Source organism: Pseudoalteromonas sp. AS84, from assembly GCF_038900255.1.
Taxonomy (GTDB): Bacteria; Pseudomonadota; Gammaproteobacteria; order Enterobacterales; family Alteromonadaceae; genus Pseudoalteromonas.
On sequence record NZ_JBBMQY010000002.1, the window covers coordinates 171,490 to 286,832 of the forward strand.

At 39.1% G+C, this 115,343-nt stretch carries 94 protein-coding genes and 1 pseudogene (2 of these 95 only partly in view); 51 read left to right on the forward strand and 44 right to left on the reverse strand.

All coding sequences use genetic code 11. The annotated features are described in order from the left end of the window. On the forward strand, window positions 1-441 hold the 3' portion of the coding sequence (locus WNY79_RS03210; RefSeq protein ID WP_197186017.1) for a M23 family metallopeptidase. It extends 75 nt beyond the left edge of the window; the window shows 441 of its 516 coding nt (coding positions 76-516); its start codon lies off the left edge, out of view; its stop codon occupies window positions 439-441. On the opposite strand, the gene WNY79_RS03215 is transcribed toward WNY79_RS03210, so the two are convergent. Continuing rightward, the gene (locus WNY79_RS03215; protein ID WP_076925960.1) at window positions 438-1,607 is read right to left on the reverse strand and encodes an MFS transporter; all 1,170 of its coding nucleotides are present in this window, start codon (window positions 1,605-1,607) and stop codon (window positions 438-440) included. The genes WNY79_RS03210 and WNY79_RS03215 overlap by 4 nt on opposite strands. A gap of 298 nt (window positions 1,608-1,905) precedes the next feature. Then, window positions 1,906-2,853: a sodium-dependent bicarbonate transport family permease gene (locus WNY79_RS03220; protein ID WP_342875109.1), complete on the reverse strand. Its 948-nt coding sequence runs from the start codon at window positions 2,851-2,853 to the stop codon at window positions 1,906-1,908. A gap of 146 nt (window positions 2,854-2,999) precedes the next feature. Between WNY79_RS03220 and WNY79_RS03225 the strand changes: the two genes are divergently transcribed. Continuing rightward, complete coding sequence (locus WNY79_RS03225; protein ID WP_342875110.1) at window positions 3,000-3,944, forward strand: LysR family transcriptional regulator; 945 nt, start codon at window positions 3,000-3,002, stop codon at window positions 3,942-3,944. A 19-nt stretch (window positions 3,945-3,963) separates the two neighbouring features. Here the strand turns inward: WNY79_RS03225 and WNY79_RS03230 are convergent, their stop codons facing one another. The 3 genes from WNY79_RS03230 to WNY79_RS03240 all read right to left on the reverse strand — a co-directional run bounded on the left by WNY79_RS03230 (window position 3,964) and on the right by WNY79_RS03240 (window position 7,928). Continuing rightward, window positions 3,964-4,965, reverse strand: a complete 1,002-nt coding sequence (locus tag WNY79_RS03230) for a LacI family DNA-binding transcriptional regulator (RefSeq protein ID WP_024594396.1) — start codon at window positions 4,963-4,965, stop codon at window positions 3,964-3,966. Window positions 4,966-5,040: 75 nt separating this feature from the next. After that, window positions 5,041-6,567: an MFS transporter gene (locus tag WNY79_RS03235; protein WP_197173878.1), complete on the reverse strand. Its 1,527-nt coding sequence runs from the start codon at window positions 6,565-6,567 to the stop codon at window positions 5,041-5,043. A 32-nt stretch (window positions 6,568-6,599) separates the two neighbouring features. After that, the gene (locus WNY79_RS03240; protein WP_342875111.1) at window positions 6,600-7,928 is read right to left on the reverse strand and encodes a GH1 family beta-glucosidase; all 1,329 of its coding nucleotides are present in this window, start codon (window positions 7,926-7,928) and stop codon (window positions 6,600-6,602) included. A gap of 239 nt (window positions 7,929-8,167) precedes the next feature. Here WNY79_RS03240 and WNY79_RS03245 point away from each other — a divergent pair, with 239 nt between their 5' ends. Then, window positions 8,168-10,747 (forward strand): exo 1,3/1,4-beta-D-glucan glucohydrolase, encoded by a 2,580-nt coding sequence (locus WNY79_RS03245; RefSeq protein ID WP_342875112.1) that lies wholly within the window; start codon window positions 8,168-8,170, stop codon window positions 10,745-10,747. Window positions 10,748-11,060: 313 nt separating this feature from the next. Here WNY79_RS03245 and WNY79_RS03250 read toward each other — a convergent pair whose 3' ends face one another. From WNY79_RS03250 to WNY79_RS03260, 3 genes are all read right to left on the reverse strand, one after another. Beyond that, entirely contained in the window at window positions 11,061-12,548 is a 1,488-nt protein-coding gene (locus WNY79_RS03250) for a tryptophan halogenase family protein (protein ID WP_342875113.1), read from the reverse strand. Next, window positions 12,541-14,091, reverse strand: coding sequence for a tryptophan halogenase family protein (locus WNY79_RS03255; RefSeq protein WP_342875114.1), 1,551 nt, complete (start codon window positions 14,089-14,091; stop codon window positions 12,541-12,543). Before WNY79_RS03255 ends, WNY79_RS03250 begins: the two co-directional genes overlap by 8 nt. A 102-nt stretch (window positions 14,092-14,193) precedes the next feature. Beyond that, window positions 14,194-17,160, reverse strand: a complete 2,967-nt coding sequence (locus WNY79_RS03260; protein ID WP_076925949.1) for a TonB-dependent receptor — start codon at window positions 17,158-17,160, stop codon at window positions 14,194-14,196. Between the two features lie 611 nt (window positions 17,161-17,771). Here WNY79_RS03260 and WNY79_RS03265 point away from each other — a divergent pair. The 7 genes from WNY79_RS03265 to WNY79_RS03295 all read left to right on the forward strand — a co-directional run bounded on the left by WNY79_RS03265 (window position 17,772) and on the right by WNY79_RS03295 (window position 22,191). After that, window positions 17,772-18,431, forward strand: coding sequence for a hypothetical protein (locus WNY79_RS03265; RefSeq protein ID WP_253188827.1), 660 nt, complete (start codon window positions 17,772-17,774; stop codon window positions 18,429-18,431). A 3-nt stretch (window positions 18,432-18,434) separates the two neighbouring features. Beyond that, entirely contained in the window at window positions 18,435-19,109 is a 675-nt protein-coding gene (locus tag WNY79_RS03270; protein WP_101163003.1) for a Crp/Fnr family transcriptional regulator, read from the forward strand. A gap of 71 nt (window positions 19,110-19,180) precedes the next feature. Further along, window positions 19,181-19,588, forward strand: a complete 408-nt coding sequence (locus WNY79_RS03275) for a hypothetical protein (RefSeq protein ID WP_342875115.1) — start codon at window positions 19,181-19,183, stop codon at window positions 19,586-19,588. A gap of 84 nt (window positions 19,589-19,672) precedes the next feature. Continuing rightward, the gene (locus tag WNY79_RS03280; RefSeq protein WP_342875116.1) at window positions 19,673-20,176 is read left to right on the forward strand and encodes an Mpo1-like protein; all 504 of its coding nucleotides are present in this window, start codon (window positions 19,673-19,675) and stop codon (window positions 20,174-20,176) included. A gap of 60 nt (window positions 20,177-20,236) precedes the next feature. Beyond that, window positions 20,237-21,028: an SDR family oxidoreductase gene (locus WNY79_RS03285; RefSeq protein WP_342875117.1), complete on the forward strand. Its 792-nt coding sequence runs from the start codon at window positions 20,237-20,239 to the stop codon at window positions 21,026-21,028. 61 nt (window positions 21,029-21,089) lie between these two features. Then, window positions 21,090-21,683 (forward strand): DUF2238 domain-containing protein, encoded by a 594-nt coding sequence (locus tag WNY79_RS03290; protein WP_076925943.1) that lies wholly within the window; start codon window positions 21,090-21,092, stop codon window positions 21,681-21,683. Between the two features lie 64 nt (window positions 21,684-21,747). Beyond that, window positions 21,748-22,191, forward strand: coding sequence for a GNAT family N-acetyltransferase (locus WNY79_RS03295; protein ID WP_104642455.1), 444 nt, complete (start codon window positions 21,748-21,750; stop codon window positions 22,189-22,191). Window positions 22,192-22,299: 108 nt separating this feature from the next. Here the strand turns inward: WNY79_RS03295 and WNY79_RS03300 are convergent, their stop codons facing one another. The 7 genes and pseudogenes from WNY79_RS03300 to WNY79_RS03330 form a co-directional block, all read right to left on the reverse strand. After that, window positions 22,300-22,638 carry a hypothetical protein gene (locus WNY79_RS03300; protein WP_024597909.1) on the reverse strand — a complete coding sequence of 113 codons (339 nt, stop codon included), beginning with the start codon at window positions 22,636-22,638 and terminating at the stop codon, window positions 22,300-22,302. A 43-nt stretch (window positions 22,639-22,681) separates the two neighbouring features. After that, window positions 22,682-22,825 carry a DUF3465 domain-containing protein gene (locus WNY79_RS03305; protein ID WP_232007048.1) on the reverse strand — a complete coding sequence of 48 codons (144 nt, stop codon included), beginning with the start codon at window positions 22,823-22,825 and terminating at the stop codon, window positions 22,682-22,684. Between the two features lie 126 nt (window positions 22,826-22,951). Further along, a pseudogene (locus WNY79_RS03310) lies at window positions 22,952-23,095 on the reverse strand (transposase); the annotation flags it as partial. Window positions 23,096-23,167: 72 nt separating this feature from the next. After that, a complete protein-coding gene (locus WNY79_RS03315) occupies window positions 23,168-23,977 on the reverse strand; it encodes a hypothetical protein (RefSeq protein ID WP_182696445.1) in 810 nt (269 codons plus the stop codon). A 106-nt stretch (window positions 23,978-24,083) separates the two neighbouring features. Continuing rightward, entirely contained in the window at window positions 24,084-24,320 is a 237-nt protein-coding gene (locus WNY79_RS03320) for a DUF3144 domain-containing protein (protein ID WP_024600116.1), read from the reverse strand. 614 nt (window positions 24,321-24,934) lie between these two features. Beyond that, window positions 24,935-25,114, reverse strand: coding sequence for a DUF6435 family protein (locus WNY79_RS03325; protein WP_007375469.1), 180 nt, complete (start codon window positions 25,112-25,114; stop codon window positions 24,935-24,937). A gap of 144 nt (window positions 25,115-25,258) precedes the next feature. Further along, the gene (locus tag WNY79_RS03330; RefSeq protein WP_342875118.1) at window positions 25,259-26,434 is read right to left on the reverse strand and encodes a PQQ-dependent sugar dehydrogenase; all 1,176 of its coding nucleotides are present in this window, start codon (window positions 26,432-26,434) and stop codon (window positions 25,259-25,261) included. 269 nt (window positions 26,435-26,703) lie between these two features. Between WNY79_RS03330 and WNY79_RS03335 the strand changes: the two genes are divergently transcribed. The 3 genes from WNY79_RS03335 (at window position 26,704) to WNY79_RS03345 (ending at window position 29,989) form a co-directional block, all read left to right on the forward strand. Continuing rightward, window positions 26,704-27,747 carry an iron-sulfur cluster-binding domain-containing protein gene (locus WNY79_RS03335; protein ID WP_342875119.1) on the forward strand — a complete coding sequence of 348 codons (1,044 nt, stop codon included), beginning with the start codon at window positions 26,704-26,706 and terminating at the stop codon, window positions 27,745-27,747. After that, window positions 27,744-28,796: an acyl-CoA desaturase gene (locus WNY79_RS03340; RefSeq protein WP_076925931.1), complete on the forward strand. Its 1,053-nt coding sequence runs from the start codon at window positions 27,744-27,746 to the stop codon at window positions 28,794-28,796. Before WNY79_RS03335 ends, WNY79_RS03340 begins: the two co-directional genes overlap by 4 nt. 191 nt (window positions 28,797-28,987) lie before the next feature. Then, complete coding sequence (locus tag WNY79_RS03345; protein ID WP_272941825.1) at window positions 28,988-29,989, forward strand: branched-chain amino acid aminotransferase; 1,002 nt, start codon at window positions 28,988-28,990, stop codon at window positions 29,987-29,989. 81 nt (window positions 29,990-30,070) lie between these two features. Here the strand turns inward: WNY79_RS03345 and WNY79_RS03350 are convergent, their stop codons facing one another. Both WNY79_RS03350 and WNY79_RS03355 read right to left on the reverse strand, forming a co-directional pair. Continuing rightward, the gene (locus WNY79_RS03350; RefSeq protein WP_342875120.1) at window positions 30,071-32,641 is read right to left on the reverse strand and encodes a TonB-dependent receptor; all 2,571 of its coding nucleotides are present in this window, start codon (window positions 32,639-32,641) and stop codon (window positions 30,071-30,073) included. 717 nt (window positions 32,642-33,358) lie between these two features. Then, entirely contained in the window at window positions 33,359-33,673 is a 315-nt protein-coding gene (locus WNY79_RS03355) for a DUF962 domain-containing protein (RefSeq protein WP_096792913.1), read from the reverse strand. Window positions 33,674-33,838: 165 nt separating this feature from the next. On the opposite strand from WNY79_RS03355, the gene WNY79_RS03360 reads away from it, so the two are divergent. After that, entirely contained in the window at window positions 33,839-35,995 is a 2,157-nt protein-coding gene (locus tag WNY79_RS03360; RefSeq protein ID WP_342875121.1) for a prolyl oligopeptidase family serine peptidase, read from the forward strand. 90 nt (window positions 35,996-36,085) lie between these two features. Here the strand turns inward: WNY79_RS03360 and WNY79_RS03365 are convergent, their stop codons facing one another. Further along, window positions 36,086-37,378, reverse strand: coding sequence for an anti-phage deoxyguanosine triphosphatase (locus WNY79_RS03365; RefSeq protein ID WP_342875122.1), 1,293 nt, complete (start codon window positions 37,376-37,378; stop codon window positions 36,086-36,088). Window positions 37,379-37,562: 184 nt separating this feature from the next. Here WNY79_RS03365 and WNY79_RS03370 point away from each other — a divergent pair, with 184 nt between their 5' ends. After that, on the forward strand, window positions 37,563-38,369 hold the full coding sequence (locus WNY79_RS03370) for a glucosaminidase domain-containing protein (protein WP_024600124.1): 807 nt from the start codon (window positions 37,563-37,565) through the stop codon (window positions 38,367-38,369). Next, window positions 38,362-39,030, forward strand: coding sequence for a DUF2987 domain-containing protein (locus WNY79_RS03375; RefSeq protein WP_342875123.1), 669 nt, complete (start codon window positions 38,362-38,364; stop codon window positions 39,028-39,030). The genes WNY79_RS03370 and WNY79_RS03375 overlap by 8 nt, the downstream gene beginning before the upstream one ends. A 91-nt stretch (window positions 39,031-39,121) precedes the next feature. Here WNY79_RS03375 and WNY79_RS03380 read toward each other — a convergent pair whose 3' ends face one another. From WNY79_RS03380 to WNY79_RS03390, 3 genes are all read right to left on the reverse strand, one after another. Next, complete coding sequence (locus WNY79_RS03380; RefSeq protein ID WP_342875124.1) at window positions 39,122-40,126, reverse strand: LacI family DNA-binding transcriptional regulator; 1,005 nt, start codon at window positions 40,124-40,126, stop codon at window positions 39,122-39,124. A gap of 62 nt (window positions 40,127-40,188) precedes the next feature. Further along, window positions 40,189-41,511, reverse strand: a complete 1,323-nt coding sequence (locus WNY79_RS03385) for an MFS transporter (protein ID WP_342875125.1) — start codon at window positions 41,509-41,511, stop codon at window positions 40,189-40,191. A gap of 28 nt (window positions 41,512-41,539) precedes the next feature. Next, window positions 41,540-42,868 carry a GH1 family beta-glucosidase gene (locus WNY79_RS03390; RefSeq protein ID WP_170070735.1) on the reverse strand — a complete coding sequence of 443 codons (1,329 nt, stop codon included), beginning with the start codon at window positions 42,866-42,868 and terminating at the stop codon, window positions 41,540-41,542. Window positions 42,869-43,126: 258 nt separating this feature from the next. On the opposite strand from WNY79_RS03390, the gene WNY79_RS03395 reads away from it, so the two are divergent. Both WNY79_RS03395 and WNY79_RS03400 read left to right on the forward strand, forming a co-directional pair. After that, complete coding sequence (locus WNY79_RS03395) at window positions 43,127-44,401, forward strand: sugar MFS transporter (RefSeq protein ID WP_342875126.1); 1,275 nt, start codon at window positions 43,127-43,129, stop codon at window positions 44,399-44,401. Beyond that, entirely contained in the window at window positions 44,401-46,953 is a 2,553-nt protein-coding gene (locus WNY79_RS03400) for a glycoside hydrolase family 3 N-terminal domain-containing protein (protein ID WP_342875127.1), read from the forward strand. The genes WNY79_RS03395 and WNY79_RS03400 overlap by 1 nt, the downstream gene beginning before the upstream one ends. Before the next feature lie 181 nt (window positions 46,954-47,134). Here the strand turns inward: WNY79_RS03400 and WNY79_RS03405 are convergent, their stop codons facing one another. Continuing rightward, window positions 47,135-48,088, reverse strand: a complete 954-nt coding sequence (locus tag WNY79_RS03405; RefSeq protein WP_342875128.1) for a GGDEF domain-containing protein — start codon at window positions 48,086-48,088, stop codon at window positions 47,135-47,137. A 353-nt stretch (window positions 48,089-48,441) separates the two neighbouring features. Continuing rightward, window positions 48,442-49,332, reverse strand: a complete 891-nt coding sequence (locus WNY79_RS03410; RefSeq protein ID WP_342875129.1) for a TIGR01777 family oxidoreductase — start codon at window positions 49,330-49,332, stop codon at window positions 48,442-48,444. Window positions 49,333-49,502: 170 nt separating this feature from the next. On the opposite strand from WNY79_RS03410, the gene WNY79_RS03415 reads away from it, so the two are divergent. Beyond that, window positions 49,503-50,540, forward strand: coding sequence for an AI-2E family transporter (locus WNY79_RS03415; protein WP_170070738.1), 1,038 nt, complete (start codon window positions 49,503-49,505; stop codon window positions 50,538-50,540). Between the two features lie 69 nt (window positions 50,541-50,609). Here WNY79_RS03415 and WNY79_RS03420 read toward each other — a convergent pair whose 3' ends face one another. From WNY79_RS03420 to WNY79_RS03445, 6 genes are all read right to left on the reverse strand, one after another. Beyond that, window positions 50,610-51,689 (reverse strand): FAD-dependent oxidoreductase, encoded by a 1,080-nt coding sequence (locus tag WNY79_RS03420; RefSeq protein WP_342875130.1) that lies wholly within the window; start codon window positions 51,687-51,689, stop codon window positions 50,610-50,612. Window positions 51,690-51,794: 105 nt separating this feature from the next. Then, entirely contained in the window at window positions 51,795-52,205 is a 411-nt protein-coding gene (locus tag WNY79_RS03425; RefSeq protein ID WP_294114382.1) for a hypothetical protein, read from the reverse strand. Next, complete coding sequence (locus WNY79_RS03430) at window positions 52,192-53,529, reverse strand: ATP-binding protein (protein WP_076925914.1); 1,338 nt, start codon at window positions 53,527-53,529, stop codon at window positions 52,192-52,194. The genes WNY79_RS03425 and WNY79_RS03430 overlap by 14 nt, the downstream gene beginning before the upstream one ends. Next, window positions 53,523-54,197 (reverse strand): response regulator transcription factor, encoded by a 675-nt coding sequence (locus tag WNY79_RS03435; protein ID WP_007375447.1) that lies wholly within the window; start codon window positions 54,195-54,197, stop codon window positions 53,523-53,525. The genes WNY79_RS03430 and WNY79_RS03435 overlap by 7 nt, the downstream gene beginning before the upstream one ends. A gap of 2 nt (window positions 54,198-54,199) precedes the next feature. Beyond that, window positions 54,200-54,457 (reverse strand): PepSY domain-containing protein, encoded by a 258-nt coding sequence (locus tag WNY79_RS03440; protein WP_024594903.1) that lies wholly within the window; start codon window positions 54,455-54,457, stop codon window positions 54,200-54,202. Between the two features lie 160 nt (window positions 54,458-54,617). After that, window positions 54,618-54,920, reverse strand: a complete 303-nt coding sequence (locus WNY79_RS03445) for a YciI family protein (RefSeq protein WP_024599115.1) — start codon at window positions 54,918-54,920, stop codon at window positions 54,618-54,620. Window positions 54,921-55,109: 189 nt separating this feature from the next. On the opposite strand from WNY79_RS03445, the gene WNY79_RS03450 reads away from it, so the two are divergent. Both WNY79_RS03450 and WNY79_RS03455 read left to right on the forward strand, forming a co-directional pair. After that, entirely contained in the window at window positions 55,110-56,534 is a 1,425-nt protein-coding gene (locus WNY79_RS03450; protein ID WP_024599116.1) for a sodium-dependent transporter, read from the forward strand. 274 nt (window positions 56,535-56,808) lie between these two features. Next, window positions 56,809-57,261 (forward strand): hypothetical protein, encoded by a 453-nt coding sequence (locus tag WNY79_RS03455; RefSeq protein WP_342875131.1) that lies wholly within the window; start codon window positions 56,809-56,811, stop codon window positions 57,259-57,261. 53 nt (window positions 57,262-57,314) lie between these two features. Here WNY79_RS03455 and glp read toward each other — a convergent pair whose 3' ends face one another. Then, window positions 57,315-58,532: a gephyrin-like molybdotransferase Glp gene (gene glp, locus WNY79_RS03460; protein WP_342875132.1), complete on the reverse strand. Its 1,218-nt coding sequence runs from the start codon at window positions 58,530-58,532 to the stop codon at window positions 57,315-57,317. A gap of 45 nt (window positions 58,533-58,577) precedes the next feature. On the opposite strand from glp, the gene modA reads away from it, so the two are divergent. Genes modA through WNY79_RS03475 form a run of 3 tightly spaced genes read left to right on the forward strand, consistent with a single transcriptional unit; the run spans window position 58,578 to window position 61,024 of the window. After that, on the forward strand, window positions 58,578-59,330 hold the full coding sequence (gene modA / locus WNY79_RS03465) for a molybdate ABC transporter substrate-binding protein (RefSeq protein ID WP_294119200.1): 753 nt from the start codon (window positions 58,578-58,580) through the stop codon (window positions 59,328-59,330). Further along, window positions 59,317-59,994, forward strand: a complete 678-nt coding sequence (modB, locus tag WNY79_RS03470; protein ID WP_002959821.1) for a molybdate ABC transporter permease subunit — start codon at window positions 59,317-59,319, stop codon at window positions 59,992-59,994. The genes modA and modB overlap by 14 nt, the downstream gene beginning before the upstream one ends. 1 nt (window position 59,995) lies before the next feature. Then, window positions 59,996-61,024, forward strand: a complete 1,029-nt coding sequence (locus WNY79_RS03475; RefSeq protein WP_294119208.1) for an ATP-binding cassette domain-containing protein — start codon at window positions 59,996-59,998, stop codon at window positions 61,022-61,024. On the opposite strand, the gene moeB is transcribed toward WNY79_RS03475, so the two are convergent. Further along, on the reverse strand, window positions 61,025-61,783 hold the full coding sequence (gene moeB / locus WNY79_RS03480) for a molybdopterin-synthase adenylyltransferase MoeB (RefSeq protein WP_342875133.1): 759 nt from the start codon (window positions 61,781-61,783) through the stop codon (window positions 61,025-61,027). 289 nt (window positions 61,784-62,072) lie between these two features. Between moeB and WNY79_RS03485 the strand changes: the two genes are divergently transcribed. The 12 genes from WNY79_RS03485 to WNY79_RS03540 all read left to right on the forward strand — a co-directional run bounded on the left by WNY79_RS03485 (window position 62,073) and on the right by WNY79_RS03540 (window position 75,891). Continuing rightward, window positions 62,073-63,542 (forward strand): NarK family nitrate/nitrite MFS transporter, encoded by a 1,470-nt coding sequence (locus tag WNY79_RS03485; protein ID WP_010552543.1) that lies wholly within the window; start codon window positions 62,073-62,075, stop codon window positions 63,540-63,542. 13 nt (window positions 63,543-63,555) lie between these two features. Next, the gene (locus tag WNY79_RS03490; RefSeq protein WP_342875134.1) at window positions 63,556-65,298 is read left to right on the forward strand and encodes a bifunctional protein-serine/threonine kinase/phosphatase; all 1,743 of its coding nucleotides are present in this window, start codon (window positions 63,556-63,558) and stop codon (window positions 65,296-65,298) included. Window positions 65,299-65,308: 10 nt separating this feature from the next. Next, window positions 65,309-66,502: an alginate export family protein gene (locus WNY79_RS03495; RefSeq protein WP_342875135.1), complete on the forward strand. Its 1,194-nt coding sequence runs from the start codon at window positions 65,309-65,311 to the stop codon at window positions 66,500-66,502. 227 nt (window positions 66,503-66,729) lie between these two features. Then, a complete protein-coding gene (locus WNY79_RS03500; RefSeq protein WP_342875136.1) occupies window positions 66,730-68,253 on the forward strand; it encodes an FAD-dependent oxidoreductase in 1,524 nt (507 codons plus the stop codon). A 29-nt stretch (window positions 68,254-68,282) separates the two neighbouring features. Then, the gene (locus WNY79_RS03505; protein ID WP_342875137.1) at window positions 68,283-70,979 is read left to right on the forward strand and encodes a nitrate reductase; all 2,697 of its coding nucleotides are present in this window, start codon (window positions 68,283-68,285) and stop codon (window positions 70,977-70,979) included. 16 nt (window positions 70,980-70,995) lie between these two features. After that, a complete protein-coding gene (moaA, locus tag WNY79_RS03510) occupies window positions 70,996-71,967 on the forward strand; it encodes a GTP 3',8-cyclase MoaA (RefSeq protein ID WP_149602496.1) in 972 nt (323 codons plus the stop codon). A 1-nt stretch (window position 71,968) separates the two neighbouring features. Beyond that, complete coding sequence (locus WNY79_RS03515) at window positions 71,969-72,679, forward strand: molybdenum cofactor guanylyltransferase (protein WP_342875138.1); 711 nt, start codon at window positions 71,969-71,971, stop codon at window positions 72,677-72,679. Then, window positions 72,676-73,215 (forward strand): molybdenum cofactor biosynthesis protein B, encoded by a 540-nt coding sequence (gene moaB, locus WNY79_RS03520; RefSeq protein WP_342875139.1) that lies wholly within the window; start codon window positions 72,676-72,678, stop codon window positions 73,213-73,215. The genes WNY79_RS03515 and moaB overlap by 4 nt, the downstream gene beginning before the upstream one ends. Before the next feature lies 1 nt (window position 73,216). Then, window positions 73,217-73,687: a cyclic pyranopterin monophosphate synthase MoaC gene (moaC, locus tag WNY79_RS03525; protein ID WP_007585237.1), complete on the forward strand. Its 471-nt coding sequence runs from the start codon at window positions 73,217-73,219 to the stop codon at window positions 73,685-73,687. Then, the gene (locus tag WNY79_RS03530) at window positions 73,665-73,964 is read left to right on the forward strand and encodes a MoaD/ThiS family protein (protein ID WP_342875140.1); all 300 of its coding nucleotides are present in this window, start codon (window positions 73,665-73,667) and stop codon (window positions 73,962-73,964) included. The genes moaC and WNY79_RS03530 overlap by 23 nt, the downstream gene beginning before the upstream one ends. Beyond that, on the forward strand, window positions 73,964-74,422 hold the full coding sequence (gene moaE, locus WNY79_RS03535) for a molybdopterin synthase catalytic subunit MoaE (RefSeq protein ID WP_170070751.1): 459 nt from the start codon (window positions 73,964-73,966) through the stop codon (window positions 74,420-74,422). The genes WNY79_RS03530 and moaE overlap by 1 nt, the downstream gene beginning before the upstream one ends. A 149-nt stretch (window positions 74,423-74,571) precedes the next feature. Further along, window positions 74,572-75,891, forward strand: a complete 1,320-nt coding sequence (locus tag WNY79_RS03540; RefSeq protein WP_342875141.1) for a hypothetical protein — start codon at window positions 74,572-74,574, stop codon at window positions 75,889-75,891. Window positions 75,892-76,047: 156 nt separating this feature from the next. Here the strand turns inward: WNY79_RS03540 and WNY79_RS03545 are convergent, their stop codons facing one another. After that, window positions 76,048-77,217, reverse strand: coding sequence for a putative zinc-binding metallopeptidase (locus WNY79_RS03545; RefSeq protein WP_342875142.1), 1,170 nt, complete (start codon window positions 77,215-77,217; stop codon window positions 76,048-76,050). Window positions 77,218-77,286: 69 nt separating this feature from the next. After that, window positions 77,287-78,060, reverse strand: coding sequence for an SHOCT domain-containing protein (locus WNY79_RS03550; protein ID WP_342875143.1), 774 nt, complete (start codon window positions 78,058-78,060; stop codon window positions 77,287-77,289). Between the two features lie 757 nt (window positions 78,061-78,817). Here WNY79_RS03550 and WNY79_RS03555 point away from each other — a divergent pair. The 8 genes from WNY79_RS03555 (at window position 78,818) to WNY79_RS03590 (ending at window position 90,885) form a co-directional block, all read left to right on the forward strand. Then, window positions 78,818-82,129 (forward strand): transglutaminase family protein, encoded by a 3,312-nt coding sequence (locus WNY79_RS03555; RefSeq protein ID WP_342875144.1) that lies wholly within the window; start codon window positions 78,818-78,820, stop codon window positions 82,127-82,129. Window positions 82,130-82,241: 112 nt separating this feature from the next. After that, window positions 82,242-84,761, forward strand: a complete 2,520-nt coding sequence (locus WNY79_RS03560; RefSeq protein WP_342875145.1) for a circularly permuted type 2 ATP-grasp protein — start codon at window positions 82,242-82,244, stop codon at window positions 84,759-84,761. Then, a complete protein-coding gene (locus WNY79_RS03565; RefSeq protein ID WP_076926073.1) occupies window positions 84,758-85,636 on the forward strand; it encodes a transglutaminase family protein in 879 nt (292 codons plus the stop codon). Before WNY79_RS03560 ends, WNY79_RS03565 begins: the two co-directional genes overlap by 4 nt. A 47-nt stretch (window positions 85,637-85,683) precedes the next feature. Next, a complete protein-coding gene (locus tag WNY79_RS03570) occupies window positions 85,684-87,138 on the forward strand; it encodes a circularly permuted type 2 ATP-grasp protein (RefSeq protein ID WP_024597986.1) in 1,455 nt (484 codons plus the stop codon). Between the two features lies 1 nt (window position 87,139). Then, on the forward strand, window positions 87,140-88,072 hold the full coding sequence (locus WNY79_RS03575) for an alpha-E domain-containing protein (RefSeq protein ID WP_024597985.1): 933 nt from the start codon (window positions 87,140-87,142) through the stop codon (window positions 88,070-88,072). Between the two features lie 123 nt (window positions 88,073-88,195). Then, on the forward strand, window positions 88,196-88,855 hold the full coding sequence (locus WNY79_RS03580; protein ID WP_342875146.1) for an MOSC domain-containing protein: 660 nt from the start codon (window positions 88,196-88,198) through the stop codon (window positions 88,853-88,855). A 129-nt stretch (window positions 88,856-88,984) separates the two neighbouring features. Then, a complete protein-coding gene (locus WNY79_RS03585; protein WP_342875147.1) occupies window positions 88,985-90,439 on the forward strand; it encodes a HAMP domain-containing sensor histidine kinase in 1,455 nt (484 codons plus the stop codon). Beyond that, window positions 90,436-90,885 (forward strand): response regulator, encoded by a 450-nt coding sequence (locus WNY79_RS03590; RefSeq protein ID WP_024597980.1) that lies wholly within the window; start codon window positions 90,436-90,438, stop codon window positions 90,883-90,885. The genes WNY79_RS03585 and WNY79_RS03590 overlap by 4 nt, the downstream gene beginning before the upstream one ends. Window positions 90,886-90,961: 76 nt before the next feature. On the opposite strand, the gene WNY79_RS03595 is transcribed toward WNY79_RS03590, so the two are convergent. The 6 genes from WNY79_RS03595 to nirB all read right to left on the reverse strand — a co-directional run bounded on the left by WNY79_RS03595 (window position 90,962) and on the right by nirB (window position 99,533). Next, window positions 90,962-92,677 (reverse strand): EAL domain-containing protein, encoded by a 1,716-nt coding sequence (locus WNY79_RS03595; RefSeq protein WP_342875148.1) that lies wholly within the window; start codon window positions 92,675-92,677, stop codon window positions 90,962-90,964. A gap of 58 nt (window positions 92,678-92,735) precedes the next feature. Continuing rightward, window positions 92,736-93,929, reverse strand: a complete 1,194-nt coding sequence (locus tag WNY79_RS03600; RefSeq protein ID WP_342875149.1) for an ATP-binding protein — start codon at window positions 93,927-93,929, stop codon at window positions 92,736-92,738. Window positions 93,930-94,209: 280 nt separating this feature from the next. Further along, on the reverse strand, window positions 94,210-95,472 hold the full coding sequence (locus tag WNY79_RS03605) for a nitrate- and nitrite sensing domain-containing protein (RefSeq protein ID WP_342875150.1): 1,263 nt from the start codon (window positions 95,470-95,472) through the stop codon (window positions 94,210-94,212). Window positions 95,473-95,743: 271 nt separating this feature from the next. Then, window positions 95,744-96,610: a uroporphyrinogen-III C-methyltransferase gene (cobA, locus tag WNY79_RS03610; RefSeq protein WP_342875151.1), complete on the reverse strand. Its 867-nt coding sequence runs from the start codon at window positions 96,608-96,610 to the stop codon at window positions 95,744-95,746. 9 nt (window positions 96,611-96,619) lie between these two features. Continuing rightward, window positions 96,620-96,973 carry a nitrite reductase small subunit NirD gene (nirD, locus tag WNY79_RS03615; protein ID WP_342875152.1) on the reverse strand — a complete coding sequence of 118 codons (354 nt, stop codon included), beginning with the start codon at window positions 96,971-96,973 and terminating at the stop codon, window positions 96,620-96,622. After that, entirely contained in the window at window positions 96,960-99,533 is a 2,574-nt protein-coding gene (nirB, locus tag WNY79_RS03620; RefSeq protein ID WP_342875153.1) for a nitrite reductase large subunit NirB, read from the reverse strand. The genes nirD and nirB overlap by 14 nt, the downstream gene beginning before the upstream one ends. Window positions 99,534-99,927: 394 nt before the next feature. Between nirB and WNY79_RS03625 the strand changes: the two genes are divergently transcribed. Continuing rightward, a complete protein-coding gene (locus WNY79_RS03625; protein ID WP_342875154.1) occupies window positions 99,928-102,057 on the forward strand; it encodes a pyridoxamine 5'-phosphate oxidase family protein in 2,130 nt (709 codons plus the stop codon). Window positions 102,058-102,144: 87 nt separating this feature from the next. Here the strand turns inward: WNY79_RS03625 and WNY79_RS03630 are convergent, their stop codons facing one another. The 3 genes from WNY79_RS03630 to WNY79_RS03640 form a co-directional block, all read right to left on the reverse strand. Then, entirely contained in the window at window positions 102,145-102,552 is a 408-nt protein-coding gene (locus WNY79_RS03630) for a type II toxin-antitoxin system death-on-curing family toxin (RefSeq protein ID WP_024607825.1), read from the reverse strand. Beyond that, window positions 102,552-102,722: a hypothetical protein gene (locus WNY79_RS03635; protein WP_007375222.1), complete on the reverse strand. Its 171-nt coding sequence runs from the start codon at window positions 102,720-102,722 to the stop codon at window positions 102,552-102,554. The genes WNY79_RS03630 and WNY79_RS03635 overlap by 1 nt, the downstream gene beginning before the upstream one ends. 534 nt (window positions 102,723-103,256) lie before the next feature. Next, window positions 103,257-103,880: a glutathione S-transferase gene (locus WNY79_RS03640; protein ID WP_342875155.1), complete on the reverse strand. Its 624-nt coding sequence runs from the start codon at window positions 103,878-103,880 to the stop codon at window positions 103,257-103,259. 115 nt (window positions 103,881-103,995) lie between these two features. On the opposite strand from WNY79_RS03640, the gene WNY79_RS03645 reads away from it, so the two are divergent. Next, on the forward strand, window positions 103,996-104,889 hold the full coding sequence (locus WNY79_RS03645; RefSeq protein ID WP_342875156.1) for a LysR family transcriptional regulator: 894 nt from the start codon (window positions 103,996-103,998) through the stop codon (window positions 104,887-104,889). Window positions 104,890-104,993: 104 nt separating this feature from the next. Here WNY79_RS03645 and WNY79_RS03650 read toward each other — a convergent pair whose 3' ends face one another. Next, complete coding sequence (locus WNY79_RS03650; protein WP_342875157.1) at window positions 104,994-105,845, reverse strand: universal stress protein; 852 nt, start codon at window positions 105,843-105,845, stop codon at window positions 104,994-104,996. A gap of 10 nt (window positions 105,846-105,855) precedes the next feature. After that, window positions 105,856-107,346, reverse strand: a complete 1,491-nt coding sequence (locus WNY79_RS03655) for a SulP family inorganic anion transporter (RefSeq protein ID WP_342875158.1) — start codon at window positions 107,344-107,346, stop codon at window positions 105,856-105,858. A gap of 473 nt (window positions 107,347-107,819) precedes the next feature. Between WNY79_RS03655 and WNY79_RS03660 the strand changes: the two genes are divergently transcribed. From WNY79_RS03660 to WNY79_RS03680, 5 genes are all read left to right on the forward strand, one after another. Next, the gene (locus tag WNY79_RS03660) at window positions 107,820-110,246 is read left to right on the forward strand and encodes a glycoside hydrolase family 42 (protein WP_342875159.1); all 2,427 of its coding nucleotides are present in this window, start codon (window positions 107,820-107,822) and stop codon (window positions 110,244-110,246) included. Window positions 110,247-110,319: 73 nt separating this feature from the next. Continuing rightward, a complete protein-coding gene (locus WNY79_RS03665; protein ID WP_342875160.1) occupies window positions 110,320-111,210 on the forward strand; it encodes a family 16 glycosylhydrolase in 891 nt (296 codons plus the stop codon). Window positions 111,211-111,456: 246 nt separating this feature from the next. Continuing rightward, entirely contained in the window at window positions 111,457-112,980 is a 1,524-nt protein-coding gene (locus WNY79_RS03670; protein ID WP_342875161.1) for a sulfatase-like hydrolase/transferase, read from the forward strand. 69 nt (window positions 112,981-113,049) lie between these two features. After that, the gene (locus tag WNY79_RS03675) at window positions 113,050-114,492 is read left to right on the forward strand and encodes a sulfatase-like hydrolase/transferase (protein ID WP_342875162.1); all 1,443 of its coding nucleotides are present in this window, start codon (window positions 113,050-113,052) and stop codon (window positions 114,490-114,492) included. Between the two features lie 25 nt (window positions 114,493-114,517). After that, on the forward strand, window positions 114,518-115,343 hold the start of the coding sequence (locus tag WNY79_RS03680) for a CRTAC1 family protein (protein WP_342875163.1). Its footprint extends 1,046 nt past the window's final position; the window shows 826 of its 1,872 coding nt (coding positions 1-826); its start codon is at window positions 114,518-114,520; its stop codon lies off the right edge, out of view.

Here is a 115,343-nt window from a genome sequence, read left to right on the forward strand (position 1 = left end):
ATGATTCCGGTACAAGGTGCTACACCTAAAGATTGGAACCATAATACATTTTGGTATGAGCCTTGGGGCAGATCGGGTGTGCACAAAGGAATTGATATTTTTGGCATAAAGAACACTCCAGTAGTTGCCTCAACAAACGGGATTGTTATATTTGCAGGTGAATTAACTCGTGGTGGTAAAGTGGTTGCGGTGCTTGGGCCTAAATGGCGTATACATTATTTTGCACATTTAAATGACTACTCGGTAAGTGCTGGTGATGTTGTAAGCATAAACAGTCAAATTGGGTTACTAGGCGATACTGGAAATGCCGCAGGGAAGCAGCCTCATGTACATTATTCTATTTTATCGTTAGTGCCCATGCCATGGCTTTATACAACACAAAGCCAAGGCTGGAAAAAGATGTTTTTTTTGAGTCCGCACGACAAATTAAAAACTACTTAGCCTGCAACTGGGGTTTTACCCGCGCGAATATTTTTAATGCTTTTAATAAACATATAAATACAGGTAGTGATTAAACAGCCTGCTAAATAAAACACAATACCGTTTGATGCATCAGATAAATTGGCAGCAAGCATAGGACCAAATACCGAACCAATACTGTAACTTAAAAGCATAACCTCAGTTGCTGAGACTATTTTTGCTATTGGCAATGAGTCGCACGCAAGTGTTATAGCAATCGGGTAAAGTGCAAAGCTGCACGCGCCTAGTATTAAGTAGCTCACTATTAATCCTGCTAAAGTGTTTGCTTGTAATATACCCACAGCACCGGCTGCACCTACTAAACAAAACATACCCATCAGTAAGCTTTTTTCAAGCCGAGTAGATAAGTAACTCACAAGCGGCTGCACGACCATGCCGCCTAAAATAATAACCGCCATAAGTGTCCCTGTGTACTGAGCTTGATCAGTCTGTGCTGCAATATAAACAGGCATTAAGCCGTAAATAGGGCCCAGTAATAAGCCTGATGCTAAGCATCCAAGCATAGCTGGGTGGCTTAGTGATTTTATTTCTTTTAGTGGTAGTTTTTCAAGATGTTGTTTTTCGGGCTGACCTTTAGTTATTAATAAAGGCGCTAAAATAGCTAAAAATAATAACGAGGCTACAAATAAATAAGGCGTTGAACCTTCGGTGCCTAGCGGCCCTATAGCAAGTTGACCAACCGCGCTGCCCCCATAAAGTGAGGTCATGTATAAGCCCAAACGTTTAGCACGCGACTTTGCGGTATTAGTCATTAACAACCAAGACTCAACAACGACAAACACACCGGCAACAGCAACACCTGCTACAAATCGTGCAATTAACCAGTTAACGGTATTTGGTAGTGCAAGTTGTGCAAGCACGCTGACTATTAATAAGCTTAAAAATAATATAAATGCGAAGCGATGACCAATTTTTACCACAATGCGCTCTATTGTGGTTGCGCCAATAAGTAAGCCAAAGTAAAAAATGCTCGCAAGCCAAGGCGCTAGGTTTTCATCGAGTTTGAATGCGGGTAACGACAGTGGAATAAGGCTCATTAAAAAGCCGGATGCGATAGCAAAAAATGACAGCCCTATAACAGGCGCTAAAGGGTTGTTAGAAGTGCTTGTGGCGGCTAATTCGGCCATGTGTGTTTATCGACTCATTGAGATAAATAACCACTGTTTTAAAGTTTGAGAGGTTACTTTAATAATAAAATTTGCGCGAATTTAGTGCCAAATTAAAAATAAGTAAAGTGATATTTTATTAAACAATATAAATATATTTTAAAACGATCGTTTTGGTAAATTATCGGATCGATTATGCTTTTTATTGTAGTGTTTTTATGTAGATATTGTTTTATATTTGTGAGTATTTATTAGTGTTAAACCCTATGTAAAATAGGGTTCAACAGTTTTTAAAGTGATAAAATTAACATTTATTTGTTTATTGCATTGCTAGTGCAAGGTGGTGATATAAACCAATACCAACAATGACATTAAACGGGAAAGTTACACCGAGAGAGCTCAGCATAGCAAGACCAATATCGGCTTTAGGAATTGCCGCTTTTATTGCAGCGGGTGCGGCTATGTAAGAGGCGCTGGCTACTAAACTTCCCAATATAACTACCGAGCCTAATTCTAAATTTAAAAGTGTGCCTACTGCAGTGCCAATCGTGCCTAAAAATAGCGGGGTGACAATAGCAAATACCGCGAGCTTCCAATGTTCCCAGGGGATAGGGCGCAAAGTTTGCGCGGCTACTAAACCCATTTCTAGTAAAAATAATGCCAGAACAACCTTAAAGCTACTTGTTAAAAGGCTAGTTACTTGGCTGCCTTGAACCGTGCCGTACATCATACCTATGACGACACCACCTATAAGCAAAATGACACTTTTGTTCGTAAGAGTTTCGTGCCAAAGCGCTTTTAACGATGGTTCACTTTTTTGGCTGCTTTGTTTATCAAGTTTTCGGTAAAGCAATAAACCAACAATGATTGCAGGGAGTTCTAGCATCACTAAATACAGGGTTACTTCTGCACCCACTACCAATTTAGCCGATTCGGCATAGGCAAGCGCTACAGCAAATGTCCCCGCACTTACTGAGCCATAATGCGCGGCAATGCTGGCACTATTAGCAACAGAGAGTTTAATCACGTATTTTAAAATAGGGTAAAGCATCAATGGTATAAGTGCGCCAAGTAGCATTACCGATCCCATTTCGGGCAGTAGTTGCCAGCTTAAGTTGCCATGGAGCACCATACCGCCTTTTAAGCCGATGGTTAACATGAGCAATAAGCTTAATGTGTCATAGGTGGCTTTTGGAATAGCCAAGTCAGAGCGTAAAATACCCGCGACTAATCCTAAAATAAAAAACATAACAACAATATCAGGCACTGGCTTTCCTTACTAGGTGGTATATTAAGTGGCGCTATTGTAGATAAAACTTTGTATAGTAAATAATAAAATAAATACGAGTTAGTTATAGATAAATATCTATATCTGATTTATTAAGTGCTGTTTGTTAGGTTTATGAGGTTGGTATGGATTTACGACATATATCGTTTAGGTTGCTCGAAGTATTTATGAGCGTGGTTAAAACAGGTTCAATAAGCGAAACTGCAAGGCGTTTACACCTAACGCAGCCAACGGTATCGCTACAAATAAAGCGATTACAAGAAGCGGTAGGTGAGCCGTTATTACTTATGCAACAGCAAAAGCTACACGTAACCGATGCCGGACTTGAGCTATTTAAAACGTGCCAGCAGGTGTTTGGTCATTTTGACGATTATCAAGATTTTTTAACCGAGCTTAACGGTGGGGCACGCGGTCGTTGTAAAATTGCGATGGTTAATACGGCGCAATATATTTTACCGAAATTACTTGGCCCCTATAGTAATTTACATCCCCACGTTGAACTTCCGCTTGAGATTGGTAACAGGGCAGAGGTGCTTGCTAGGTTTGAGCGAGGAGAGGACGATATTTATGTATTTAGCCACCCGCCGTCGCTTGAGAGCGCACAAGCTGCGCGCTTTTTGCATAATCCACTTGAATTTATAGTGCCACTAAACCACCCGCTAGCTCACGTAAAAGCCGTTAAATTAACGGATTTAATGCAGTATCGCTTTTTACTCCGAGAAAATGGCTCAGCGACCCGTATGTTATTTGAAAGCGAGTTACAAAGCCGAGGATTAGTGCTGAGCGATAGCGTACAAATGGCGAGTAATGAAGCAATACGTGTCGCGGTTGCATCGGGGATGGGCATTGCGGTTTTATCACGCCATGTACTTGCAACAGACGATACAAGTTTTAAAATTTTAAACGTAACCGATACCCATTTAGCGAGTCATTGGTATTTTGTAATGCGAACAGATAGGCACATATCGCATGCTGCACGTAACTTTTTAAAGTTTGCGCAGCAGCACGTTGAGCAATATTTAGATACACAGTGGGTGCGTAATGAGTTACATAACTTAGATTTAAACTAGATTTAAATTAGGTTTAAAGTTAATTAATATCGGGTGTTGAGTCTCTTAAAATAAGCTTTGGCTGAAACACGTGCTTTACTGTTATGCCGCTTTTTTTATAAATGTCTTTAAGTACTAAGTTAGCCGCAGCTCGGCCCATTTCGGGAACTGGGTTATCTATTGTAGTAAGCGTTGGGTAGAGGTAATTGGTAAAAATTACGTTATCGAACCCAATAATGGCTAAATCTTTTGGTAGGTTAAAACCGTGTTCGCGGGCGTATTTCATAGCACCCGATGCCATTTCGTCATTGGCACATACAAGAGCGGTTATTTGCGCTTTATTTTGAATAAAATGCCTTAAACCATCGCTGCCACCAGTTTCTTTAAAGTCACCTACATAATATAAGTTTTCGTCAAAGGTGATGTTGTATTCTGCTAGTGCTTGTTTGTGACCTTTTAAACGATTTGACGCATCTTCTTTAAACTGTGGTCCTGCTATGTACGCAATGTTTTTATGACCTTTGTTGATCATGGCTTTAGTGGCTAAGTAGCCGCCCATTACGTTGTCGAGGCTAATGCAGTTTTCTTCAATTTCTTTAACGTAGCGGCTCATTAAGTAAATAGGGGTTTTGCCTTTACTTAACTCAATTAGATACTCGTTTGATACCGCTTCTACGTGGGCAATAATAGCGTCGCAATTACGGCCTATTAAAAATTCAAAGCCGCTTTTTTCTTTTTTCTCGTCACTGTGCCCTGGGGTAATAATAACGTGTTTACCCGCAATACGAAGGTGCTCTTCAATGGCTGACATCATTTGACCAAAAAACGGACCATCCAACTCCGAAACTAAAATACCGACGCTGTTTGTAGTGCTAGAGGCTAAAGAGCGTGCAATAGAACTTGGCTGATAGCCTAGCTCTTTCATTGCTTCTAATACCTTTTTCTTAGTTTTTTTGCTTACGTAGTCGTTGTCGTTAAGTACCCTTGAAACAGTTGATAAAGACACACCTGCCATTTCTGATACTTGATAAATTGTCGCCATTGATGTCCTAGCTTATATGTGTTTTTACTCGCGCTTTATAAAAATATAAAGCGCGAAGAGTCATTAAAACTTAATTTACACATTACTGCGTCTAATTGCTAAGTCTTCTGTTATTTTTTGCGTCATTGCTGAGGTAAGCGGATAAATAAGCATCAATGCGGCACCTAAAAATGCAAATGCGGCAGGTATCCAGCTCATAAGTAACTGCATGCCAGGTAGAGCTTGGGTAATTGTTAGCTCATCCATACCGTTATAGCCGTAGCCTGCAAGTACCACTAATACTAATGCACCTGCAAAACCACCACCGGTTTTTTGCACAAATGTACCCGCAGAATAAATAAGCCCTGTTGCGCGGCGTTTATTTTTCCACTCTGAGTAATCGGCTGAATCGCCAAGCATACTAAAGAACAATGTTGGCATCATGGCGGCAAAAAATTCAGCAGCACAACCAAAGGTAAATACTGCTACCAGGTTATCGCTAGGCACCCAGTAAAATGCAGTAGTGAGTAACCCGCTTAGCATTAATGATGCAATAAAGAGGTTTCGTTTACCCATTATTTCGGCCAGTTTACCTGTGGTAAGTGCGCCTAATATAGATACAACCAACAAGGCAATAAAGTATTGCCCAGCCATGAGTTCATTAGCTACGTGGTACTTAAAGTAGTACGCAATTACACCGTATTTTATGCCATTAAACATCATGGTTAAAAAACCAATACCGAGTAATACCAGCCAGGGTTTGTTGGTCAGAAGATCAACCATGTCACGCTGTGATCCCGTTAAGCTTTGCTTATCTTTATTGAGTAATTTTTTAATAACGAATGTCATTGCAGCCATAACAAGGGCAAAAAATACGCCGCTGTATAAATCGCGGTAATAAAAAAACAAGGTAGTAGCAAGCAAAGGTAGGATTATAAATGGCAAGCTTTTGGTTAAATCAAATAACTCTGATTTTAAATTCCCTTCATTTGAGGCGTGCGGTGTTACACGCTCTTTCGTGGTCGCAAACGTTATAATCATTAAAATAATAAGTAAGCTGGCAAATAAGTACATAGTAAGCTGATAGCCTTTAGCGTTGTCGCCGCCACCAAAAAATGCCACTAGCTCAGGTAAAAAACCCATAACCAATAAACCACCAGTAAACGCACCTGCAAACCTAAAACCAGAGAGCTTTGTGCGCTCTGTGTCGTCTGGTGTCATAACGCCCATAAGTGCCGAGTAGGGTACGTTACTTACAGTGTAAGCAAGCGTTAAACCAATGTAGGTTACGTAGGCATAAATAAGTTTGTTGGTGGTGCTAAAGTCGGGGGTAGTAAAACACAACACCATAAACAAGCCCAAAAATGGTGCCGAGTAGAGTATCCACGGGCGAAACTTACCAAAGCGCGACTGCGTTCTGTCGGCAATCATACCCATAATAATATCGGTTACGCCATCAGATAGCCTTACCACTAAAAACAACATGGCAGCGGCAGCCGCCGATATGCCAAATGTATCGGTGTAAAACACCGCTAAATAAGCAAGCGCGCCGCGCCACACTAAGTTAGCGCCGGCATCGCCCATGGCGTAACCGACTTTTTCGTATAAAGGGAGTTTGTTCACAGTGTGTGTTCTTATTGTTATAAGCCGATAATTTATCGGCTAGTTATTAGTTTAGTGTACGCCTTACCGCTGGCTTTAACAGTTCGTTTTTGTGTGTTGTAGTCTACGTGTACTATTCCAAAACGTTTTAAATATCCTTCAGCCCATTCAAAGTTATCCATTAAGCTCCAAGCAAAGTAGCCATCTACTTTTACGCCTTGCTCAGCTGCGTTATGTAGGGCATTTAAATGCTCGTGGTAATATTCAATACGGTCGTTATCGTTCACTTCACCGTCTTTAAATTCGTCAGCCATGGCTGCGCCATTTTCGGTAATATAAATAGGCGGTAGGGTGTATTTTTCGTTTAACGATACAAGTAACTCTGTAAGTGCTTTAGGATAAATTTCCCAGCCTATATCGGTCATTGGTGCTTTATGTGGCAGCTCATGGTAAAAGTCGGTTTCACTTGCTTGATAATGCATGCGGGTATAAAAATTAACCCCTAAGTAATCTAGTGGTTGAGCAATTATTTCCATGTCGCCATCCAAAATATCAGGGCGGTGGGCTTTAGGTAATTGCGAAATTATATCTGGGTACTTACCTTGCATTACAGGCTGCATGTACCATTGGTTTATGTAGTCATCAGCAAATGCAGTCGCTTTTAAATCTTCTTCGCATTGGGTAACTGAGTAACAAGGCGTAAAGTTAAGTACAATACCGTTTAGTGTATTTGGGCTGTTTTTAGCAAGTACTTGCATAGCCAATCCGTGGCCCAGTAATAAGTGATGCGCAGCTTTACGACCAAACTCGCGACCTACAATGCCAGGCGCATGTACGCCAATTTCGTAACCTAAGTAAGAGCTACAAAACGGCTCATTTAAGGTGGCGTACGAGTGCACGCGATCACCAAATGCTTTTGTAATTAAATCTGTGTAATGCGCAAATTCGTAAGCGGTGTTACGGTTTAACCAACCGCCTTCGTCTTCAATATGTTGTGGTAAATCCCAGTGGTACAGCGTTACAAAAGCTTTAATGTTACGGCGTTTTAATTCATCTAAAATGTCGGTGTAAAATTTAACACCTGTCGGGTTTAGGTGGCTATTTTTAGTCATTACGCGCGGCCACGAAATAGAAAGTCTGTAAGCGTCTACACCTAATGACTCAATTAAGTTTATATCGTCTTTCCAGCGAGAGTAGTGCTCGCAAGCTATATCGCCATTTGAATTATCGACTATTTTGCCTTCTTTACTGCAAAAGGTATCCCAAATACATGGCAAGCGTTCGGTTGCGCCGCCTTCAATTTGAAATGAGGCCGTAGCTACACCATAGGTAAAATTTTTGGCTAAAAGGGGTGAGCCACTAGGTAAAGATAATTGTTTCATTAAGAGAAAACCTCTGCTTCTTTTTGGTAAAGGTTGCTTTGTATATAGCGTGTATTAAATTCAATATTGGAAGCGCTTCCATATTTAATTTGATTAATCACTAAGGATGGTATTTAATAACTTTAAGGAAGCGCTTCCATATTTAGGTTAGTGGCTATTGCTAAGTAGGTCAATAGTTAAATTTAAATAACAAATAGGTGCTGCACAAAAACACACTGACACAACACAGGGCTATAAAAATGAAAAAAAGCTTAAACACTAATAGGTTACGAATGCTCCCTATTTTAATAGGCGGATTATGCGTTCTAAGTGCGTGTAATAAACAAGAAGCTAACGCTAATAATAACGAAAGCGCGGTGGCCAAAAAGGCTGAACATGAGCAAGGTGATTTATCACTTTGGCCAACGCTTAAAAGCAAAGTAGTGAAAACGCCTGAAATTGAAAATACGATTGCACAATATTTAAAAACAATGACGCTTGAGCAAAAAGTAGCGCAGATGATCCAACCTGAAATTCGCGATATTAGTGTTGAAGACATGCGTAAATATGGTTTTGGTTCGTATTTAAATGGCGGTGGCTCGTTCCCGAATGCTGATAAACATGCAACGCCTGCCGATTGGATAACACTTGCTGAGAGTATGTATCAGGCATCGGTTGATGACTCAATTGATGGCAGTAAAATTCCAACTATGTGGGGCACTGATGCGGTACATGGTCATAATAATGTGATTGGCGCGACATTATTTCCGCACAATATTGGTTTAGGTGCAGCAAATAATCCTGCATTAATTGAGAGAATTGCAGCAGCTACGGCAATAGAAGTAATGGCAACAGGGATAGATTGGGTATTTGCACCAACAGTTGCTGTAGTGCGCGAGGACCGATGGGGCAGAACGTACGAAGGCTACTCAGAAGACCCTGCAATTGTACGTGAATATTCAGCCGCAATTGTAAACGGATTACAAGGCAGAGCTGGTGATGACTTTTTAAGTGACAAACGCGTAATTAGCACTGTTAAGCACTTTTTAGGCGATGGTGGCACGGTAGATGGCGACGATCAAGGGGACAACATTGATAGCGAAGAGACGTTATATAACATTCATGCGCAAGGTTATATAGGAGGCTTAACCGCAGGTAGTCAATCGGTTATGGCATCGTTTAATAGCTGGAATGGTAAAAAAAATCACGGCAATAAATACTTACTTACCGATGTACTAAAAACAAAAATGGGTTTTGATGGCTTTGTTGTAGGCGATTGGAACGGGCACGGACAAGTTGCCGGCTGTACAAATGAAAGCTGCCCGCAAGCTGTTAATGCCGGGCTTGATATTTTTATGGTGCCAACGGGTGCTTGGAAACCACTTTATGAAAATACAATTAAACAAGTAAAAGCGGGCACAATAACAATGGCGCGAATAGATGACGCCGTGGCACGTATTTTACGCGTTAAATTACGCGCGGGTTTATTTGATAAACCAAGCCCCGCAAATCGAAAATATTCAGGTGAGTTAGAACTAATAGGTGCACCTGCACATCGCGATATTGCCCGCCAAGCGGTACAAGAGTCGTTAGTACTGCTTAAAAACAACAACCATTTATTACCGCTTAACCCGTCAAGCAACATACTTATAGCAGGCGATGCGGCCGATAACATAGGCAAGCAATCGGGTGGTTGGAGTATTACGTGGCAAGGGACTAATAATCAAAATGCAGATTTTCCTGGGGCAACGTCTATTTATGCCGGATTAAAAACGCAAATAGACTCTGCTGGCGGCAACGCTATTTTAAGTCCAACGGGTGAATTTAATACTAAACCCGATGTAGCCATTGTTGTATTTGGTGAAGAACCATATGCAGAGGGGCATGGCGATAAAGACAACCTTGAGTTTGAGCGTAACAATAAACGCTCTCTTAAAATATTAAAAACATTAAAGCAGCAAAATATACCGGTTGTTTCTGTGTTTATATCGGGCAGACCAATGTGGGTTAACAGCGAGCTAAACGCGTCAGATGCATTTGTAGCAGCATGGCTTCCTGGCACTGAAGGACAAGGCATTGCAGATGTTTTATTAGCGGATGCAAGTGGGCAGGTACAATACGACTTCAAAGGTAAATTGTCTTTCTCATGGCCTAAATCGCCACTACAAACCGCAGTAAATAAGGGCGATGCTGATTACTCACCATTATTACCCTATGGCTTTGGTTTAACATATAAAGATGAAAGTACGCTTGCCAATAATCTAAATGAAGACTCAGGTGTTGATATTAGTAACCTTGCGCCGCTATCTATATTTAATGGCAGTTTTAAAACGCCGTGGCGTTTGTTTTTAAATTCAAACAGCGAGCAGCACCAAGTAGCAAGTAACAGTGTAAAGCTCGGTGGCATTACTTATCGCACTGAAGACAAAGCGATTCAAGAAGATGCGATGCAATTTAACTTTGATGGCACTGCATCCAGCTACATCGAAATTAATAGTAACTTTACCGAAGACAAAGTGGCCTACATTGAAGCAAATTCGGCCCTTAGTTTTAGCTATAAAGTAAACCAAATACCTAGCTCACAGACATACCTTGCAATGAAGTGCGAACAAGGTTGTGGCGGCGAGCTTGATATTACCAATGAGCTTGAAAATGCTGATTTAAATACATGGCAAACCATGAGTGTAGATTTAACCTGTTTTGCTAAAAAGGGCGTTGATTTTGCCAGAGTAACCAGCCCTTTTATTATTAAAACAGCAGGAGAGCTTAGCGTTTCAGTTGCAGATATTAGCTTTGAACCACAAAGCGCTAAAAGCGCCGTGGTTAAGTGTGAAGAATAAACGTAAAAGTTGTTGTGTATATCCAAAGCCCTGAGGGCATGTTGATCTTTGTGGATTGAAATTTGTTCAATCTAGGGGCAATTTAATCGCGGCGAGAGGTTTGTAACCTAGTGGGCTAAGTAAAAACCGAGCAACAAAGAGTAAATTGCCCCTAGGCAGAACCCTACGGGCAGCGCATGTTTGGCATTTATGCTACGTTATCGCCTATTTATGGGGAATAACCACACTACATAGGCTCTGCCTTGCCTAAAAACCAAACATACTGCTGCAAATTCAACCACCAAAGAACAACACGCCCTAATAAGGGCTTTTTTTATGCTGGGCAATATTGTTTTAAAAACTCATGGTGAGGCGGTAATTGGCTAACGCGCTGTTCTATTTGCTGTTTAATACCGTGTAAAAAACGGGTGAGTTCTTCATCGCTCATCATGCCGGCTATTAAGTGATGTTGATTAGGCTCAATACCTTGACCAAGCATTACTTGCACCCACGAGTCGACTCTAAAAATGTCGCCATCGTCTAAAAATACACGGCCAGTTTGCTTAAACAAATCAATTTTATGCTGAAGTGTTTTTGGCACCTCCATCGCACTACAGTGTTGCCAAAACTCACTGTCATCGCGATTAGTTACTTTGTAGTGCAGCACAATAAAGTCGCGAATATTTTCTATTTCACTTTTAAGCTGTTTGTTGTATTCGTCAATGGCGTGATTGGTAATGCCATTAAACGGAAATAAACGCATAAAGCGAATAATACCCGACATAATTAAGTGAATGCTGGTGGACTCAAGTGGCTCTACAAAACCGCTAGCAAGGCCAAGTGCTAGGCAGTTTTTGTTCCAGCCTTTTAAGCGCCGGCCTGTTTTAAATTTAATAATACGCGGCTCTGTAATAGCCTCACCTTCAATGTTATTTAATAGTAGCGCTTTGGCTTGTTCGTCATCCATATATTGGCTGCAATATACTAATCCGTTACCTACACGGTTTTGCAGCGGTATACGCCATTGCCAGCCGCTTTTGTGGGCAATAGATCGGGTAAGTGGCAATACGGTATCGCTGGTGGATTTTGTTTGCACGGCAATGGCGCTGTTACACGGTAATAAGTGCGACCAGTCTTCGTAGCCAGTATGCAATGCTTGCTCTATTAATAAGCCTCTAAAGCCGGTGCAATCAATAAAAAAGTCGCCATTAATATACTCGCCACTATTTAAAGTTAATGACTCTATATGGCCTGTTTTAGTATTTTTTACTACTTTTTGTATTTTACCTTCAATGCGTTTTACACCTAATGGCTCTGAAAATTCACGTAAAAACTGCGCGTAACGCGTGGCATCCATATGGTAGGCATAGTTAATGGGGTTTTGCTGATTAAACGCAAATTTACCGGCTTTAGCCGCTTGCAGCTCGTAGCAGTAATCGCCAAATGGGTTGTTTATTCCAAGTGCTTTTCCTTGCAGCCAAAAGTGATGAAATTCACCCGCCCAACATTCTTTGCCCGTTGCGCCAAATGAGTGAATATAATGCGTGTTTTCATCGCCCCAGTTTTCAAAGCTAATACCTAATTTAAAACTGGCTTGAGTGGCTTTCATAAATGCTTGCTCGTTTATACCCAGCAATTTATGAAATGTACGAATAGGCGGAATTGTTGCCTCACCAACACCCACAGTGCCAATATCGTCAGATTCAACAAGGGTTATGTTTATATTGTTGCCAACTAATTTAGCAAGTGCTGCTGCAGCCATCCAACCTGCAGTGCCGCCCCCAGCAATTACTACGTTTTTAACAGCGTTTGTTTTAGTCATTATGTGGCTGCCCATTATTTGATAAAAGATGATTTAAAAGCGCGCGATTACTTGGTAGTCCGTTTAAACACTGCGCTATTTTTTCGCGGTTTTGCTGATAATAGTAATCCCCAACACGTGGGTCGTTAAATGCATTTTGTGCAGATACTGTTTGTGTATTAAAGCCCATGCCATATAAAACGTATTGGTAACTGCTTGATGAAAACACTTCTTCGTTTTCAATAAAATCAAAGCGGCTAGGGGGCTGAAACTGCCAAAGTTTAAGTAAGTTTTGTAGGCGCTCGGGCGCGGTATTTAAATTACTAATATCTTGCCAATAAGGAGTGTCGTCGCGCTCGCTTAGCACATAATGAAGCTTTAAAAATTCAGTAACGCGCTGCCAACGCGTGCTAAAACGATCATTAAAACGCGTTTCAAGCTGGCTCATGTGTGTGCGGTTTTGCGGGAGTTGCTCGCTTATCATGCTAATTGAAAGCTCAACCATAGCAAGTGCTGACGCTTCAAGTGGCTCTAAAAAGCCAGCTGACATACCCACGGCAACACAGTTTTTAATCCAAAATTTTTGCCTGTAACCAGGGCTGAATTTTAATACGCGGTAGTTAAGTTGCTCAGCTTGTTGCTCACTGGTACTTTTAGCTATGTAGCTTTTTAGTGTATTTGTTGCGCTTTCATCACTTTGATATTTACTACTAAATACATAACCTGTGCCACGGCGCGTTGGTAGGGCTATATCCCAAATCCAACCGTTACTTTGCGCAGTAGAAAGCGTTGCAGAGGCAATTGGCTGATTGGTGTGTGCATTAGGTATTTGCGCTGCAACAGCGCTGTTATTAAATAAAATATGATCTTGCGCTATAAACTCGCTATTAAAATGCTCACCAATTAAACGAGCGCGAGAGCCTGAGCAATCTATAAATAAATCACCTGTTATATCGCCATTATTATTTGTCTTTATTGCGGCAATATAGCCATGCTCGTCGTTAATAACCTCGGTTACATCGTCAGTAATATGTGTAACGTTTAGGTTTTTAACGCAGTGATTTTTTAAAAAATCAGCAAATTTACCCGCATCTAAATGATAACCATAGTTGGTGACTGCTGCGTATTCGGGTGTTTGTAATTGCTTTGGCGCAAGGGCTGCTTGGCATACAAAGCTTTGCATATTAACAATGTCGGCAAATTTTTGGTTAGGTGCAATGCGTTGCCAGCTGGCGTGTAAATTGGTTTGCTCATAGCCTTGTGGATTCATAAAAGGGTGATAGTAGTTTTCTCCCTCGCTGAGGTTGCGCCAATTTATAAATTTAGAACCTTGCTTAAACGACGCGTCGCACTGGGTTATAAAATCACTTTCTTTAATATCAATACGTTGCAGCGTGTTACGCATTGATGGCCACGTACCTTCGCCCACGCCCAATATAGGCACATTTGCCGACTCCACTAACGTTACACTAAGGTGCGGGTGTTCGGCGGCTAATAAACCTGCACTTAGCCAACCGGCAGTGCCACCACCTAAAACGACTATTTTTGTTATTGATTTGGTCATGAGTTAACACCCTAAAATTGATAACAATTAAACTAGCATTAATACTGTTTTAAATACAAAAAAGCCGCTAGTAAAAACTAACGGCTTTACTTTGTATTACCTTTAGAAGTTGTAACGCATACCAATATTGTAACGTGCGCCTAGCTGTTGTAGGTTCCACAATTGTACTGACGTACGGCCATGTTCGCGGCTGTTTTGCTCAGTTATGTTAAGGCCTTCAACAAAAAACGAAAGTTGCTCGCTGTAGTTGTACGCAACATTAAAGTCGATTTGATAATATTCTTCAGTAAAGCCTGGCTCATTTACATATCGAGCTGCGCTATTTAAAAACTTATCACGCCAGTTGTAAGCAATACGCGCTTGAAAATCATCGTTTTCGTACATTGCAATAAAGTTAGCTGTATCGCTTAAACCCACTAGTGCAAATTGTGTTGTAGTAGGGTCTGCGTTTACATCAAAGTCTATGTCGCCGTTAACTGTGGTGTAGTTTGCTTGCACACCAAAACCGCTTTCACCAAAAAAGTGCTGAAAGGCAATTTCAAAACCATCAATGGTGGCATTTTTATTGTTGGTAGGTACTTGTGCTGTAAATTCTAGTAATGGGTCATCGCTGTTAGCAATTACATCGTAAGCGGCTTCAAACTCTTCGTAGGTCATAGAGTCAAAATCAACGTTATTTTCTGTTGCGGCAACCATTTGAAATAAGTTTGAATCGGTTAGGGCAAGTCCGCGAGATTCTAGTTCAGCAATGGCAGCTTGTGCGCGAGGGCCTGCTGTTGCATCGCGTAATCCGTAGTAGTTTTGTGTCATTGGTGTTAAACCAATAAAGTTTTCGATGTCTTTAGTGTAATAACCTACCGACACATAACTTGTTTCTGCAAAGTACCACTCAGCCGATACATCAATATTGTCTGATTCAAGCGGCACTAAGCCAGGGTTACCCGTTGACGCTGTAGCCGGTGAAGAACCCGCTAAAAGAGTAGGGGCACCCGGTACACCAACAGTCGCTGCTGAACTTAAGTTGTCGTAAGTTGGGCGAGCAATTGTAGTGCTATAAGAAAAACGCGCTTTTACGTTTTCGATTACTTCTATGTCAAAGTCAAAGCTTGGTAAAAAGTGATCGTAGCTAGATTTAAGCGTGAAATCTTCTTTATCTGAGCCAAAGCGAACGTTAAAGTCGTTATTACCTTCCCACGCTACTGCGTTAGGTAAGTCGATATTAGCTGTTGAGGTAATGTCGGTAGACTCTTGGCGCGCGCCAATAACAATGTTGTATGGCATATCGCCAATGTAGCCGTTGTAAGTAAATTGCACAAACGCTGCGGTTATATCTTCTTCAATGGTGCGGTTAGTTGCAAATGCGCCATCGGCTGCAAAGTTAAAACCGTATTCTTCACCTGCCCAGTAACCAATTTGCGATGCGCTGCCGGTATAACCTTGGTTGTACGAACCCGATGTATCGTAGTCGTCAAACTCAGCTAAAAAGTTTGTTGGGTTTAGGTAGCCATCAGGTAGTTCGCCTGGGTTTTCTATACCCCAGTTACCCATTGTATTACGTGTAAGTGATTGCAGTGAATGGCTTTCCATAGAGCGAGACTCTATACCAAAGTCAATTGCGCCGTTTTCAATTTCGTATTTACCATGGATTCTAAATTCTGTGATTTCAGACTCTTGGCGAGCAAAGTTAGAATCTAAAATAGACGTACCCACATCAGAGGCATCTAACGTGTTATTACAATTTAGGTTGTCTCGGCGACAATCATCAAAATCGATACTCATTGATGGCAGTTCGCGGCTAAAATCAACTTCTTGTGCGTTAACTACGTTTGCGCCCAAGCCAGCGTTTACCCAGCTGCCGTAAGGTGCATCTGGTTTGCTAGTGGCTTTTGAATTGTGCGCATCAAACATAAAGCTCAATTCTGAATTAAAATAGTACTCAACGTTTAAGCCAATAGAGTCGTTTTGGTTAACTTGGTTTAGCTCTTGAAACGCTAAGCCTAAATCGCGTGTTTGCTGATCGCGACGTTCTTCTCGGTAATAAATAGGGGTTTTTACTGTGTTATCGTCAAACGTTAGCGCGCTTTTGTAGTTATCCATCCATATTGATTGCTCAGCACGGGCTTCGAATAAATCTTGCTTAGAATATGTGTAATCAAGCGTGGCTGTTAAATCGTCAATTGGGCTGTATTGCAGCGTTAATTGTGCGTTTGTACGCGTACGTTCTCTGTCGGCAATGGTGTAGCGCAAATCTGATGGCATTGAATAAAGCTGACCAACAGCGGGTGCATTAGTTAAAACAATATCGTCTGCAGCTTGTGGGATTGTGCCGTCAAAAGCTGATGTATTCCATTGATTTACAAACGCACCTGTTGATGAGCTATCGCGCTGTTGCATGCTTGCAGTTAACGAGGCACCAAATTTAGCTTCACTGTCGGTCCAGCTAATTAAGCCCGAAAGCTCTGGTGTTATGTCATCACCAACGCGATTTGTTGAATCGTGTAATGCTTTTACACCAATGCTTGAAACAAAGCCTGGGTTATCAAGTGGGCGAGCGGTATTAATATTAATTGTTGCGCCAATACCACCTGATGCAATACTTGCTTTACCCGTTTTATATACTTCAACCGATTTAACGCTATCAGACGCTAAGTTTGCAAAATCAAAAGCACGAGAGCTGGGTGTACCGCCGCCTGAAGGCAATGAAGCTGCCGGCATAGTACGTCCGTTTAGGGTTACCATATTGTAGTCGGGGCCAAAACCACGAACTGTTACTTTAGAGCCTTCACCATTTGAGCGATCAATCGACACACCCGTAATACGCTGTAGCGACTCTGCTAAGTTGGTATCTGGAAATTTACCAATATCTTCAGCTGATATTGCATCTACAACGCCAGCGGCGTCGCGTTTTAAACGAGTAGACTCTTTAATACTACTTTTAAAACCAGTAACTTGAATTACTTCAACATCTGTATTTGCTTCTTGTGCATATACAGGTAAAGAGATTGATGCGCCTAAAATCAGAGATAGGCTGGTCGCTATCTTTGTTTTTCTTACAATATGGTTAGACATTCGGTTTCCCTCGCGCTTTTATCATTATTATTAACAGCTTGTATGGGGCTGTTATTGTGTAATTGTAAACATTGTCAAATGTGTGGAAGCGCTTCCAGAAAAACCCATTTAATTTAGCTTTGTGGAAGCGCTTCCAGAAATGCTAGTTTAAATTTTAAATAGGGTCAACTATTGTTTTAATAAAATGAGACTAAATTGTTTTTAAAATGTGTGTTTTTTAGATTTAAATCATAAATTACAGTTGGTTATGAAAAGCCATTCAAAAACAGTGCTGTAACAACATTTTATTATAAGAAACCCGATTACTGATTCATTTAGTTATTTAGACACTTTATGGTGTTTTAACATCAGCTTTTACTACAGGCTAAAATTAATAGGTAGAGCGTTGGTGACTAAACCTAGGCACCTAAAACAGAGGGTGTCTCATTTTATAAATTGGTCATTAAAAAATCAGAGATTGTTTAAAAAATCGTTAATTAAATCACTAAAAAGTAACGTAGTTTTTGCAGAAGATGGTTTAAAAATAAACTTATAAAGTATTACGCATAAGAGTGTTGCGGGTCACTAGTTTTATCGCTATTTTAAAGGCTCTCTCATAGATGGATTTTATTATGCGCATTAAATTTTTAGCGAGCTTTTATTCTTTCTTCTTGTTTGCACTGTTTGGTTGTGACGACCAAAGTATGGCAATGCAAGATAGCCCTCAGCTAAATAATAATGCAAGTAACTTACCCACTAATAACAAAGTAAACACACCTCCTGTAGTTCAAAAAAACGAACCCGCTTTAGTCGTCGGTATGCTAGCTACGCACTGTAAAAGTAATGAAGCAGCCTACATTAACGCAAAAATGCATAAAGTTGTGCGTAACCCAGATGAAAATACAGCTTACAAGTTAGAGCCTACCGAGAAGGTACTTTCTGTTTGTGTTGCAAAAGATGACTCATCGCTTAGTTATCGATTTGGTCGTATTAATGACATAGGGCTTGAAAAAGAAGCTTCACCAGATGCACCATTTGGTAGTTACTACAGGCAAATAGGGCGTATTGGCCAGAGTATTTTATTTTTTAGTAACGGCGAATATCATTATTATATTATTAACTCAGGCGGCATGGGTAGCGGTGTAACCGTTAATGTTTATAAAAACGATACATTAATTTCGGAGCTGTTTTCGGGTAATGATCCTTACGATGACTTTGTTATAGCAACCGATTTAAATTTCCCTAAAAAATTGGTTATCGAAAAACAGCCATTTAATAAGCAAATGCAGTAAATAATGACTCCACAGCAGCAAAACGTTATAGAGCAAGGGCATTGGTTTAAAAGCCGCAGCGCTTATTTAAAAAGCTTTTTATTAACGCAGGGAAAAACGCTCTCGCTTAAAGCTCAGCAGTCATTATTTTTGCGAGGTGATAAGCACGACGGAATTTATGCCGTACTTAGCGGCGTGGTGCGTATTAGTGGCGTAAGTAACGAAGGCAAAGAAGCCGTATTGAGCTTTATTGATTCATCACTGTGGTTTGGCGAAGTTACTTTGTTTGATGGTGGCCTGCGCACTCACGATGTATATGCACAAACTGATGTTGTGCTTTTTTACGTGCCCCAACGTGCGCTTGAACAGCTATTAAATGAACAACCACAATATTGGCAAGAATTTGGATTATTACTGGCGCAAAAATTACGCCTTATGTTTACCTCAATGGAAGATCACGCATTATTAAGCGCTGAGCAAAAAGTATGCAATCGACTTTTAATGCTTAGCGAACATACAGAGCACTTAACACCGCTTGTTTTATCTCAGCAGCAACTTGCTGATATGACCTACCTAACGCGCCAAACTATTAATCAAATACTGCAACAGCTTGTTAGCTTACAAGCTATTAGTTTGGGGTATCAACGCATAACTGTTTTAGATAAACAAAAGTTACAGGCCCGTGCTACACAAGCTTAAATAGAGGCTGCTTTATTTAGTTGGAACCAAAATTGCTACATAATATGTAATGCAACAATGGATTTGAGCTAATGACTACAATAACCTTTAAAAATCAATATAGTAATTATAACTCTCCAACAGTAAATAAAGCGGCAGGTTCAAGCGAAGTTGCGGCAACTAATACCCTCCCTAATGAAAAACCAAATGGTGTTAAAGGCATAAGCTCAACGCCTAAAGATCAAACGTTTTTAGAAAGTGCCCAAGAAGCGCTGGTTTATCAGCGCTTAGGTGTAAACAAAAACAAAATAGACGAGCTAAAAGCGACAATAGAAGAGCTCATTAAAGAACAGCAAAGTGAGGGCGCAGACCCTAGCGCAATTGCTGATAAAATAGAGGAACTTCAAAAAATGCTTGAGCAAGAGTATCAAAAAGGGCGCGAGCGAACGGATATGCAAGGTGAGCATGAGCCGGGTAAAATAATTTCTGCATTTGTTTAATTTACAAAATGTCGGATACCTGACATTGTTGTTGTGTCTACTTTTGCTAAAGTAAGTTTTATAGATAAAAATAAAGGCAAAACAATGAAAACACTTCAACAGCAACTTGGTAAATATGGTTTATATCATCGTTCTAAACGTAATGTACTAACGCACTTTATTGGTATTCCGCTCATTGTATTTGCAGCCTTGTGTTTACTAGCACGTATTCAAATACCCCTTGGTAGTGTAGTAGTTGATGGCGCACAACTTTTTGTATTAGCCTCGGTTGTTTATTATTTTATGCTGAGCTTTTCGCTTGGCTTTATTATGGCCGTGATATTCACTTTACTCCTTGTTGGTGCTCAGCCTATTGCGGCAATGGCGCTTTGGCCGTGGTTGAGTATTGGCGTAGGTGTGTTTGTATTTGGCTGGGTACTGCAGTTTATTGGGCACTATTACGAAGGTAAAAAACCGGCGTTTGTAGATGACCTAATTGGTTTAATTATTGGCCCTTTGTACGTAACCGTTGAACTACTATTTTTAATGGGCTTTTATAAAACATTAGAAGATGAAGTAAACGCAATAGCTGGCCCTACAAAGGCGTAAAATACTTTACTAAGTACCTTTATAAAAACTAATAAATAACAATAAAAGGGCAGATAACGCATGCAATATAATAATAAAACCGTGTGGATCACCGGCGCATCGTCAGGTATTGGTAAAGAGCTTGCTATACAATTTGCCGAGCTTGGAGCGCGCGTTATTTTATCGGCGCGCAATGTAGATAAACTAAACGATTTAAAAGCAACGCTTAAAGGCGAAGGGCACTTAGTTGTGCCGCTTGATTTAGCCCAGCCAGAACACGTACTGAGCACAATAACAGCAAAAATGAACGAGCTTCCTGCAATAGATATTTTAATTAATAACGGCGGCGTATCGCAGCGTAGCTTATTTTTAGAAAACGACTTTAACGTGTACCGCCAATTAATGGAGGTTAATTACTTTGGCTTAATTGCACTGACTAAAGCCGTACTACCTACTATGGTGGCAAGGCGCAGTGGCTCAATTGTGTCTATTAGTAGTGTGGCGGGTAAAGTAGGTTCAAAATTTAGAACGGGTTATTCGGGTTCTAAATATGCAGTTGTTGGTTTTATGGATTGCCTACGTGCAGAAGTAGCACAACATAACATTCATTGCTTAACAATTTGCCCAGGCTCTATTAAAACAGCAATTGCGCATAACTCACTAAACGAGCAAGGCATAGCGCAAAATAAACCAGAAGAGTCGATAGAAAATGGGATGGATGTAAGCGTAGCGGCTTCAAAAATGATTCGTGCCATTAGCGATAAAAAAGACGAAGTGATTATTGGCAAAGGTTTAAGTGGTTGGGCGCCTACAATTAAGCGCTTTTTTCCTACTTTGTTTAATCGCATTACTGCAAAAACAAACTATAGGTAGCGTCGTTTATTTCAAAAGCGTAAAATGCCGTAAATTTGATCAATTTAGAAAAGGATTCTAAATGAAGTATTTATGGCTGAGCCTGTTTTTTATTGTATTAATTTGGTCTGGTATTAACCCAAAAGATCAATTTACATGGCTGCTTGAAGTTATCCCCGCAATTATTGGTTTAGTGCTGCTAGCAAGTACCTATAGCCACTTTAAACTTACTCCTATTTTATATACATTTATTTTAGCGCATTGCATTGTGCTGATGATTGGCGGGCATTACACCTACGCCGAAGTCCCTTTTTTCGATAATCTATTTGGTAGCGAGCGTAATAACTACGACAAAGTAGGGCACTTTTTTCAAGGGTTTGTACCTGCACTACTAGCACGCGAAATTTTACTGCGCAAAAAAGTAGTAAATGGTCGAGGCTGGTTAATCACCTTTGTTATTTCGGTATGTTTAGCATTTAGCGCCTTTTACGAATTAATAGAGTGGTGGGTTGCAGTGTTAAGCGGCGAAAACGCAGAAGCGTTTTTAGGCACGCAAGGTTACGTGTGGGATACCCAATCAGATATGGGACTGGCGTTATTTGGGGCTATTTGCTCATTGTTAATGCTTTCAAAAGTACACGACAAACAGCTTAAAAACGTTAAAGATTATTTATAGGCTATAGGAACGTTAAAGACTATATAGAAACGCTTATAAAATATTAATAAAAGACTATTAACTTATGACTGTAAACACTAGTGATTACTCAATCAGCACAGACAAAAGTAAACTTAACTTTAACGTTATTTATAACTTTATTGCTAATAGCTATTGGGCCAAAGGCATTCCTAAAAGCGTGATGCAATCAGCTATTGATAACTCAATGTGCTTTGGTGTTTACAGCGCTCATAACGAACAAGTTGGCTTTGCCCGAGTAGTGACCGATAAAGCAACCTTTGCCTATTTAGCCGATGTATTTATTGCCCCGCACTTGCAAGGTAATGGGCTGAGTAAGTTACTTATTAAAACAATAGTAGAGCACCCTGAGCTGCAAGGGCTCAGGCGCTTTTTATTAGCGACTTCTGATGCGCATAGTCTGTACGCGCAATATGGGTTTAAGCCAATAGACAACCCCGCACTGCTAATGCAAATAAATCCTGCAAATGTGTATGGTGATAGTAAGTAGAGAGTACTTTCTAAAGTGGGGTTATTATTTTTATGATTCACTATATAGCTAATTAGTAAGCTGTTTTTTGATGTTATAAACTTTTTGGCGGTAGATATTAATACTCTTTTAAATACGATATTTTTTCTTCATTGATAGAGCATAAGAAAGTACAAATAGAGCCACCCACCAAGCAGCAAATACCCACAATCCAGGCTTAAGTTCACACCATTCTTTAATGTTAATAACACCATATATAAACAAACCTAGAGAGATGAGTGGTAAAATAAATAAGGAGTAAAAAAGATATTTAATAAAGTTTGATAGAAGTTTTTGATACAGTTTATGCTCATTATCAGAGCGAAACTCGATCATTAAAAAAATACATTGTGAAGATATAAGCAAAAGTATTACTTGTAATAAACACCAGCCTAAAGCCGCCAAAATTGCGATCCATTGCATTGTCATTTTCGTTTTCCTTACCTTTTTACTTTAACAGATTGCTATAAAGCTATTGGTATATTTTACCTTTGTGTTTTAACCAACCACCAACATGATATCCGTTGGGATCTTTATGAGTCCAGTGTACTACGGCCACTTTTTTATTCCACTCATACTCTCTATAAAATTGAACATTATCACTTTTCGAAATCAAATTAATTTTTGGGGCTAGGTCAATGTTATGTGCGATTAAAATAGTAATGCTGAACTTAATTTAAGAATAAACTTTTGATGACGCCAGCCTTTATTATCGACGTTTAATATAGGAATCTTTTCGTCAACGACTGAGCATTAACGGATGAATATCAAGCGTCTTAGCAACCTCCTTTATCAAGACATCGTCTCGTAAGCTTAGTTCGACTGCTTTGATTTTGAAATTAACTGGGTAAAACCGTGTCTTTCTAGCTTGAGTATATCTAGGCATTTTAGTCTCCTCATAGTGATGAGGAGGTGTCCACTAAAACGGGTGAGGAGCACAGTCCTTTTGAGTGACTTGTTATACGTTTTTGCTGCGCTCTTTCAGTAACCGTCCCTTTGCAACTGATTCATTTTTTAAAAAGTTAACCATGAAATGATAATCAGGGTGTGTTTTTAAACTACGACTAACAAAATAAACGTTAGTTGTATTAATAGAGAATGTTTCTCTAATATCCGCCCCTGGATTGTTGCCTGCTAACAAGCTAAATTTGAGTCCAGGAATATTAAACACTATATGTTGGTAGCCATCATGGTTTTTAACTGTTGGAAAACCCATTGTTGGTTTATCTACTATTTGATTATCAACATATACAGCTAGGTATGTATTTGCAGGAAATTCAGTATTTCCTAATAGGTAATCTGAAAAAGCAACCATGCTTTCTTCACGAATTGAATTCTTTGTATCAGGAATACCGTACCCGCTCCAATCTGTTACGGACAATCTCCAAGCAATGCTTACAGCAAAGTACATGAAATTAAGTGCTATTTTATCGTTGGACGGAAAATACCATCTTTCATCTTGTACATGAGACAACGCTTTAAATTTTTTTATCTTTGTAGCTAGTTTAAAACCGTTAGGTCGAGCCATAAAAGAAATTACTTTTTCTTCCCCATTTTTGGAGAATTTCAATTCACAACTTTCACAAAGTAAATGTTTTTTAGCTTGCTTGTCTGTATAGGCTGCTGATTTATCTGAGCCATTAATCAAAACAATGTTTTGTCCGTGTTCAGGGAAACCTTTACTAATTGATCGGTAAATAGCTTTAGGCATAAAGTGACTATCTTTAAGCTTCGCTGATTTTCTACACAATGCACAGAGTCCGTTCACCAAACCTCCTTAAACGTATAACGCCCACAATAACAGGCTAAAATTTAGGAACGAAGTGACTAAAGCCAACCAGTTTTAGTCCTTGTTGATTTGCCTTGTTATATGTTTATTTGCTGGAGTAGTGCTCAATAGAGTTCCTAAGCATATCCTCATACATTTCAATATACTCTGTAATATTAGCTTCGAGGTTGTTTGGGGATGATTTATCAAGAATGTTTTGAGCATTGTAGCAAGCGGTAGCAAATAGCATTGAAGAGCTTGCTTGAGACATTGAAGTCTCAGTTTCAACTTCAATCGCTTTTTCTAAATACCGGCCGACTACTTCTTCAAATTTTTCATCCATACTCTGAACATTCCCTAAACATATAATAGCTTTATCAGAGGACACTTTCCTCTTTTTACGAGCAAAGTATGTCCTCTTAGTTATTTTTAATAGTAATAGCAAATCTTGTAACACATTGCCAGTTATAAACTTTCAGGCGGGTTGTTCTTTTAATGATATGCACAAATGAGGAAAACGTCCTCATTTTTTGACTTAGGAGGAAAAACGCCAGTACTGTACGTAAATGCAGCAATTACATATTTAAAATGAAAGCTAAAAGCCTTTTAAATGATTTAACAGCCACTAAAAAACGGCGGCGATAATGCAAGTAACCGCTTTAAGTACACTTGTTTGTGTAAGCATATTATAAAAGGTGGTTTACTGGTGGTGGAAGTTGTAAAAACGAGGTCATTAATTATTTACTAAACGCGTCTTCCTTTTTTTGAAACAGGGGAGACGCGTTTAAATATACTGATACCAATCGACTTAAGTATTTAGCCTTTCTAGCGTGCTAAATAAAGCGTTAACGGCGTTATAAATTTCTCATGTAGAACAACTACATGTCGAAATTTATGCCTTGTTATCACTCTATTTATCCGTCGCTATAAATGTCTAATAACTTAACACGATTGGTATTATTTAGCTTTTTTTGCCTCTAGAGTTTCTATTTCACTCCAGATTTTTTCGGCTTCTGCACTTAACATGGCAAAGCTTTTAATGTCGCCTTTTCTTTGTGCCTGCATGCCTTGCTCTAGTTTTACGTCGTATTCTTTACGCAGTTTTTTTACGGGATCAGGCTTTAAAAATGAAAACATTAGTATTCTCTTAATTTATTAAATTATATGTATTTAGTGTACGCATTAATTGGCTTAATAGTTCTTTGTTTGGTGAAAATGTTTACTTTGCGCTTTAAAAGCGCAAAGTAAACGCAGTGTAATTTTGCGTGCTAGTGCTAGTGTTTATTTTTCTGGCTCTAGGCGTTTAATACCTTGGCCATCAATACCTAAATAAATAAAACCATCGCTGCCTTGGGCTAGGCTACGTACTCTGCCAATGCCGTCGAGTATTTTATATTGCTTAGCAACCTTACCCTTTGAGAGTTCCAATGCGCTAATAAATGCAAATTTCATTGATGCTAGTAATAGCTTACCTTTAAGCTTTGGGTATTTATCACTCGTTACATACAACATATCGGAAGGGGCAATTGAAGGGGTCCAGTGTAATACAGGCGATTGCATGCCGTCTTTTTCTTTAAGGTCGGTAAACTTGGTACCGCTGTAGTTAACGCCATAACTTACTAAAGGCCATCCGTAGTTAGCGCCTTTTTTTATTATGTTAAGCTCATCACCGCCGCGTGGCCCGTGTTCGTGAGACCATAAAATATTATTTTGATTATCAAACCACATGCCTTGTGGGTTACGGTGCCCATAAGACCATACCGCATGTTTTGCATTTTTTTGTTTAACAAACGGATTGTCGCTTGGGATATTACCATTTTCGTGTAAGCGATAAATTTTACCGCCGTCCCGCGTGAGATCTTGTGGGTTTATATCGCGCGAGCCGCGATCGCCAATTGAAAAATAAACATAACCTTCATCATCAAACACAATACGACTGCCATAGTGCTGGCCTTTGGTACTATTATGCTCGCCTTTGTACAGCAATTGCTGATCAGACAACTGCGTATGATCGTCACTTAGCTTAGCGCGCATTAAGGCGGTGTTACTGCCGCTTCCTTTGCCCTCACTACTTGAGTAACTAAAGTACAGCCATTGGTTTTGCTTACTATCGGTGTGTAGTGATAAATCAAGTAATCCACCTTGGCCATTAGCGTCAATGTCGGGCAGCCCAGAGACCTCAGTTAATTTAGTGGTATTTTTAGGTAATAAAAATAACGTTCCACTGCGCTCAGATATTAACAAGTCACCATTAGCTAGAGGCTCAATAGCCCAAGGTATAACCACACCTTCTGCCGCTGTTACTGCGTTAACGCTAAGCGATAAAGTATCGAGCTGTTTATAGTTTTTTACGTAATCGCTTTTTGCATGCGCGGGTGCGTTAGTAGCAAATATAGCAACGGCTAAGCCTGCACTTATTAGTTTAGGGAGTGTGTTATGTGACATTAAATTTATCATTATGGCTTCCAAAATTAATTCAGTCTTACATCACCTTAACATGGCATAAATAAATTTGTTAAGTGTTGAGTTGAATGAAAAATACACACTTATATGTTTATAAAATTACCTCTTCACAGGAAATTGTTTTAGCAATTAGCGCTAATAAAAAAATTGAATAATTACTCTATTGGGGTTGAAAACTTAAAATTTGAGCGTACACTTGTGCGCTGAAATTTGGGCGTACACGTGTAAGTTCAAAATAATTAAGATTTGATAGAGATTTAACCATGATTACTCAAGTATTAAACCAATTTTCAAAATGGTTTTTACACCATCAAAGTTTTGCAGGCTACATAGAGCCAATAATGCAGGTGTTTAAACCTGCGTGGCGTGCAGGGCAGTTTAGAGCGCAAGTAGTTAGTACCGCTGTGCTTGATGGCGGTTTTTTAAGTGTGCAGCTTAAGCCAAGCAAACAATGGCAGACACATACGTCAGGGCAGCATATAAGTTTAACGCTTGAAATTAATGGGCGATTATTAACACGCGTTTTTACCGTGGCCTCAAGCGCACAGCAATTTAAAAATACAGGTTTGGTGCGCTTACTAATCAAAACAAATGCGCAAGGGCGCTTTACAGGTTTACTCAGTAGCGCATTAAAAGCGGGTTTGTGGTGCAATATTTCTGCGCCAAACGGCGACTTTGTATTTAAAAATACACATACACCGGCTACTTTTGTTGCCGGTGGGTCGGGTATAACACCTATGCTGGCTATGCTTGATGATTACTTAAGTCAAACTACGCAAAAAGTCTCGTTAGTGTATTACGCAAAAGCCACTGAGCATCAATGTGTTGATGAACTGAGTGAGTTGGCGGCGCAGTTTGAGCATTTTTCGTTTTTATTATTAACGCGTGAGCAATCAAGCGACATAACCAGCAATATTAAGCCGTGGGAAAACCCAGACATTTACTGCTGTGGCCCTGCAGCATTTATGCAAACGGTGAGCGATTTTGCTAAAACGCATAAGCTAAATTACTACCAAGAAGCCTTTGGTTTGGCGCTGCCTAGCTTAAACGACGACAGCCAATTTAATGTGAAAATTAACGCCAGTGCCCATGTTGTATCGGGCAACGATGTTTTACTGAATCAGTTTGAAGAAAAAAAGCTACCCGTTAAACGCGGTTGCGGTATTGGTATTTGCCATCAATGCCAATGTATTAAAAAGTCAGGCGTGGTACGTAATTTAAAAACAGGTGAATTGAGTGACAACGGCGAGCAATTAATACAACTTTGCGTAAGCCAACCTGTTAGTGATTTGGAGTTACAATTATGAAAAACATTAACTATGACATGCTCGCAAGCGAGCTAGATGCCATTAAAATGGACACCCTTGGCAAAGTAGGCCAACAAGATGCCGACTACATTCGCTCTGTTGTGCGCAAACAGCGAGTGTGTGAATGGAGCGGGCGAATTTTGCTTATGCTTGGTTTTATTCAGCCATTATTATGGGTTGCAGGCGTGTTATTACTAGCGCTGGCTAAAATTTTAGACAATATGGAAATTGGCCACAATGTAATGCATGGTCAATACGATTGGATGAACGACAAGCAACTTAACTCACAGCATTATGAATGGGACATTGCGTGCGATGGACAAAGCTGGCACCGCGTTCATAACTTTGAACACCATACGTATACTAATATTATTGGTAAAGACAGAGACTTTGGTTATGGATTATTACGCCTGAGCGATGATTTTAAGTGGCGTTTTAAAAATGTATGGCAGTTTTTTACGTATATTAATTTAAGTGTGCTATTTCAGTGGGGCGTGTCGTATCACGAGTTAGCTGCAGAGCGTGTTTTTATTGGTAAAAAGAAAGAAAACCGCGAAGGGCTTGTATCGCACTCAACACTAAAGCAACGCTTTTTTAGTAAAGGCGCTCGCCAATTAATTAAAGATTATGCGATATTTCCGTTACTTGCAGGGCCTTTATTTTTATGGGTATTAGCGGGTAACTTGGTAGCAAACTTAATCCGTAATTTATGGACGTCGACCATAATATTTTGTGGTCACTTTACTGAAGAAACAGAGACCTTTAAACAAGAAGACTGCGTAAACGAAACCCAAGGGCAGTGGTATTACCGCCAAGTACTGGGCTCGTCTAATATTAAAGGGTCGCATTGGTTTCATGTTTTAACAGGGCATTTGAGCTGCCAAATAGAGCATCACTTATTTCCAGATATGCCGTCTTCGCGCTATCAAGAAGTTGCACCGCAAGTACAAGCTGTTTTGCAAAAACACGGTATTGATTATCACACTGGTGGCTTTTTTAGACAGTATACGTCGGTGTTAAAACGTATTATTAAATACTCGTTTAAATAAATTATTTGTTTTAAAAAATCGATCTATGTAGCAGCATAGGTCGATTTTTTTGTTTATAGCACCCAATGCGGTTGATTAGTAAACAGCACTTGCAAAAAATTCTCATAGTTAATTAAAAAAGCCTTACTTTAGCTATGGTTAAATAGCGTGTGATTGTCATACAATGGAGGGAAATAGACCACACAAGAGAGATTAAAATGGCCGCATTTGGTACCGTGTTTATGCCGCAGATGATTCAAGCTCGTTTTTCTGATAATAAATGGAGCGAAAGCTCAATTGTCCCTTCCGATAAACTTGAACTTCATGCTGGTGCGCACGTTCTTCATTATTCAAGTACATGTTTTGAAGGCTTAAAAGCCTTTCGCCATGAAGATGGTTCTGTTTATCTTTTTAGAATGGATGCAAACATTGCACGCATGCAACAAAGCTCAGCGCTATTAAGCTTACCGAGTTTTGACAGCGATATGCTAAAAACGATGATTATCGATATTATGCGTGAATACGCAGATGAAACGCCATTACCGCCGGGTTCTATGTATATTCGCCCAACGCACATTGGTACAGAGGCTGCAATTGGTAAAGCCGCAGCGCCATCAATGAGCTCGCTTTTATACACATTACTATCGCCAGTAGGTGATTACTTTGCCGGTGGTGCAACTGCACTACGTGTACTGCTTGAAGAAGATGGCATGCGCTGCGCTCCGCACATGGGTATGGTAAAAAGTGGTGGTAACTACGCCAGTGCACTAGCACCTATTAGCGCTGCACGTATAAAGTATCAAGCTGATCAAATTTTGTTTTGCCCAGGTGGCGACGTACAAGAAACCGGTGCTGCTAACTTTATACTTATTGATGGCAACGAAATTATTACTAAAGCACTCGATAGCACCTTTTTACACGGTGTAACGCGTAATAGTATTTTAACCATAGCCAAAGATTTAGGTATGACGGTAAGCGAGCGTAACTTTAGCGTTACTGAGCTACTAGAGCGTGCTGCTAAACCTGGCACTGAAGCGGCGCTTTCGGGCACTGCAGCTGTACTAACTGCTGTGGGTACGTTTATTCATAACGATAAAGAATACAAAGTTGGTACTGGCGAACCAGGCCCTACTACAGCACGCCTTCGCCAAGCATTGAACGATATTCAATGGGGTAAAAGTGAAGACAAGCACGGCTGGTTAACTAAAATCTAATAATAGATTTAATAGCAACTCGCATTAAAAAGCCACCTAATCGGTGGCTTTTGTGTGTTTGGGTACTTTAAGCTGTGCTTATCAAAACTTCATTTCTATTTTACCGTACACGTAACGTCCGTTAAATCCATACGGTGAAAAGCTTGAGTATGCAAATAAACGTGAGAAAGTGCTTACTTCGTCAACATTTTCGCGTGTTGCGTCTGGGTAAATATCAAAAATGTTATTCGCTCCCAAGCTTAACGATACGTTATTGGTAAGTGCATAAGCTACGTCTAAATCAGTGATCCATTTTGGTTTTAGTACTTCATTTAGCTCTGCCGTTGATGATGGATCTTGAGTTTCACCGTAGCGTGTTGTTCTAAGCGTTGTACGAATATCATCGTTAGTCCACGTTGCACTTAAGTTGTACTTATTACGCGGTGTGCTTACTTCAAAGCGACGCAGCTCATTACCAGAGAACAAGTTGTCTTGATCAAACCCTGCGCCTTGTAGTTCTGCTGGTGGGTCGATGATATTGGTCACTTCATTTTTGCCGTAGTTATAACCGAGGTTAAAGGCTAAATCGCCGTAACCATCGGTTGCTACATTATAAGAGGCAACCACATCAACACCACGGGTTTTACTGTCAATTGCGTTTAAGAAGAAGCGGCCCTGATTAGCACCGGTACCTTCAAGTAGTTGCTCAATAGCAGCACCCGATAAGTTATTTGATAACACAATGCGGTCATCAATTAATATTTGGTAGTAATCAACCGATAAGCTGAAATTAAAGTCGGTAGACCATGTAAAACCAACGCCGTAGTTTGTTGCTTCCTCGGCATCAAGACCCGGTGAGCCCAGTGCTTTTGCTACATCGCTGCCTGGTGCAAATGTGCCGGTTTCGGTTGGTTCGCCATCAACAAATACAGTGGCTACTGAGGTAAAGTATTGCTGTTGTAACGACGGTGCTCTAAAACCAGTAGAAACCGATGCGCGCAGCGCTAAGTCTTCAGTTAATGAATAACGAGTCGCAATTTTACCATTAATGGTATCGCCAAAATCTGAGTAATCTTCATAACGGGCGGCAACTGCTAAATTCCAATCGTCGGTTAGGTAGGTTTCAAGGTCGATATAAAAGCTCACGTTATGGCGGCTATTGTCGCCTTCTGATTCGGGTGTAAAACCTGGAAATACTTGTGAACCCGCTGCGCCAAATGGGCCATCAACTGGGTCGGTTACTGCACCACCTGGGCCAAATGTGCCTTGTGCATATGAAGCTTCTTCACCTGCATCAATTTGGTACCCTTCGCGGCGATACTCAGCACCTACGGCCACACTTACTGAACTTTCTAAAAAGCTGACGTCTACCTCACGATTAAAATCAACATTTAAGGTAAGTTGATCGTAGGTAAGTGTTCCGGCATCAAAGCTTGTTTGGCTAGTAGGGCCGTATGAGGTATTTAAGCTATTTATAACGCCAAACTCGAACGCATCTTGACCATATACGGCCGATACATCGTAATTCCATTCGTTTGCAAAACCTTTAGCGCCAAGTGCCAGCGAAAAGTCATCTATGTCTGAAGTAATAACCGGTAAAAAACCATCAGGGTACACTTCTTCTATATTACGACTATCACTTGCACGGCGATAAAACCCACCACCTTCGCCTTCACGTTTACTGTAAGAGCCAAACGAATATAAATCGATATCGTTTGTTAATTGATAACCTGCATTATAAAACATTGAAAAGTCTTCAACATCGCCATTACCAAAGTTATGGTTGTAACGATTTACGGTAAGTTCGCGAGGGTCTAACGATCCATCATCTAATCGTGCGTAGTTTTCACGGTTATCGTAGTCAGAGCGGTTAGTTGAATGGCGGTCGCGGTATTCTGTTGAGATGTTTAAAAAGCCATTATCGCCAAGCTCAAAACCCATATTACCTTGAAGTGTGAGTGTTTGGCCGTCTGTTAAAGAGCGATCGCCCCCTTCGGTAAATGCTAAATTTCCGTCGCTACCCTCAGATACAGATTCAAGCTGTGGTACACCGTCCATTTCGGTTACGTTAGCACCATAAATAGCCGCAACTGAGCCACCACTACTTGCGCTTTTAAGCACAATATTAATAACACCCGCTATAGCGTCAGAGCCATATTGCGCTGCGGCGCCATCGCGTAATACTTCAATACGGGCAATAGCATTTGCTGGTATTGCATTTAAATCAACCGATGATGAACCACGACCCGTTGAGCCATTTAAGTTAAGTAATGCGTTGCTGTGGCGGCGTTTACCATTAACAAGCACTAAGGTGTGATCGGGTGCTAAGCCACGAAGCTGAGCAGGGCGTACATGGTCGCTGCCATCAGTAAGTGATGCCTGCGGGAAGTTAAAGCTGGGTAATAAACTGCTAAGTAGGGCATTCGTTTCAGTAAAGCCAGAATTTTTAAGGGCATCAGCGCCAATTATATCGATGGGTACTGCGCTATCTTCTACTGTACGGCCTAATCGGCGAGAGCCAATTACGCTTATTTGTTCGATGTTTTCTTCTGCTTTAGTGTCTTGCTCTGCAGCATTTACTGAGAGCGAACCAAGTAGTGCAGCAGATGCGCTCATTGCGAGTAATATTTGTGGTACCGATTGCTGTAATTTAAATAACGGTTTTCTATTCATGCTGTATTCCCCATACCCATTGAATTATTTTAGTTTTGTACAAAAAGATTAATAATACCAACCCGCAATAATACTTAATCATTTTTAGGGGCTAAACGTGTCGCTATCTGCGTTAAAAAATTCTCATTTACGACTGCATGGATGCAGAAGGTAGAGCAATACAGGAGCAATTGCCGAGAACAACTAAACAGCGAATTTTTTGCCTAGCTATCAACACGTTTCTCCATCCTCAAAATAGCTCACTTAATTAAGCGAATTGGTATAAACTTTTTTGTTACCTTGAACATATACTTAATTAACAAAGTCAGTCAATTGAATAACATTCAATTAATTTAGGTGTTTTTATAATTACAGTTGGTTGTTTTTTATAATGACCATTGTTTTGGTTATATAGCGAAGGTGATTGCTAAGTAATTGATGGATAATGAATTATATTTAAAAGTTAAATTTAACGTTTAATTAACTGGTAAGATGAGATGGTAGGTTTAACTAGTCATGAGTAGAAAGCCATTTTTATTGGGCTGGCAATAAACAACTGTTCACTTATAAATATTTTTAAAAACATAAAATACAAAAACACCGTTAAATGTTAATTAAATTAACATTTAACGGGTGTGTTATAAATTATGTACTACTTATTAGAACCTATACTTTAAAGCATGAAGTAATTTTGTTTTTATAAGTAATTAGTATAAAAAAGACTACTAAAAAATAGTGTTAAAATTTAATTTTTCCAACAAGCATGTCTTTAAACATGACCCAATCTCCCCATAAACTGTAAAAGGGGTGTTTAAAAGTAGCTGGGCGGTTTTTTTCAAAAAAGAAATGCCCGACCCACGCAAACCCATATCCAATAACAGGTAATAGCCATAATAAACTATATTGCTGTTTCAATAATGCTATTGCGATTACAGCAAGAACGAGAGTGCTTCCTATAAAATGTAAGCGGCGGCAAATCACGTTGCGATGCTCTTTTAAATAATAGGGGTAGAAGGCTTTAAAGCTTTTAAACGTGGGGTTTGTACTTTGCATAGTGTGCTCTTTTATTATTTTTTATTTTATCAGTGTTGTGAACTATTAAAGCGTAAGTTTACATTTGTTTACAGCGATAAATGGCGCTTAACGCATCTAAATAGACAAAAGAGCTAAAAGTTAATAACTTATGTGCACTATTAATAAATAAGAATGGAACTCAGGATGTTTAAACACACTCTAGCATGTGCTGTAATTGTAGCGCTTAGCGGCTGTTCAGAGCCAACTAATACGGTAACTCAAGAAGAAGTAAAAGCACCAATGAAGCAAGTTAATGCAGTTATATACCCAGAAACAAAAAAAGGCGATATCGTAGACACCTACTTTGAAGAAGCGGTTAACGACCCATATCGTTGGCTTGAAGATGATATGAGCGGCGAAACTGCCGATTGGGTTAAAACGCAAAACAGTTTAACGTTTTCTTATTTAGAGCAGATACCTTATCGCGATAAGTTAAAGCAGCGCCTTGAAAAACTAATGAACTACGAAAAAATAGGCGCTCCTTTTACTGAAGGCGATTACACCTATTTTTATAAAAACGATGGCCTGCAAAATCAGTATGTTTTGTATCGCAGTAAAGATGGCGGCGACGTAGAAGTATTTTTAGATCCAAACAAGTTTAGTGACGATGGTACGACGTCTATGTCGGGTTTATCGTTTTCAAAAGATGGCTCATTACTCGCGTATCAAATATCTGAAGGTGGCAGCGATTGGCGTAAAATTATAGTTATTGATGCACATACTAAAGAGCAAGTTGAAGAAGCGCTTGTTGATGTTAAATTTAGTGGTATAGACTGGTTAGGCAACGAAGGTTTTTATTATTCAAGTTACGAAAAACCTAAAGGCAGTGAGCTTTCGGCTAAAACAGATCAGCATAAAGCGTATTACCATAAGCTAGGTACTGCACAGTCTGCTGATAGTGTTGTATTTGGTGAAACTGATGAGCAAAAACATCGCTATGTAGGCGCGGATGTAACCCATGACGGCCACTACTTACTTATTTCAGCTAGTACGTCTACTTCAGGCAATAAGCTGTTTATAAAAGACTTAACAAAGCAAAACAGTGAGTTTGTAACGGTTGTTGGAAATACTGATTCAGATACATCAGTGATTGATAACGAAGGCAGCAAGCTGTTTTTAGTTACTAACCTTAATGCACCAAACAAAAAAGTAGTGACGGTTGATGCAAGTAACCCAAACCCTGAAAATTGGGTTGATTTAATTCCTGAAACCAAAAACGTACTAAATCTTACAAAAGGTGGCGATACCTTTTTTGCCAACTACATGGTTGATGCGATTTCGCAGGTAAAACAGTACAACAAAAAAGGCGAGCTAATTCGCGAAATTACATTACCAGGCGTGGGTACTGCACGTGGTTTTGGCGGTAAAAAAGATCAAACAACGCTTTATTATTCGTTCACTAACTACAAAACACCAGGTACTACTTATACGTTTGATGTAGCTACGGGTGAATCGGGTGTTTATCGTAAATCGGCTATTGATTTTAATAGCGATGATTACACGTCTGAGCAGGTGTTTTACACATCAAAAGACGGTACTAAAATACCGATGGTAATCACCTATAAAACAGGCATTAAGCTTGATGGTTCAAACCCTACTATTTTATATGGTTACGGTGGTTTTAATATTAGTTTAACGCCAAGCTTTAGCCCCGTTAATGCAGTATGGCTTGAACAAGGTGGTGTGTACGCCGTTGCTAATATTCGTGGTGGCGGTGAGTACGGTAAAGACTGGCATAATGCAGGCACAAAATTGCAAAAGCAAAATGTGTTTGACGACTTTATTGCAGCGGCTGAGTACTTAAAAGATAAAAAGTACACGTCTAAAAAGCGCTTAGCACTTCGCGGTGGCTCTAATGGTGGTTTGTTAGTTGGCGCAGTGATGACGCAGCGTCCAGACTTATTTCAAGTGGCTCTACCTGCTGTAGGCGTACTTGATATGTTGCGCTACCATACATTCACTGCGGGCGCTGGTTGGGCATACGACTACGGTACGAGCGAGCAAAGCAAAGAAATGTTTGAATACATTAAAGGTTATTCACCACTTCATAATGTAAAAGCAGGTGTTGAGTATCCAGCTACTATGATTACAACTGGCGATCATGATGACCGCGTTGTCCCTTCGCATTCGTTTAAGTTTGCAGCTGAGCTTCAAGCAAAGCAAACGGGTAATAATCCAACGCTTATTCGCATAGAAACCAATGCAGGGCATGGTGCAGGTACTCCAACAAGCAAAACAATTGAGCAGTACGCTGATATATTTGGTTTTACGCTTTACAACATGGGCGTAGAGTCGTTATAAAAGCGATTTAACTAAATAGCTAACTTTAATAGCTGAGCAAAAAGGCCGAGTAAATTTAATTTACTCGGCCTTTTCAATGTTAGCAGTTAGCTACTGCATAGGTGAAAACAATCGTTGATACGTTTTATAAGCGTATTCGTCGGTCATTCCGCTTAAGTAATCGCAAATTATACGCATACCTTGGTTTTGCTTTTGTGCTTCTATGTATTGTGCTTGAGTTGTTTCGGGCAATAAACGCAGCGGATCGCTAGCAAACGCCGTAAATAACTCTATTAGTAAATTTTGGCCTTTGAACTCTATTTGCTGCATTTCGGGGTCACGTATTAAACGTTGAAACACAAAATGCTTAAGTATTTGCAATACACTGTCGTATTGGGCATCTAATTTAGCTGTGTACTTTAAAATAGGGCATTCAAAGTCATCGTTTTGAACATCTAAATGTATATGAATAATAAAGGTATTAACCAGCTCACCTATGGCATCTTTTCGCTCATAATCATTTTTTGAAAACAAGCGCTGGGTCAGCGATTCAAGCATGGCGTTTAGCCAGGCAAAATTTAGTGCTTTTAAATGAGGCAGAGCATGAGTTTGCCAATCGTCTAATGTGAGTACGTGGGTTGCAATGGCATCTTCTAAGTCGTGTACCGCGTACGCTATATCGTCGGCGTGTTCCATTATGGCGCTGTCGAGCGATTTATACGTTGTTTTAGCGCGGTACTTATCAATAGCGGCATGGCTACCTAGCAATGTTTTATCGTTTTGACTCAGTGGTTCTACTATCCAATTAAATATGGCTGCATCGTCGTTGTATAACCCTTTGGCAGGTCTCCAATCATCCGCTTTTATAAATGCACGACCGGTTGTATCGTCAGGAATGATATGCCAAAGCGTATTAATAAACGCGGGGTATTTTATAAAGCCTAATAAAGTACGACGAGTGAGGTTCATGCCGTGGCCATTACTGTAGGGCTCAAGTTTTGCAACTATGCGCAGTGTTTGTGCGTTACCTTCAAAACCACCGTGATCGCGCATCATGTAATTGAGTGCTATTTCACCACCATGCCCAAAAGGCGGATGGCCAATATCGTGCGCTAAACACAGTGTTTCTAGCAGTCCGGTTGATGGAAAGTGCGTAAAGTCACTATGTTGCGCTTTTAAATGGCGCAATATGCCAGTACCAATTTGCGATACTTCTAAAGAGTGGGTAAGGCGAGTGCGGTAAAAGTCGTTTAGGCCAATACCCATAATTTGGGTTTTAGCTTGCAAACGTCTGAATGCAGCGGCATGAATAATACGCGAACGATCGACCTGCCACGGCGAGCGGTTATCGTTAGGGCGATGTTTATATTGCTCTATTATTCGGCTTTGCCATTGTTTATCCATACTGCTTACTCACACATAGTTAATATTATTAAACTTTGCCCAGTATACCCATGGACTTATAAATTGCGAATGAACAAATGCACTACTTTTCGTTATTCGCGTTTATAAAGTGGCTTAGGTATAATGTGCCTTCGTATGCTTGTGTATTGACCATGCATAATTAGTTGTTTGAAAGAGAGAATACATGCTAAGAATTATTTTTCAGTTTTTGTTAACCGTATTTTTTGTATGGGCGCTTGCATATCCGTTTATACAAAGTGACGACGTTGATCAGGATGAACAAACGTCAGAACAACCCAAAAAAGTGAAGAAAAAAGAAAAACCATTACATAACGTAAAATTACCTAAGTTTTCTGAATTTAGTGATGTAAAAGAAAAAAAACATGCATTTTTTAGCTTTATTCGTCCGCATGTAGAAGCCGAAAACAAAAAAATACTACAGCAACGCGCTAAGCTAGAAATAGCACGCATGATGCTCCAAAACGAATTACCTTTAGAAAAAAAGCAAAGCAAAGATATTGCTAAAATTTTAAAGTCATACGGCTTACCAACCACAGTTGATACGCTCATACTTACGCAAGCATTACGCCGTGTTGATATAATTCCTAAAGAATTAGCGCTTATGCAAGCTGCAAACGAATCTGCGTGGGGCACATCACGTTTTGCACGTATTGGCCTTAACTTTTTTGGTCAGTGGTGTTACACAAAAGGTTGTGGCATGGTGCCAAAACGCCGTAATACCGGGGCTGCGCACGAAGTTGCTGCGTTTAAATCGGTGAGAGCTGCTATAAACTCTTACTTTAAAAACATAAATACGCATCCTGCTTATAAAGATTTGCGCGCAATACGTGAAAACTTACGTCTTGAGCAAAAACCAATTTTAGCGACTGAACTTACACATGGTTTAATGTCTTACTCTGAGCGCGGTGAAGCGTATATAGAAGAGTTAAACACCATGATTAGCCAAAATAGAGCCTACTTTGATGAATAAATACATTTTTAATTGTACCAACGCTATTGTGTTAGCACTGCTGAGCACTAGTGCATTTAATGTAAATGCGAGAGAGTTTGTGATGTCGTATGACGGTTTTTACGACCGCTTAAAAATTGTTAACAAAGGCGATTTTCAATATGCGCGAGTTAACTTTTACATTAGTGATATTGGTACTAATGAAACATGCGCGATTAAAAGCGGTACTATTTTAACCGAAAGAAACGAGTATCCACTTAACTTTACCGATAAAGCACAATTACTATTGCCGTTCGATAAGCAGCTTGATACCGATAAAGCGGTCATTGTAGTAGAGCCGCTCAATCCTGTACACGATTGCCAATTAAAGCTACAAATAGAAGCAAACGAACTTGAAGGTTTAGCGTTTTCAAAGCAGTCGTTATATACCATTAACGAAGAACTTGATGAGCTGTTAACTGATTTGTCGGGCTTTTTTGTAAGTAAATTAATGTGGTTTTTATTACCAGAGCAAAAGGGCGTAGCAGTTACATTTAAAAGCCCAATGCAATTTGATGATAAGAGCATAACGTGTGAAAAGTCAGTATGTTACTTTGCAGTTGAAGATAGCTGGGAAGATGATAGCGCGGTGCTTGGCGATATATCGCAAGTAATAAAAGTAACGCCTTGGATTGTTAAGTGATCAGCGTTTAGCTAAGTAGCTAACCTATAAAAAGCGGCATTTAGCCGCTTTTTTTGTACCAAATTCTGTACTCGTTTTTAGCCTTTAGTTTTTATTTAATAAGTGGTGCTGAAGAGTCTCGCTGCATTAAAGTGGGTTCAAAAAACCGATTTATAACGAGGTTTTTATTTTGATATACGTCTTTAAGCACTAGTTTTGCTGCCATTTCGCCCATTTTCCCGACCGGATTATCTATGGTCGTGAGTGTAGGGTACAGGTAGTTTGCAAAAATAACGTTATCAAATCCAACAATCGATAAGTCGTTTGGTAAATTATAACCGTGCTCTCGTGCGTACTTCATAGCACCGGATGCCATTTCGTCATTGGCACATACCAGTGCGGTAAAGCTAAGTTTTTCATCAATAAAATGTTTTAAGGCTTTACTACCGCCAGTTTCGTTAAAGTCGCCAATATAATAAAGAGCAGGATCAAACTTAACGCCAGCTTCTGTAAGGGCTTGTTTATGACCCTCTAAGCGATTAAATGCATCGGCTTTAAACTGCGGGCCTGCAATGTACGCTATTTGTGTATGCCCTTGATTTAATATCGATTTAGTGGCCAGGTAGCCACCTAATTGGTTATCTAGGCTGATACAGTTGTCTTTTAGTTGCTCTACGTAACGGCTCATTAAATAAACAGGTGTAGAGCCTTCGCTTAATTTTATTAGGTAGTCATCTGAAACGGCTTCTACGTGCAAAATAATGGCATCGCAGCGTCTGCTAATTAAAAAATCAATGCCTTCTTGCTCTTTGTCTTCTTCACTGTGTCCGGTGGTAATAATAACGTGCTTACCCGCAGCACGAAGCTCTGATTCAATACCTGCCATCATTTGGGCAAAGAAAGGACCATGTAACTCAGACACTAAAATACCGACACTGTTAGTGCAGTTAGAGGCTAAAGATTGCGCTATTGAATTAGGCTTGTAGCCAAGCTGCTCCATGGCATCAAGCACTTTTTGTTTAGTTTTATCGCTTACGCGGGTATTTTTGTTCATCACGCGAGAAACGGTGGCTAACGATACGCCCGCAAGCTCTGAGACTTGATAAATTGTTGCCATGTTATTTGTTCACTCGCTTATCCTTAACTACTTCGGCTAAATAATACCTTAGAGTATATATCTTAACTAGCTGTTAGTTTAGATTGAATATTTTCAACAACTTGATTAGTTAGTGTATATTTTTTCATTATGTAGGCAACAAATAATGAGCCAAAAGCAGGTAGTACAGTAAATGAAAGTAAAATACCGTGTTGGGTGTCGAGGGTTTGTACTGCATCGGCCTGATAGCTGTAAAAAGATAATAACCAGCCTGCAATTGCACCGCCTACAGCCACGCCCATTTTAATAAAAAATATGACGCCTGAATAAACCAAACCCGTAATGCGTACACCTGTTTTTTCATGCCCGTAATCTATGGTGTCGGCCATTTTTGCCCACAACAACGGGGTTGCCATATCTAAAAAGAATTTCCATAAAATAAAGGCCGCAAATGCCAATACTAAAGAGTCTTTACTAATAAAGTAACTAAAACCACAAATAGCGGCGGCAATAACTTGTAAGCTTATATAGGCCTTTATCTTACAAAAGCGCTTTGCAAGTGGTTGAGCTAAAGCACAACCTACCATGCTTGCTGCAACACCTAGCGTCATAAATAAGGTGATTAAATCGTCTCGACCTAAATAGTATTTTACGTAGTAAACAGCAAGCGTAAGCCTTAATACTTGCCCGGTAAGTAAAAAAAATGCAGCTAAGCAAAGAGTTCGCCATTGATCGTTTTTAATTAAGGCTTTAACACTTTTGGTAAAAGGAATGTTTTGCTCTTTTGGCTGTTGTATACGCTCTTTTGTGCCTAAAAAACAAAGTAAAAACAGTACAAAACCTAAAATGCTCATTGCAGTCATTGTGTATTGATAGCCCTTGGCAGCATCGCCTTGGCCAAAATACTCAACCATTGGCATAGTACAACCCGCTACTATTACGCCGCCTAGCATACCAAATACAAACCGGTAAGACTGAATAGTAACGCGCTCTTTTACGTCAGCAGTAAGTACGCCGCCCAATGCACAATAAGGGATATTAATAGCGGTGTAGACAACCATAAGAAGTGTGTAAGTAGTAAAGGCATAAATTATTTTATCGGTGCCTTCTAAATCGGGCGTAGTGAACGCTAAAATACTTATAATAGCAAAAGGAAGTGCAAGCCAAAGTAAGTAGGGGCGAAAGTGCCCCCAGCGCGTATATGTTTTATCAGCAAGGTTACCCATTAATGGATCGGTTACGGCATCAAAAATACGCACTGCTAAAAACATAGTACCAACAACGGCAGGCGATAAACCTACTACATCTGTGTAGTACAGCATTAAAAACATCATAACTGTTTGAAAGATAATATTGCTGGCGGTGTCGCCTAAGCCATACGCTATTTTTTCTTTTACACTGACCATGATTGTTTATCCCGCTTTGTGCTTATTATTATCTATTTGAGATAAGTGCTTTATAGGCTAAGCCACTATTTTTAATAGTACGTTGCTGCGTTTTATAATCAACATAAACAATACCAAAGCGCTTTAAGTAGCCTTCTGCCCACTCAAAGTTGTCCATTAAGCTCCAAGCAAAGTAGCCACGTATAACAACACCCTGTTCAACTGCATTGTGAACTGCGTTTAAATGAGTATTATAATAACTTAAACGGTCTAAGTCGTTAACTTCGCCATTATTATATGTATCGGGCATTGCTGCGCCATTTTCGGTTATATAAATAGGCGGTAGGGTGTATGTCTTATTAAGCGATACAAGCAAATCGGTAAACGATTGCGGGTAAACCTCCCATCCCATATCTGTCAACGGACCCGTAGGTGCAATGGGTTCATAAATATCAGTAGGGTGCGCTTTATAAACTTGGCGTGTATAAAAGTTAATGCCTAAGTAATCAATTGGCTGAGAAATTAATTCCATATCACCTGGGTGTATTTCTGGTAAATGATCCTCAGGTAGTTGGTTGATTATATCAGGGTATTTACCGTCCATTATTGGTTTCATGTACCACTGATTTAAATAGTCATCAGCGTATTTGGCACTGTCTATGTCTTGTTGAGTATCTGTAAGTGGGTAGGCGGGTGTAAAGTTAAGCACAATGCCGTTTTGAGTATCAGGCGATGTTTTATTCAGCACGTTCATAGCCAGACCATGAGCGAGTAATAAGTGATGAGCTGCTTTTTTACCATATTGCTTGCCTACTAGACCTGGGGCATGTATGCCAATCTCGTAACCTAAAAACGCGCTGCAAAAGGGTTCGTTTAATGTAGCGTAAGAATACACTCGTGTTCCAAATGCGTTAGTAATTAGTTCTACGTACTGCTCAAATGCATAAGCTGTTTTTCTGTTAAGCCAGCCGCCTTCATCTTCTAGGTGTTGCGGTAAATCCCAGTGATACAAAGTAACAAAGGCTTTTATATTTTTTCGTTTTAGCTCATCTAAAATATCAGTATAAAACTTAACGCCTACAGGATTTAACTTTCCGTCTTGAGTCATAACGCGAGGCCATGAAATAGAAAGCCTGTAAGCATCAACACCTAGAGACTCTATTAAATCTATGTCTTGTTGCCAATTGTTGTAATGATCGCAGGCAATATGACCATGTGAATTGTCAGCAATTTTACCTGCAGTACTACAAAAGGTATCCCAAATACACGGTAAGCGATGCTCATACCCGCCCTCTATCTGAAATGATGCTGTTGCTACACCATAAACAAAGTCTTTTGTTAATAGAGGTGAATTAAATGGTAATGATATTTTTGTCATTGGTTACAAACCTTTTTGAGAACTTAATTGCACGCTTAGCGCCTATTTTTACTGACTTTCAGCGGTTACAAAACATTATTAAAAATAAAAGTTGTTGAAATATGTAACATGTTCGTATTTAATTAGCCGTGAAAGCGCTTACATTTTTAGATTAATGTTAATTAATCTTCAGGTCAACTCTTTAATACTGCGCCTTAGCGGGGTTTGTATTAATTACTTACTGAAGATCAATTTATAATAATAAATTGCGGAGAGCACATGGCTAGTTCAGCACCACTGACATCACACACACAGTCGCAAAACCACCAAGATAAAAACTATGGTTTTGCACTTACATCTTTAACTTCACTATTTTTTATGTGGGGTTTTATTACCTGCTTAAATGATATTTTGATTCCGCATTTAAAAGCGGTTTTCGATTTAACTTATGTTCAAGCAATGCTTGTGCAGTTTTGCTTTTTTGGCGCTTACTTTTTAATGTCACTCCCTAGTGGATACATTGTTAAAAAGCTTGGTTATAAAAAAGGAATCGTGGTTGGGCTTTTAATTGCGGCAGTAGGGTGTATCTTATTTTACCCAGCAGCGTCTTTACATAGTTATCCTGTATTTTTATTTGCTTTATTTGTACTTGCCAGTGGCATAACGTTATTACAAGTATCTGCAAATCCTTATGTAAGTTTGTTGGGTTCAGCAAAAACTGCGTCGTCTCGTTTAACACTAACCCAAGCTTTTAACGCGTTAGGTACTACGGTTGCGCCATCATTTGGTGCTCTGTTAATTCTGGACTCAGCGTCAGAAGCCTTTTTAACACCTGCACAAAATGCAGAATCAGTACAACTTCCTTATCTCCTTTTAGCTGCAATGCTTATTTTACTAGCCGGTATTTTTGCATGGCTTAAATTACCAGACATTATGAGCGAGCAAAAAGCAGAAGCCGAAAAATCAGAGGTAATTGAAGGCTGTGCTTGGCAGTATCGCCATCTTGTATTAGGTGCTGTGGGTATATTTATGTATGTAGGCGCCGAAGTGGCAATTGGTAGCTTTTTAGTAAGCTTTTTAGCACAAGAAAATATAGCAGGGCTAAAAGAGCATGCTGCAGCTCATTACATCACTTATTATTTTGGTGGTGCTATGGTTGGGCGTTTTATTGGTGCTGCTGTAATGCAAAAATTACCTGCTGGTAAAGTACTTGGCTTTAACGCAACCATGGCTATTATTTTAGTCGTTATTGCCATGAGCACGTCGGGTCAATTAGCAATGTGGTCAATACTATTGGTTGGTTTATTCAATTCTATTATGTTCCCCACCATTTTTAGTTTAGCGTTAAATGGACTTGGCAAACATACAGCTCAAGGCTCTGGTATTTTGTGTTTAGCGATTGTAGGTGGTGCAATAGTGCCACTTTTACAAGGTGCACTTGCTGACAGTGTGGGTGTTCAACTTTCGTATGTTTTACCTATTTTATGTTACATATTTATCGTGTTCTATGGTTTAAGCGGTAGCAAACCAGTTCATGCGCAGGAGACTCTATAATGAAAACCCCTTTTACACTTAATAAAATAGCCTTAGCAACATTAATTGCATCAGTAGGTACTTTATCGGCTTGTTCAAACGACGCAGTGACATCGGTTGAAACTAATGAAACGTTATCTAAAACAGCGCAAATTTGGCCAAAACTTAATATTGCCGTTAAAAAAGATGCCGATATTGAAGCTAAAATAGTTAACTATTTAAAAGCTATGACACTTGAGCAAAAGGTTGCTCAAATGATTCAGCCAGAAATTCGTGATATTACCGTTGAAGACATGCGTAAATATGGCTTCGGTTCATACCTTAATGGCGGTGGCGCATTCCCTAATGGCGACAAACATGCAACACCAATGGACTGGGTAGCCTTAGCAGAGAGCTTTTATCAAGCTTCTGTCGATGACTCAGTTGATGGCAGTAGTATCCCAACTATGTGGGGCACCGATGCAGTACATGGCCATAATAATGTAATTGGTGCGACGTTATTTCCACACAACATTGGTTTAGGCGCGGCGAATAATCCTGATTTAATCGAGCAAATAGCATCGATTACTGCAGTAGAGGTAATGGCTACGGGTATTGATTGGGTATTTGCACCCACAGTTGCCGTAGTGCGCGACGATCGCTGGGGAAGAACCTACGAAGGTTACTCAGAAGATCCAAAAATTGTACATGATTACTCAGCAGCCATAGTAAATGGCTTACAAGGTAAAGCCGATGGCGACTTTTTAAGTGACAAGCGTGTAATTAGTACCGTTAAGCACTTTATTGGTGACGGTGGCACGGTTGATGGGGATGATCAGGGTAATAACATCGACAGTGAACAATCATTATTTGATATTCACGCACAAGGCTATGTAGGCGGTTTATCAGCAGGTAGCCAATCGGTTATGGCATCGTTCAATAGCTGGAATGGCGTTAAAAATCACGGCAATAAATATTTACTTACTGATGTATTAAAAACACGAATGGGTTTTGATGGATTTGTAGTAGGCGATTGGAACGGTCACGGTCAAATTGAAGGCTGTACTAACGAAAGTTGTGCACAAGCCGTTAATGCTGGTCTTGATATTTTCATGGTGCCAACAGGTGCATGGAAGCCTCTTTATGACAATACAATAGCGCAAGTTAAGTCAGGCGAAATTAGTATGTCGCGTATTGATGACGCAGTGAGTAGAATATTACGCGTAAAACTTCGCGCTGGTTTATTTGATAAACCAAGCCCGGCTAAGCGTCTTTACTCTGGAAAAACAGAGCTAATTGGTGCCCAAGAGCACCGCGAAGTAGCACGTCAAGCTGTGCGCGAATCACTTGTGTTACTCAAAAATAAAAATAACCTATTGCCTATCGCAGCTAATCAACGCGTACTTGTTGCAGGTGATGGTGCCGATAATATAGGTAAACAGTCGGGTGGTTGGAGTATTACGTGGCAGGGGACTAATAATAAAAATGCTGATTTCCCTGGAGCAACGTCAATTTACAAAGGGCTTGAAGAGCAAATATCTGCAGCAGGTGGAAGTGTTACTTTAAGCGCTGATGGTACGTTTGAGCAACGTCCTGATGTTGCCATTGTTGTATTTGGTGAAGAACCTTACGCAGAAGGGCACGGCGATAAAGATAACCTTGAGTTTGAGCGCGGAAATAAAAAGTCATTAGCACTTTTAAACTTACTAAAAGAGCAAGGCATTCCTGTTGTATCTGTGTTTATATCAGGTCGACCTATGTGGGTTAACAGCGAACTTAACGCATCTGACGCGTTTGTAGCTGCATGGTTGCCAGGTACAGAAGGCGCAGGTATTGCTGATGTTTTATTAAAAGCGGCAGACGGCACCATTCAAAATAACTTTAAAGGTAAATTATCGTTTTCTTGGCCTAAATCAGCGGTACAAACTGCGGTTAATAAAGGCGATGAAAATTACGACCCATTACTCCCTTATGGTTTTGGCTTATCGTACGGCGATAAAAACGTGTTAGCTGACGACCTTGATGAAGACTCTAAACTTGATAACTCTGGGCTTACGAGTATGGATATACTTGTTGGTGCGCCTGTAGCACCATGGCGCTTATTGTTAAAATCGGGCGATGAGCTTTTAGATGTATCGAGTAGTACCCATGAATTTGGTGCAATTAAATATCGTACTGAGGACAAAACAGTACAAGAAGACGCGCGCCAATTTAACTTCAGCGGTACAGAAAAAGCCAGTGCTGAAATAGTAACAAGCTTTGCTGAAGATACTATTGCCTATGTTGAAGCCGATAGTGTGATTAGCTTTGATATTAAATTAAACGAAGCACTAACGAGCGATATAGCACTTGCTATGACTTGCTCGGGTGAATGTGGTGCTAGCATTGATTTAGCAAACGTAGTGGATAAAACCATTGAGAATAAATGGCAGTCAGTATCAATTGATTTAGGTTGTTTTGCTGATAAGGGTGTTAATTTTGCAAACCTAACAAGCCCATTTAGTTTACGCAGCAATGGTAAAGCATCAATTTCTGTAGCTAATATTCAGTTTGTGCCAAATAAAGCAGGCGAAGCTACACTGTCTTGTAAGTAGTTTATTAACTCTATTGTGTGTATAACAAAGCCCTTAGAATGAAGGGCTTTTTTTATGTAGAGGTAACCTGCATAAACACTTGAGCTGATTGATATAACTTAATAGGAACTGGTCGCTATAAATACAAAGGGGTACCGCGTTTTTATAAGAGGGGCCTTTTTTATAATTACTTATAAAATAATTAGCACTGCATTAAGAGGTTTTTCTCGTCAAAGCTGACTACTTTATCTCTGCCAGTTTCTTTAGCAAGATAAAGGCGCTTATCAGCCAGCGACAGTAAGTCTTTTACACTCATTTTACCATTTAGTGCACTACTCACACCGGCGCTTACAGATAGGTTAATATGCGAGTTTTGATAATAAAATGGATGCTTAGAAATATTTTCACGTAAGTGCTCTGCATATTCTTTAGCTGCTCGTAGAGAATAGTCTGGTAGTAATATAGCAAACTCTTCACCGCCTATTCTGGCGCAAATACCTTCATCAATAAATTGCTCTTTTATGTGCTGCGCAATCCATTTAATTGCTTGATCGCCGGTGTCGTGGCCGTACTTATCATTTACACGCTTGAAAAAATCGATATCTAGAATAATTACAGATACGTTTTTATCACTGTTGTTAGGTTGTTTAAGAGTTTCTTTGGCATTATTAAAGAAGCCTCTTCGGTTAAATAATTGTGTAAGAGAGTCGGTATTCGCAAGGTTCGATAGCGTGTATTCACTATTAGAAAATAACAAAAATGGCAGTATAAGAGCACTTAGAGTGGCTAATAGTAAATGACTAATAAGCACAATTTGTAAAGGCGTTGCTACATCCTGAATACTCGAGCTCAGTACCGGTACTAATAGAAATATTACGTTTAAAAACATAACACCGCTGTGCACTAAAAAGCAGGTGATCAACGCCTTTTTCTGGGCTTTAGCAACAAAGCTCATGCTTTTGATTAAATACGCCGTGTAAATAAATAATCCGGCAATTACTAAGCTCGTTAGCATTTTTGCTGCTTCGAAAGGATAAATTGCCAATAACAATAAACCAGAAAACCCAAATATGCAGTAAAGAGGCATTAAACTAATATTCTGTATATTTTTATATTTATATAGTCCAATAATAATTAAAAGTGGGCTCATAATCATAGAAATACTAGCCAAGTAGTGGGTTATCAAAGGAAAGTCTATGTATAAGCGCAAACATGCCAGTATTTCTGCTAGCGCAAATGTGGCACAGGCTAAACCAAATAGTAGAAAAGATGTTTGTTTTTTATATTTATAAATTGAGAGAAAGAATAAGCTTATGAGTAAGTTAAGAATAAAAGAGAGGAAGATCACAGTAGGCAAATGAAACATGATTTATTCTCTTTATTATAAAATGATGAAATATATATTCAATTAAGTGTGTAATTATTATGTATTGATAAGAAAAGGTCAATTCGGTTAAAAGGATTGCTTTTCAATTTTCTGCATTCTACCTTAAGAATTATTAACGCCAGCTAAACCAAGCTCTCTAAAGCTGATTTAATATCTGGATGATGAAAACGATAATTATGAGCTAGTACTTTTTTAGGAACTACAAATTGCCCCGTTGTAAGTAAGTCTGACATTTCACCCATTAATAGTTTAAGCACTACGGTTGGCATAGGGATAAATGCAGGTCGTGATAACGCTTCGCCTAAGCTTTTACTAAACTGAGCGTTGCTCACAGGGTTTGGTGCAGTTGCGTTAACAGGACCTGATATTTCAGGATGTCTAATAATAAAAAGTATTAGCTGAATCATATCGTCGATGTGTATCCACGACATACCTTGCTCGCCATCACCAATAGGGCCACCTAAGCATAATTTAAAAGCGGGTAGCATTTTACTTAATGCCCCACCTTTTTTGGCCAAAACAATACCCGTGCGTAATAGGCACACTCTGGTTTGTTCTGATTGCGCAAGTAAAGCTGCATTTTCCCAGTCTTTACAAAGCTGGTGGCTAAATTCGTCGTGAGGGTTTTCACAGGTTTCATCAATAGTGTTACTATTTTGTCGACCATAAAAGCCTACAGCACTTCCAGAAATAAAAGTATGCGGGGGAGTGCTACAAGCTTTAATAGCTTCGCTAATTTGTTGTGTAATACCAATACGGCTGTCGCGTATTATTTGCTTTTGCTTGTCGCTCCAGCGTTTATTTACAATCGGTTCGCCAGCTAGATTAATAACAATATCAACGGTGTTAAAATCTACTGTATTAACATTGCTTACGGCTTTAACTTTATGTCCCAGTAATACGTTAGCTTTAGTTGGATTTCGACTAAGCACAGTAACAGTATTATGATGAAGTAAAAAAGGGCATAAGTGCTTACCAATTAATCCCGTCGCGCCAGTAACAAATATATGCATTATTAATCCTTACAATAAAATAGTAGCAAGTGATTAAAAAACATACTCGCTAGCAAACAGCTTTGCAAATTTATACGTAAAACAGGCTTTTATGATCACTTCGTCATTATTTCATTTAATTACCTTTTGCCTTACACTAAGGCCATATAATTAATAAAAGGATTAATAAATTGGCAAGTTTAACTGGAGTAAATAAAAGCTTAATAGTTTTTGCTTCCTTAGTGGTCGTACTCGCGGGGATAAAAGCAGCAAGTGTAATTATTATTCCGTTTATTTTGGCAGCGTTTATTGCCATTATTTGTAATCCGCTAATCAAGTTTTTTGCGCGCTACCGAATTCCTAAAGGCATTGCTGTTATGTTGGTGGTGCTTATTATAGTTGGCTTAGGTGTGAGTCTTGGCGGGCTTGTAGGGCAATCAATAAATGATTTTTCGCAGCAACTTCCTGAGTATAAAACACAACTCAAAGAAGAATTTGTATGGCTGGTAGATTTAGCATCTCAATACAATATATTGATCAATAAAGATCAGTTAATCAATATGTTCGACCCAGGTAAAATGGTTGATGTAGCCACCAATATGCTCACTGGTTTAGGTGGCGTAATGGCAAACATGTTTTTAATTATTTTAACTGTTGTTTTTATGCTGTTTGAAGGGCCAATGCTGAGTAAAAAAATACACATGGCACTTGAAGATCCTGATAGCAAAATGAAGCAAATTGACCGCTTTTTAGAGTCTATTAATTCATATTTGGCAATTAAAACGCTAGTAAGTTTAGGTACGGGTATTATTGCTGCGTTTTACTTATGGATTTTGGATGTAGACTACTTTGTGCTTTGGGGCGTATTGGCGTTTATGTTCAATTACATTCCTAATATTGGGTCAATTATTGCGGCTGTACCGGCAGTATTACTTGCACTTATTACTCAAGGCCCGTTAATTGCGGGATTGGTTGCTGCAGGCTATTTAACAATAAATACGGTAATGGGTAATATTGTAGAGCCTAAATTTTTGGGCAAAGGGCTAGGTCTTTCAACGCTAGTAGTATTTTTATCATTAATATTTTGGGGCTGGTTATTAGGTACTGTGGGTATGCTTTTATCTGTGCCATTAACTATGATTGTAAAAATAGCCCTAGAAGCCAGTGCAGAAGGTAAGTGGGTTGCCACTCTACTAGGCAGTGGCGAAGACGTTGCTAAAAATAACTAACATCTATAACCATCAAGGGCTGTAAAATTAAAGCCCTTGATGGCTACGTTAACAGTAAATACAAGACTATTAATTAACAAACAATTTAATAGCGTCATCCACTGCGTTTATTGCGCCTTCTAAATATCCCGCTTCTTGTTTTGCAAACTCACTCGCTACAAAATGAATATTTAGGTTATTTAATTGCTCATCCAAGCCAGAAAAATCAAATTCTGGGTGCTGTGAAGGCTGAGTTTGATCGTCTCTATTCGCTACAAACTTATCGTCTGCCCAGTCTTTAATAAAGTACCCCGTTGCCTTTTCTGCATCTTTACCATAAAAGTAGCTAAGCTGCTGGGCACAGGCTTGAATTAATTGCTCTTGAGTTACTTGGTTTCGTGATAAGTAGGGCACACCTATAAAGCCAAATAATGCGGCGTAATTGCCATCTTCAGCACTGGCGTCGTGAATTTCGACCATAGGGCCTACGCGGCTAAAGCACTGCCCTGATAAGTTTTTATCACGCCAAAATGCATGTTCAAAAGTAGCTATAAATTTGGCTTGTCCTGCCATCCATGTAGGTACACTACTAAGGCGGTTTATGAGTGTTGGAGTAGCCCATAGTTCAGGTGTTAAATGCGTTGTAACCATACGAGCAGGAATTGCTGAAATTAGTTTTTCAGTAGTAAAGTGCTTTATATTACCTAAGTGATTAACCGTAATTTGCCAGTTGTTATCACCTTTTTTAAGCTCAGTGACATTGTGTTCTAATAACACTGAATCAGGATTAAGTTGCTCGTATAAGGCAGTTATTAAGGTATTCATGCCGTGCTTAAGCCTAAATAACTGCATATCTCCAGCACCTGCAATTTGTTGAGGCTGCTTGGAATTAGGTGCTTGATATAACACATCACCTTTGTTGTATTGCTCAAATATACTCAAGTTGAGTGACTTTACTAAAGCTTGAATTTTTGGTTGGTGGGGAAATATCCACGTAGGGCCCAAATCAAAACTAACATCGTTATTTATTGGTGATTGCGCGGCAAAAATTCGACCGCCTAATTGCGATTTAGCTTCCAGTAATAAGAACGGAATATTAAGTTGTTGTAATTTATACGCACTGTATAAGCCGGCAAGTCCACCACCTATAATTATTACTGGTTTAGTCATTTTTATTACCTATTTAGCAATCTACTAGTAGATAGTTTGTTTTGATATAAATAAATTGTCAAGCGGAGCGGGGAGTGTACAGAATAACTTAACTAATTAGTTTCGTTAGAATGGGTGTTTTAGTGATTCTGTAAATTGATTTATAAGCTCAATTTCACAGAGCTTATAGCTAATTGCAGCTGTTGTCGCATTAGGAAGTTTTATTAAATAGCGCCATTGGCAGGCGCTCTCCAGGTACTTTTCGCTATTAGTAATGCTACGCATAAATAACGGAAGTACTTGAGTATTACCTGTGCTTTCTTGTGATTTAGTTAGCTCATATTTGCGCTTTTGTATCCAACTACCTTGTACTTGCTTTGCTTTATCAATTTGGGTGTCTAAGCATTGAATATACCGCTTAGCTTCATCGGTTGTTGCTTTAGCGGCTAAAGTACATGCCTCATCTGCCAAGCTGTACTGGCTTGTAGCTAATAGCACAATGGCAGTGAGTTTTAATAAACAGTTACTTTTTGTCATTGTAGTTAAACTCTAAAATAAATTGAGCGCCGGCTAATTTATCAGCATCGGTAATGGTTAGCGTACCGTGATACGACTTAACTAAATCTGATACAATCGCCATGCCTACGCCGTGTCCGCTTTCGTAAGTATCGAGGCGAGTACCACGTGTAAGTAAAGATTCGCGCTTATCTTCTGGCACGCCAGGACCATCGTCGCTAATTCCAATACACAGAGTTTTACTTTGGATTACTTGTATTTCTACTTGTGAGCGACACGCTTTACACGCGTTATCAATCAAGTTACCGAGTAATTCCATTAAATCTGTTTGATCGCCTAAAAAATAATCTTTTTCGGTTACAGTGCAGCTAAAAATAATATCTTTATCACGATATACTTTTGCCATAGCACTGAGTATTGAATCGAGTACTGGCTTAACAGGGGTTTGTTTTTTCCATGTGTCTGATGCGCCTGTTGCAGCACGTTTTAATTGGTGCTCGATCATCACATTAATGCGGTCGAGTTGTTCTTGTGCATCGGCATCGTTTGCCAATGGACTTGATTTTAATACAGCAAGCGGCGTTTTGAGTGCATGAGCAAGATCGCTCAATGAGGCTCTATAGCGTTCCTTTTGGCGTTGTTGCGACTCAAGTAGCAAGTTTAGATCTGCTTTTATTGTTTGCAGTTCTACTGGGTAGAGGCCTTTAATTTCTTGAATATCGCCTGATTCAATCGCTTTTATTTCTTTATCGAGTCGTTGGAGTGGGCGAGCGCTCCAAATGAAACCAATCGCCATCAGGCCTGCGATTGCAATCCCCATGATAAACATCCAATCTACAAGGGTTTGCTTAAAGCCATCCATTAAACGAAGTAGAGCGTCGTTACGTTTAACTAATATAAAGCGAGCTTGTTCTGATTGATCTATGTTGTTTAAAATTACAGTCAGGCTAAGTTGCCAATAAGCGGTATTATTATATTCAACACGCCTAAAGTCGGCAGCACCTGCTTTGGTCTCTATTTGCTGAGGTACATAGTTTAAATTTACAGCCGACTCTGAGTTCCAAACCGGGTCATCATCGCGGTAGATCATTGCGTAGGTATCAGAATTTAATCTGTTTAACTCAGGCGCTAAAATAGTGCTGGGCATAATAATACCATGCTCAGTAAAATCGACTTCAGATATTAGCGAGTAGAGTTGTGCTTCGAGGGTTTTTTCTGTCGCATCAACAAGTGAAGCGTAATACGCCTTACCAATTGAATAAAATAAGATAGGAAGTGCGACTAACAAAACAAAGACAAGGATAAATCCTTGCCTTATTTTTAACGATATTTGCGGTATTACCACTGGCTTTTAAGCCTGTAACCACGTCCACGTAGTGTTTCTACTGGGTTTAGTACGCCTTCAGGGTCAAGCTTTTTACGCAAACGTAGTACAAATACTTCGATTACGTTTGAATCAAGGTCGAAATCTTGGTCGTAAATGTGCTCAGTCAGTTCTGATTTAGAAATTACTTTTTGCGGATTTACCATTAAGTATTCAAGTACTTTATATTCGTAAGCTGTCAGGCTAAGTTCTTTGTCATCAACCCATACTTGTTGTGAACGTGTATGGATTTTAATTGGACCTGCAGTCATTTCTGGATTTGCTTTACCAGCACTGCGACGAATTAATGCATTACAACGGGCAATAAGCTCTTCAACATGAAATGGCTTAGTAAGGTAGTCATCGGCACCTGCATCTAAACCTTCTACTTTATCTTGCCAGCGATCGCGCGCGGTTAAGATTAAAATAGGGATTGTAATGCCTTGTGCTCGTGCTTTATTAATTAGCTCAATACCGTCTATTTTAGGTAAACCTAAATCAACTACGGCCATATCAAGCGGGTATTCTGTAATGTGGAAAAGACCTGCTTCACCATCGTGGCATAAATCCACGCTGTAACGTTCTTTTTCTAAGGCATTACGTAGGTTATCTGCTAAATGTAAATCGTCTTCTATAACTAAAATTCGCATTTTTAATCCTTTTTCACTTCGCCGGTTTTTTTATTAATATGTAAATCAACGACGTGGCCGTCAGATTTGAGTATTCGTACGGTATAAAAATCTGTTTTTTCAGTGATCTTTAATGTCTTACCGCCAATTGTTTTCTTTGCGAGTATTACGGCTTTCTTTTTGTCCACCTCAGCATGAGATGCTTGGGTGGCGGTTGCTGCTTGACTAAAGTTAGCTAAGCTAACACAAGCAATAAAACCGAGGCTTAATAATACGCGCATAATGGAAAACTCCTAGACCAGACTCACTTAGTTTAATTAACTAAGTTACTAAAATTCAAGTAAAAACGGTAAATTCGTTTTTATCCTGATAATTTTAATTAAAATCCTGTGAACAAACCCTGAATTACAGTGCAACGCACGCTCTAGGGTTTAATACTTTTTAAGCAGGAAATACCTTTTTAAAAGGTTTAACAATTGTATTTTCATAGATGCCAGCGGCAACATAAGGATCTGCTGCTGCCCACTCTCGAGCTGCTTCAATTGATTCAAATTCAGCAACCACTAATGAACCGGTAAAACCTGCTTCTTGAGGATCTTCACTATCAACTGCTGGTAATGGACCGGCGGTAAGTAGACGGTTTTGTGAGTCAAGTTCACTAAGGCGTGCTAAATGTGCTGGGCGTGCTGCTTTTCTAAGCTCTAAGCTGTTTTCAACGTCTGTTGAGTGAATCATGTACAACATAAGGAATCTCATAAAAATTGTTAAATTTGATTAACGCAATACTACCACAGCGTTGAAAATTGGTGAATTAAAAGCGTATTTACACAGGTTTACACTTCGATTTTATTTTTAAGCTGTAATTGCTTGAAAATCTCTGTGTAACACTGGTAGAGTCGCTGAAATATACAAAATAATAAAAAGGTTTTATGCATGAGCGAAAATAGAGAACGATTTAGTTCCCGCCTTGGATTCATAATGGCAGCGGCCGGTTCAGCTGTTGGTATTGGTAATTTAGTTGGTTTTCCGGTTTCTGCTACTAAAAATGGTGGTGGCGCATTCTTATTAATTTACGCTTTATTTGTCATATTCATTTGTTTACCAGTCATGATGGCTGAAATGGCAATGGGTCGTAACGCTCAAAAAGATCCACTTGGTTCGTACAAACTATTATCTAATAACGATAAAAAATGGAAGTTAGCTGGGTTTTTTGCGGTGCTTACACCATTTATGATTGCTGTATTTTATATGGTGATTACGGTTTGGATCTTTGGTTATTTAACGCAAACAGGCCTCGGTAATTTAGATTTACTTGCAGATCCTGGCCACTTTGGTGTTTTTATTAATAGTTACACTGTGTTTGGTTATATGGCTGTTGTGGTTATTATTGTTAACTTAATTTTGTTAGGTGGTGTTAAACAAGGCATAGAAAAAGCCGCCAAATTTCTAATGCCCGCTTTATTAGTTATGCTACTAGCTCTAGTTACTTATGTATTAACGCTTGATAACGCAATGGCAGGTGTTAAATACTACATTATTCCTGATTTTTCTAAGATGAGTGCAAGTGTACTTAATGGCGCATTAAGCCAAGCGTTTTTCTCGCTATCGCTGGGTATGGGTATATTAATGACTTACGCGTCGTACATTTCTAAAAAGGATGACATTGTAAGCAGTGCTAAAATGGTCGCTATTACTGACTCACTCGTTGCGTTTGTAGCGGGGCTAATGGTGTTGCCAGCGATATTTAGCTTTGACCCAAATACAGACCCATCAGCACTTTCTGATTCGTCCGTATCAATGATTTTTGTATACCTACCTAAAATATTATTAGCACTGCAAAATGATATTGGTTATGTAGGTGCGTCTATTGTTGCGTTCTCATTCTTTTTATTAGTATTTTTTGCAGCGATTACTTCACTTGTTTCAATAGTGGAAGTCCCGACTGCAACACTAAGTGATCGTAAAGGTATTAGCCGTAAAAAAGCACTGGGCATCCTTACACTTTCAACCGGTGTACTTACTATTTTATGTACAATGTCGTTTGGTATGATTGACAGCCTTACATCTTTCACCAGTTATGGCGGCGTTAGTAAGAGCTTTTTTGATATTATTGTTGATGTATTTTACGACACAATTTTACCACTTAACGGCTTAATGGTGTGTTTGTTTGTAATGTACCGCTGGAAAAAAGCACGCTTAACACAAGAGCTAAGCTTAGGTTCGCCTAATTATGCGGGAAGCTTGATGGAAAAGTACGTTAACTTTTCACTTTCAACGTTTATTCCTGTCATTCTAGCTGTAATATTTATAAATACAGTGGCGACTAAGTTTTTTGATTTAAAAATATTTGGTTTTTAATAGGCCTCTTTAAAAGCTTATTGAATAATATAATGCCGCTCAGTTAAGCTTAGCGGCATTTTTTATAGGCGTTTTTTACAGGTATCTGGTCTAACTATTATACCAACCTGCATAAATCTTTGATCAATTTAACGAATTAAATTGCACTATAACGTCTTTAAAAATTTTTTATTTAGAACAACTAGATACAAAAATTTTTGCCTAGTTCTAGCGTAATTTTCTTAACGTTAAATAGACCCCATATATAAGCAGATTGGTATTAAAGGGATTTAAAATGAATAAAATTATTATTGGGTTTGCTTTTGCTATTTCATCATTTGGCGCATTTGCACAAAGCACTGATGATTGGCCAGAAGGCGGTGCAATGCACACGGGCAATACTTATAATTTAGAGGGCAATAGATACAAAACTAAAATCAGTAAAATGATGGATGAAATCTACCCGCAACTAACTGACGACTACCAAGTAGATGCAGTTAAAGCCCAAATAAAAGCATGGGAGCAATATATAGATGCTACATGTAATGTTGTTGGCATAGCAACGGGTGCTGGTGGCTCTTGGCCCTCAACGTATAGTGTTAAATGCAAAAGAAGCCTAAGTTATGATAGATACTTTGCGACTAAAAATGCGCTAAAGTGTGTTAATAGATTGAGCAAAGAAGAGTTTGTAGGGCATAGCGAAAAGTTAAATTGTTTAATTCAAACATTAAATATAAAAATATTTTAAGGTCTACATAGCGCTACAGCTAAATTATACAGTTAGCTGTAGCATTTTAGGCTTTATAGCAACTCAACACTTACTGTTGCGCCTTTTTCGATATTGCCGCTTTGTGCTGGCACTACAATTAAGCAGTTAGCTTTACTAAGCGACGAAAGTACACCCGAGCCCTGTTTATTAAACGGGGCAACCACTAAGTCACCTTGCTCGTTAATTGTTGCTGTACCGCGTTGGAAGTCAGCTCTGCCAGGGCGCTTTTTAATAACGGATGTAGTAACCGCGTTAAATCGCATTTTAGAATTTACTTCACCAAGACCCGACAGCTTTTGCAGTGCAGGCTCTACTAACTGATTAAACGTAACAGCAGCCGACACAGGGTTACCTGGCAAGCCAAAAAAGTAACTGTTACTTAGTTTACCAAAGGCAAAAGGTTTGCCTGGTTTCATGGCTATTTTCCAAAAGTGAATTTCGCCAATTTCGTTGAGCACTTCTTTAGTAAAGTCGGCTTCTCCAACCGATACGCCGCCTGAGCTTATTACGGCATCGGCGAGTTCATTCGCTTTTAAAAATGCATTGGTGATGAGTTCTTTGTCATCAGGGATTATTCCTAAATCGATCACGTCGATATTTTTTTGTTGCAGCGCACTAATAATAACAGCGCGGTTACTTTCAAAAATAGCGCCTTGCTTAAGAGGCTGACCAGGTTCAATTAGCTCATCGCCTGTAGAAAGCACGGCTATTTTTAAGGTTCTTACCACGTCTATATTGGCTATTCCTAAAGATGCAAGTAACCCCACATCAACGGCTTTTAATTTATCGCCTGCTTTTAAAATAACATCGTCTATTGCAATATCTTCGCCAGCAAAACGCACGTTTTCATTTAGCTCTGGTTGCGCGGTAAACGTAATTTTATCGCCATCTACCGAGGCGTTTTCTTGCATTACAACGCCGTTAGCGCCTGGTGCAATGGCAGCGCCGGTCATTATTCTTACGCATTGCCCTGGGGTAAGCGTTTTTTCAAAAACTTGCCCCGCAAACACGCTACCTACTTGTGTATAGGTTAAGCTTTTATCTGAAATACATAGCGCATAGCCATCCATTGCGGAGTTATCATGAGCTGGTACGTTTATAGTTGATTTAACATCGCTTGCTAAAACGCGATCAACGCTTTGCATTATAGTGATGGTTTCAACGTCTTTAACTGGCGTTATTGAGCCAAGTATATTTTGTATTGCAGTTTCAATTGGCAATAAACCGGGTGCATTGCAAACATCGTTCATATATATTGCTTACTTAAATCATTTTATTTTGAAACAATACTTATAATGTCAAAGCTTTACAATACATGGTTGGGTTATTTTTTGCTTATCGCATGCATGCTTTCGTGCGGCGTAAACGCAAAAGAAACGCTGCAAGTAGCCGTAGCGAGTAATTTTAAAACTGTATTGCAAACCCTACTAAAAAAATCCCCATTACCTAATGTTGACGTGAAAATATCAGCCGCTTCTAGCGGTGTTTTATATTCGCAAATAGTGCATGGCGCACCATTTGATGTGTTTTTATCGGCTGACGATTTTCGACCGCAATCGCTTATTAAAGAAGGCTATGCCGAGCAAAGCAGTTTAATCACTTACGCGTTAGGCGAACTTGCTTTGTGGCAACCCAAAGCTGAAAAAGTAAATGATAGAGTAGCCATTGCTAATCCGCGTTTTTCACCATACGGGCGTGCCTCAGAGCACTACGCGAATAACCATTTTAAAAAGCCAGTAAATTATGTGTACGGTAATAACATTACGCATGCGTTTCAGTTTGTTGAAAGCGGTAATGTAGGAGTAGGGCTGGTGGCTGTTTCATCACTAAAGGCGGCTTACAGTAACACGCAAGATCAAAAATATTTAGATTACACCGTGCTGCCTACAAATCAATATCCCGATATAATTCAACAAGGCGTTATTATTAGCTCGACTAAAAAGCGTGCTAGCGCTAAGCAACTCATGCAATTTTTAATGGCAGAGGCTACGCAGCAGCAGTTAATTGAATTAGGTTACAGAATAAAGGACAACAATGCTTCAAAGTGATTTAACCGCGCTGTGGTTAACTATAAAACTTGCCTTTATAACCGCAGTGCTCCTTCTTGTTTTTTGTATTCCACTGGCTTACAAGCTCGCTGGCTATAACGGTAAATTTAAACCATTTTTAGAGGCATTAATTGCAATGCCTTTAGTGCTGCCGCCTACGTTATTAGGATTTTACTTACTTGTTTTATTTTCGCCTGATCACGCTTTTGGGCAGTTTTGGTTTTGGCTAACGGGTACACAGCTTGCGTTTAGTTTTCAGGGTGTGGTTATTGGCTCGCTTTTTTATTCACTGCCTTTTGTTATGCAGCCACTTGTGGCTGGGTTTAAGCATATTAATCAAACCTATAACGAAGCAGCCATTGCGCTTGGGTTAAGCCCGTTTAAACGCTTTGTGCATTTAATTATTCCGCTTTTAAAACCCAGTATTGGTAGCGCATTTGCTTTAGGCTTTGCGCATACATTGGGTGAGTTTGGTTTGGTATTAATGATTGGCGGTAATATTCAGGGGCAAACACAGGTGGTGTCTATTGCGCTTTATGACCATGTTGAATCGTTAAATTATACGGCGGCGCATCAGCTTTCACTTATTTTACTGGCTATTTCGTTTGCCTGTTTAGTGCTGTTATTTAAGTTTAATAAAAGCATTGTAGGGGTTAAGCAATAACATGATTAAGTTAAGCCTTTTTAAAGCACTCAATAATTTTGATTTAGATATAAACCTTGAGCTTGAGTCGTTTAATGTATTGGGTGTTTACGGGCCTTCTGGCTCGGGTAAGTCAACATTACTACGTTGTATTAGCGGTTTAGAGCCTGCAAAAAGTGTTTATGTAAACAATCAGCCAGTGCATGAGTTGCCAAGCGATAAACGCGGTATTACGCTTCAGTTGCAATCGTGCCCGTTGTTTCCTCATTTAGATGTGGCAGGTAATTTAGCGTTTACACAAAAACACTGCGGGAATAAGCAAACAAGCTTAACGCTAGAATACGTTGTTAAAGTGCTTGAATTACAAGACTTACTAAACCGTGATGTACAAAGCTTATCGGGTGGCGAACGCCAACGTGTAGTATTTGCACGCACTTTGCTTGCTGGTCAAAAATTTATAATGCTTGATGAGCCTTTTAGCGCGCTTGATTGGTCATTGCGTTTTAAAACACTCACTAAACTTAGCGAGATTGCAGTTAAGTTTAATATTAAATTTATAATAGTAAGTCACTCATTAAAAGAGCTGCTATTTTGCTGCGATACCCTTATTCAGCTTGATAAAGGTAAGGTGATAAACCAAGGTGCAAGTGCACACGTTGCAAAAGCTATTTATGCAAACGATAGGCAAACACCGCTGAGCTTAATTAATTACGATGTTGTTAAATTTGATGAAGACTACGGGCTTTATCAACTGCAATTACAGCAAAGTGAGCAGCCGCTTTTTGTGCTTCCTGCACTTGTAGATAGCAGTAACAAGCTAATTATAGAAAGTGAGCAAATGTCGCTTAGTGCGTTAAAGCCTGAGCAAACAACGCACAGTAATGTTTTAAAGACGGTATTAACTCAGGCTGAGCTTATTAACAACAAGTGGCAGTTAACGCTTAATGTAGATGGGCAAACTTTGTATTGCTTGGCTTCAAGACGAGTATGGGACAAAAACAACTTTAAAGTGGGCGATGTGCTTTATACAACAATCAGTAATCTAGAATAACTAAATGCTGCACACCGCACATTGACTGTTTTTAGCTATTTTAAAACGATTGAACTCCATGCTTAAACCATCCACCAGCAATAAGTGTTTGTCTAAGCCACTTGGCAAACCAGCAAGCATTTTTAGTGCTTCAGTAGCCTGAATACTGCCTATTAGCCCCACAATAGGAGAGAGCACACCGGATTCAGAGCAGCTTTGTGTTTGTTCACTAAAAAATTGCGATAAACAACCATAGCAGTGGCTGTTTCCATCCATAGTAAAACACGCGACTTGTCCTTCCATTCGTATTGCAGAGCCTGACACTAGCGGAACTTTAGCTTTAAAACAGGCGCTATTAAGTGCATTACGCGTTGCTAGGTTATCTGAGCAATCAATTACTATATCAATGTTATTAAATAGCTGCTCTGTAGAGGTATTTGCATCAAAAAATGCCTCAATAGTATTTATGTTTATTTCACTATTAAGCGCGTTAAGCTGTTTTTTAGCAGCACTGCATTTTGAGCTACCAATGTCGCTTTCTTTATACAGTATTTGCCTTTGCAGGTTGGTCACGTCTATTTCATCGTTATCAACTAAGGTAAGCGTGCCAACGCCAGATGCCGCTAAGTATTGACCTACCGCACAACCAAGCCCACCCACACCAATAATTAAAGCATGCGATTGCCATAGTCGCTCTTGTCCGTCTATATCAAGCTGCGGGAGCATAATGTGCCGTGAATAGCGCAGTTGCTGCTGGTAAGTTAGCGGTGTTTTTTGCATTTTCAAACTTCTCATACTTTTTTTGAACAATACCAAGTTGTTAAATCCAAGAGCAAGTAGTAACGCTTTTTATTTGCACTCTAACAACCCAGAGCCCTTCACTCATATAGTGCAACTATAACGTATAAAAACAACTGTTGCATGTAACCACATGAAATTTATAGTTTTTAATTAGTGGCTCAGTAATTGCTATATCGGGTTAACTTAAATTTAACAAAAATTGGGCTGCTACTCATATAAAAGGGTGGGGCATTAATAAAACAATAATACGTTTACGAGGAAAATAAACATGCAACCGAGTTCTGGGTTTAACCTAATATCGTTTAGCGGAAAAATGAAAGTATTACATCTGAGTTGGATGGTCTTTTTTGTGTCATTTTTTGTATGGTTTAACCATGCTCCTTTATTAGGTGCCATAGCGGGTTCACTTGGTATTACCATGGCACAGGTTAAAACATTACTAATTTTAAATGTAGCGTTAACTATTCCAGCGCGTGTTGTGGTGGGTATGCTAACCGATAAATTTGGTCCCCGTATTGTTTACGCGGCACTACTTATTAGCTGTAGTATTCCATGTTTTATGTTTGCTATGGCAACTACATTTGAGCAAGCAGCAATAGCGCGTTTTGCTTTAGGCTTTATTGGTGCTGGCTTTGTTGTAGGCATTAGAATGGTGAGTGAATGGTTTCCTGCTAACGAGTTGGGTATAGCGGAAGGTATTTATGGCGGCTGGGGTAATTTTGGTTCAGCAGCTGCGGCTATGTTATTGCCAATTATTGCACTAATGTTTGGCGGCGAAGATGGCTGGCGTTATGCAGTAGGTTTAACCGGTGTATTAAGCGTTATATTTGGTGTTATTTGGTACTTAAATGTAACCGATACGCCAAAAGGCGGTACATACTTTAAGCCTAAAAAAGTAGGCGCAATGGAAGTAACTAGTAAAGGCGACTTTGTATTACTGCTTATTATGAAAATCCCTATGTATGGCGCATTAGCATTACTTACTTGGAAGCTTTCGCCAACCGGTGCTAACTTAATTTCGGCTAATTTTGTGCTTGCTGTGTATGCTTTTTTAGTCCTACTTTATATTTACGAAGTATATAAAACCTTTGACGTAAATGGTCATATTTTTAAAGAGCCTGTACCTGAGTCGCATCGTTATGAGTTTAAACAAGTGGCTGTTTTAAATATTTTATATTTTACAACTTTTGGTTCTGAGCTTGCGGTTGTTTCTATGTTGCCGCTGTTTTTTATGGATGTGTTTGCGCTTGATATGGTGTATGCCGGTATTTTAGCCTCTGCTTATGCATTTATGAACTTAGCATCTCGCCCAGGTGGTGGTTGGATTTCAGATAAATTAGGTCGTCGTATAACACTTATCGTACTTACGATGGGTCTTGCTGTTGGTTATTTTGTAATGGGCTTGGTTGATGCATCGTGGCCTTTATGGCTTGCTGTAGTAGCCGCTATGGCATGTTCGTTCTTTGTGCAAGCTGGTGAAGGCGCAGTATTTGCGGCAGTACCACTAATTAAGCGTCGTTTAACTGGGCAAATTGCTGGTATGACAGGGGCTTATGGTAATGTAGGTGCGGTAGTTTACTTAACGGCATTGTCACTTGTTGATTATCAAACTTTCTTTTTCATTATTGCCGGTAGTGCATTACTTGGCCTAGCTGCACTATTTTTTATGAAAGAACCAGATGGCCATATTACCGAAGTAAATGAAGACGGCACCGTCGAACTTATTTCAGTGACTTAAGGCATTATTGACTATGTTTGATGAAACACTCCACGCTAAAGCACTCAAAAATGAACTCAACGTTTCATTTGGCGGGCACAGTGCAAAAGGGTTAAAAGCAGAAAACCAAGATGCGTTTGCAGCTCTTAATACCAAAGCGCAAGAAAAAGAGTCTAAAGGCGTTATTGCCTGCTTAGCCGATGGGTGTTCATCAGCAAAAAATGCTAAACAAGCGTCTCAACTTTCGGTTACTCATTTTATAAATGAGTATTTAAATACCCCCGAAAGTTGGGCGGTTAAAAAGTCAGTGTCGAAGGTGTTAGCAAGTTTAAATCAGTGGCTGTATTCGCAATCGTTTAATTACAATCACTTAGGTCAGCGCCAAGCCGATTGGATGACGACTTTTACAGCGCTTATTTTAAAGTCGGCAACGGGTTATATCTTTCACTTAGGTGATACGCGTATTACCCGCCTACGCGGGACTAAAATAGAGGCGATAACACGGGATCACAAAGTAAACGACACGCTAACACGTGCGCTTGGCGCACAACTTCATCAAGAAATAGATGTTTACGAAGTTGACCTAAAAGCAAACGATATTTATATATTAACCTGCGATGGCGTACACGATGTGCTCCCAAGTAGTGATATAGCTAAATTAATTAATGAGCACACTAATTTAGAAAATGCAGCTAAAGCAATTACCGAACTTGCATTAGCGCGAGGCAGTGACGACAACGTAAGTTGCTTACTGGTAAAAGTAGAAAACATTGCTGAGCAAAAACTAGATGAGCTTTATCATTCGCTAACTCGTCGCAAAATTCCACCTGCGCTTAATGTTGGGCAAAAAATTGATGACTACACGGTTATTCGTAAATTGCATGCCAGTAGTCGCTCGCATATTTATTTAGTGCAACAAGCGCCCGATATACCGCCAGTGGTTTTAAAAGCACCTTCGGTTAATTTTGAAGACGATGTGCACTACCTTCAAGGCTTTATAAGAGAAGGCTGGGTTGGACAACGTATAAATCATCTAAACGTGATGAAAGTACTGAGTACGCAATCGCAAAGTCGTTTTTTATATCATATTTGTGAGTACATGGACGGGCAAACACTGAGTGATTGGAAGCACGACGTGCCGCACCCAGAAATAACCCAAGTACGCAGTATTATTGAACAAATAGTACATGCACTAAGGGCGTTTCAGCGACTCGATATGGTACATCGTGATTTAAAACTCGATAACGTAATGATAGATGCGCACGCAAAAGTAACGCTCATTGATTACGGCACAGTAAGTGTTGCGGCTATGGACGAGTCGGTTAAACAAATTGCGGATGATTGCCCGCAAGGCACAGCCGACTATACCGCGCCCGAAACACTGATTACTATGCACGCCGATTTTAAAAGTGATTTGTTTTCACTTGGCGTTATTGCATACGAGTTATTGTGCTCAAAATTGCCTTACAAACCACTGCCACTTAACCACGTAGCGCCAAAAGATTATAGCCATTGGCACTACACAAGTATTCGTAAATACAGAGCCGATATTCCGTTTTGGTTAGATCAAGCCCTTATGAAGGCGCTTGCCCCTAAACCTGAGTTCAGATACCAAGCTTTTTCTGAGTTTATAAACGATATCAATAAACCTAACCCTTATTTAGAAAGTACCGCTAATAAAAGCTCAATACTAAAACGCGATCCAGTGATGGTCTGGAAATGTATTTCGCTGTGTTTATTTATTGCTTTGGTATGTGTATTAATAATTAAAACTTAGAGAACCAAAAATGCTTAACTATAAGAACAACTTACCTATTATTTTTATACTGGGTTGCTTCACTGCGCCTTCAATAAGCCAAGCTTCGCAAACTGATCTTGATTTTAGACTGCGTTTTGAAAGCGTTGATCAAGACAATACTTTAAAAGATGCAAGTGGCTTGACACTTAGAACCCGCTTAACGCATCAAACAGATGAGGTGAATGGTTTTTCAGCCCTTATTGAAGTAGAAGACATTCGCAGCCTATTGGGCGTAGATGATTACAACAATACGGTGGGGAAAAATACTAATTACTCTGTTATTGCAGACCCAGAAAACACTGAGATTGACCAAGGCTTTGTTAAATATGTACGCGATGGTTTATCGCTAAAAGTAGGGCGCCAAGTAATAGCACTTGATGGGCAGCGTTTTGTTGGGCACGTAGGTTGGCGCCAAGACAGGCAAACCTTTGATGCAGCAACCGTTAATTACGCATTTAATAACATAGATTTACAATACAGTTATTTAAATAAGCGTAACCGCATATTTGCTGACGATAAAGACATTGAGTCGTCCGATCATCTAATTAATGCAAGCTTTAAAACAGACTACGGTAAAGTGGTTTTATACAGTTATTTATTAAGTGACGATGCTATACAAGACCACAGTTTAGACACTTATGGCGTTTCTTTTAACGGTAATAAAACTCTAAACGACATAAAATTTTATTACAAAGCGGAATACGCAACGCAGTCTGCCTTAACAAGTGTGAACGATTTTGATGCAGACTATTATGCACTTGAAGGCGCTGTGGATTTAAATGGGTTGGGTATAAAAACAGTAACATTAAAAGTCGGCATAGAGTCACTTGGCTCTGATAATGGCGATTACGGGTTTGCAACACCACTTGCCACGTTACATAAATTTAATGGTTGGGCCGATACGTTTTTAAATACACCCACTCAAGGCTTGGACGACACTTACGTAAGTTTAAATGGTAAAGCGTTTGACGGAAAATGGCTGGTGGCTTATCACCGTTTTGATGCCAATGAGCAATCAAATGGGGTTGACGATTTAGGCAGTGAGCTAAACGTACAATACGTTAAACCTATTAACAAACAATACGCAGTGGGTGTTAAATACGCCGATTACTCAGCGGGGGATACTGCTGCTAATAAAGTCGATACTCAAAAATTATGGGTATGGATAAGTGCTAAATTTTAACCCTCACTATCTTCTAATATCCTCTTGTAATTTATAGCGACACAAGATGGTGCAATTGCACCATCTTGTGGGGATTTACGCTTTCCACCTCTGCACCAAAGTAGGCAACTTACTGATATTAAATGCTTATATATTTGGCTTGCATATTGCTATAACAATCCTATAACAAATTATTCGATTTCAATTTTAGTCAATTACTAAAGTAGATATCACTTTGAGGTGGGTAAATGCTAAGCAAGCAGCGTGTTGTAGTGGTAGGAAACGGAATGGTGGGGCATCATTTTGTGCAGCAGCTAGTTTCTCAAAATCAAGCTGATGAACAATTTGAAATTACGGTACTGAGCGGTGAAGACCGTTTAGCGTATGACCGAGTGCAACTATCTTCCTTTTTTAAAGGTAAAACTGCAGACGACCTCGCACTTACATGCAATAAAACCTATGACGATTGGCAAGTACGCTTTCATACTCATTCTAAAGTGGTTGATATAAATCGTGATGCGCAAACAGTAACAACCGCTAAAGGGGAGTTGTTTGAATACGACAAACTGGTGCTTGCTACAGGTTCATTTCCATTTGTACCTCCTATACCGGGTAAAGATCGTGAGCATTGCCTTGTTTATCGCACCATTAACGATTTACACGCAATAAAAAACTCAGCCCACGGTAGTAAAGTAGGTGTGGTAATTGGTGGCGGTTTACTGGGGCTTGAGGCTGCAAACGCATTAAAGCAACTGGGTTTACAGACTCACGTAATAGAATTTGCACCGCAACTTATGGGCGTACAAGTTGATGCGGGGGGCGGTCGGCTACTAAAAAACAAAATTACAGATTTAGGCGTTACTGTGCATACATCGGTAGCAACCGAGGTAATAGTAGAAGGTGAAAGTTGCCGTTACAAAATGTGTTTTAAAGGCGGTAAAACCCTTGAAACCGACATGATTGTATTTTCTGCGGGAATTCGCCCTTATGATAATTTAGCCCGCGAGTTTAATTTAGATATAGGTGAGCGCGGCGGTATTGTAATTAATAACCACTGCCAAACGAGTGATAAAAACATATACGCTATCGGCGAATGTGCACTATGGAATAATTTTATTTTTGGCTTAGTGGCACCCGGTTACGCCATGGCTAAAATTGCAGTTGGGCATATTTTACAACAGACCCAGCAAGGTACTTTGCAAAGTACTGGTTTAGACAATAAAGCCGATGAATTTAGCGGTGCCGATATGAGTACCAAGCTTAAATTAATGGGTGTTGAAGTAGGCTCTATTGGCGATGCACATGCACGTAGCGAAGGTGCAATAAGCTATTATTTTGAGGATCAACCCAATGGTATTTATAAAAAAGTAGTCACTAATTCACAAAGTAATAAGCTGATTGGCGCAGTACTTGTTGGCGATACCAGCGATTACGATAATTTACTGCAATATCACTTAAACGACATTGAACTTACCACCGCCCCCGAAGCGCTCATTATGCCCCTTGCTGGCGACATAGCAGAGCTAAGCGCCGATGACTTGCCTGATGACGCTATTATTTGCGCTTGTCATAAAGTAACTAAACACACCATTGAACAAACAGTCGCTAAAGGCTTTATAGACCTAGCAAGTGTGCAGCAAAGCACCAAAGCTAGTACAGGCTGTGGAGGTTGTGAAAAGCTCGTTCAAAACGTAATAAGCAGCGCACTCGCTAAAGCAAGTAACACTATTAACGTAGTTACTCTTAATGAGCCTGTTAAACAGCCCGCATAAATTAAAGCACACTAAAAGAGAGCAGTAGCATGACAACCGCAAACACGTCACCAACTATAAATAAAACGAGTTTAAAACAAACAACATGTGCTTACTGTGGTGTAGGGTGTGGTGTTGATATTTCACTTTTTAATAATGTGCCAACCAAGCTTGAAGGCATGCGAGAGCACCCCGCAAACTTTGGTCGTTTATGTGTAAAAGGCACGCATTTGCTCGACACAACAGGCAGTGATAATCGCTTAACGTCGCCTCTTATTAATAACCAATCCGTTACGTGGGATGAAGCAACCGACCATGTTGCCAATAAATTTAACGACATAATACAAAAGCATGGACCCGATGCGGTGGCATTTTATGTGTCAGGGCAGTTACTTACTGAAGATTACTACATCGCGAATAAATTAATGAAAGGCTACATAGGCTCAGGCAATATTGATACAAATTCGCGCCTGTGCATGTCATCTGCTGTGGCAGGTTATAAACGTGCTTTTGGTGAAGACGTAGTGCCGTGTACCTACGAGGATTTAGAGCAAACTGAGCTACTTATTTTAATTGGCTCTAATGCCGCATGGACTCACCCGGTTTTATATCAACGAATGGAGCGTGCAAAGCAACTTAACCCAAATATGAAAGTAGTGGTTATTGATCCGCGTAAAACTGACACCGCTGAGCTTGCCGACACATTTTTAAATATAAAACCAGGCAGTGATGCCGCACTTTATAACGGCTTGCTTAATTATTTAAATGAGCATAACCACCTCAACACGCAATTTATTGCTCAGCACACAAACGGCTTTGAAAGTGCACTGCAGGAGGCAACAAAGTGGAGCTGTGAGGCAGTTAGCGACTTTTGCGATATAGCAATTGAGCAAGTCACTGAGTTTTACGCGCTATTTGCTAACAGCCCAAGTGCGATTAGCTTTTACTCAATGGGTATAAATCAATCAAGCTCGGGTGTAGATAAATGCAACGCCATTATTAATGCACATTTAGCCTCAGGTAAATTACTTAAACCAGGCAGTGGTCCGTTTTCGATTACAGGGCAGCCCAATGCGATGGGCGGGCGCGAAGTAGGTGGTTTGGCTAATCAGTTAGCGGCGCATTTAGATATTGAAAACGCAGCGCATCAATCACTTGTACAACGTTTTTGGCTCTCGCCTACTATCGCTAAAAAAGCAGGCAGCAATGCCATTAATATGTTTGATGAAATAGCCGCAGGCAAAATAAAAGCAGTGTGGATAATGGCAACAAACCCAATGGTGAGCTTGCCCAATAACGCTGCAATTAAAAAAGCATTAGAGACCTGCGAGCTGGTGGTTGTATCTGACTGTATTGCAAAAAGTGATACGTTAAAATTTGCCGATGTTGCTTTTCCATCAACCGGATGGGGCGAAAAAAACGGCACAGTAACTAACTCAGAGCGCAGAATATCAAGGCAACGCCCGTTAGTAGCGCCTTATTCGGGAGCTAAAAACGATTGGCAAATTATGTGCGATGTTGCTAAAAAAATGGGCTTTGAAGGGTTTGATTTTACAGACCCAAGTGGCATTTTTGAAGAATGGGCGCAATTAACCGACTTTGAAAATAACGGCAGCCGATTATTAAACCTCTCTGGTTTAGTTGGGCTCACACAAAATCAGTATGATAATTTAAAACCCATTATGTGGCCTGTTGTTAAAAATGAGCCTTATAAAAATGGTCAGGTTTTTACAGATAACCAATTTAGCACCGCTGATAAAAAAGCGCGTTTTATACCCATAACGCCGCAATTACCGGTGCAAAAAACATCAAGTGATTACCCGTTTGTAATGAACTCGGGTCGTATACGAGACCAATGGCATACCATGAGCCGCACGGGTAAAAGCACTGCGCTTTCATCACATATTACACGCCCGTACATTGAAATTAATCCGCTTGATGCCAGTAAATTAGCAATTAAACAAAACGATTTAATAAGTGCAATTGCCCAAACTGGGCAGGTTACCGCGCATGCAAAAGTAACCGATGCCGTGCGAAAAGGTGAATGCTTTATGCCTATTCACTGGAATAAGCAATTTGCATCATCAGCAACAGTAAGTGGGCTGTATCAATCGGTAGTTGACCCACTATCTGGTCAGGCTGAGTGCAAACACGGAGCTGTTAATATAGTTAAAGCACCCTTTGGGCAATATATGCAGCTGTTTGCTAAAAACGAACTTGTTATAAACAGTGATTTTTGGCTCAAAGTTAATGCAAGCAATTGCTTTAATTACCAATTAGCGCTTAATGAACCACAAAGTGATTTACTGTATTACTGCCAAACTTTAACAGGTTTACAAGGGCAGTGGTCGGCTATGAGTAGTGCAAAAGCTATGCATGTGCAGTGTATTCAAAACGATCAATTAGCGTTTGTTGGTGTTATCTCTAATGAACAAAAAGAAATATCACTTGAGTGGATAAACCATTTGTTTGCAGAGCCATTACTGACGTTTACACAGTTACAGTCTTTGCTTTATGCAACTCCAGATGAAGAATTTACCCAAGGTATGCAAGTGTGTAGCTGCTTTAAAGTAAGAGAGCAACCAATTATAAACGCCATTAAAAACGGTGCAAACACAGTCGAGCAATTGGGGTCTGAACTTAAATGTGGAACGAACTGCGGTTCGTGTAAAACGCAATTAAGCCAATTAATAAAACAACATTACAAAGCAGGTTCTAGCAGCATTGATGTTGCGGTTGTAATGTAAAGATAAAAGGAAGCATATGCTTAATGATCAATTTGGTCGGCAGTTTAACTATTTGCGTCTCTCAATAACCGATGTATGTAATTTTAGTTGTAGTTATTGTTTACCAAACGGGTATCAGTGCGATACGCCGCGTAATTTTTTAAATAAAAATGAAATTAGCACGCTTGTAAATGCGTTTGCAGAACTAGGTACTAAAAAAGTGCGTATTACAGGTGGCGAACCATGCTTACGAAACGACGTAACCGATATTATAAAGCTTTGTAAAAACACGCCCGGCATAGAAAAGGTAGCCATTACTACCAACGGCTTTAATTTATTAAAGAAAATTGATGAATTTGCAGAAGCAGGGCTTGATGCGCTCAACGTCAGTATTGATAGTTTAAATCCGAGTATGTTTAAACTCATAACAGGGCACGACAAACTTAACCTTATTTTAAAAGGAATTGAACGCGCGGTAGAGCTGGGAATAAAAGATATAAAAATAAATGCGGTGCTCGCCAAGCAGTTTAATAAAAACCAATTGAAGGATTTTTTAGCGTGGGTAAAACACCACAAAGTTACGGTGCGCTTTATAGAACTAATGGAAACAGGTGACGGCGCAACCTTTTTTGAAGAAAACCACTTAAGTGGACAAACAGTTAAAGCCCAATTACTCGACCAAGGTTGGTTACAAGTTGTGAGGGGGAAACTAAACGGACCCGCCGAGGAATTTTGTCATCCTGATTACGATGGTCGTATTGGTTTAATAATGCCTTACAGCAAAGATTTTTGTAAAAGCTGTAATCGCTTAAGGGTATCGGCGCTGGGTAAATTACACCTATGTTTATTTGCCGAGCAAGGAATCGATTTACGCGAGCTACTAAATGAGGACGATACTGCAGCGACAGTAAAGGCTATTCGAGCTGCTATGGGCAATAAAGAAATAAGTCATGAGCTAGATAAGCGCTTAACAGGTGCGACAACTCACTTAGCCATGTTAGGTGGCTAATATGGGAGCTGATGTGAATACTCATATAGAAGCGGATATAAAAGTTAAGCGAGATTTTACAGGTGTTGTGCTTGCTGGTGGTAAGTCATCAAGAATGGGGACAGACAAAGCCGATTTAGTTTTAAAAAATAAAACGCTATTGCAAAATGCGTGTGATTTATTAAAAGACGCAGGCGCTAAAAACATATTGGTAAGCCGCAACGTTACAAATCCAGTCAAGTCATTGAACAATTATTCACCGAGCGATTATCCCTCAGAAAAGTACGTTAAAGATATATACCCAAATAGTGGACCCCTTGGCGGAATTTATTCCACATTAATAGTCACCGAGCACGATTTACTTATTACTGCGGTAGATATGCCTCTACTTACGAGTAGTTTGTTAAGCACAATAGTGCTGGCTTCTCAGACAAATAACGTACAAAGTGTGAGCAATCAATTAAATCAGTCACAAATACATGCTTGGCACTTTGAAAATGAACCGCTACCGCTGTATATTCGTAATACAAGCAGTGTAAAAAATCATTTAAAACACATACTCACAAACGCAAGCAGTCATAAATCAATAAAACAGTTTACCCAAAGCATTGGTGTGCAAACGCTTTTATGTAATAAAGCGCATGCATTAATAAACACCAATACACCGGCGCAATTTAAAGCTGTAAATGAGCATTTTGACCAAAGCATTAACCAATTGAGAAAAACATTATGAGCCACACAAGCGAGTCACAAATACCTTTAAACATTGCCGTACTTACAGTAAGCGACACGCGCGATGCGATTACCGATACTTCTGGTCATTATTTAATTAAAGCGCTAATTGAGGCGGGTCATCACTTAGCGGATAAAGAAATTGTAAAAGATGATGTTTACCAAATGCGCGCTATTGCATCGCAGTGGATAGCCGATGACACCATTCACGCTATTTTAGTGACTGGTGGTACAGGATTTACTGAACGTGATTCAACACCTGAGGCATTTGCGCCGCTGTTTGATAAAAGCGTAGACGGCTTTGGTGAGCTATTTAGACATATATCGTACGGTGAAATTGGTAACTCAACTATTCAATCGCGTGCACTTGCAGGACTTGCTAATAACACGGTTATTTTTTGTATGCCAGGCTCTACAGGCGCATGTAAAACTGCCTGGACAGGCATTATAAAAGATCAACTTAACTCAATGCATAAACCATGTAACTTTGCACCGCACATTACTATTGGTAAAAAGTGTGAATCGCGTGAGCAATAGTATGTTAAGCCACGTTGACGAAAACGGCCAAGCGAATATGGTTGATGTATCGCTCAAGGACGTAACCCTTCGCGACGCCTCAGCTGAAGCATTTATTAGCATGAGTAAGCTTGCCTTTGAGCAAGTAATGCTTAATCAAAACAAAAAGGGCGATGTGTTAGGCGTGGCACGTATTGCGGGTATTCAAGGCGCTAAAAAGTGCGCCGATTTAATCCCGCTTTGTCATCCACTTGCACTTACTAAAGTAGCAGTTGATTTTGAACTTGATGAAGCAAACAGCCAAATTAAAATAACCAGCTACTGCAAGCTTGCCGGTAAAACTGGCGTAGAAATGGAAGCGTTAACAGCGGTATCTGTTGCTAGCCTTACTTTGTTTGATATGTGTAAAGCAGCCGATCCACTAATGGAAATTAGCGGCATGCGCGTTACTCAAAAAGCAGGGGGCAAAAATGGCAGTTGGCAGCGAGATTAATCCAAACGATGCTATATCTAATGCCCAAAATGTAGAGATATTGTTTTTTGGGCAACTAAAAGAGCGCTTGAAGTGCAGTAAATTAAGCCTTGAGATTACGCGGCCGCTTACTATTTCAGAACTTAAATTAAGATTAGTGAGCCAATATCCGCATTGGCAACCGTGGCTGGAAGAGCGTGAGCTACTTGCAGCGCTTAACCAAACTATGTCATCAAGCGACGAAATAGTGAAAGCAGGGGATGAGCTTGCCTTTTTTCCGCCGGTTACAGGTGGCTAATGAGCATACATATTCAAGTACAAACCGATGATTTTAATGTAGGTGACGAGCACAATACGCTTTGTAGTAATAATAAAAGCGATGGCGCTGTTGTCACCTTTACAGGTTTGGTAAGAGAGTTCAGCAGTGGTGACAACGTTATTGCACTTGAGCTTGAACACTACCCTGGTATGACCGAGCAACTGCTTCAATCTATTGCTGAGCAAGCACAAACGCGCTGGCAACTAGCGCGAATATGTATTATTCACCGCGTTGGTTACTTAGCCCTTGGCGAGCAAATTGTGTTTGTTGGCGTCACTTCCCGCCATCGCCAAGCCGCGTTCGAAGGCGCACAATTTATAATGGATTATTTAAAAAACCACGCCACGTTTTGGAAAAAAGAGCACTTTAAAGACTCATCAAACTGGGTTGAGTTTAAACAAAGTGACAAACAAGCGCTGGGCAAGTGGGAAGAGTGATACAGATTTAATTATTTATGTTCAATAAAGGCTTTACAGCTCGATAAAAAATAACTTATGTAACTCTTAGTTTGCGTGTGAAGTCTGCGTTTTTCGTGTTATAAATCAGCAATATTAGATTGTTAGCTCGACCCAAGTCTGGAAGACATATGCGCACATCAAAAATGTTATATTTTACAATATTATTACTTGTTCTACTTTCAGCCTTTCTTGCTGTATGGGTATATGATTTAAAAGAAGGTAAAGATTTACTAAGCTTCACCATATCAACAGTAAGCTTTTGTATAGCCGTATTAGCTTTATTTATTACTGTTAGAACATATACGTCAATTGATAGTGTAAATAACATTAGTAAAATGGAAGGTAACATTTTAGATAATGAAAATTACGTAACCTCACTTCCAGAGTTAATTAATCAGTTTAAGTCCCAAGATGAAAATACACTAGAGAAAGAGATTTTTGACTCTATTGAGCATAAATTAAAAAAAGAGTCAGAAACCGCCGTTCTCTTTGCCGATACTCTGCAATATGTAATCGACCTAATTGTTTTATTCCCAGCTGTTTTTAATGCATCAGAAACTAACAAAGTACTTTATAAAAAGCGTATGGATACAATTTTGTCAGAAGTTGATAGACGCTGTGAAATATTGCACTCGGTAAGTAAAGGTAATTCAATTCAAATAACGGAAACAATAAAGCTATTTAAAGCTGTTGTGTCTTACCAAAGTTTTGTGGCTGATGATAATTTTAATATTCATGCAGACTTACTTCATGTCAGAGGTCCAATTCTTCGTAATCCAGTGACAAAAACCATTTACCATAATTATCTAGGTTTGTATTACAACAAAAAAGGCATGCATTTGCTGCGAGAGTCGCTAAATATGACCTCTGTAGATATTCTGTCGATTGATGGTTTAGAGTTGGCTCAAAAAAATATTAATACTATAGAGCCATCAATACTTGAAGAAGTAAGTATGTATCTTAAATCTGCCGCTGAGCAGTTTGATAAAGCACTTAAAGTATCTAGCGAAGATGTTATGTGGCCTGGTTTTATTAATTATAATAAAGCACGTACGGTATATTTTTTAGCTTTACTATCAAATAGCGAACTTAATTGGTTAGATATTCTCGACGAAGCAATAGAGTCTCGCAGCAGGTTAAACCGACTAATTGACGAAATTTTAATGATAGACAGATCAAAACCAGCCAATATTGTTAGCACACATTTAAGAGAATTTTTTCTGTATCAAGAAGAGTTAGCGCGTACAGTAAAATTGAATATTTTACTGTCGAATAATTTAACCAGACAAAATAATGCGCCTATTTTATATAAAGGGATTAATATCTCTGATATATCAAACGAAAAACTAACTGGCTTATTTGTATCAATACAAAAGTTTTCTACAGTTAGTACTTACCAAGAAAAAATTATAAGTCGACTCAAGAATAACCTCGCGATGACAAGCTAATAGAGATTTAGCGTGAAAGTAGGGGGATATACTATTTTTAGACTCTTATTTTTACGGCTTTGTGCATAATAAAAAAGCCACCTACCTACGCATGAAAAGTCATAGCAAGAATAAATGGCTTTTTATTAAAATGTTTTTTGGACTGAGCTTACTTTATTACACTTTTCCAATGCTCAAATCAGGCATTAAATTGAGCCTGTTATGGATAGCATGATGGATAAACGATAACTTAGTTCGCACTGCTTGAGTTAATACAAATGGGTAGGCATCGGCAAGTCCCATGCTGCGATTTAGCGAATTTAGAATGATCGAAAATTCCATCCAAGTATCTAAAATAGTATCAATCGATGTTTGTGAATTAAAGTAATAAGCACTTTGTGGCAATCGAAGCTCGTCTGCTTCGTCTAGCTCAAATTCATTGCCACTTGTAGAGCCGGTAATTGAGAAGTTTTTGGCCGTTTCAAGCGTATCGATAATGTGCATATAATGCGCCCATGTTTCTGCCCAATCTTCATAAGGGTGCATAGTAGCGTATTCACTAATAAAGGTTTCATGCCAGTTAGCTGGCGCGCCTTGTTTGTAATGAGTATCGAGCGCTTGCTGGTAATCTAATTCGTCATCACCAAAATATTGCTTACATAAAGCATGTTTTTTTGGTGAATTTGCGATTAGTTGGTCAAAATAATAATGACCAAGTTCATGGCGAAAATGACCAAGTAAAGTACGGTAACGCTCACCCATCGCTATTTTAGCTTGAGAGCGTGCTACGTCGTCTGCCTCGGCTAGATTTATAGTGATATGGCCACAGTCGTGTCCTGTAAATACAACATCTTGACCTATAATTGGGCTTACAAAGTGATCGCTCACGTTACGGTCAGTTATGAAGTCGAAGCTTAATCCGCTTTCAGGTTCTTGAATAATAGTATTTAAGGGGAGCGATAACGATTTTAGAGTATATAAAGCGCGACGCTTCGCCGTTTCCATTTTCTTCCACAATGGAATATGCCCGATAATGCTTAAATCGGGCACCGTTTCATTAAAGCGGCATGAAAAACACAGCACTTCGTCTTTATCGGCAACGGGTATAAATGTATCTAAATTAACCATACCATTACAAACGTGGTACTGAGCATTGTTATCACATTTTTTATAAAAAACTTCAGGCGCTTCTGCTTTGTAAAATAGACCCGATTGTTCATCAATTTCATAGGGTTCAACTTGATCGAACTCATCATCTATACCAACGGTTCTGCCACAAGCCAAACAATGGCTGCTTTCAAAAAATAAAATAAGTTGTTCTGTGCAATTACATTTAAATGTTTTCATATGTTACCGAATAAAAAAGAGACCGTATAAACCACTTTTATTTAGCGTTATGCTATTGGAGGATAGTGGTTAAATCCTTTTTAAAAGTTCAGACTTTTTAATATTAAATTCATCATCACTCAACGCATTTGAATCGCGTAGTTGTGCTAACTTTTCAATAATTTGAAGTGTTTCGTCTACCGAGTATTGCCCCGTTGTATTATTAACAGGTGTTTCAATTTGGCTAGGCGTTAATGATGCAAAATTGGGCTGCGTTACTTGCTGTGTAAAGTCTTTTTGTGGTTCTGGAGTCGTTGGCGCTTGCCCTGAAATTAATGGCAGGGTATTTACATTAATCGTCCCCCACTGACTGTTAAATGTAAGAGAGGTATTATTACCTTGCTGTTGGCTTACACCACCAATATTATGATCTAAAGTGTCGTATACGCTCACTTGCCCATTTAATTCAACGGCTAAGCGATTAGGGAATATAGCGTAACGAATATTATTTTGTGCACCACTGCTAAACGGGCTGCCTAAATTACCTGGCCACCACTGATTGCTACCAGGCGTTCCTGCAGGAATAACCGGAAATATTTGGTTATTGCTCAATATATTAGCAAGTTCGTTGCACAAGTTATCAACGGTTGATTTTAAGCCGTTGTTAAACATGTCGCCAACCATTGTCATTCCACCGCGCATCCATTGACCAGAACCACCAAGCTCTGGGCAATTAAACTGTGCCATTGAGCAACCGCCGTTATTAACGCTAACTAACATGTGCAGTACTGCATCGTGGCTGAGGTTGTAACGAGACGCTATATCATTGACTAAGTTTTCACCGACATCTGTTAGCTTTTGCATAAGAAAGTATCCTATTAGGTAGATTGGGTTGATTTAAAAATCTGAAAATACGCTAGTGCTGCATTACCTTTAGCATTGATGATAATGAAAAATTAACAGGTTAGTGAGGTGTGTTGGTTTTTCAAATTGGACGTGTTCTGTTTTGTCTGAAGTTAAAACACACCGCTGCAAAACTAATCTTAAAAACAAGCATCTTTGTATTAAAAGTTGCTTGTTTTATCTCATCGAGATTGTTAGTTTTGCTGTAACGTAAGCGGTTAAAAATCGATCTAGTATAGCACCGTTACTTACTTTAACAGCAGCTTTATCGTGAACTATTTCTTACTATTTAATGATTATTTTTAATGATTTTTAAACTCTAAATAAATCCTTTTAATTATATCAGTTTAGCGGTATAAATAACGCAGTGAGTATTTTAAAAAATCTAAATATATTTGTTTTATTTCAATATTTTAAATTAACAGGATTTAATTGTAAGTTATTTTGAAGCACTATTTTGGTGCGTTTTCTGCACCATTAATAATCTAAAATCGATGGTCTAAATCACACTAAGTTTACTATTTATTGAATTGGTGTGTTTTTCCTATTAATTAGGTCAAAACCTTTATGCATAACGTTGCTTTGTGCAATAGCCGCGAGTGGATGAACAGTACTACTTTAGTAAGTCTTTTGGTATAAAAATTGCACAAGCGAGTTAGGTCAAGCAATATTTTTAGCGTTATATTGTGGCCATATATTATTAAAGGGGAATTAATAGATGACAATTACAGTTGGGATTTCGCACCATACTCAGTATAAATACGACCGGTCAGTTAATATGGGGCCGCATATATTCCGCTTACGTCCCGCGCCACATAGCCGTACTAAAATTAAAAGCTATTCTTTAAAAATAGTACCAGAAGATCATTATATAAATTGGCAACAAGACCCTTTTGGTAATTACCAAGCAAGGGTGGTTTTTAACAAGCCAACTACCGAATTTAGTTTTACGGTCGATTTGGTCGCCGAACTAACGGTTATTAATCCTTTTGATTTCTTTTTAGAAGATTATGCCGAAAACTTCCCATTTGTTTACGATGCTATTTCAAAGTCAGAGCTCGCTCCTTATTTAAAAAAACGCAAAGCCAGTCCAAAATTTAAAGAGTTAATTGAATCTTTAAACCCTAAAGAGCCGCTTAGAAGCGTTGATTTTTTAGTCGCTGTTAATCAAGCTATTTATGAGTTAGTTGGTTATGGCATTCGTTTAGAACCAGGCGTACAAACACCGAACGAAACAATAAGTAAAAAAACAGGTTCGTGTCGTGATTCTGCTTGGTTGTTAGTACAACTGTTTCGTCATCTAGGGTTGGCATCTCGATTTGTATCGGGCTACTTAGTACAGCTAACATCAGATCAAAAATCATTAGATGGTCCAAGTGGTCCAGAAGAAGACTTTACCGATTTGCATGCATGGACCGAAGTGTATATTCCTGGTGCAGGGTGGATAGGGCTTGATCCTACCTCGGGTTTATTTGCCGGTGAAGGGCATATTCCATTGGCATGTACGCCAGAGCCAAGCTCGGCGGCGCCGGTTACAGGCGGTATAGACGACTGTAAATCTGAGTTTAGCTTTTATAATAAAGTAACGCGTGTACACGAAGACCCACGTGTAACTAAGCCATATTCTGAGGCGCAGTGGGCGGCAATTAATCGCTTAGGTCAGCACGTTGACAATGTTTACAATGAAGAAAATATACATTTAACCATGGGTGGCGAGCCTACGTTTATTTCTATTGACGATATGGAACATCCTCAGTGGAATACTGATGCCGATGGCAAAGAAAAAAGAATATTAGCTCAAAATTTATTTGTAGAAATGAATAAAGTATACACAAAAGGTGGCTTTACTCATTACGGACAAGGTAAATGGTATCCGGGTGAGCCATTACCACGTTGGCAATATGCGTGCTATTGGCGCAAAGACGGCGAGCCTTTATGGCAAGATGCCGCACTATTAGCCGATCCTAATAAAGACTATAAATTTGATCATACCGATACTAAAAAGTTTGCTGATAAACTGTGTGACTCACTTGGTCTTGAAACCAAGGCACTTACTACTGCTTATGAAGATATTTTATATCACATGTGGCAAGAAGCCTCATTACCTGCCGAAATAAAGCCAGATCAGCCGGAGCTTCTCCATGCAATGAGCCGAAAAGGCTTTTTAGCTAAAATGGATAAAGGGATAGAAAAGCCAGTTGGTTATGTTCTCCCTTTAAAATGGAACGATAGCAAAAACTGCTGGCAGTCGTGTACGTGGGAGTTTAAACGAGGCAATTGTTTCTTATTACCTGGTGAATCCCCAATGGGGTATCGCTTGCCCTTAGATAGCCTTGAATGGAGCGGCAACATTATTGACCGCGACCCGTTTGATATTCCTGAAAACTTTGGCAAAGCTAAAAAGCTTAAAAAAGGCTTTATTGGCAAAGAAATGGTTAAAACTGCCCTTGTAATGGAAGTGAGAGAGGGGCGTTTATACATATTTATGCCACCAACAAGTCACTTTGAACATTACATGGGTTTAATAAGTAGTATAGAGGGTGTGGCTAAAGCACTTAAAATGCCGCTTGTTATTGAAGGCTATAGCCCACCTAAAGATAGCCGCGTAGAAAAATACGCTGTAACGCCAGATCCAGGTGTTATTGAAGTAAATATTCATCCTTCAACATCGTGGGATCAATTAGTCAGTCGAACTACAACGCTATATGGTTTAGCAAAAGAATGCCGATTAGGTACCGATAAGTTTATGGCAGATGGTCGTCATACTGGTACTGGAGGTGGTAACCACGTAACGCTGGGTGGCGAAACACCTGAGCAAAGCCCATTTTTACGCAGACCCGATATTTTAAGAAGTTTTATTACCTATTGGCAGCATCATCCTGGTTTATCGTATTTATTTTCGGGGCTTTTTATTGGTCCTACAAGCCAAGCACCGCGAGTGGATGAAGCCCGTGATGAAGTTTTATACGAGCTAGAAATTGCCTTTTCGCATATGCCCGAAGGTGAGGTGCCTGAACCTTGGTTAGTTGATAGGCTACTTCGTAATTTATTAGTGGATTTAACGGGTAATACGCACAGAGCAGAGTTTTGTATAGATAAGCTTTATTCACCCGATTCAGCCACAGGTCGTTTAGGGATTGTAGAATTTAGAGGCTTTGAAATGCCTCCGCATTCACAAATGAGCTTAGTGCAAATGCTGCTGTTGCGTACTTTACTTGCTTGGTTTTGGAAAAAACCTTACCACAAGCCATTAATACGTTGGGGTACAGAGTTACACGATAAGTTTTTATTGCCACAATATGTAGAAAACGATTTAGCTGAAGTAAGCCGCGATTTACAACAGGCAGGCTTTCAATTTCAGTTAAGTTGGTTAAATCCATTTTTTGAATTTAGATTTCCGGTGTGTGGTACGCGAGAACTTGATAACGTTACACTTGAGCTTAGAACCGCAATCGAGCCTTGGCATGTACTAGGCGAAGAGGCAAGTGCGTCGGGTACGGCGCGCTATGTAGATTCGTCATTAGAAAGAGTACAAATAAAAGTACAAGGAACAATGAGCGACCGCTATGTTGTAACGTGTAATGGTCGAAGAGTGCCGCTTAAACCGGTTAAAGGTAAAGCAAAAGATGAAATGGTCGCGGGTATACGATACCGAGCTTGGCAACCACCTACAGCGCTTCACCCAACTATTGGCGTACATGCACCATTAGTTTTTGATTTAATCGATACGTGGGAAGGACGTTCAGTTGGAGGCTTTGTATATCATGTGAGCCATGCTGGTGGGCGTAATCCTGAAACGCTACCGGTTAATGCATTTGAAGCAGAAGGGCGCAGAGTCGCAAGATTTTGGGAGCATGGGCATACACCGTCCTTACTTGCATCAGCAGAACCAAGCTGGAGCCCATCGGCGGTTACGCATAGTTTTCAGTCGGCGCAAAGCGCAAGTGAATACGTGGTACCTGATGAAGAAAGTAGTAATCCTGATTATCCAAATACCTTGGATTTACGCAGGCAGCCTAACTTTAAATAATAATTGATAGTTGTGTCATTCCACTTTGAAATTATTTAAAGTGGAATGACTAAATATTTTTAAAGCATCATTATGAACACGGCTATTTACTATAAATTGGAGCACTTTCAGCTTGTATATTAACAATAACGCGATGCCGGAATTGCCTGAGTGGTTGTCTTTATACCTTGATAAATCTCACGGTCATGATGAATTAGCAAACCACAGTGGTTTAAACCCAGAACATTGGGATACTTTATTTAAGCGTTTAGCTAGCCTAACAGCAGATGATGTTAGTAGCCGCGCTACAGAAATTAGCCAATTACTACAAAATGGCAATATTAAAAATGAAAGTAATAAGCAATGGCACTTCGACCCGTTGCCTTTTATGTTATCAAAAGCTGATTGGACGTTGCTTGAAGAGGGAATAAAGCAAAGAACCCTTTTATTAAATAAAATTCAGCAAGATATTTACGGTGATCAAACTCTTTTAGTTGATGGTCACATTCCTGCAAAGCAGCTTTTTCAAGACCCTAATTACTTACGCGAAGGTTTTAGTTTACCTAGTAACGAATTAACACTTTTTTTTACTGCATTAGATGTTTACCGCACGCCTACAGGCGAATTTAAAGTATTAAGCGATCATTGTCAGTGCCCTTTAGGCTTAGGGCTATTAATTAAAAGCCGTATTATTGCAAGGCGTGTAATGGCTGAAGAATTTGCAGAATGTAATGTTCAGCAAATTAAAGAATTTCTAAATCTATTCCAAGAGGGTATTAATGAATATACCCATTATATGGATGACCCACGAATTGTAATTCTAACCCAAGGAATTGATGATCCTAACTACAACGAGCATGCATTTCTATCTACCTACTTTGGTTATACATTAGTACAAAGCGCTGACTTAACCGTTCGTGGTGGTGACGTTTGTTTAAAATCGTTACAAGGTTTGGGTAAGATTAATGTCATTTTACGCTGGGTTTCTGATCGTTGTATTGATTCTTTAGAGCAAACTGAATATTCACTTCATGGTATTCCGGGCTTATTACAATCGGTACGACAAGGGTCTGTTAAGGTTTTGAACCCGTTTGGTAGTGGTGTGCTCTCGTCACCTTCAATAAAGTGCAACTTAGAAAAGTTATCGCAGCAAATTTTAAAACAGCCGCTGTTGTTGGGTGAGCCAAATTACTTAAATGTAAAAGAAGCGCAAGCCGTTGATTGGAATAACCTCGAACTACTATCAGCTATAGACCCTACACTCAAGTTAGATGGAGTGTTGGACGAGCAAGAAATAAAGCTACTTATTAGCAAAGAACCCGATAATTACTTTTTCCAAGAAAAGCCTTCTTTTAGCAGTGCACCATTTTGGCATGACGGGCAATTAATCTCCAAGCCAGTGGTGTTTAGGTGTTATGCATTAACCACAGAAAATGGTGTAGAAGTACTTCCTTCAGCACTGTGTTTTTCAAACGAAAAAAGTAACAACCCAAGAGTATCAGGTTGGATCAAAGATACATGGATAAATACAGCCGATAGAGTTGATTTAGGCGAGCATAATCCACCGGTACCCATTAGAAAAAGAATGGATGTGACGCTACTCGAAGGGGTTATTTCGAGCCGCACGGCTGAGCATCTTTTTTGGTTAGGTCGATACTTAGAGCGCTGCGAAAACACCATACGTATTTTGCGTATTTTTATAGACAAGTACACCGAGTTTTCTGTGTACCCATATTCAATACGAAAAAGTATAGTTGCACGGCTTTCAAATGCTATTAAGTCGCAATATATTGTTTATCCATATGTAGAACCTGATTTAAAACTAGATGGCATTGATGTAAATCTGTCGAAAGAAACCGCTTTTCAACTGCTTGCAGACGAGCAATGCGCTGGCAGTATTATTAATACATTAAAATATATTGCGAATGCGTCGGTGCAAATTCAAGAATTACTGTCCCATGATAGTCGCCGAATAATTGATGATATTAGTGAGCAAATTAAGATATTTAAAAATGTAAATATTAATATTCCAACGCGTGCAATGCAAAGCAGCCTAGATAGAGTTATAGGCTCTATTATGGCTTTTAATGGTTCGATTACAGATTGTATGCCAAATAGTAATGGCTGGTTTTTACTCGAAATGGGTAGACGAGTAGAGCGTAGCTTACAAATTACATCACTAAGCACTGCTTTATTAACCAAAGAGTTAGACGAGCCCGAAGAGCTAGGCTTACTTGAGGCTGTGCTTAGCTGCCAAGTTAGTTTAGTTACCCATAAGCGCCGATACAGGATGTATCAAACCATTGGTACAGGGCTTGAGTTATTACTTTTAGATGCAGAATACCCACGTTCTTTATTATTTCAGTTAGAGGAAATTAATAAGTTGTGTAAGCATTTACCCACAAAGCGTAGACAAGGTGTAATTGCGGCACACGAAAAAGCAATTTTACTATCTAAAACAAGTTGTTATGTAACCGAAAAAGATTACCTACAAAAAAGTGAAAATGGACAACGTAACCAGTTAATCGAATTTAACCATAATACGCGTATGAACTTAGATACATTTTGTGATGTATTATTACTACAGTATTTTTCTCATACCCAAACGGCAAATAAATTGAACTGGACTAATATTGAGCAAGCTCAATCGTGAAATATAAAATTAAGCATTCAACTACTTACAACTATTCTGACTTTGTGAGTTTGTGTCAAAACCAAGCGCGATTAACGCCAAAAACAAATCGTGGGCAAATATGCCACAGTAGTCGTGTAGAAATAGAACCTACACCGACTTACTTACAAACATTTACTGATTATTTTAATAATCAAGTAACAGCGTTTGAAATAGCAATACAGCATAAAAAACTTAAAGTTACGATGATCAGCGAGGTAGAACTGTTAGTCGGCGCTAATAGCAATTTAGAGAGCGTTGATATTGCTTGGCGAAAAGTACGTGATTTATTGGTTAAACCAAATACAGCGGAATTATTAAAAACGTCTGAATTTGTACTACCTTCACAGCTTATTCCAATAGATATAGGGATTAAGGAATACGCATTGATTTCGTTTGATGCACACAAAAATATAATTTCTGCATGCAAAGATTTAATGGCACGAATTTTTCATGAATTTCATTATGATCCTGGTTTTACAACGATTAGTACGCCTCTAAGTACTGTTTTTGCACAAAAAAGGGGCGTTTGCCAAGACTTTGCACACTTTGCGCTTGCATGCATACGTAGTGTGGGATTAGCGGGTCGATACGTTAGTGGGTACATAGAAACCATGCCGCCAGAAGGCGAAGAAAAGCTAGAAGGTGCAGATGCAACTCATGCATGGTTTGCGGTATTTGTGCCAAACTTTGGTTGGGTTGATTTTGATCCTACAAATAATGTTTTACCACGCGATCAGCATATTACTCTAGCCGTAGGGCGAGACTTTTCTGACGTAACTCCTTTAAAAGGAGTGGTATTTGGTGGCGGTAGTCAATTGCTGGATGTAGCGGTTGATATGATTCGAATGGAATAGGCAGTTTAACTACGTCATATATTATGATGGATAAGGTGAAAGAGTGTATGAAAATTGATTGGAAAGCGTACCAAACAAAAGGTTTCTTTGATGAATTAATTGATGCACAAGGAAACGTTAGATCGCATGGAACACAATTAGCACAATTTTTTGCTAATTTATCGGCAGAAGAGTTAGTAAAGGCCAGAGCGGTTGCTGATTTAGCAATTAAAGAAATGGGTATTACCTTCACGGTTTACAACGAAGGTAATATGATTGATAGAGCCTGGCCATTTGATATTATTCCGCGAACTATAGGTAAAAAAGAATGGCAAAGCGTAGAGGTTGGTTTAAAGCAACGTGTTGAAGCGCTTAACCTTTTTATAGATGATTTATACCATGACCAAAAAATAATAAAAGATGGTGTTTTTCCAAAAGGGTTACTAGAAAAATCTGTGAATTTTCGCCAGCAATGCGTGGGTATAAACCCGCCAAATAAGATATGGGCGCATATTTGTGGCTCAGATTTAGTACGCGATGGTAGTGGTACTATGTATGTACTTGAGGATAACCTGCGTGTTCCTTCTGGTGTATCTTATATGCTTGAAAATCGCTCTGTAATGAAGCGAGTATTCCCTGAATTATTTGAGCAAGTGTCTATTTTACCTGTTGATGATTACCCTTCACAATTATTTGATATGCTAGCGGCAATGTCGCCTCGACCACAAGATAAACCAGAAGTCGTGGTACTTACGCCAGGGGTATTTAACTCCGCTTATTTTGAACATTGTTATCTTGCCCAAGAAATGGGTTGCGAACTGGTAGAAGGACGGGACTTAGTTGTTGAAAAAGATGATTGTGTATACATGAGAACAATCACAGGGCTACAACGAGTTGATGTTATTTATCGCCGTATTGATGATTTATTTTTAGACCCAGAAGTATTTTTACCTGACTCTCAACTGGGCGTTCCTGGTTTAATGCGTGCTTGGTCTAAAGGTAATGTCGCTTTGGTTAATGCACCAGGTGCAGGCGTTGCTGATGACAAAGTAGTTTACGCCTATGTACCTGAGATGATTAAGTACTACTTAGGCGAGGAAGCTAAACTTGCAAATGTACCAACATTTAAATGTTTGGACCCGAAAGAATGCGACCATGTTATTAAAAACATTGATAAGCTTGTTGTTAAACCAGCAAATGAGTCTGGTGGCTACGGGCTATTAATTGGCCCTAAATCAACCAAAAAAGAACAAGAAGCGTGTATTGCTCAAATTAAAGCGGACCCACGAAACTGGGTAGCTCAACCAACATTAGATTTATCAACAGTACCCACATTTGATGGCAATAAACCAGATGGCCGACATACCGATTTAAGACCGTTTATTTTATCATCAGGTAAAGATACGCAAGTTACCACTGGTGGATTAACGCGTGTTGCTATGGTTAAAGGCTCTTTGGTGGTTAATTCATCACAAGGTGGTGGCAGTAAAGATACTTGGATTGTTGACGAAGAGGCTAAATAATATGTTATCAAGAGTAGGCGAAACTTTATATTGGGTATCTCGATACATTGAACGTGCGGAAAATGTAGCTCGTTTAATCAACGTTAACAATTTACTGATGATGGACTTACCCAAAGGCGTATGTACCGGCTGGGAGCCATTAATTGATATTATTGGTGTACGCAAAGCGTATTCAGAAAACCATACTGATTTTTCTGAGCAAAAAGCATTAAGGTATTTACTTGTTGGTAGTGATAATAGCTCGTCAATTTTAAACTCAATCACTTCTGCCAGAGAAAGCGCGCGTACAATTCGTGATGTAATACCGCGAGACGTATGGGAAGAAATAAACTCTCTGTATTATTATGTAAAAGACAATCAAAAAGAAGGGATAACAAAGCGTGGGCGTTTTGAGTATTTAAAAAAGATTATAGATTCAGCCCATCAAATATTTGGGGCGTTAGATGCCACAATTAATCATGATCAGGGCTATGTTTTTATCCGTTTTGGTTCGATTATAGAGCGCGCAGATATGACATCGCGAATTTTAGATATTCGCTCTGCTACGTTAATTACCAGCGAAGAAGAAGTAAAACCGTTTGATAATATTCAGTGGATCAGTTTATTGCGCTCATTAAGTGCTTATCAAATGTATCGCCAAGAAATGGGCGTTAGAGTACAGCGTGCAGATGTAATAGAATTTGTAATGCACAGCAAAGTATTCCCACGATCTATTTTATTTTGTATGAATGAATTAAAAGCATTGGTTTTACCTTTGCCAAACTCAACAGAAATTATTAAATCAATTGATGATGCAATTGTTGAGTTAGAAAATAAAGACGTGCGAGTACTTAAAAACGGTCTGTTGCATGACTTTATCGATGAAATACAAATAGACTTAGCTGGAATACATAACGGACTGGCCGAAACGTATTTTTTAAAACAAGCAGAATAATAAAAACTGTATATTGTGAGATGACTGCTTAGTTTTGAGCGGTCATTTTTTGGCTTAAATTTATTTATAATAATTTTAAAACCTGCATAATTAATTTTTACTTCCTCATCCGTTGGTATCGCAATGAAAATCATCTCGACTAATATTTCTAAAATTAAAACTCTTATTCATAATGGTAAAGAGGTGAAAACAGGAATATTCAAAATATCAACTAACGAGCCTGTAGTGATTGAAAAGCTAAACATTATAGGTGACGAGCAAGCTGATTTAGTTAATCACGGCGGGGTAGATAAAGCGGTATATGCTTTTTCGCACAATCATTATGAGTATTGGAAACAAACCCTCGAGAATGATAATTTGGCAGTAGGTGCCTTTGGCGAAAACTTCACGATTTCTGACCTAGATGAATCGAATATACACATAGGTGACCATATTCGAATTGGTACTGCACTGCTTGAAGTAAGCCAGCCTCGTGTACCCTGTTTTAAATTAGCTATCGCCCTTAATAATAAAAATAGTCTTAAACTATTTACGCAGCATTACTGCACTGGTGTGTATTTTAGAGTACTAGAGCAAGGCGTTGCAAAAACGGGTGATAGTGTTGTTATCGAGAAGAAAGCCTCGCACGACATATCAGTTAAAAAACTGTTTCAGGCATTTTTTGATAAAAAATATGTAGGTTACGAAGACATACTTTTAGAAGCATTAGCTTTGCCAGAGCTTGCTGTAGAGTGGCAAGAAAAGCTAACAAAGAAGCTTGCTATAAAAAGCGAACAAAGCTAGTCATAAATTGTTATTTATAGATCACCTAGTAAAAAAGATAAAGTCTGCTATACCTAAAGTTATAAATACTATAATTATTATAGTGTTATTTAAAAATTGTTGGGTTAGTAGCTAAAATAGGTGTCGTATATGAATATTTCAAGAAAACTGATGCTTATTGTAATATTAACTGCAGCAGAGATAAGCATTACTGTTTATTCTGCCTTTGAAATAGCTAAAGGGGCTAAGTTTCACCAACTTAACTTTCTTCATTTAAAATATGTTCATCAACTTACCAAATCAGTTAAAAAAATAGAAAACAATATCCCCATTGATATAAATACTATTGAGTCGGATATATTGTTAATTAGGCAACAGCCAATTGAGTGTGTTGAACAAATAAATCCGTTAAATTATGCTGTTATGAAAGTTATTAATACAGAGCATACATTAACAATCTGTGAAAACGATATTGAAATTGCTAATAAAGCCTTATTATCGGTTGCACAGTATAAAAAGGGGGAGCTTAGTAGAGACGCTTTTTTACTAAATCTTAATACTTCGCTAAGTGGCTTTAATAAAAACACTGAGCTGTTTGAGGAACCAATTAGAAAAACAGTATCGTTTATACTAGTGACGTTAATTCCACTTGTTATAATCATATCTTTTTTTAATATTCTTTTTATAAGTTATCTTTCCCGAACTATATCCAGCTCAATTCGAAATCTAACTCTACTTTTATCAAGTAAGCCCGAAAGCAATATTAATCTAGACGATGAACTTGATATAAAAACGTCGGGTGAATTAAAAGCACTCGTTATTGCGGCCAGGCAGCGTGTTAAAAATGATCTTTTAAATATTGAAAACAGTATTGAACTTAAACAGATTATAAACAGCCAAACGGCGTCCCTGCAGCAAGCAAATGATGAACTTGCCCAGTTTGCTTATCGGGCTTCCCATGACCTAAAATCACCGCTGTCAGGGGCTAAATCCCTAGCGCATTTTGTTATTGAAGATATAAAAGCGGGAGACACAGAGGAGGCAAGCCGAAATGCACTGGTTATCTATCAGCAAATGGAAAAATTAGAAACACTTGTTGTTGATATTTTATTGTTAGCGAAAGCTGAAATTGGTAGTGAAGATAGAGATGTAATTGACTTTAATCAGTTAATTATTGATATGAAAGAACGACTGTCTTGGCTCATGAAAGATAATCCTTGTACGCTCGAAACAACAATTAACTTATCAGTACCTATAAAATCAGAAAAAGCACGTTTTGCCCAAATTATTGAAAACTTAATTTCAAACGGGTTGAAGTATTACGATAGAAACAAAGACTCACCTTATGTTCGCTGTGATATTTTTAATGAACAAGAGACGTTTTTTATTACTGTTACAGATAACGGATTGGGAATACCACAAAAGCATCAAAGTGAAGTGTTTGATATGTTTAAGCGATTTCATGCAGAGACAAGTACGGGTTCTGGTTTAGGGATGGCGCTGGTTAAAAAACATATTGAGTATTTAAATGGTGAAGTATCACTGCAAAGCTCTGATAAAGGCACAACGTTTAAAATAATAATACCAATGGATAAGCTAACATGACAAAAATAAAACCTCCTATATTAATTGTCGATGACAATGAAGTTGACCGATATATTCTTAAAAGACTAATTAAAGAAGCTAAATTAGAGCTGACGATTTTTGAAAAAAAAGATGGTCAAGAAGCGTTAGAATTTCTCGAAAATTATGAATCTAATAGAATAAAGTATCCGGATGGATTTCCTCCAATACTTATATTTTTGGACATCAATATGCCAAAAGTTAATGGTATTCAGTTTTTAGAGGAGTTTTCTAAACTAAGAAAGATGATAGAGATAAGCTCGTGTGTTGTTATGATGTTTAGCTCATCTGAAAGAGAAGAAGAAAAAAAGATTATAATGTCACACGATTTTGTAAAAGGTTACCTTGTAAAAGGAAGCTTTCAGGCAGCAGAATTAAAAGAAAAAGTCTTGGCTGTCATCGGCCAACACTTGGACAAACACAGCTGATTATTAGGTCTAAAAAACTCTAAACTTTTATTGCTTTCTGAGCCTGTGTGTCGTCGATATATTACTGTTACATTTACTAACTTAATTGTTTTTTATAGTTATTTAGTAACAAGTTAATTTCGTTTGCAGGCATAGGCTTTGAAAATAGAAAACCTTGCAAGTAGTCTATATTTAATTTTTTACATAGCTGATGCTGGGCTTCAGTTTCGATACCCTCAGCTACTACAGAAAAATCTAGTTTTTTCAGCATTAAAGATAAGCTCTCGATTATTTTTAATCGCTTATTATTTTCTCCGCCTAACGATTGCATGCTTTTGTCTAATTTTACTATATCAATAGGGTAGGAAATAAGGTGAGATATGGATGAGTAACCCATACCAAAATCATCCAAAGCAATCCTAAACCCTTTGTTAGACAAAGAAGTTAATATCTCAATCACTTCTTTACTGTTTTCCATAAAAGCTGTTTCTGTTATTTCAAGAATAATACTACTGGTTTTTAAATTGTATTTTTCGACTGTATTTAATAGATACGTTTGTAAAAACTCTCTTTGTAGCTGTATAGGTGAAATGTTGATAGATAGAGTTAACGGCGTTTGGTAGTCTTTCTGCCACAAAGATAACTGCTCTAAAGCACTCGCGATTATCCATTTTCCTAGGGGTTCTATTAAGCGACATTCTTCAGCAATAGGAATAAACTCATCAGGAGTATAACTAACGGTTGAATCGGGCCAACGGATCAGTGCTTCAACACCTGTCATAATTTGTGTTTTTGAACAGTAAACTGGTTGATAAAAAAGCCTAAAGTTTTTTTCCTCTATATGCTCTTTTATACTATTTTGAATATCTACCCGGCGACTAAATTCGTATTGATATTGCTCTTTGTAGAAGCTGATTCTACTTTTACCACTTTGCTTTGAGCGATACATTGCAATGTCAGCGCATTTTAGCAGTTCATGCGATTCAGTCGCATCGTTTGGGTATAAAGCACTTCCTATACTAACACTGCAATTTAAAGTTCTACCTTCATGTAAAAAGGGTTTTGACACTTCAGCTAAAATTCTATTTGCTATCATACCTATTTGATTAATATTGCAAATCCCACCTATTATAACTGCAAATTCATCACCACCTAATCGAGCAAATCCTTCGTTTTGTCTTAGGCAACTATTAATTCTGTGCACGGTTTGTATTAAAATTTCATCGCCGACACTATGCCCAAGCGTATCATTAATATTTTTGAAGTTATCTAAATCTAAAGCAAGTAACGCCACGCAGTTTTTAGCACGTTTATTATTGGCTATCATTACTTTTAGTATTTCTTCAAAATGATATCGATTGGACAAACCAGTAAGCTGATCCCTCTCAGCCATATGCTTAACAGCAAGATAACTGTTATGCATACGTTGCTCTGCTTCAAAACGTTTTTTTGCATATATAAGAGCCTTATTTAAACTGCTTCCTGTTATATCTCCTTTAGGTAAAAAGTCTTGAGCACCGGCTTCTATACACTCAATTGCCAAGGTTGAATTTTCTGAAGAGCTGATCATAATAATTGCGGTATTACCGAGTTTAGGTTTTTTGCGCATTTCAATTAGCATTTCAATACCGTCTTCTTTGGGCATATTATAATCAAGTAGTATTATATCAAAATGGTTGTTTTCAATTACTTTTAACCCTTCGCAAACGCATGTTACTTCAGTGATGTTATGAAGTTGAGAGTCGTCTGAAATAAGCATTTTTTTAATTAATTTGCGATCAACTAAGTCATCATCAACAATTAAAATATTCATACGTTCCTTCTAAGAGCAACATCAACATGATGCTCGTGTATAATTGATAATTTCATAGTTAAAATTTTGGCCAATAAATAGTGAATGTACTGCCAAGCTTTCCATCGGAGGCTACTTCAATTTTTCCCCTGTAATTAATAATGAGCTTATTGGCAATACAGAGTCCAATGCCGCTACCTTCAACGTCATCTCGAGATTGTAATGTTTGAAATAACTTAAATATGAGTGAAAAATATTTAGGGTCAATTCCAGGGCCATTATCTTTTATTTCAATAATGTAATATTGATTAGAGGGGATAAGTGAAATGTCGATAACCGGGTGCTCTTTATTGTTATGCTTTATTGCATTACTAATAAGATTTTGAAAAACAGTTTTAAAAGGGATTAGCGGTATATCGAGTACTTCGTTGTTGGCATGTATATCAACAGTGACAGTCTGTGGAACTTCTAAAATTTGTTCTACATCTTGGTAAATGCTTTCTAAAGATATATTTGCACGCGTTGAATCACAGCTATTAATTCTCGAATAGCTTAGTAAATCCTCTAGTAGTACTTGCATTCTATTAGCCCGGCTGAGCACAAGCTGAAAGTTTTCTAGGTGCTCTTGAGGGAGTAAATCTTTACAGTCATCATAAATCCACTCTAATAAACGCTTTATAGCATTTAATGGTGACTTTAGATCGTGAGAAGCAATACTGGTAAATTCATCAAGTTCATCACTCACTTTTTGTAATTTTTTGAGTAGGTGATCTTTTTCAATTTCGTCTTCTTTGTTTTGCTCAAAAATTGTTGAGTGAAACTTAGAACTGTTTATTTTTTCTAATTGTTTTTTACGTTGGACTAACTGGTTTACAAAGTTTTTTTGTAAACTATTTAAGATTGATTGCTCTTTTTCTGTAAGTAGTGAATCACTTGCTCTGTCAAATATAAACCATCCAAACTTAAGGCCTGAGGGCAAAATGATAGGCGATATAACTCTGAATATTTTAGGGTTAGACTCGATAATCGATTCACTAAAAACGTCATTAGGTAGTTGTTCTTTAGCTACTGTTATTTTTGAACCGAATTTATATAGCTCAATGATACGTTGAGGCAGGTTAGCAACAATAGAGAGTGCGCTAGTATCAAAAATGTTTAAAACAAGCTCAGCAATGCTTTCTAAGCTTGTTTGAATGTCATTATCAAGAGAGGTAGTTAATTGCTGCTCATCTATTAATGATACACCTTCTATATAACTCTCTACATTGGGCATTCAAACTCCTACAACAGTATTAAATAAATATGCCTCATTAAAATGAGATGCAACAAATGATTAACTTATTGTAGTTGATTATTTTGAATGTGTTGAATAATTATACTTTAAAAATTAACGCCAAATTAAAGCCTTACCTTATTATAGTTAGTAGGTTATAAATCTATATTTAAATAAGGCAAAACTCAGTCTGGGCGTGGAGTCTGTAACAGGACAAATAAGTATTCTGTAGGATATTGTTCTTACTAAAGATCAACACGCCCTAATAAAAAGAGCATATTTAATCGCTCATTTGTATAATTGTTTGCGCTACGCTAAATAAGGTTTTATGCGTATCCATCGCTTGTTTTTGTAGCTGTTTATGGGCTTGCTCTTCAGTGAGCTTTAATTGCTCAATAAGTATGTACTTGGCTTGATGAATAACTTTTTGCTCACTAATAACTTTTTTGGCATCAAGTAACGCTTGGTTTATTTGTTTAATATGTTGGCTTTGCTCGATAATTAAATCGTACATACTTTTATTACTATTGAGCTTATCGGCCGCAATGTTTTGGCTTACTTCTGGCTCTGGTTGCTTAATAGCTAATTGCCCAAAAGTTGGGGCTATGTGTTGCTCTGCCATATTGTTAAGTACCTGCTTATTTGTATTTAAGCTACGTTGAGCACAGGCTATTTGCATTGCTGCGGTATCAATTAACTGATCTGCTATATTTTGTTCAATTTTATGCATTATATCTATGCGCGTAGTGGTTACCTCGTACCATACTTCGCTCAGTTGTGAGAGCGGTTGAGCGTTCTCATCATCGAGCTTTTGCAGTAAACTTCTCAGTTGGTCTACCTGATTATTAACCTGATGTGTTGTTAGTGTGCCAAAACATTTTAAAAGGTGCGCATCGGCGTATTCTTTAAAAAAGTCAAAACTGTGGTTTTGCTCTTGTACAAAATGCGCGAGTTGTTGTTTTTGCTCTGTGGTAAATTTACTCGCTGCAAATGCTTGAGCACCACATGCTCGCTCTTGTCCTGCGTATTCTTTACCTTGCATAAAATTAAAAAATGCGACTAATAAGCGCGTTATTTTGGGATCGCTTGCGCCATCGGCCGCCTCTAAAATAATATTGAGTAAACTAGCAATTAACTGAGTGAATGACTGAGTAGCATGCACTGCACTAATATTTTGTTGTGCTATTTGGTTTCGCAAGACGGGTAATGCGTCGAGTGCTTGCAAGCTATACGTAATTAAATTAAATAACCGAGTATGGCCAGTATCGGCGTTGTCGTTTATAAATGTTTGCTTAAGTGAATCATAAAAATCAGTTTGTGCGCTGTTGCTTAAAGGGATCTGCTCTTGTAATTGGCTTTTGAATCGCTCGCGATTTGAGGCCAAAAATATATTACTCATCGCGCGCTCTTTTTGTAACTGGTGTACAAAATCGCCTAATTTAGTAAGCGAGGCACAACTGTTTTGTAATTGCTTTAGGGCATGTATTTCTCGATATTTAGCCGCTAATAAAAACTGTTTTGTGAGAGGATTGCTTGTCGCCATTGGTATTATTCCACACTTTTTTGTTTTTAAAGTGCAACCACTGTTCCAATCATTAATAAATTTCATCATTGAATTTAAAATCAAGCTAATACAATTGCTTAAAGTATAATTTTTGTTTATCACTGTATTTCTATAATTTAAATTGCCATTACTTTTAACTTATTTGGTGCATTTAAACATGTTATTGCACACAACTTGAACCCAAATTAAAAACAAAAAAAGCGCCTACTCCTGGGGAGGTAGTAAGCGCGAAAAGTGCATTATTCATTATCTATCTTGCGTTAACATTAATACTGTTTAGTAACTCTGGGCTGATAGCCATTTTATGATTTATTACTTCGCCAATCATAATTAGGGTAGGGCCTTGAAGGTTGTGTTTAGCATGCTCATTTACAACATGCTCAAGCGTACTGGTAATTACTTTTTGCTTAGTGGTAGTGGCATTTTCTATTAGTGCAATGGGTGTATTACTTGGCCAGCACACTGATTGCAAACCGTTGCTTAGCGATTGTAAGCGCGAAAGCCCCATATAAACCACTAAAGTAGGGTTGTTGTTTCCTGGCATAAACGCGTAATTTTGCCAATGAGGTTGCTTGTTAGGATCGGCAAACTGCGCCGTTAAAAATGTAACACTACGCGCTACATCGCGTGCTGTTAGCGGAATACCTGTATAAGCAGAAGTAGCACAAGCCGTTGTTACACCCGGAACAATCGCAAAATTAATATTATACTTAGTTAGCGCATCGGCTTCTTCGTTAATACGTGCAAATATACTCGGATCGCCGCCTTTTAAACGCACTACGTTTAAGCCTTGTTGTGCGTATTTAACCAGTAGTTCGCAAATGTTAGCTTGGGTCATCGAATGCTTACCAGCACGTTTACCTACAAATACTCGCTGTGCTTTTTTAGGAAGCGTTTTTAATAAATCATCGCTTACTAACCAATCGTATAAAACAACATCGGCGGTATTAATTAATCGCTGTGCTTTTACCGTAATTAGCTCTACGTCTCCTGGACCCGCACCAATTATATAAACATTGCCGCTTTTAGCACTGCGACTATTTGAGCTCGTTAACTTAGCAACAAGCTTATTTAGCCACACGTTTTCAATACCCGAAAAATAAGACAATACACTCATACTATTTCCCTAAGCCACAGCTGTTGTAACTTTTGGTTCAGAGCTTATAAATACACTTCCATCTTCAATTTTTGCATTAAAAACCGGTAAGTGTATTGCTTCTGCTTCTAAACATCCGCCTGTTTCTAGGCAAAAGTGTTGCTTATATAAAGGCGATGCGACAACTAATTTATTGTCGATTGAGCCAATAATGCCACGTGATAATACATTAGCTTTGCCAATTGGGTCGTAGTTACTAATAGCAAACACAGCCGTTGGATTTTGTGGAATGTAAAAAATAGCCACTTGCTGATTATTAACTAATGCACATACGCCGCTATTAGCCACTAGGTTGTCGATTGTTCCAATATTATGCCAAGACATCAGCTTGCTCCTCTTCAACTTCCATTACTGGAATACGGTTTTGTGTATTACGTTGCTCACGTTTTTCGGCTTCTGTAGCAGGGCGAATTTGGTTACGCTCTTGCACAAATAAAATGTTGTCGTCGGTTTCGGGGCTATTAACGAACTGGCGGAATCGTTTGGCAGCATCTGGGCTTTCAATTGCTTTTTTCCACTCACACGCATAGGTTTGTGTAATTAATTCCATTTTCGCTTCTAACTCGTCGCAAATACCTAAGCTGTCGTCAATAACTACGCTTTTAAGGTAGTCTAAACCGCCTTCAAGATTTTCCATCCATACCGATGTACGCTGTAATTTGTCAGCCGTTTTAATGTAAAACATAATTACGCGGTCAATGTATTTAATCAGTGTTGGCGTGTCTAAATCGGTTGCAAATAAATCAGCATGGCGAGGGCGCATACCGCCATTACCACACACGTATAAGTTCCAGCCGTTTTCGGTGGCTATAATGCCAATATCTTTACTTTGTGCTTCGGCGCATTCGCGGGTGCAACCCGATACCGCCATTTTAAATTTATGCGGTGCACGTAACCCTTTGTAGCGGTTTTCAATTTCAATTGCGTGTCCAACGCTGTCTTGCACACCATAACGACACCACGTACTACCCACACACGATTTAACAGTTCTGAGTGACTTACCATAGGCATGACCGGTCTCAAATCCGGCTTCTATAAGTCGCTCCCAAATAACAGGAAGCTCTTCTAAGCGCGCACCAAATAAATCAATACGTTGACCGCCAGTAACTTTGCAGTACAGGTTAAAGTCTTTGGCTACTTGTCCAATTACAATGAGTTTGTCGGGCGTTATTTCGCCACCAGCAATACGCGGTACCACAGAGTACGAGCCATCTTTTTGCATATTTGCTAGGTACGTATCGTTAGTGTCTTGTAAGCCAACATGAGCGGGCTCTAAAATGAAGTCGTTCCATGTTGAAGCTAAAATAGAGGCAATGGCAGGTTTACATATTTCACAGCCATGACCGCTACCGTGTTTAGTTAGTAAGTCATCAAAGCTTTTAATGCTTTCTACTTTTACCATGTGCAGTAGTTCTTGGCGTGAATACGCAAAGTGCTCACATACATGGTTGTTTACTTCAACTCCACGACTTGCTAATTCGTTATCAACAACTGATTTTAATAATGCCGCACAACCACCACAGCCGCTTGCTGCTTTAGTACATGATTTTACCGAGGCTAAATCGCATGAGCCGCCATCAATTGCACCTACAATGTCGCCTTTACTCACATTGTGACACGAACAAATAGTGGCGGTGTCGGGTAGGGCACTGCCCGATAACGACGGCGCGCCGCCGCTGTCTGGTAAAATTAAACACTCAGGGTTTTCTGGTAAGTCCATGTCGTTAAGCATGTACTGTAATAAAGTATCGTAATCGCTGGTATCGCCAACAAGTACAGCGCCCAGTAATTTATCGCCTTTTTCACTTAGTATGATTTTTTTATAACAGCCGCGAATAGCATCTTGATATATAAGTTCTTTACAGTCTGGCGTTTTTGCGTGAGCGTCGCCAATTGAGCCTACTTCTACGCCTAACAACTTAAGTTTTGTGCTCATGTCAGCACCTAAAAACTCAAGCTCGCCACCACTTAATTGACTCGCTGCAACGCGCGCCATGTTGTAACCCGGTGCAACTAAACCAAATAATTTTTTGTCCCACAGGGCACATTCACCAATGGCTAAAATATCAGGATCTGACGTTTGGCATTGGTTATTAATAATAATACCGCCGCGTTCACCAAGCTCTAAATCAGCAATTTTACCTAGCTGATCATACGGGCGAATACCGGCAGAGAATAAAATTAGGTCTGTTTCTAAAAATGTTTCGTCGGAAAAATTTAATCTAAAGCGACTCGTTTCGCCTTTTACTATTTCGCTGGTCGCCTTTGATGTATGTACCGTTACGCCAAGTTTTTCTATTTTATTTTTTAGTAGCGTACCGCCTTGCCCGTCGAGCTGAACAGCCATAAGCTGCGGTGCAAATTCAACTACGTGGGTATCAAGCCCCAGTTGCTTAATGGCGTTAGCGGCTTCAAGCCCCAATAAACCACCGCCAATAACAACACCGCTTTTACTTACAGCGGCACTGGCTTTTATTTGTTCTAAATCTTCTAATGTACGATACACCAAACAATGAGGTTGGTCGTTACCTTTTATAGGCGGCACAAATGGAAATGAACCTGTTGCCAATATAAGCTTATCGTACGGGTATTGCTCACCAGTTAGCGTGGTTACTATTTTTGCTGTTCTATCAATGCCTTCAACCCACTGGCTGGTATGCACATTAATATTAAGCTGTTTATAGTTGTCGTGAGTGGTAAGTGCTAAATCGGCGGCTGTTTTACCATCAAATACACTTGATAAGTACACGCGATCGTATGCAAGATTTGCTTCTCCGCAAAGTACAGTAATGTCTGCGTTGGCATCGCTTTGGCGCATTTGCTCAACAAAGTGGTGTCCGACCATACCATTACCAATAATGAGTATTTTTTGCGAGGTTTGCATAGGGCATTCCTTAAAGTGACGGTTTAAATATAAATAACAAAAAAGCCCGCCACAAATACGCAATATGCATAACTATGTGCGGGCTTCTTTGCCGATGGTTGCTAATAGCTATTGTGCTCACAACCTAAATTTTTGCCGTAAGTAAAACGGGCTTGTTAATAGAATGTTTGCAAAAACACAGCCAGTTTTTTAAGTTATTGTTTAAATAGTATTTAATATATTTTTAGAGTGAGGATAAAACCTATTTTGTTATATGTTGGTGCGCGCCTGGCACTAAGAGGGTGCAAGTATTGTCATTGTTTTGTGCATTATCAGTCAATAAAACACCCATTATCATTGAGTGTGTATTGCGTTAAATTTAACCCATGAAATATGCACACGAATTACGATCAAAATGACTAACACAAACTCAATAGATGCTTCCCCTTTTCATGAAGGCGAGCTGGCAATACAAGACAAACTCGGTAAACGAGAAATAATGGCAACATTTGGCAAACGTGCTGTGCGCTCATTTATGCCAGAGCAACATCAAGCCTTTTTTGAGCAGTTACCATTTGTGGTTGCTGGCAGTGTTGATGAAAACGCTGATCCGTGGGTATCTATTGTTTCAGGACAGCCTGGCTTTTTAAGCTCACCCACACCCACATCATTATTAATGACCCACGCGGTTGATAAAAACGACCCCTTAAATAACACGTTAAATATTGCCGGCTCGCCAATTGGTTTGTTAGGCATTGAGCTAAACACGCGTAGGCGTAACCGTTTAAATGTGCGCGTAGGTGAGGTAATTAATGATAATCAGGTGAGTTTTAGTGTAGATCAATCCTTTGGAAATTGCCCGCAGTATATACAAACGCGAGACTTAACGTTTAATAAAGATCCTTTACTTAAAAGTAATGCACTGCAAAAAGTTGAATTTAATACACTTGATAACGCAGCTAGTGCGTTAATTGACACCACCGATACATTTTTTGTTTCAAGTTTTATAACCGCAAAAAACAACCCAGAAATTGAAGGTGTTGATGTTTCTCACCGTGGTGGGTTGCCGGGTTTTGTAAAACGCGAAGGCAACACATTAACGATTCCTGATTACGCAGGTAACAATTTTTTTAATACCTTAGGTAACTTTTTATTAAACCCAAAAGCAGGTTTGTTATTTCCTGATTTTGACACGGGTAATGTATTAATGCTTACTGGCAGCGTTGAAGTTTTATGGGACGGGCACCCAGAGCTTGAAGGCTTTATTGGCGCAGACCGAGGCTGGAAATTTACCCTCACTAAAGGAGTGTGGCTTAAAAACTTACTTCCGTTTAGTGCTAAATTTGATGCTTATTCCCCTAACACTAAAATGACGGGCACGTGGCTTGAGGCTGATAAAAACAAACAAGCCGAAAAACTAAAACATACTTGGCAGCCTTTAAAAGTAACCAAAATAACGAAAGAAAGTGATGTAATTACTTCCTTTTATTTAGAAGGGCATAACAATACAACCTTGTTACCGTTTAAAGCTGGGCAGCACTTAACCGTACAAATACCAAGTAAAAATAGTAGCAATAACAGTAATAGCAAACCTGTTATTAGAACCTACACCGTGTCATCGAGCCCTCATGAACTATTTTATCGGTTATCGATTAAAAAAGAACTCAGTGGCCAGGTGTCTAACCACTTTCATGATGAGGTAAACGTAGGGGATGTTATTTTAGCTAAATACCCACAAGGGCAGTTTTTTATTGACCCTACTAGTACCAAGCCTGCGGTACTCATTGGTGGCGGAATAGGCATTACACCTATGATTTCAATGGCTAAACACATTGCCAATGAAGGGTTAAGAACCCGCTATACACGCCCCCTGCATATTTTCCACAGTGCTAAAAACACCCAGCAGCGTGCTTTTTACGACGAGCTAAAAACACTTGCAGATACGAGTGGCGGCGCAATTGATTACTACTCACTTTTATCGCAGCCTGAGCTTGATGAAAAACAAGGCAATGGCTTTAATTTAAAAGACGAGAGCTTTGATTTAAAAGGGCGCATAAATGCGGATGTGTTTAGGTATTATTTACCACTTGATGATTACGAGTTCTTTTTATGTGGACCGCAAGCATTTATGCAGCATGTATATAACGAGCTGTTATTACTCGGTGTGCAGGACAAAAACATATTTGCGGAAGCATTTGGACCCTCCAGTATTAAGCGCAAAGTACTTAACACAAACGAAGCGCCTAATAAAACCAAAGAGATTAGTGTTGAGGAAGCAGACAACACTGTAATTAAATTTAGTAAATCGGGCTTTGAGCAGCGCTGGAATAAAGGCGATAACACGTTACTTAATGTAGCCGAAGCCCATGGTTTAGAGCCTGAGTTTGGTTGTCGAAACGGCAGCTGCGGCAGTTGCGCTGTAAAAATAAATGCAGGCTCTGTGGTTTATCGCAATAACGTAAGTTACCCAGTAGAGCCGGGGCTGGCGCTAATTTGCTGCGCCGTACCTGCTAAAGGCATTGAGGAGCTTGATTTAGAGCTGTAGGTTAAAATTGCACTTGAGGTGTAAAAAATTTGCGAAGCCCAAAATGGAATTAATACTGTCTTAGTTAATGCCTATTTAGCTATCCGATTATGTATTTTTATTGGTAGGGTTTTCTTGAAAATACTGTGCATACAATACATCAGCAAAATCATTTTCACTAATTTCGCCGATAACTAAATCTTTTACAGCATCAGCTATTAAATCGTTATCGCTAATTAATTCGTATTCATTTAATGACAAATACTCTAGACCAACAACTAGCCCTGTTCTTTTATTTGCGTCAGGTAATGCATGAGCTATAGCTATACTTGCTGTATATTTAGCTGCTATTTCAAATACATCATCCAATCCATCATAGATAATTGCATTATCTATTCGCCCTAAAGCACCCTGTAATTTAGGAATGTCGACAGAACCTTTCATACCGGGTTCACTTTCTAAAATAAAAGCATTAATTTCAATAACCCTTTCAAATGGAAAGCAAATTATTTCCATTACATATGAGCCAATTTAGTAAATGTTTTTCTGTGCGTTCTTATAGCTAGTTTAGCTTCAGATTTTACAATTTGCTTACCTGATTCCCCAGATAAATCTAAAATTTTAGTTGCTTTAATCTTAGGTCTAGCAACTGCTGAAACGCCGTAAGCTTCTACTTTTTTATTCATCACAATCACCTCTTGATAACGTATTAAGTTGAGTATACATCTATATTATGAAAGAGAACATGGCAAGATTGTAGAATAACTCTAACAGCGAAAATTAATTAAAAAATGAGCTTATGAAATAATCTCTAAGTTTTTAAACATGTAAATAGTACATTTGAAACTTATAAAAAAAAGCACGATGACTTCTTTTAAAACAGTAGCAAGCTTTTATCACTGGGCAAGTAAACCTATTTTTGTTTCAGGCATTGTGACACCGCCATACATTTCGCGAAGGTCTGAGTGCTCCCCCATATTTATTCCTACCGCCAAATTTTAGATATCTTCTAACTGCTCTTTCAGAAAGAATTCCCCTTATTTTCACATGAAATTTCTCACAGAATTATTCGCATAGATTTGTATCAACTAATTGAATTAATAGTTGTCTGCCAGTCAAAATGTCGGCCTATTCACTTACACTAAATTTCAGATTTCGCTTAAACAAGCACAAAAAAGAGGCTTAATAGCCTCTTTTAAAACAGTATTAATAACTTAAAACTAAGCCAGCAAACCCGCTTTTGTTTCAGGCATTGCTATAAAACCGTCAAGTTTACGAACGTTGTTTAACCATCTTAAAATATTTGGGTATTGCTCAAGCGATACGCCGCCCTCCGGTGCGTGTGCTATGTACGAAAAGTTAGCAATGTCGGCAATAGTTGGTTGAGTACCTACTAAGTATTCGCGATTTTGCAAGTATGCATCCATTGTTTTGAATAATGTGTAGGCAATGTTTATCGCGTTTTGATGATCAAGCTGTGCGCCAAATACAGTGACTAAACGCGCCGAACACGGACCTGAAGCCACAAGTCCTGCAGCAACACTCAACCAGCGCTGAATGTGCGCTTGAGCAGTAACATCTTCAGGGTACCAGGTTCTGTTAGCATCAAATTTTTGTGCTAAGTACACTAAAATAGCGTTTGAATCGTTAATAATGTCGTCGTTGTTTTTAAGCACCGGTACTTGTCCAAAAATATTCATTTTTAGAAAGTCATCGTGCTTTTGTGCGCCGTCTTGCAGTGCCACATCAACCATATTTACATCAAGCTTTAAAAGCGATGTAAATAGCTCTGCACGATGAGAATGACCAGATAAAGTAAAACGATATAGCGTTAAGTTGCTCATGGGTTGTCCTGTTTTTAATTTGAATAGTGATTTTTAATAACGCTATTCTTTCACTATTATCAGTTTTGAAAAACCGAGCTAGTAAGGAATAAATGTCAATGCTATATTGACAATCATGGATACTATTATTGGCATTAAAACAATCATCGCGGTTGTTGAAACAGGCTCTTTTACAGCCGCAGGCGACAGACTAGGGCTTTCAAAGGCGCTGGTTAGTAAATATGTGGGCATTGTAGAGCAAGACTTAGGGGTTAGATTATTTAATCGTTCCACGCGCAGAATCTCGATTACCGAGGCGGGGCAAAGTTATTACGCAAGCGTAGTGCCGGTAATTGAAAGCTATAGCGAAATGCTCGATAACTTATCGGGTCAAACAGCCCTTGCCAGCGGCAAGCTTCGGGTGAGTGCGCCGGTGTCGTTTGGCGAATCAAACCTTGCGCCGTTAATGCCTGAATTACTGAGCCGATACCCTGATTTAAGTATTGATTTAGTGCTTTCAGACAAAACAATTGATTTGCTTGAAGAGGGGGTTGATTTAGCAATTAGAATTGGCAGTGTGTCTGACTCTAATTTAATTGCGAGGCAAATTACCAGTTACCCCTTAATTTTATGTGCATCAGCCGATTATATTCAGCGTTTTGGTGCACCAGCGAGTGTTAACGAGCTTGAACAACACGCCACGGTGATTGATAGCAATTTTAAAATAGGTCGCCATTGGCCTCTAGTTTCACCTAGTGGCGAGGCATTAACGGCAAATGTAAACTCGCGAGTATCAGTTAATAATCCACAAGCTGTAAAAGAGGTGGTTGTAGCGGGTGGTGGTATTGGGTTAATTCCTGAAATAGTGGTGAGAGGCGATATTGCATCGGGTAAGCTTGTGCAGGTTATGCCGGATTATAAAACCTTTGAGTTTGGTTTATTTGCTATTTATCCGCATAGGAAGTTTGTTGCTCAAAAGGTTACGTCGTTTATTCAGTTTTTATTTGAAAAGTTTGAAGCTAAAAAGTAAAGCCACTCTAAATCTTACTTTAAATTTAAAACCCAACTTAAGCCAAAAACAAAAAGCCTAAAATCAATTAAGTGATTTTAGGCTTTTTGTATAGGCTATTAAATTTACTTTAAAATAACCACTGGCACATCGCTGTTTTCGAGCATTTTAATGGTGTTACTACCCACAAAAAACTGCCTTAGTTTAGAGTGCCCAAACGCACCCATTACAATTAACTCTACATTATTTTGCTCTTTGTATTGCATTAGCGAGTCAAAAATATTGCCTTCTAAAAAGCTTGCTGATACTTCAAACCCCATACTGAGAAGTTTATGCTGCGCATTAATAAACTTTTCTTCGAGGTCTTTTTCGTTATTTTTGATACTCACCAAATGACAATGCAAGCCATGTAGCAATCCGCCATCAATCACTTGTTGCAGTGCTTTGTCGGCTGTTTCACGGCCATCGTACGCAATCATAAATGATTTAGGTTGTTTAAATGTTTCAGGAATAAGCAATATAGGCTGAGTAGCATTGCGTACTAAGGTTTCTATGTGTGAGCCCAGCACTGCAAAGCTATTACTATGTCCCGCACCATTTTGCCCAATAACAATAAGGCGTGTGTCGTCTTTTAAGTCTATAACGGTATCGAGCAAATCACCGTGGCGCTTAATTAATTCAAAGTTAGTAATACCTGCCGATTTAGCGTGATCACTTACCGAGTTTAATAATTCGTCAGCCATTTTTAAACTTACTTGGCAGCGTTGTTCGTCAAGCTTAGTCATTTCATCAAGAAGTGTTGACTGTGCACCAAGCCCAATACTGCCAGAGTAATCGCCAACATTCGTTTGCTGCGTTTTTTCAATTGTATGCACAAAACTAATGGGTTTATTGAGCTTTTTTGAAGCCCAAATAGCAGCATCGGTTACATTTTTAGTAATGGCTGAGCCATCTACATAAGTAATTATTTTAGTCATTACATTCTCCTTAATGTCCGCCAAGTAGTTTTTCGACTTCTTCAGGGTTGTTATGCACACCAAATTTATCAATTACGGTTTCGGTTGCGCTATTCATACCAATAATATTAACTGTTGCGCCTTCACGCCTAAACTTAATAACCACCTTATCGAGAGACGATACACCGGTGATATCCCAAAAGTGAGCATGGGTTAAATCAATTACCACGTTAGAAACCGCATTTTTAAAATCGAACGATGCAATAAATTGCTCCGCTGAGGCAAAAAATACCTGGCCAACTACTTCATAGGTTATTTGATCGTTGCTTTCATCATGGTTAGCTTTAACCACCATAAAACGACCAATTTTGTTCGCAAAAAACAACGTAGCTAGCAATACGCCAACTAAAACACCAATGGCTAGATTATGCGTGGCAACTACCACAATAACGGTGGAAATCATCACTACGTTTGATGAAAGCGGATTCTTCTTTAAATCTTTAACTGATGTCCAAGAGAATGTACCAATCGACACCATAATCATTACTGCAACTAAGGCCGCCATAGGAATTAACCGTAGCCATTCATCTAAAAACACCACCATGATGATTAAAAATGAACCTGCAATAAAGGTAGAAAGCCTGCCGCGACCACCCGATTTAACGTTAATAATTGATTGTCCAATCATGGCGCAACCTGCCATACCACCAAATAAACCTGCGCCAATATTGGCAATACCTTGACCTTTACACTCTTTATTACGATCGCTTGTGGTATCGGTTAAGTCATCAACAATAGTGGCGGTCATCATTGATTCAAGTAAGCCCACAACCGCAAGACCAATCGAATATGGTAAAACAATTTGCAGCGTTTCTAGTGTTAGCGGTACATCGGGCCATAAAAATATAGGTAGGGTGTCTGGCAGTTCGCCCATGTCGCCAACGGTTCTTATATCAAGCCCTAAAAACAGTGAAACCAGCGTAATAACAACAATACACACTAAAGGAGAGGGAAGTATTTTGCCAATAGTTGGAATGTACGGGAATAAGTAAATAATACCTAAGCCCGCTGCGGTCATCGCATAAACATGCCAAGTAACATTGGTAAGCTCAGGTAACTGCGCCATAAATATTAAAATAGCCAGTGCGTTTACAAACCCAGTAACAACAGAGCGCGATACAAATCGCATTAACTCACCGAGCTTTAAAAAGCCTGCAAATATTTGTATTACGCCGGTAAGCAAGGTGGCAACAAGTAAGTATTCCAGACCATGATCTTTAACTAGCGTCACCATTAACAGTGCCATTGCACCGGTAGCCGCCGATATCATGCCTGGGCGCCCGCCTACAAAGGCAATAATAACGGCGATACAAAATGAGGCGTACAAACCCACTTTTGGATCAACACCGGCAATAATAGAAAAGGCAATAGCCTCAGGTATTAGGGCAAGCGCCACAACAATACCAGCAAGCACATCGCCACGAACATTAGAGAGCCAATCTCTTTTTACGTGATCAAACATGTAAATAACCTAATTAGTTAGTTTCCCAAAGTATAGGGGAATATTTTATTTAAATAACAATGATTCTCGCGCAGGCGGCGATATTTGATTACACATAATGTGTAAATAAATGAAAGAGGGCATTAACTTAGGGCGGCGTAAGTTTCAAGAAACAGGATCCTTTTTAGTGATTTGTATAAATTATATATAGATACTTTACGCCGCGAAATTAGCATAAAATTTATAGATAAACCAATTTATAGGATGCTATGTGTTATTTACGATAAGTTGTAGTAGTTAAATTTTTTATTTCTAACTATTTATCTAGTCATGCTTAAACGGATGCAACAAAATTTATTATTTCAGCAAATAAATTTGTTTCAAATAACTAAAACAGCTTACAAATACAAACATATGATGTATGTTGTCGATATTAAATAATAACAGCACTGCAAAAACCTGTTAACACATAACGACCTCAACGGGAGAAAAATATGAGACAACATCTATTAGGCTTCACACTAGCCCCCTTATTTCTACTTACAACAGCGTGCTCGCAGCAAGAAAGCGTAGCTAAAGTTGATAGTACAGAAACACTAAGCGCTTCTCAAAATAGTTACGAGCAATCTGCTCTTTTAAAAATCAGTAAACTTAAAAAGCTGATGGAACAGGCTCAAACAAAACAGATTGATGTGACGCGTGAAGAAAGCGTAGTGTGGTTTGCAGAACAGTTTTTAAAGTTTGCTAACTGGGATGAAAACAATTACGACGCTGTTGTTAAGTTGTTTAGCTATGAACGTTACTACGCAGACACAAAAGAGCAGTTAGCAAAAGATCTTCCTGATTTTGAGCGTATAAAAGTAATTCAAATTTTAGATAAAGGTATAAACGATTTATCTAAAGAGCTTGCAGGCGAAATTAAACGCCGCCCTGTAAATAAAGTTGATTGGCAAAATACTAAAGCACAAGACAATATGTTTGTAAGTAATGGTAAGCCAATATTTTTATATGACTATTTTTCAAAAACGGTTGGGCAGCCGCTTACTAATAAAGATGTTTATAACGATCATTTAGGCGCGCTTTATCATGGTGGTGAAGATTTATATCCTGTCGATCACGACCGTGCTATTAATTCATTCTTAGTGCGTGAAGATGGCACCTTTGACGAAGAGTTAATGAAAGAGCTAACGCGTATTCCTGATACCAACATTGGTTTTTTGGTTTATTGGTTAATGGGTATTCCAAAGTGGGTTGAAGAGCAAGAGCCAGAAGTTAGAAAAGGCCGCTCGTTATTTACAGGGTTTGACATTGATAACCCATTAGCCCGTGAAGTATGGGGTAAGATAATTCGTAAAACGGGTGAACTCACCAAAGGTAAAAAAGTAACTGAAGTAGGGTTTGTATTAGCTAACGAGCCGCATTGGTACGCCGAAAAAGGCCACTGGACACAAAAATTCCAAGAAATGACCAGTATTTCTTCATACACATTAAACAAGTTTAGAAGCTGGTTAGATAAAAAGTACCAAGGTGATATTAACGAGCTAAATGAAAACTGGGGAACGCATTTTAGCCAGTTTGCAGATGTAGCTATTGAGATACCGATTGATCCTGCGATTAAAGGCGAGGCTAAGTGGTACGACTGGACGCGTTACAATATGGACAGAAGCACCGACTGGTTTACTTACGTTCAAAACGAACTGCATTCTGTAAATGAAGACGCCGATACCCATATAAAAATTATGCCGCGCATGTTTATGGACGATTCACGCTCTGGAGGAATTGATACCGAAGCACTAGCTGAATTAACAACTATGGTAGGGCACGATGCTAAGTCGTTTGGTAGCGAAAATATTCGTCCAGGTAAGTCATCTAAGTGGATTGAAAAATATGCTTATAATTGGGGTATAGTTGCAATGTTTCATGACTTTATGGAGTCAGTAGCACCTAATAAAATTAATGTAAATTCAGAATCTCACTTTTTATCATCGGGTCAGTGGCGTGATTTAGACTCACGTACAAGTTATGTACGTAGTGTTTATTGGCTTGCAACTTTACTTGGAATGGACGCCAATATGGGCTGGTTTTGGGCACGTGACCCAGATGGCTCACCAGAGGATCGTTTAGAAGGCGACCTGGACTTTTTTGACCCAGGTCTTGGCGGTGCATTTGCGGGTTCTAACAATATGCAGCCACATGTAACTAACGAAGTTACCCAAGTAATGTTTGATCTTAATAGTTTTTCTGAGGAAATTGTTGAGCTTAGAGAGCAGCGTCGTCCACTTCGTTTGTTTTACTCTGAAACAACAGCAATTAATACAAACGACTATATGACAAAGGGCTACAAACTTTACGAAAATTTATTTTTTGAAGGTTTTCCACTTGGCTTTGCCACAAAGAATGTAATCGAAAAGCAAGACAATAACAACTGGGATGCAATACTGGTTTATCGCAATAACTTTGTTACAGATGAAGAATTTAAAGCGCTTCAAGGGTATTTAAACAAAGGCGGTACCGTTATTTTAGACTCAGCGCAAAGCTTGTCTTTAGACGAGTACGGGCATCCGCGTAAGGCTAAGTTAGTTGCCAGTAAAGGTAAGCTTATTGTTATGCCAAAAGGGGCCGATGTTGAAGCTATTAAAAAAACTGCACTTGCAGAGGTTTCGGGTAGTACGCCTGATGTTGTTGTAAAAGTAGATAATGGTGAGTCATTTAAAACCACAACATGGCGTACTGTTAAGCAAGACAATGGTAGTTACCTGGTTAATATTTTAAATTTAGGCCACACAACAGCAACCGTTGACCTGTCGCTTAAAAATGGTAAATCTATTCATATTAAAAACTTAATGACGAGCAGTAAAATGAACACCAGCTTTGATATTCCTTCTGAGGGTGTCTTGCTTGTTGAAGTTGCAGCTCAATAAATAGTTTTTTAGCGAGTACATACCTATGTGCTCGCTTTTCAATTAACACGATACATTAAGTTGTGGATAGCAAATGAAAACAAATAATAAGGTTAAACTAATAGCAATATCGTTGAGCTTAATATTTGGTAGTGCAGGAATTAATGCGCAACCGATGCCTCATATTGCGCAACCAGGCGAAAATTGGGTTTTACAAACTGAACGCTCAGATGAGTTTGATATTAAAGATGCTGAAAAATGGAATTTTCAAACAGAAAACTATGGTGTTTGGTCTTGGACAGATGAAAATGCCAGTGTTTCTGAAGGCATATTAAAACTAACCACTAAACGAGAAACGCATTTAAGAACGTTTTGGGATGGCTGCAATAAAACAAAAGTGCCTAATTATAGATTGTTTTACACTTCGGGAGTTGCTAAATCTAGGGCAACAGGGAGTTACGGATATTATGAGGCACGTATAAAGGGTGCGGATAAATTTCCGGGAGTGTCACCTGCATTTTGGATGTACAGCAAAATAGATCGTACTTTAACGAATGAAGGCGATGTGCAATATAGTGAAATAGATGTAGTTGAGTTAACTCAAAAACAGACGCTTCAGGAGTCGGACCACGACCTACATAATATTGTTATAAAAGGTGGCGCACCAAAGTGGATGCGACCTGGTAGCTCTCCAGAAACAAACCATAATAGCTATCACTTACCATTTGATCCCAGTAAAGACTTTCATACTTATGGGGTTAATGTAACCAAAGACGACATTACATGGTATGTAGATAATGTTCAGGTTGGCTATAAAAAGAATTTGTACTGGCATCGAGAGATGAACTTAACATTGTCACAGGGTTTACGCGCACCGCATACACAATGGAAATGTAATCAATTTTACCCTTCAGATAATCAGTCTACACAAGGTTTTCCAACATCAATGGAAGTTGATTACGTGAGAACATGGTTAAAGCAATAGAAAGCCTTACAGTCAATTCTAATAAAGCATTTAATACCTTTTATGTAGATGATAATACACGTGTTTGTTATTTGCATTTGTACGAATTTTAAGTATAAAGACTAGCCAAATTTAAATTTATTTGTTGCCAATACAAACATCATATGTTTATATTATTAAAATCAATTTGACACTTTTATAATAAAGTATAGGCTGATTGCTAAAACACTGACGTAGCAATTTCCAGTTGTTTAAAAGGACACACACATGAACTTATTTAAAATAAAAATGGTAATGCTGTTAGGGTGCTGCACATTATTTGCCCCTAATTTATATGCAAAAGATGCAGAGCTGAAAAACTCTGAAGCCAAAAAGCCAAATGTGCTTATTTTATTGTTTGATGATATGCGCTTTGATACGTTTTCTTATCGTAATGGCCCAGTTTCAACGCCAAACATTGACGCATTAGCAAACGAAGGGACACGTTTTGATCAAGCGATGACATCTACTGGCTTATGTTCTCCTTCGCGCGCGGCTATGTTTACAGGGCGCTGGGGACATAAAACGGGGCTTGACGATAACGTGGGGCTTTATCATTCTCGCCTTTCGGAGTTATCACTTAGTGAAGGCAGCGTAATTAAACGTGCAACAAGCGTAGGTTACGACGTAAGTTATGTAGGTAAATGGCACCTAGGCGCACAAGGTCCAGCACTGCGCGGTGCAAACTTTATGTGGGGTCACGATAAAGATGAAGAGCGTAATGGCCGTCCTTTTACGCCTTATGGTACTCAAAAAAATGTGACTCGAATGAATGCCGGAGAGCGCGATAAAAATGGTGAAAAACACGATTATTACAAAACACTTGCGGGTACATATGCCGATACAGTAACGGCTAAAGAAGTAAACGAAGGCAAGTTAATGCTGCAAAATGCGGCTAAATCAGACAAACCATTTTTTGGTATTGTAAGCTTTGAGCAGCCTCATCCACCGTACCGAGTACCAGAGCCTTACGCCAGCATGTACGACTACAAAGATATAAAACTCCCTAAAAACTTTGGCATAGAACGCAAAAACAAACCAATGGCGCAAGATGATATTTGGTGGCCTTGGCACGATGTAAGCCACATGACTGAAACCGATTGGCGTAAAGCACATAGTTTTTACTATGGTGCCATTGCCATGATTGACCATGCAGTTGGCGAGCTTATTAATACGGCTAAAGAAGAAGGTTTATATGACGACCTACACATTATTTTAGTAGGCGACCAAGGCAGTATGCTAGGCGAGCATAACCTTTATGACAAAGGCCCTTATGCGTATGACGAATTAATGCGTATGCCACTCATTATTCGTGACCCTAGCCTTGAGCCTAAAATAATTAACCGCCAAGTGTCTATGCTCGACATAGCGCCAACACTTCGCCAGTGGATGACACTCCCACTTGATGGCGACGAAGACGGGCGTTCACTTTTACCATTAATGAAACAAGGCGATAGTGCCGATGCCGGTAAAGACGATATTTCGTTATATGCCTACGAATGGTACAACGGCGGATGGTTTGGTATTAGAGCTATACGTACCCCTGAAATGAAATTTGTATGGAATCCGGGCGACAGCCGCGATGAATTATACGACTTAAAGAATGATCCGTACGAAATCACAAACCAAATAGATAATCCTAAATACAAAAAACAGCTTACAGATTTAGTGCATAAAATGGCGGGAGAGTTAAATCGTATTGAAGACCCATCGTTAACTAAATTTAATCATCATATGAAAGCTTTTTTATAGCCGAGTAATGCCCTTTGGTGGGCCTTAATTGGCCTGCTATTTTTTATTATCAAAATTGAGATTGGCACTATGAAAACACACACAAAATTATTGAGCGCTTTATCATCGCTTGCCTTATTAATTGGCTCTGAGGGCATACACGCAAGTGAACAAAAACCCAATATTATTCTTATTGTTGCAGATGACCTAGGTTATGCAGATGTTGGTTTTAATGGCTCTAAGGATATTATTACCCCAAATATTGATGATCTAGCTAAATCGGGTACTTCCTTTTCAGACGCTTACGTCGCGCACCCGTTTTGTGGCCCAAGCCGAGCGGCATTAATGACAGGTCGTTATCCACATAAAATTGGCTCGCAATTTAATTTACCGACACGCGGCTCAAACGTAGGCGTGCCTACTGACGCTAAATTTATTAGTAAATTACTAAACGAAAATAACTACTTTACTGGCGCTCTCGGTAAGTGGCACTTAGGCGATGCGCCGCAGTATCATCCTAACCAACGTGGTTTTGATGAATACTATGGATTTTTAGGCGGTGGGCATAATTATTTTCCTGACCAATATCAGCCAATGTATGAAAAGCAAAAATCACAAGGTTTAAAAAATATTTTTGAATACCTAACACCGCTTGAGCATAACGGTAAAGAGGTCAAAGAGACTGAATATATTACAGATGCACTCTCGCGCGAAGCCGTTAATTTTGTAGACAAAGCAGCAGATAAAACAAATCCATTCTTTTTATATTTAGCTTACAACGCACCGCATACGCCATTGCAAGCTAAAGACGAAGATATGGCGATGTTTCCTGATATAAAAAATAAAGACCGTAAAACATACGCAGGTATGGTTTACGCAGTTGACCGCGGCGTGGGTAAACTAGTAGAAACCCTGAAAAAAAATAATCAGTATGATAATACGCTTATCGTATTTATGAGTGATAACGGTGGCAAATTAAGTAAAGGCGCTAATAACTTCCCGCTCAAAGCAGGTAAGGGCAGTACACAAGAAGGAGGCTTTAGAGTTCCTATGTTGTTTCATTGGCCTAAACATGTACCAGCTGGTAAACGTTTTTCACATCCTGTATCGGCACTTGACTTATATCCAACATTTGCAGCTTTAGCGGGCGCTAAAGTTGAAGAAAACCAATATTTAGATGGTACAAATATGTGGCCTGCATTTATTAAAAATGAAAACCCACATAAAGATGAGCCTATTTATGCACTTCGCCACCGTAAAGGTTACAGCGATGCTGCAATTCGTATGAACCAATGGAAAGCATTAAAAGTTAACCAGCAACCATGGCAGTTATTTAATATCGAAAACGATATTTCTGAAAAATACGATGTAAGTAAATCTAACAAAGCGCTTTTGACGGACATGGTTCGCGAAATGGAAAAATGGAGCTGGGATAACCAACAGCCAAAATGGTTTCACGAAACAGCTGAAGGTGCGAACTGGCGATTAGATGCCATGCCACGATTCGATAAAACGTTTAAAACAACTAAATAATTTTTATCAAATTCAAGGAGGTTTTATGAAAGTAAAAAAAATTATATGGCATGTTTCTTTGTTATGCATGGGCGCAAGCTTACTAGGCTGCCAACAAGCGAGTGCCCTAGCGGGCGCTCAGTTAACAATTAGCAGTACATTATTTACTGAGCAGCACCAAGCAATTAAATTAGAAAACAAAAATCGCCGTAAATGGGATAACGCATTAATAAGCGATTTAGACCAAGACGGTTACCCAGATTTATTACTTACCGACCATGGTTATACCATTCGTTTGTATTGGAACAACAAAGGCGTTTACGACAAAGGGCGTGACCTGATTGTAGGTGATATGCACGGTATTGGCGTAGGCGATTACGACAAAGATGGCAAAATGGATATTTTGCTTTCGCGTGGTGGTGGCTCTGGCGATAACGCGCGTAATGCTAAGTTATTTCACTTTAACAAAAGAGAAATTATTGAAGGCGGTGAGTTTTCACCCAAACTACCAACGTTACGTGGGCGCACTAGTAGGTTTTTTGATGCCAATAACGACGGCCATTTAGATTTATTACTAATGGGATTTCCGCAGGCTAATAGCGGTAAACAAACCAGTAATTTTATTTATAAAAATGATGGTACTGGCAATATAACCCACGCAACTGATTTACCAAAAACTAATCGAGACGGTCAAAAAGTCCTTATTACCGACTTTAATAACGATAAAATTGACGATTTAGTAATTTACGGTGACAGCGCTTTACGTGTTTTAAAAGGCAATGGCGACTTTACCTTTAGTGACGTAACCGCCAACATTTTACCTAATAAAATAATGGAAGCGACGGGTGTTAGCGAAATCGATTTTGATAACG

Excerpts from the sequence above, each read along its gene's own strand:
- moaE (WP_170070751.1), top strand. The coding sequence starts at position 73,964 with ATGAGCATACATATTCAAGTACAAACCGATGATTTTAATGTAGGTGAC.
- moaA (WP_149602496.1), top strand. The coding sequence starts at position 70,996 with ATGCTTAATGATCAATTTGGTCGGCAGTTTAACTATTTGCGTCTCTCA.
- WNY79_RS03575 (WP_024597985.1), top strand. The coding sequence starts at position 87,140 with ATGTTATCAAGAGTAGGCGAAACTTTATATTGGGTATCTCGATACATT.
- WNY79_RS03385 (WP_342875125.1), bottom strand. The coding sequence starts at position 41,511 with ATGGTCAGTGTAAAAGAAAAAATAGCGTATGGCTTAGGCGACACCGCC.
- WNY79_RS03505 (WP_342875137.1), top strand. The coding sequence starts at position 68,283 with ATGACAACCGCAAACACGTCACCAACTATAAATAAAACGAGTTTAAAA.
- WNY79_RS03500 (WP_342875136.1), top strand. The coding sequence starts at position 66,730 with ATGCTAAGCAAGCAGCGTGTTGTAGTGGTAGGAAACGGAATGGTGGGG.
- WNY79_RS03225 (WP_342875110.1), top strand. The coding sequence starts at position 3,000 with ATGGATTTACGACATATATCGTTTAGGTTGCTCGAAGTATTTATGAGC.
- WNY79_RS03285 (WP_342875117.1), top strand. The coding sequence starts at position 20,237 with ATGCAATATAATAATAAAACCGTGTGGATCACCGGCGCATCGTCAGGT.
- WNY79_RS03265 (WP_253188827.1), top strand. The coding sequence starts at position 17,772 with ATGCGCATTAAATTTTTAGCGAGCTTTTATTCTTTCTTCTTGTTTGCA.
- WNY79_RS03475 (WP_294119208.1), top strand. The coding sequence starts at position 59,996 with ATGATTAAGTTAAGCCTTTTTAAAGCACTCAATAATTTTGATTTAGAT.
- WNY79_RS03640 (WP_342875155.1), bottom strand. The coding sequence starts at position 103,880 with ATGAGCAACTTAACGCTATATCGTTTTACTTTATCTGGTCATTCTCAT.
- WNY79_RS03490 (WP_342875134.1), top strand. The coding sequence starts at position 63,556 with ATGTTTGATGAAACACTCCACGCTAAAGCACTCAAAAATGAACTCAAC.
- WNY79_RS03605 (WP_342875150.1), bottom strand. The coding sequence starts at position 95,472 with ATGGCGACAAGCAATCCTCTCACAAAACAGTTTTTATTAGCGGCTAAA.
- WNY79_RS03260 (WP_076925949.1), bottom strand. The coding sequence starts at position 17,160 with ATGTCTAACCATATTGTAAGAAAAACAAAGATAGCGACCAGCCTATCT.
- WNY79_RS03445 (WP_024599115.1), bottom strand. The coding sequence starts at position 54,920 with ATGTTGTACATGATTCACTCAACAGACGTTGAAAACAGCTTAGAGCTT.
- WNY79_RS03670 (WP_342875161.1), top strand. The coding sequence starts at position 111,457 with ATGAACTTATTTAAAATAAAAATGGTAATGCTGTTAGGGTGCTGCACA.
- WNY79_RS03515 (WP_342875138.1), top strand. The coding sequence starts at position 71,969 with ATGGGAGCTGATGTGAATACTCATATAGAAGCGGATATAAAAGTTAAG.
- cobA (WP_342875151.1), bottom strand. The coding sequence starts at position 96,610 with ATGAGTGTATTGTCTTATTTTTCGGGTATTGAAAACGTGTGGCTAAAT.
- modB (WP_002959821.1), top strand. The coding sequence starts at position 59,317 with ATGCTTCAAAGTGATTTAACCGCGCTGTGGTTAACTATAAAACTTGCC.
- WNY79_RS03665 (WP_342875160.1), top strand. The coding sequence starts at position 110,320 with ATGAAAACAAATAATAAGGTTAAACTAATAGCAATATCGTTGAGCTTA.
- WNY79_RS03400 (WP_342875127.1), top strand. The coding sequence starts at position 44,401 with ATGAAAACCCCTTTTACACTTAATAAAATAGCCTTAGCAACATTAATT.
- WNY79_RS03555 (WP_342875144.1), top strand. The coding sequence starts at position 78,818 with ATGACAATTACAGTTGGGATTTCGCACCATACTCAGTATAAATACGAC.
- WNY79_RS03335 (WP_342875119.1), top strand. The coding sequence starts at position 26,704 with ATGATTACTCAAGTATTAAACCAATTTTCAAAATGGTTTTTACACCAT.
- WNY79_RS03295 (WP_104642455.1), top strand. The coding sequence starts at position 21,748 with ATGACTGTAAACACTAGTGATTACTCAATCAGCACAGACAAAAGTAAA.
- WNY79_RS03600 (WP_342875149.1), bottom strand. The coding sequence starts at position 93,929 with ATGCCCAATGTAGAGAGTTATATAGAAGGTGTATCATTAATAGATGAG.
- WNY79_RS03590 (WP_024597980.1), top strand. The coding sequence starts at position 90,436 with ATGACAAAAATAAAACCTCCTATATTAATTGTCGATGACAATGAAGTT.
- WNY79_RS03270 (WP_101163003.1), top strand. The coding sequence starts at position 18,435 with ATGACTCCACAGCAGCAAAACGTTATAGAGCAAGGGCATTGGTTTAAA.
- WNY79_RS03300 (WP_024597909.1), bottom strand. The coding sequence starts at position 22,638 with ATGACAATGCAATGGATCGCAATTTTGGCGGCTTTAGGCTGGTGTTTA.
- WNY79_RS03340 (WP_076925931.1), top strand. The coding sequence starts at position 27,744 with ATGAAAAACATTAACTATGACATGCTCGCAAGCGAGCTAGATGCCATT.
- WNY79_RS03485 (WP_010552543.1), top strand. The coding sequence starts at position 62,073 with ATGCAACCGAGTTCTGGGTTTAACCTAATATCGTTTAGCGGAAAAATG.
- WNY79_RS03435 (WP_007375447.1), bottom strand. The coding sequence starts at position 54,197 with ATGCGAATTTTAGTTATAGAAGACGATTTACATTTAGCAGATAACCTA.
- WNY79_RS03215 (WP_076925960.1), bottom strand. The coding sequence starts at position 1,607 with ATGGCCGAATTAGCCGCCACAAGCACTTCTAACAACCCTTTAGCGCCT.
- moeB (WP_342875133.1), bottom strand. The coding sequence starts at position 61,783 with ATGCAAAAAACACCGCTAACTTACCAGCAGCAACTGCGCTATTCACGG.
- WNY79_RS03395 (WP_342875126.1), top strand. The coding sequence starts at position 43,127 with ATGGCTAGTTCAGCACCACTGACATCACACACACAGTCGCAAAACCAC.
- WNY79_RS03290 (WP_076925943.1), top strand. The coding sequence starts at position 21,090 with ATGAAGTATTTATGGCTGAGCCTGTTTTTTATTGTATTAATTTGGTCT.
- glp (WP_342875132.1), bottom strand. The coding sequence starts at position 58,532 with ATGAACGATGTTTGCAATGCACCCGGTTTATTGCCAATTGAAACTGCA.
- WNY79_RS03530 (WP_342875140.1), top strand. The coding sequence starts at position 73,665 with ATGGCAGTTGGCAGCGAGATTAATCCAAACGATGCTATATCTAATGCC.
- WNY79_RS03625 (WP_342875154.1), top strand. The coding sequence starts at position 99,928 with ATGACTAACACAAACTCAATAGATGCTTCCCCTTTTCATGAAGGCGAG.
- moaC (WP_007585237.1), top strand. The coding sequence starts at position 73,217 with ATGTTAAGCCACGTTGACGAAAACGGCCAAGCGAATATGGTTGATGTA.
- WNY79_RS03440 (WP_024594903.1), bottom strand. The coding sequence starts at position 54,457 with ATGCGCGTATTATTAAGCCTCGGTTTTATTGCTTGTGTTAGCTTAGCT.
- WNY79_RS03410 (WP_342875129.1), bottom strand. The coding sequence starts at position 49,332 with ATGCATATATTTGTTACTGGCGCGACGGGATTAATTGGTAAGCACTTA.
- WNY79_RS03660 (WP_342875159.1), top strand. The coding sequence starts at position 107,820 with ATGAGACAACATCTATTAGGCTTCACACTAGCCCCCTTATTTCTACTT.
- WNY79_RS03595 (WP_342875148.1), bottom strand. The coding sequence starts at position 92,677 with ATGAATATTTTAATTGTTGATGATGACTTAGTTGATCGCAAATTAATT.
- WNY79_RS03650 (WP_342875157.1), bottom strand. The coding sequence starts at position 105,845 with ATGACTAAAATAATTACTTATGTAGATGGCTCAGCCATTACTAAAAAT.
- WNY79_RS03280 (WP_342875116.1), top strand. The coding sequence starts at position 19,673 with ATGAAAACACTTCAACAGCAACTTGGTAAATATGGTTTATATCATCGT.
- WNY79_RS03675 (WP_342875162.1), top strand. The coding sequence starts at position 113,050 with ATGAAAACACACACAAAATTATTGAGCGCTTTATCATCGCTTGCCTTA.
- WNY79_RS03240 (WP_342875111.1), bottom strand. The coding sequence starts at position 7,928 with ATGAAACAATTATCTTTACCTAGTGGCTCACCCCTTTTAGCCAAAAAT.
- WNY79_RS03545 (WP_342875142.1), bottom strand. The coding sequence starts at position 77,217 with ATGAAAACATTTAAATGTAATTGCACAGAACAACTTATTTTATTTTTT.
- WNY79_RS03570 (WP_024597986.1), top strand. The coding sequence starts at position 85,684 with ATGAAAATTGATTGGAAAGCGTACCAAACAAAAGGTTTCTTTGATGAA.
- WNY79_RS03655 (WP_342875158.1), bottom strand. The coding sequence starts at position 107,346 with ATGTTTGATCACGTAAAAAGAGATTGGCTCTCTAATGTTCGTGGCGAT.
- WNY79_RS03365 (WP_342875122.1), bottom strand. The coding sequence starts at position 37,378 with ATGGATAAACAATGGCAAAGCCGAATAATAGAGCAATATAAACATCGC.
- WNY79_RS03630 (WP_024607825.1), bottom strand. The coding sequence starts at position 102,552 with ATGGAAATAATTTGCTTTCCATTTGAAAGGGTTATTGAAATTAATGCT.
- WNY79_RS03330 (WP_342875118.1), bottom strand. The coding sequence starts at position 26,434 with ATGATAAATTTAATGTCACATAACACACTCCCTAAACTAATAAGTGCA.
- moaB (WP_342875139.1), top strand. The coding sequence starts at position 72,676 with ATGAGCCACACAAGCGAGTCACAAATACCTTTAAACATTGCCGTACTT.
- WNY79_RS03255 (WP_342875114.1), bottom strand. The coding sequence starts at position 14,091 with ATGACCAAATCAATAACAAAAATAGTCGTTTTAGGTGGTGGCACTGCC.
- modA (WP_294119200.1), top strand. The coding sequence starts at position 58,578 with ATGTCAAAGCTTTACAATACATGGTTGGGTTATTTTTTGCTTATCGCA.
- WNY79_RS03425 (WP_294114382.1), bottom strand. The coding sequence starts at position 52,205 with ATGACAAAAAGTAACTGTTTATTAAAACTCACTGCCATTGTGCTATTA.
- nirB (WP_342875153.1), bottom strand. The coding sequence starts at position 99,533 with ATGCAAACCTCGCAAAAAATACTCATTATTGGTAATGGTATGGTCGGA.
- WNY79_RS03495 (WP_342875135.1), top strand. The coding sequence starts at position 65,309 with ATGCTTAACTATAAGAACAACTTACCTATTATTTTTATACTGGGTTGC.
- WNY79_RS03245 (WP_342875112.1), top strand. The coding sequence starts at position 8,168 with ATGAAAAAAAGCTTAAACACTAATAGGTTACGAATGCTCCCTATTTTA.
- WNY79_RS03375 (WP_342875123.1), top strand. The coding sequence starts at position 38,362 with ATGAATAAATACATTTTTAATTGTACCAACGCTATTGTGTTAGCACTG.
- WNY79_RS03455 (WP_342875131.1), top strand. The coding sequence starts at position 56,809 with ATGAATAAAATTATTATTGGGTTTGCTTTTGCTATTTCATCATTTGGC.
- WNY79_RS03635 (WP_007375222.1), bottom strand. The coding sequence starts at position 102,722 with ATGAATAAAAAAGTAGAAGCTTACGGCGTTTCAGCAGTTGCTAGACCT.
- WNY79_RS03405 (WP_342875128.1), bottom strand. The coding sequence starts at position 48,088 with ATGATTATGAGCCCACTTTTAATTATTATTGGACTATATAAATATAAA.
- WNY79_RS03250 (WP_342875113.1), bottom strand. The coding sequence starts at position 12,548 with ATGACTAAAACAAACGCTGTTAAAAACGTAGTAATTGCTGGGGGCGGC.
- WNY79_RS03275 (WP_342875115.1), top strand. The coding sequence starts at position 19,181 with ATGACTACAATAACCTTTAAAAATCAATATAGTAATTATAACTCTCCA.
- WNY79_RS03550 (WP_342875143.1), bottom strand. The coding sequence starts at position 78,060 with ATGCAAAAGCTAACAGATGTCGGTGAAAACTTAGTCAATGATATAGCG.
- WNY79_RS03230 (WP_024594396.1), bottom strand. The coding sequence starts at position 4,965 with ATGGCGACAATTTATCAAGTATCAGAAATGGCAGGTGTGTCTTTATCA.
- WNY79_RS03580 (WP_342875146.1), top strand. The coding sequence starts at position 88,196 with ATGAAAATCATCTCGACTAATATTTCTAAAATTAAAACTCTTATTCAT.
- WNY79_RS03390 (WP_170070735.1), bottom strand. The coding sequence starts at position 42,868 with ATGACAAAAATATCATTACCATTTAATTCACCTCTATTAACAAAAGAC.
- WNY79_RS03380 (WP_342875124.1), bottom strand. The coding sequence starts at position 40,126 with ATGGCAACAATTTATCAAGTCTCAGAGCTTGCGGGCGTATCGTTAGCC.
- WNY79_RS03540 (WP_342875141.1), top strand. The coding sequence starts at position 74,572 with ATGCGCACATCAAAAATGTTATATTTTACAATATTATTACTTGTTCTA.
- WNY79_RS03420 (WP_342875130.1), bottom strand. The coding sequence starts at position 51,689 with ATGACTAAACCAGTAATAATTATAGGTGGTGGACTTGCCGGCTTATAC.
- WNY79_RS03350 (WP_342875120.1), bottom strand. The coding sequence starts at position 32,641 with ATGAATAGAAAACCGTTATTTAAATTACAGCAATCGGTACCACAAATA.
- WNY79_RS03360 (WP_342875121.1), top strand. The coding sequence starts at position 33,839 with ATGTTTAAACACACTCTAGCATGTGCTGTAATTGTAGCGCTTAGCGGC.
- WNY79_RS03585 (WP_342875147.1), top strand. The coding sequence starts at position 88,985 with ATGAATATTTCAAGAAAACTGATGCTTATTGTAATATTAACTGCAGCA.
- WNY79_RS03645 (WP_342875156.1), top strand. The coding sequence starts at position 103,996 with ATGGATACTATTATTGGCATTAAAACAATCATCGCGGTTGTTGAAACA.
- nirD (WP_342875152.1), bottom strand. The coding sequence starts at position 96,973 with ATGTCTTGGCATAATATTGGAACAATCGACAACCTAGTGGCTAATAGC.
- WNY79_RS03450 (WP_024599116.1), top strand. The coding sequence starts at position 55,110 with ATGAGCGAAAATAGAGAACGATTTAGTTCCCGCCTTGGATTCATAATG.
- WNY79_RS03370 (WP_024600124.1), top strand. The coding sequence starts at position 37,563 with ATGCTAAGAATTATTTTTCAGTTTTTGTTAACCGTATTTTTTGTATGG.
- WNY79_RS03320 (WP_024600116.1), bottom strand. The coding sequence starts at position 24,320 with ATGGATGAAAAATTTGAAGAAGTAGTCGGCCGGTATTTAGAAAAAGCG.
- WNY79_RS03325 (WP_007375469.1), bottom strand. The coding sequence starts at position 25,114 with ATGTTTTCATTTTTAAAGCCTGATCCCGTAAAAAAACTGCGTAAAGAA.
- WNY79_RS03355 (WP_096792913.1), bottom strand. The coding sequence starts at position 33,673 with ATGCAAAGTACAAACCCCACGTTTAAAAGCTTTAAAGCCTTCTACCCC.